The 115,343-nt window shown below is 36.6% G+C and carries 118 protein-coding genes, 1 tRNA gene, 2 pseudogenes and 1 riboswitch (2 of these 122 running past the window's edge); of the genes and pseudogenes, 101 read left to right on the top strand and 20 right to left on the bottom strand.

The features are described 5' to 3' along the window. From AC6UC9_RS03500 to AC6UC9_RS03485, 4 genes are all read left to right on the top strand, one after another. Nucleotides 1-154: the end of a LapA family protein gene (locus tag AC6UC9_RS03500; RefSeq protein WP_500701150.1), read on the top strand. It extends 245 nt beyond the left edge of the window; 154 of the gene's 399 nt are visible here — the last part of the coding sequence; its start codon lies off the left edge, out of view; the stop codon is at nt 152-154. Between the two features lie 18 nt (nt 155-172). Next, the gene (gene recJ, locus AC6UC9_RS03495; protein ID WP_500701149.1) at nt 173-2,488 is read left to right on the top strand and encodes a single-stranded-DNA-specific exonuclease RecJ; all 2,316 of its coding nucleotides are present in this window, start codon (nt 173-175) and stop codon (nt 2,486-2,488) included. Nucleotides 2,489-2,511: 23 nt separating this feature from the next. After that, nucleotides 2,512-3,033: an adenine phosphoribosyltransferase gene (locus AC6UC9_RS03490; protein WP_500695562.1), complete on the top strand. Its 522-nt coding sequence runs from the start codon at nt 2,512-2,514 to the stop codon at nt 3,031-3,033. A 72-nt stretch (nt 3,034-3,105) separates the two neighbouring features. After that, nucleotides 3,106-3,194, top strand: a tRNA-Ser gene (locus AC6UC9_RS03485). A gap of 250 nt (nt 3,195-3,444) precedes the next feature. On the opposite strand, the gene AC6UC9_RS03480 is transcribed toward AC6UC9_RS03485, so the two are convergent. The 7 genes from AC6UC9_RS03480 to AC6UC9_RS03450 all read right to left on the bottom strand — a co-directional run bounded on the left by AC6UC9_RS03480 (nt 3,445) and on the right by AC6UC9_RS03450 (nt 7,983). Then, complete coding sequence (locus AC6UC9_RS03480) at nt 3,445-3,687, bottom strand: tyrosine-type recombinase/integrase (RefSeq protein ID WP_500701148.1); 243 nt, start codon at nt 3,685-3,687, stop codon at nt 3,445-3,447. 146 nt (nt 3,688-3,833) lie between these two features. Next, complete coding sequence (locus AC6UC9_RS03475) at nt 3,834-4,544, bottom strand: Arm DNA-binding domain-containing protein (RefSeq protein ID WP_500693878.1); 711 nt, start codon at nt 4,542-4,544, stop codon at nt 3,834-3,836. A gap of 68 nt (nt 4,545-4,612) precedes the next feature. After that, on the bottom strand, nt 4,613-5,371 hold the full coding sequence (locus AC6UC9_RS03470) for a DUF6056 family protein (RefSeq protein ID WP_500701147.1): 759 nt from the start codon (nt 5,369-5,371) through the stop codon (nt 4,613-4,615). Between the two features lie 166 nt (nt 5,372-5,537). Then, nucleotides 5,538-6,350, bottom strand: a complete 813-nt coding sequence (locus AC6UC9_RS03465) for a PH domain-containing protein (RefSeq protein WP_500701146.1) — start codon at nt 6,348-6,350, stop codon at nt 5,538-5,540. A 129-nt stretch (nt 6,351-6,479) separates the two neighbouring features. Next, the gene (locus AC6UC9_RS03460; RefSeq protein ID WP_500701145.1) at nt 6,480-6,800 is read right to left on the bottom strand and encodes a hypothetical protein; all 321 of its coding nucleotides are present in this window, start codon (nt 6,798-6,800) and stop codon (nt 6,480-6,482) included. A 182-nt stretch (nt 6,801-6,982) separates the two neighbouring features. Further along, nucleotides 6,983-7,189, bottom strand: coding sequence for a hypothetical protein (locus AC6UC9_RS03455; RefSeq protein ID WP_500693874.1), 207 nt, complete (start codon nt 7,187-7,189; stop codon nt 6,983-6,985). Between the two features lie 167 nt (nt 7,190-7,356). Beyond that, nucleotides 7,357-7,983, bottom strand: coding sequence for a helix-turn-helix domain-containing protein (locus AC6UC9_RS03450; protein ID WP_500695563.1), 627 nt, complete (start codon nt 7,981-7,983; stop codon nt 7,357-7,359). A 278-nt stretch (nt 7,984-8,261) separates the two neighbouring features. Here AC6UC9_RS03450 and AC6UC9_RS03445 point away from each other — a divergent pair, with 278 nt between their 5' ends. Further along, entirely contained in the window at nt 8,262-8,474 is a 213-nt protein-coding gene (locus tag AC6UC9_RS03445) for a helix-turn-helix domain-containing protein (RefSeq protein ID WP_500693872.1), read from the top strand. 170 nt (nt 8,475-8,644) lie between these two features. On the opposite strand, the pseudogene arsC reads toward AC6UC9_RS03445, so the two are convergent. After that, nucleotides 8,645-9,061 (bottom strand): annotated as a pseudogene (gene arsC, locus AC6UC9_RS03440) (arsenate reductase (thioredoxin)). Nucleotides 9,062-9,289: 228 nt separating this feature from the next. Between arsC and AC6UC9_RS03435 the strand changes: the two are divergent. Then, nucleotides 9,290-10,657 carry an FAD-dependent oxidoreductase gene (locus AC6UC9_RS03435; RefSeq protein ID WP_500693871.1) on the top strand — a complete coding sequence of 456 codons (1,368 nt, stop codon included), beginning with the start codon at nt 9,290-9,292 and terminating at the stop codon, nt 10,655-10,657. 40 nt (nt 10,658-10,697) lie between these two features. Here AC6UC9_RS03435 and AC6UC9_RS03430 read toward each other — a convergent pair whose 3' ends face one another. After that, the gene (locus AC6UC9_RS03430; RefSeq protein WP_500693870.1) at nt 10,698-10,955 is read right to left on the bottom strand and encodes a hypothetical protein; all 258 of its coding nucleotides are present in this window, start codon (nt 10,953-10,955) and stop codon (nt 10,698-10,700) included. Between the two features lie 118 nt (nt 10,956-11,073). On the opposite strand from AC6UC9_RS03430, the gene AC6UC9_RS03425 reads away from it, so the two are divergent. The 10 genes from AC6UC9_RS03425 to AC6UC9_RS03380 all read left to right on the top strand — a co-directional run bounded on the left by AC6UC9_RS03425 (nt 11,074) and on the right by AC6UC9_RS03380 (nt 20,710). Continuing rightward, on the top strand, nt 11,074-11,862 hold the full coding sequence (locus AC6UC9_RS03425) for an alpha/beta fold hydrolase (RefSeq protein WP_500701144.1): 789 nt from the start codon (nt 11,074-11,076) through the stop codon (nt 11,860-11,862). A 161-nt stretch (nt 11,863-12,023) separates the two neighbouring features. Further along, a complete protein-coding gene (locus tag AC6UC9_RS03420; protein WP_500701143.1) occupies nt 12,024-13,214 on the top strand; it encodes an NAD(P)-dependent malic enzyme in 1,191 nt (396 codons plus the stop codon). 11 nt (nt 13,215-13,225) lie between these two features. Continuing rightward, nucleotides 13,226-14,194 carry an AEC family transporter gene (locus AC6UC9_RS03415; protein WP_500693867.1) on the top strand — a complete coding sequence of 323 codons (969 nt, stop codon included), beginning with the start codon at nt 13,226-13,228 and terminating at the stop codon, nt 14,192-14,194. A gap of 24 nt (nt 14,195-14,218) precedes the next feature. Next, nucleotides 14,219-15,271: a [citrate (pro-3S)-lyase] ligase gene (gene citC / locus AC6UC9_RS03410; RefSeq protein ID WP_500695568.1), complete on the top strand. Its 1,053-nt coding sequence runs from the start codon at nt 14,219-14,221 to the stop codon at nt 15,269-15,271. Continuing rightward, complete coding sequence (citD, locus tag AC6UC9_RS03405; RefSeq protein ID WP_500696622.1) at nt 15,261-15,554, top strand: citrate lyase acyl carrier protein; 294 nt, start codon at nt 15,261-15,263, stop codon at nt 15,552-15,554. Before citC ends, citD begins: the two co-directional genes overlap by 11 nt. Beyond that, complete coding sequence (citE, locus tag AC6UC9_RS03400; protein WP_500693864.1) at nt 15,554-16,468, top strand: citrate (pro-3S)-lyase subunit beta; 915 nt, start codon at nt 15,554-15,556, stop codon at nt 16,466-16,468. The genes citD and citE overlap by 1 nt, the downstream gene beginning before the upstream one ends. Nucleotides 16,469-16,496: 28 nt before the next feature. Further along, nucleotides 16,497-17,996: a citrate lyase subunit alpha gene (gene citF, locus AC6UC9_RS03395; protein WP_500693963.1), complete on the top strand. Its 1,500-nt coding sequence runs from the start codon at nt 16,497-16,499 to the stop codon at nt 17,994-17,996. A 60-nt stretch (nt 17,997-18,056) separates the two neighbouring features. After that, nucleotides 18,057-18,599: a citrate lyase holo-[acyl-carrier protein] synthase gene (gene citX / locus AC6UC9_RS03390; RefSeq protein WP_500701142.1), complete on the top strand. Its 543-nt coding sequence runs from the start codon at nt 18,057-18,059 to the stop codon at nt 18,597-18,599. Beyond that, a complete protein-coding gene (gene citG, locus AC6UC9_RS03385) occupies nt 18,592-19,479 on the top strand; it encodes a triphosphoribosyl-dephospho-CoA synthase CitG (protein WP_500699431.1) in 888 nt (295 codons plus the stop codon). The genes citX and citG overlap by 8 nt, the downstream gene beginning before the upstream one ends. 46 nt (nt 19,480-19,525) lie before the next feature. Continuing rightward, on the top strand, nt 19,526-20,710 hold the full coding sequence (locus AC6UC9_RS03380) for a hydroxymethylglutaryl-CoA synthase (RefSeq protein WP_500699432.1): 1,185 nt from the start codon (nt 19,526-19,528) through the stop codon (nt 20,708-20,710). A gap of 12 nt (nt 20,711-20,722) precedes the next feature. Here the strand turns inward: AC6UC9_RS03380 and lexA are convergent, their stop codons facing one another. Beyond that, the gene (gene lexA / locus AC6UC9_RS03375) at nt 20,723-21,358 is read right to left on the bottom strand and encodes a transcriptional repressor LexA (protein WP_500693860.1); all 636 of its coding nucleotides are present in this window, start codon (nt 21,356-21,358) and stop codon (nt 20,723-20,725) included. 147 nt (nt 21,359-21,505) lie between these two features. On the opposite strand from lexA, the gene AC6UC9_RS03370 reads away from it, so the two are divergent. Both AC6UC9_RS03370 and AC6UC9_RS03365 read left to right on the top strand, forming a co-directional pair. Continuing rightward, complete coding sequence (locus AC6UC9_RS03370; RefSeq protein ID WP_500701141.1) at nt 21,506-21,757, top strand: DUF896 domain-containing protein; 252 nt, start codon at nt 21,506-21,508, stop codon at nt 21,755-21,757. 69 nt (nt 21,758-21,826) lie between these two features. Then, on the top strand, nt 21,827-22,045 hold the full coding sequence (locus AC6UC9_RS03365; RefSeq protein WP_500693858.1) for a YneF family protein: 219 nt from the start codon (nt 21,827-21,829) through the stop codon (nt 22,043-22,045). 12 nt (nt 22,046-22,057) lie between these two features. On the opposite strand, the gene AC6UC9_RS03360 is transcribed toward AC6UC9_RS03365, so the two are convergent. Next, the gene (locus AC6UC9_RS03360; protein ID WP_500693857.1) at nt 22,058-22,702 is read right to left on the bottom strand and encodes a lysophospholipid acyltransferase family protein; all 645 of its coding nucleotides are present in this window, start codon (nt 22,700-22,702) and stop codon (nt 22,058-22,060) included. A 96-nt stretch (nt 22,703-22,798) separates the two neighbouring features. On the opposite strand from AC6UC9_RS03360, the gene AC6UC9_RS03355 reads away from it, so the two are divergent. The 3 genes from AC6UC9_RS03355 to AC6UC9_RS03345 are packed head-to-tail and all read left to right on the top strand — an operon-like array spanning nt 22,799 to nt 24,858. After that, a complete protein-coding gene (locus AC6UC9_RS03355; protein WP_500693856.1) occupies nt 22,799-23,539 on the top strand; it encodes a tRNA1(Val) (adenine(37)-N6)-methyltransferase in 741 nt (246 codons plus the stop codon). Then, nucleotides 23,529-23,810: a GIY-YIG nuclease family protein gene (locus AC6UC9_RS03350; protein ID WP_500693855.1), complete on the top strand. Its 282-nt coding sequence runs from the start codon at nt 23,529-23,531 to the stop codon at nt 23,808-23,810. Before AC6UC9_RS03355 ends, AC6UC9_RS03350 begins: the two co-directional genes overlap by 11 nt. A 46-nt stretch (nt 23,811-23,856) precedes the next feature. Next, complete coding sequence (locus tag AC6UC9_RS03345) at nt 23,857-24,858, top strand: D-2-hydroxyacid dehydrogenase (RefSeq protein ID WP_500693854.1); 1,002 nt, start codon at nt 23,857-23,859, stop codon at nt 24,856-24,858. Nucleotides 24,859-24,900: 42 nt separating this feature from the next. On the opposite strand, the gene AC6UC9_RS03340 is transcribed toward AC6UC9_RS03345, so the two are convergent. Next, nucleotides 24,901-25,599: an HAD family hydrolase gene (locus tag AC6UC9_RS03340; RefSeq protein WP_500701140.1), complete on the bottom strand. Its 699-nt coding sequence runs from the start codon at nt 25,597-25,599 to the stop codon at nt 24,901-24,903. Nucleotides 25,600-25,819: 220 nt separating this feature from the next. Here AC6UC9_RS03340 and rpsB point away from each other — a divergent pair, with 220 nt between their 5' ends. The 24 genes from rpsB (at nt 25,820) to AC6UC9_RS03220 (ending at nt 52,856) form a co-directional block, all read left to right on the top strand. Then, on the top strand, nt 25,820-26,575 hold the full coding sequence (gene rpsB, locus AC6UC9_RS03335) for a 30S ribosomal protein S2 (protein WP_500693852.1): 756 nt from the start codon (nt 25,820-25,822) through the stop codon (nt 26,573-26,575). Between the two features lie 80 nt (nt 26,576-26,655). Further along, nucleotides 26,656-27,537: a translation elongation factor Ts gene (gene tsf / locus AC6UC9_RS03330; RefSeq protein ID WP_500693962.1), complete on the top strand. Its 882-nt coding sequence runs from the start codon at nt 26,656-26,658 to the stop codon at nt 27,535-27,537. A 127-nt stretch (nt 27,538-27,664) separates the two neighbouring features. Beyond that, nucleotides 27,665-28,387, top strand: a complete 723-nt coding sequence (gene pyrH, locus AC6UC9_RS03325) for a UMP kinase (protein WP_500695573.1) — start codon at nt 27,665-27,667, stop codon at nt 28,385-28,387. A gap of 1 nt (nt 28,388) precedes the next feature. Next, nucleotides 28,389-28,952 (top strand): ribosome recycling factor, encoded by a 564-nt coding sequence (frr, locus tag AC6UC9_RS03320; RefSeq protein ID WP_500693850.1) that lies wholly within the window; start codon nt 28,389-28,391, stop codon nt 28,950-28,952. Between the two features lie 20 nt (nt 28,953-28,972). Then, entirely contained in the window at nt 28,973-29,386 is a 414-nt protein-coding gene (locus AC6UC9_RS03315) for a hypothetical protein (RefSeq protein ID WP_500693849.1), read from the top strand. 53 nt (nt 29,387-29,439) lie between these two features. Further along, on the top strand, nt 29,440-30,177 hold the full coding sequence (gene uppS, locus AC6UC9_RS03310) for an undecaprenyl pyrophosphate synthase (protein ID WP_500701139.1): 738 nt from the start codon (nt 29,440-29,442) through the stop codon (nt 30,175-30,177). A gap of 10 nt (nt 30,178-30,187) precedes the next feature. Beyond that, nucleotides 30,188-30,976, top strand: a complete 789-nt coding sequence (locus AC6UC9_RS03305; protein WP_500693847.1) for a phosphatidate cytidylyltransferase — start codon at nt 30,188-30,190, stop codon at nt 30,974-30,976. A gap of 24 nt (nt 30,977-31,000) precedes the next feature. Further along, nucleotides 31,001-32,272 (top strand): RIP metalloprotease RseP, encoded by a 1,272-nt coding sequence (rseP, locus tag AC6UC9_RS03300; RefSeq protein WP_500701138.1) that lies wholly within the window; start codon nt 31,001-31,003, stop codon nt 32,270-32,272. 18 nt (nt 32,273-32,290) lie between these two features. After that, entirely contained in the window at nt 32,291-33,997 is a 1,707-nt protein-coding gene (locus tag AC6UC9_RS03295; protein WP_500701137.1) for a proline--tRNA ligase, read from the top strand. 55 nt (nt 33,998-34,052) lie between these two features. Further along, a complete protein-coding gene (locus AC6UC9_RS03290; RefSeq protein WP_500701136.1) occupies nt 34,053-38,363 on the top strand; it encodes a PolC-type DNA polymerase III in 4,311 nt (1,436 codons plus the stop codon). 117 nt (nt 38,364-38,480) lie between these two features. Next, a complete protein-coding gene (gene rimP / locus AC6UC9_RS03285; protein ID WP_500701135.1) occupies nt 38,481-38,954 on the top strand; it encodes a ribosome maturation factor RimP in 474 nt (157 codons plus the stop codon). Nucleotides 38,955-38,967: 13 nt separating this feature from the next. Beyond that, a complete protein-coding gene (gene nusA / locus AC6UC9_RS03280) occupies nt 38,968-40,080 on the top strand; it encodes a transcription termination factor NusA (RefSeq protein ID WP_500695578.1) in 1,113 nt (370 codons plus the stop codon). Nucleotides 40,081-40,099: 19 nt separating this feature from the next. Then, nucleotides 40,100-40,402: an RNase P modulator RnpM gene (gene rnpM / locus AC6UC9_RS03275; RefSeq protein ID WP_500693841.1), complete on the top strand. Its 303-nt coding sequence runs from the start codon at nt 40,100-40,102 to the stop codon at nt 40,400-40,402. Beyond that, a complete protein-coding gene (locus AC6UC9_RS03270; RefSeq protein WP_500701134.1) occupies nt 40,389-40,688 on the top strand; it encodes a L7Ae/L30e/S12e/Gadd45 family ribosomal protein in 300 nt (99 codons plus the stop codon). Before rnpM ends, AC6UC9_RS03270 begins: the two co-directional genes overlap by 14 nt. A gap of 23 nt (nt 40,689-40,711) precedes the next feature. Then, on the top strand, nt 40,712-43,225 hold the full coding sequence (gene infB / locus AC6UC9_RS03265; protein ID WP_500701133.1) for a translation initiation factor IF-2: 2,514 nt from the start codon (nt 40,712-40,714) through the stop codon (nt 43,223-43,225). 21 nt (nt 43,226-43,246) lie between these two features. Next, nucleotides 43,247-43,600 carry a 30S ribosome-binding factor RbfA gene (gene rbfA, locus AC6UC9_RS03260; RefSeq protein ID WP_500693838.1) on the top strand — a complete coding sequence of 118 codons (354 nt, stop codon included), beginning with the start codon at nt 43,247-43,249 and terminating at the stop codon, nt 43,598-43,600. Between the two features lie 62 nt (nt 43,601-43,662). Further along, entirely contained in the window at nt 43,663-44,574 is a 912-nt protein-coding gene (gene truB / locus AC6UC9_RS03255) for a tRNA pseudouridine(55) synthase TruB (protein ID WP_500701132.1), read from the top strand. 8 nt (nt 44,575-44,582) lie between these two features. Then, nucleotides 44,583-45,533 carry a riboflavin biosynthesis protein RibF gene (gene ribF, locus AC6UC9_RS03250; RefSeq protein ID WP_500701131.1) on the top strand — a complete coding sequence of 317 codons (951 nt, stop codon included), beginning with the start codon at nt 44,583-44,585 and terminating at the stop codon, nt 45,531-45,533. Nucleotides 45,534-45,623: 90 nt separating this feature from the next. Continuing rightward, nucleotides 45,624-46,667, top strand: a complete 1,044-nt coding sequence (hrcA, locus tag AC6UC9_RS03245; protein ID WP_500701130.1) for a heat-inducible transcriptional repressor HrcA — start codon at nt 45,624-45,626, stop codon at nt 46,665-46,667. Continuing rightward, nucleotides 46,664-47,245 carry a nucleotide exchange factor GrpE gene (gene grpE, locus AC6UC9_RS03240; protein WP_500701191.1) on the top strand — a complete coding sequence of 194 codons (582 nt, stop codon included), beginning with the start codon at nt 46,664-46,666 and terminating at the stop codon, nt 47,243-47,245. Before hrcA ends, grpE begins: the two co-directional genes overlap by 4 nt. A 39-nt stretch (nt 47,246-47,284) precedes the next feature. Then, nucleotides 47,285-49,144 (top strand): molecular chaperone DnaK, encoded by a 1,860-nt coding sequence (dnaK, locus tag AC6UC9_RS03235; RefSeq protein WP_500701129.1) that lies wholly within the window; start codon nt 47,285-47,287, stop codon nt 49,142-49,144. A gap of 97 nt (nt 49,145-49,241) precedes the next feature. Further along, nucleotides 49,242-50,387 (top strand): molecular chaperone DnaJ, encoded by a 1,146-nt coding sequence (dnaJ, locus tag AC6UC9_RS03230; RefSeq protein ID WP_500693833.1) that lies wholly within the window; start codon nt 49,242-49,244, stop codon nt 50,385-50,387. Nucleotides 50,388-50,502: 115 nt separating this feature from the next. Next, entirely contained in the window at nt 50,503-52,341 is a 1,839-nt protein-coding gene (gene lepA / locus AC6UC9_RS03225; RefSeq protein WP_500701128.1) for a translation elongation factor 4, read from the top strand. A 29-nt stretch (nt 52,342-52,370) separates the two neighbouring features. Beyond that, nucleotides 52,371-52,856, top strand: a complete 486-nt coding sequence (locus AC6UC9_RS03220; protein WP_500701127.1) for a GNAT family N-acetyltransferase — start codon at nt 52,371-52,373, stop codon at nt 52,854-52,856. Nucleotides 52,857-53,668: 812 nt separating this feature from the next. On the opposite strand, the gene AC6UC9_RS03215 is transcribed toward AC6UC9_RS03220, so the two are convergent. After that, entirely contained in the window at nt 53,669-53,938 is a 270-nt protein-coding gene (locus AC6UC9_RS03215) for a hypothetical protein (RefSeq protein WP_500701126.1), read from the bottom strand. Between the two features lie 294 nt (nt 53,939-54,232). Between AC6UC9_RS03215 and pnuC the strand changes: the two genes are divergently transcribed. Further along, nucleotides 54,233-54,997, top strand: coding sequence for a nicotinamide riboside transporter PnuC (pnuC, locus tag AC6UC9_RS03210; RefSeq protein WP_500701125.1), 765 nt, complete (start codon nt 54,233-54,235; stop codon nt 54,995-54,997). A gap of 44 nt (nt 54,998-55,041) precedes the next feature. Here the strand turns inward: pnuC and AC6UC9_RS03205 are convergent, their stop codons facing one another. Together AC6UC9_RS03205 and AC6UC9_RS03200 are read right to left on the bottom strand one after the other, a co-directional pair. Continuing rightward, on the bottom strand, nt 55,042-55,824 hold the full coding sequence (locus AC6UC9_RS03205; RefSeq protein ID WP_500701124.1) for a DNA/RNA non-specific endonuclease: 783 nt from the start codon (nt 55,822-55,824) through the stop codon (nt 55,042-55,044). Next, nucleotides 55,821-55,949 (bottom strand): annotated as a pseudogene (locus tag AC6UC9_RS03200) (sunset domain-containing protein); the annotation flags it as partial. The gene AC6UC9_RS03205 and the pseudogene AC6UC9_RS03200, both read right to left, overlap by 4 nt. A 450-nt stretch (nt 55,950-56,399) precedes the next feature. Here AC6UC9_RS03200 and AC6UC9_RS03195 point away from each other — a divergent pair. The 10 genes from AC6UC9_RS03195 to AC6UC9_RS03150 all read left to right on the top strand — a co-directional run bounded on the left by AC6UC9_RS03195 (nt 56,400) and on the right by AC6UC9_RS03150 (nt 64,413). Continuing rightward, nucleotides 56,400-57,698 carry a Y-family DNA polymerase gene (locus AC6UC9_RS03195; protein WP_500701123.1) on the top strand — a complete coding sequence of 433 codons (1,299 nt, stop codon included), beginning with the start codon at nt 56,400-56,402 and terminating at the stop codon, nt 57,696-57,698. After that, entirely contained in the window at nt 57,691-58,005 is a 315-nt protein-coding gene (locus AC6UC9_RS03190) for an acetyl-CoA carboxylase (protein ID WP_500701122.1), read from the top strand. Before AC6UC9_RS03195 ends, AC6UC9_RS03190 begins: the two co-directional genes overlap by 8 nt. 20 nt (nt 58,006-58,025) lie before the next feature. Next, on the top strand, nt 58,026-58,388 hold the full coding sequence (locus AC6UC9_RS03185; protein WP_500693824.1) for a hypothetical protein: 363 nt from the start codon (nt 58,026-58,028) through the stop codon (nt 58,386-58,388). Between the two features lie 97 nt (nt 58,389-58,485). Beyond that, entirely contained in the window at nt 58,486-58,872 is a 387-nt protein-coding gene (locus AC6UC9_RS03180) for a VOC family protein (RefSeq protein WP_500693823.1), read from the top strand. A gap of 152 nt (nt 58,873-59,024) precedes the next feature. Continuing rightward, a complete protein-coding gene (locus AC6UC9_RS03175; protein ID WP_500701121.1) occupies nt 59,025-59,348 on the top strand; it encodes a hypothetical protein in 324 nt (107 codons plus the stop codon). Nucleotides 59,349-59,384: 36 nt separating this feature from the next. Continuing rightward, nucleotides 59,385-60,341 carry a 50S ribosomal protein L11 methyltransferase gene (gene prmA, locus AC6UC9_RS03170; protein WP_500701120.1) on the top strand — a complete coding sequence of 319 codons (957 nt, stop codon included), beginning with the start codon at nt 59,385-59,387 and terminating at the stop codon, nt 60,339-60,341. Then, nucleotides 60,342-61,085, top strand: a complete 744-nt coding sequence (locus AC6UC9_RS03165; protein ID WP_500701119.1) for an RsmE family RNA methyltransferase — start codon at nt 60,342-60,344, stop codon at nt 61,083-61,085. A 6-nt stretch (nt 61,086-61,091) separates the two neighbouring features. Next, entirely contained in the window at nt 61,092-63,317 is a 2,226-nt protein-coding gene (locus AC6UC9_RS03160) for a RelA/SpoT family protein (RefSeq protein ID WP_500701118.1), read from the top strand. A 6-nt stretch (nt 63,318-63,323) separates the two neighbouring features. Beyond that, nucleotides 63,324-63,779 carry a D-aminoacyl-tRNA deacylase gene (gene dtd, locus AC6UC9_RS03155; protein WP_500701117.1) on the top strand — a complete coding sequence of 152 codons (456 nt, stop codon included), beginning with the start codon at nt 63,324-63,326 and terminating at the stop codon, nt 63,777-63,779. Nucleotide 63,780: 1 nt separating this feature from the next. Then, complete coding sequence (locus AC6UC9_RS03150; RefSeq protein ID WP_500701116.1) at nt 63,781-64,413, top strand: HAD-IA family hydrolase; 633 nt, start codon at nt 63,781-63,783, stop codon at nt 64,411-64,413. On the opposite strand, the gene AC6UC9_RS03145 is transcribed toward AC6UC9_RS03150, so the two are convergent. Continuing rightward, nucleotides 64,402-65,250 (bottom strand): fructosamine kinase family protein, encoded by an 849-nt coding sequence (locus AC6UC9_RS03145; RefSeq protein ID WP_500701115.1) that lies wholly within the window; start codon nt 65,248-65,250, stop codon nt 64,402-64,404. The genes AC6UC9_RS03150 and AC6UC9_RS03145 overlap by 12 nt on opposite strands. Nucleotides 65,251-65,263: 13 nt before the next feature. Beyond that, a complete protein-coding gene (locus tag AC6UC9_RS03140) occupies nt 65,264-66,115 on the bottom strand; it encodes an N-acetylmuramoyl-L-alanine amidase family protein (RefSeq protein ID WP_500701114.1) in 852 nt (283 codons plus the stop codon). 348 nt (nt 66,116-66,463) lie between these two features. Here AC6UC9_RS03140 and aspS point away from each other — a divergent pair, with 348 nt between their 5' ends. The 6 genes from aspS (at nt 66,464) to AC6UC9_RS03110 (ending at nt 73,448) form a co-directional block, all read left to right on the top strand. Then, entirely contained in the window at nt 66,464-68,242 is a 1,779-nt protein-coding gene (gene aspS / locus AC6UC9_RS03135; protein WP_500701113.1) for an aspartate--tRNA ligase, read from the top strand. A 101-nt stretch (nt 68,243-68,343) separates the two neighbouring features. Next, on the top strand, nt 68,344-69,222 hold the full coding sequence (locus AC6UC9_RS03130; protein WP_500693813.1) for a YitT family protein: 879 nt from the start codon (nt 68,344-68,346) through the stop codon (nt 69,220-69,222). 157 nt (nt 69,223-69,379) lie between these two features. After that, a complete protein-coding gene (locus AC6UC9_RS03125) occupies nt 69,380-70,447 on the top strand; it encodes a CDP-glycerol glycerophosphotransferase family protein (RefSeq protein WP_500695603.1) in 1,068 nt (355 codons plus the stop codon). Nucleotides 70,448-70,474: 27 nt separating this feature from the next. Next, entirely contained in the window at nt 70,475-71,284 is an 810-nt protein-coding gene (locus AC6UC9_RS03120; RefSeq protein ID WP_500693811.1) for an ABC transporter permease, read from the top strand. 11 nt (nt 71,285-71,295) lie between these two features. Beyond that, nucleotides 71,296-72,510 (top strand): CDP-glycerol glycerophosphotransferase family protein, encoded by a 1,215-nt coding sequence (locus AC6UC9_RS03115; protein WP_500701112.1) that lies wholly within the window; start codon nt 71,296-71,298, stop codon nt 72,508-72,510. Nucleotides 72,511-72,512: 2 nt separating this feature from the next. Beyond that, a complete protein-coding gene (locus AC6UC9_RS03110) occupies nt 72,513-73,448 on the top strand; it encodes a deoxyribonuclease IV (RefSeq protein ID WP_500693809.1) in 936 nt (311 codons plus the stop codon). Here the strand turns inward: AC6UC9_RS03110 and AC6UC9_RS03105 are convergent. Then, nucleotides 73,429-74,247, bottom strand: coding sequence for a pyruvate, water dikinase regulatory protein (locus tag AC6UC9_RS03105; RefSeq protein ID WP_500701111.1), 819 nt, complete (start codon nt 74,245-74,247; stop codon nt 73,429-73,431). The two genes, AC6UC9_RS03110 and AC6UC9_RS03105, sit on opposite strands and share 20 nt — an antisense overlap. Nucleotides 74,248-74,390: 143 nt before the next feature. On the opposite strand from AC6UC9_RS03105, the gene rpsU reads away from it, so the two are divergent. The 14 genes from rpsU (at nt 74,391) to pepT (ending at nt 88,039) form a co-directional block, all read left to right on the top strand. Continuing rightward, on the top strand, nt 74,391-74,588 hold the full coding sequence (gene rpsU / locus AC6UC9_RS03100) for a 30S ribosomal protein S21 (RefSeq protein WP_039142968.1): 198 nt from the start codon (nt 74,391-74,393) through the stop codon (nt 74,586-74,588). A gap of 54 nt (nt 74,589-74,642) precedes the next feature. Beyond that, nucleotides 74,643-75,086, top strand: a complete 444-nt coding sequence (locus AC6UC9_RS03095) for a GatB/YqeY domain-containing protein (RefSeq protein ID WP_500701110.1) — start codon at nt 74,643-74,645, stop codon at nt 75,084-75,086. Nucleotides 75,087-75,202: 116 nt separating this feature from the next. Beyond that, nucleotides 75,203-76,177 carry a PhoH family protein gene (locus tag AC6UC9_RS03090; protein WP_500693806.1) on the top strand — a complete coding sequence of 325 codons (975 nt, stop codon included), beginning with the start codon at nt 75,203-75,205 and terminating at the stop codon, nt 76,175-76,177. Between the two features lie 2 nt (nt 76,178-76,179). Continuing rightward, nucleotides 76,180-76,662 (top strand): rRNA maturation RNase YbeY, encoded by a 483-nt coding sequence (ybeY, locus tag AC6UC9_RS03085; RefSeq protein WP_500701109.1) that lies wholly within the window; start codon nt 76,180-76,182, stop codon nt 76,660-76,662. Further along, nucleotides 76,646-77,041, top strand: coding sequence for a diacylglycerol kinase family protein (locus tag AC6UC9_RS03080; RefSeq protein WP_500701108.1), 396 nt, complete (start codon nt 76,646-76,648; stop codon nt 77,039-77,041). The genes ybeY and AC6UC9_RS03080 overlap by 17 nt, the downstream gene beginning before the upstream one ends. A gap of 10 nt (nt 77,042-77,051) precedes the next feature. Next, nucleotides 77,052-77,960 carry a GTPase Era gene (gene era / locus AC6UC9_RS03075; protein WP_500693803.1) on the top strand — a complete coding sequence of 303 codons (909 nt, stop codon included), beginning with the start codon at nt 77,052-77,054 and terminating at the stop codon, nt 77,958-77,960. An 8-nt stretch (nt 77,961-77,968) separates the two neighbouring features. After that, the gene (recO, locus tag AC6UC9_RS03070) at nt 77,969-78,742 is read left to right on the top strand and encodes a DNA repair protein RecO (RefSeq protein ID WP_500701107.1); all 774 of its coding nucleotides are present in this window, start codon (nt 77,969-77,971) and stop codon (nt 78,740-78,742) included. Between the two features lie 280 nt (nt 78,743-79,022). Beyond that, nucleotides 79,023-79,991: a glycine--tRNA ligase subunit alpha gene (glyQ, locus tag AC6UC9_RS03065; protein WP_500701106.1), complete on the top strand. Its 969-nt coding sequence runs from the start codon at nt 79,023-79,025 to the stop codon at nt 79,989-79,991. Next, complete coding sequence (glyS, locus tag AC6UC9_RS03060) at nt 79,992-82,070, top strand: glycine--tRNA ligase subunit beta (protein WP_500701105.1); 2,079 nt, start codon at nt 79,992-79,994, stop codon at nt 82,068-82,070. Nucleotides 82,071-82,115: 45 nt separating this feature from the next. Continuing rightward, on the top strand, nt 82,116-83,936 hold the full coding sequence (gene dnaG, locus AC6UC9_RS03055; RefSeq protein ID WP_500701104.1) for a DNA primase: 1,821 nt from the start codon (nt 82,116-82,118) through the stop codon (nt 83,934-83,936). Between the two features lie 26 nt (nt 83,937-83,962). Continuing rightward, the gene (gene rpoD, locus AC6UC9_RS03050; RefSeq protein ID WP_500701103.1) at nt 83,963-85,228 is read left to right on the top strand and encodes an RNA polymerase sigma factor RpoD; all 1,266 of its coding nucleotides are present in this window, start codon (nt 83,963-83,965) and stop codon (nt 85,226-85,228) included. Nucleotides 85,229-85,285: 57 nt separating this feature from the next. After that, entirely contained in the window at nt 85,286-85,990 is a 705-nt protein-coding gene (locus AC6UC9_RS03045; RefSeq protein ID WP_500701102.1) for a tRNA (adenine(22)-N(1))-methyltransferase, read from the top strand. Continuing rightward, complete coding sequence (locus AC6UC9_RS03040) at nt 85,977-86,789, top strand: Nif3-like dinuclear metal center hexameric protein (protein ID WP_500701101.1); 813 nt, start codon at nt 85,977-85,979, stop codon at nt 86,787-86,789. The genes AC6UC9_RS03045 and AC6UC9_RS03040 overlap by 14 nt, the downstream gene beginning before the upstream one ends. An 11-nt stretch (nt 86,790-86,800) precedes the next feature. Then, nucleotides 86,801-88,039, top strand: a complete 1,239-nt coding sequence (gene pepT / locus AC6UC9_RS03035) for a peptidase T (protein ID WP_500701100.1) — start codon at nt 86,801-86,803, stop codon at nt 88,037-88,039. A gap of 45 nt (nt 88,040-88,084) precedes the next feature. On the opposite strand, the gene AC6UC9_RS03030 is transcribed toward pepT, so the two are convergent. Further along, on the bottom strand, nt 88,085-88,261 hold the full coding sequence (locus AC6UC9_RS03030) for a YjzD family protein (RefSeq protein WP_500693794.1): 177 nt from the start codon (nt 88,259-88,261) through the stop codon (nt 88,085-88,087). Nucleotides 88,262-88,387: 126 nt separating this feature from the next. Between AC6UC9_RS03030 and dnaE the strand changes: the two genes are divergently transcribed. The 17 genes from dnaE to AC6UC9_RS02945 all read left to right on the top strand — a co-directional run bounded on the left by dnaE (nt 88,388) and on the right by AC6UC9_RS02945 (nt 107,052). Next, complete coding sequence (gene dnaE, locus AC6UC9_RS03025; protein ID WP_500701099.1) at nt 88,388-91,738, top strand: DNA polymerase III subunit alpha; 3,351 nt, start codon at nt 88,388-88,390, stop codon at nt 91,736-91,738. 115 nt (nt 91,739-91,853) lie between these two features. Further along, the gene (gene pyk, locus AC6UC9_RS03020) at nt 91,854-93,614 is read left to right on the top strand and encodes a pyruvate kinase (protein WP_500693792.1); all 1,761 of its coding nucleotides are present in this window, start codon (nt 91,854-91,856) and stop codon (nt 93,612-93,614) included. 90 nt (nt 93,615-93,704) lie between these two features. Beyond that, complete coding sequence (locus tag AC6UC9_RS03015) at nt 93,705-94,574, top strand: CvfB family protein (RefSeq protein WP_500693791.1); 870 nt, start codon at nt 93,705-93,707, stop codon at nt 94,572-94,574. Between the two features lie 6 nt (nt 94,575-94,580). Then, entirely contained in the window at nt 94,581-95,468 is an 888-nt protein-coding gene (gene xerD, locus AC6UC9_RS03010) for a site-specific tyrosine recombinase XerD (RefSeq protein ID WP_500693790.1), read from the top strand. A gap of 42 nt (nt 95,469-95,510) precedes the next feature. After that, a complete protein-coding gene (locus AC6UC9_RS03005; protein ID WP_500693789.1) occupies nt 95,511-95,891 on the top strand; it encodes a riboflavin biosynthesis protein RibT in 381 nt (126 codons plus the stop codon). Next, nucleotides 95,860-96,582, top strand: coding sequence for a segregation and condensation protein A (locus AC6UC9_RS03000; RefSeq protein WP_500701098.1), 723 nt, complete (start codon nt 95,860-95,862; stop codon nt 96,580-96,582). Before AC6UC9_RS03005 ends, AC6UC9_RS03000 begins: the two co-directional genes overlap by 32 nt. Beyond that, the gene (gene scpB, locus AC6UC9_RS02995) at nt 96,582-97,154 is read left to right on the top strand and encodes an SMC-Scp complex subunit ScpB (protein WP_500701097.1); all 573 of its coding nucleotides are present in this window, start codon (nt 96,582-96,584) and stop codon (nt 97,152-97,154) included. Before AC6UC9_RS03000 ends, scpB begins: the two co-directional genes overlap by 1 nt. Beyond that, the gene (locus AC6UC9_RS02990; RefSeq protein ID WP_500701096.1) at nt 97,147-97,872 is read left to right on the top strand and encodes a pseudouridine synthase; all 726 of its coding nucleotides are present in this window, start codon (nt 97,147-97,149) and stop codon (nt 97,870-97,872) included. The genes scpB and AC6UC9_RS02990 overlap by 8 nt, the downstream gene beginning before the upstream one ends. Before the next feature lie 6 nt (nt 97,873-97,878). Beyond that, a riboswitch (FMN riboswitch) is annotated at nt 97,879-97,999 on the top strand. Beyond that, nucleotides 97,994-98,638: an ECF transporter S component gene (locus AC6UC9_RS02985; protein WP_500696664.1), complete on the top strand. Its 645-nt coding sequence runs from the start codon at nt 97,994-97,996 to the stop codon at nt 98,636-98,638. It overlaps the preceding riboswitch by 6 nt. Then, on the top strand, nt 98,635-99,717 hold the full coding sequence (locus AC6UC9_RS02980) for a helix-turn-helix domain-containing protein (RefSeq protein WP_500701095.1): 1,083 nt from the start codon (nt 98,635-98,637) through the stop codon (nt 99,715-99,717). Before AC6UC9_RS02985 ends, AC6UC9_RS02980 begins: the two co-directional genes overlap by 4 nt. Then, nucleotides 99,695-101,122 carry a RecQ family ATP-dependent DNA helicase gene (locus AC6UC9_RS02975; protein ID WP_500696666.1) on the top strand — a complete coding sequence of 476 codons (1,428 nt, stop codon included), beginning with the start codon at nt 99,695-99,697 and terminating at the stop codon, nt 101,120-101,122. Before AC6UC9_RS02980 ends, AC6UC9_RS02975 begins: the two co-directional genes overlap by 23 nt. A gap of 58 nt (nt 101,123-101,180) precedes the next feature. Further along, a complete protein-coding gene (locus tag AC6UC9_RS02970; RefSeq protein ID WP_500696667.1) occupies nt 101,181-101,843 on the top strand; it encodes a LysM peptidoglycan-binding domain-containing protein in 663 nt (220 codons plus the stop codon). A 30-nt stretch (nt 101,844-101,873) separates the two neighbouring features. Further along, the gene (gene cmk / locus AC6UC9_RS02965; protein ID WP_500696668.1) at nt 101,874-102,575 is read left to right on the top strand and encodes a (d)CMP kinase; all 702 of its coding nucleotides are present in this window, start codon (nt 101,874-101,876) and stop codon (nt 102,573-102,575) included. 64 nt (nt 102,576-102,639) lie between these two features. Then, nucleotides 102,640-103,860, top strand: coding sequence for a 30S ribosomal protein S1 (gene rpsA / locus AC6UC9_RS02960; RefSeq protein WP_500696669.1), 1,221 nt, complete (start codon nt 102,640-102,642; stop codon nt 103,858-103,860). A gap of 65 nt (nt 103,861-103,925) precedes the next feature. After that, the gene (gene der / locus AC6UC9_RS02955; protein ID WP_500701094.1) at nt 103,926-105,233 is read left to right on the top strand and encodes a ribosome biogenesis GTPase Der; all 1,308 of its coding nucleotides are present in this window, start codon (nt 103,926-103,928) and stop codon (nt 105,231-105,233) included. Nucleotides 105,234-105,442: 209 nt separating this feature from the next. Then, nucleotides 105,443-105,718 carry a non-specific DNA-binding protein Hbs gene (hbs, locus tag AC6UC9_RS02950; RefSeq protein ID WP_010021419.1) on the top strand — a complete coding sequence of 92 codons (276 nt, stop codon included), beginning with the start codon at nt 105,443-105,445 and terminating at the stop codon, nt 105,716-105,718. A gap of 68 nt (nt 105,719-105,786) precedes the next feature. Continuing rightward, complete coding sequence (locus tag AC6UC9_RS02945) at nt 105,787-107,052, top strand: tetratricopeptide repeat protein (protein ID WP_500701093.1); 1,266 nt, start codon at nt 105,787-105,789, stop codon at nt 107,050-107,052. 38 nt (nt 107,053-107,090) lie between these two features. Here the strand turns inward: AC6UC9_RS02945 and AC6UC9_RS02940 are convergent, their stop codons facing one another. Continuing rightward, nucleotides 107,091-107,909, bottom strand: a complete 819-nt coding sequence (locus tag AC6UC9_RS02940; RefSeq protein ID WP_500701092.1) for a site-specific integrase — start codon at nt 107,907-107,909, stop codon at nt 107,091-107,093. 114 nt (nt 107,910-108,023) lie between these two features. Here AC6UC9_RS02940 and AC6UC9_RS02935 point away from each other — a divergent pair, with 114 nt between their 5' ends. The 8 genes in view from AC6UC9_RS02935 to dprA are tightly spaced (at most 38 nt apart) and all read left to right on the top strand, a layout consistent with a single transcriptional unit that may run on beyond the window. Beyond that, nucleotides 108,024-109,232 (top strand): CCA tRNA nucleotidyltransferase, encoded by a 1,209-nt coding sequence (locus AC6UC9_RS02935; protein WP_500701091.1) that lies wholly within the window; start codon nt 108,024-108,026, stop codon nt 109,230-109,232. Nucleotides 109,233-109,252: 20 nt separating this feature from the next. Continuing rightward, a complete protein-coding gene (locus AC6UC9_RS02930) occupies nt 109,253-111,172 on the top strand; it encodes an ABC-F family ATP-binding cassette domain-containing protein (protein WP_500701090.1) in 1,920 nt (639 codons plus the stop codon). 30 nt (nt 111,173-111,202) lie between these two features. After that, complete coding sequence (locus AC6UC9_RS02925) at nt 111,203-112,153, top strand: thymidylate synthase (RefSeq protein ID WP_500701089.1); 951 nt, start codon at nt 111,203-111,205, stop codon at nt 112,151-112,153. 9 nt (nt 112,154-112,162) lie between these two features. Continuing rightward, nucleotides 112,163-112,657 (top strand): dihydrofolate reductase, encoded by a 495-nt coding sequence (locus tag AC6UC9_RS02920; protein WP_500701088.1) that lies wholly within the window; start codon nt 112,163-112,165, stop codon nt 112,655-112,657. An 11-nt stretch (nt 112,658-112,668) separates the two neighbouring features. Beyond that, nucleotides 112,669-112,890 carry a YozE family protein gene (locus tag AC6UC9_RS02915; protein ID WP_500693772.1) on the top strand — a complete coding sequence of 74 codons (222 nt, stop codon included), beginning with the start codon at nt 112,669-112,671 and terminating at the stop codon, nt 112,888-112,890. A gap of 17 nt (nt 112,891-112,907) precedes the next feature. After that, the gene (ylqF, locus tag AC6UC9_RS02910; RefSeq protein WP_500701087.1) at nt 112,908-113,783 is read left to right on the top strand and encodes a ribosome biogenesis GTPase YlqF; all 876 of its coding nucleotides are present in this window, start codon (nt 112,908-112,910) and stop codon (nt 113,781-113,783) included. After that, nucleotides 113,773-114,537 carry a ribonuclease HII gene (gene rnhB / locus AC6UC9_RS02905; RefSeq protein WP_500701086.1) on the top strand — a complete coding sequence of 255 codons (765 nt, stop codon included), beginning with the start codon at nt 113,773-113,775 and terminating at the stop codon, nt 114,535-114,537. The genes ylqF and rnhB overlap by 11 nt, the downstream gene beginning before the upstream one ends. 38 nt (nt 114,538-114,575) lie before the next feature. Then, a protein-coding gene (dprA, locus tag AC6UC9_RS02900) for a DNA-processing protein DprA (RefSeq protein ID WP_500701085.1) crosses the window boundary here: on the top strand, nt 114,576-115,343 show its 5' portion. Its footprint extends 105 nt past the window's final position; 768 of the gene's 873 nt are visible here — the first part of the coding sequence; its start codon is at nt 114,576-114,578; the stop codon falls past the right edge of the window.

Raw genomic sequence — 115,343 nt, 5'->3', positions numbered from 1 at the left:
TGATGGATTAAAGGGACAAATTAATGATTTAAATAAACAAAATGATTCTCTAAAGATGCAGTTAAAGAATTCAATTAGTAAACAAAAGGTTAATCAAGATAATCGAAACGTTGAAGATGTAATTAATAAACAGCAAAAGGACAACGAAAAATAGTGAAAAGAGGATCCATATTTGCTTTCTTCAAAGTATAATTGGGAGCTAAAACAAAATAATCTTAACCAAGATGCTGTTAATCAACTAGCTAATGATTTGGGACTTGAACCGTTAGTTGTTAGCTTACTGTTTGAACGTGGTTATGATAATGTCGATAAGATTCAACATTACTTAAACCCGGATACTAGTGACTTAAACGATCCCTTTTTAATGCATGATATGCAAAAAGCGGTTGAACGGATTGAATTGGCAGTTGAAAACGGTGAACAAATTACCGTTTATGGGGATTATGATGCTGACGGACTTACTAGTACCGCCATTTTATATGAAACGCTAGTCGAGATGGGAGCGGAAGTTCGTTATTATATTCCTAATCGGTTTAAAGATGGATACGGTCCAAATGTGAAGGCCTTTCAAAAAATTATTGATAGTGGAACTTCGTTAATTGTTACTGTTGATAATGGAGTTGCTGGCTTTGATGCAATTGAGAAAGCTAATAAATTGAGTTGTGATGTGATTATTACCGATCATCACGAATTACCAGAAAAGTTGCCGAACGCCTATGCAATCGTTCACGCTCAGTTGGGCGATCCTAAATATCCGTTTCAGTATCTTTCTGGAGCTGGAGTATCTTTTAAGTTGGCGACGGCATTAATGGATGAAATTCCTCAAGATAAACTAGATTTAGCTGCAATCGGAACGGTTGCTGACTTAGTATCGTTAACCGGAGAGAATCGGGCACTCGTTCAGTTTGGATTAAATGTCATTCACTTGACGGTGCGACCTGGATTAAAAGCCCTTATTAAACGATTTGGAATTGATTTGGAAAAAGTTGATGAACAAGATATTGGGTTTAACATTGCTCCTAGATTAAATGCACTTGGACGGATGGGTGACGCCAATATGGGCGTTGATCTGCTTACTACGGTTGACGACGATCAAGCTAACGAACTAGCTAAGAAGACTGAGCAAAAAAATGATCAGAGGAAGTTACTGGTTAGTTCAATTACGGACGAGGCAATCGCTCAAGCTGATTCACCTGAGAATAAGAAGAGAGAAACCCTTTTAATTGTGGGAAAGGATTGGCATACTGGAGTTTTAGGTATTGCAGCTAGTCGAGTTAAAGATAAATTTCATAAGCCGACGGTTGTTGTCAGTGTTGATGACCAAAATAAGATCGCCAAGGGATCCGGAAGAAGTGTCAAAGGATTTGATCTTTTTAAAGCCTTAGATAGTGAACGTGATCTGATGGATGCATTTGGTGGACATGCGATGGCAGTTGGATTAACGGTTCCAGCTGATAATTTAAAAACACTAGCTGAGCGGTTTGAACGGTCAGCAGCAAAACAGCAGGTTGATTTATCACAAAAGCCAACTTTAAAAATTGATTTTAAAGTTACTCCAGATGAAATTGATCAAAAGTTATTTCAACAAATTCAAACTTTGAGTCCATTTGGGACTGATAATGAATGCCCCCGATTTGACGTTGATCCGATTGCTTTAACTAATGTTCAGGCAATTGGGAAAGCCCATGATCACCTTAAATTTCAAGTTGTTGGCAATCATTCACGGATTTCTGCAATTGACTTTGGGATGGGTGATGTTGCTACTGAAGTTTCTAAATTGTCAGCTAATATTAACGTAGCAGCGACCTTGAATGAAAATGAGTGGAAGGGTCGTACTAATCTTCAGTTGATGGTTGATGATCTTAAAGTTGACGGAACCGTTGTTATTGACAAACGGACTACTACCTTAACTAAGTCAATGTTTGTAAATGCGGGAACGTATATTTTCTTTCATCGTAACTTGTATCAACAATTAAAATCATATGTTGGTAAGAAGTCTAAAGCTATGCTTGCTTCGGATGTTAAAAAAGATATTACTAATGGGGTAGTTTATCTTGTTGATTGTCCTGAAACACTTGGTGAATTAAAAGGCGTTGTTAATCATTTCCAAAATCCTGAAATTATATTGTATTTATATAAAAAGAATCATATTTTAAATTTAGGGATGCCAGAACGTTCACAGTATGCTAAACTATTTAAGTTCGTTGAAACTAATAAAAATGTGCAAATTTCAAAGAATGTTGGTGAGGTTGCAAACCATTTGCAGGTTCCAACCAATATTCTGGTTTTCATGTTGCAGGTATTTAATGAACTGGGATTTATCACCATTCGGGATGGAATTTTGAATGGTATCAGTAATCCAAACAAGCAAAGCTTGTCCACTTCTCCCACATACCAATTGCGAGAAGAGCAATTAAAAGTAGAAGATGCTCTTTTTAACGTTTCTCCAAGTGATTTGGTGAAAATAATTAATAAGATTGGGAACTGATAATAAGAAAGGAAGTATTTTTTATGGTCCTTAATTTAAAGGATTATGTAGCAAGTTATCCTAATTTTCCAGAGCCAGGTGTAACTTTTCGAGATATTTCTCCATTACTAGAAAGTGGCGAAGCATATCGTCAAGCTACTGACGAAATTGTCAACTATGCCAAGGGTAAGAACATTGATATGATTGTTGGTCCCGAAGCGCGTGGCTTTATTGTTGGATGTCCCGTTGCATATGAACTTGGAATTGGATTTGCTCCTGCAAGAAAAAAAGGGAAGTTACCTGGTAAAACTGTCAAAGCTACATATGGTTTGGAATACGGTCAGTCATCACTTTATTTGCATGATGATGCGATTAAACCAGGTCAGAGAGTTCTTGTGACTGATGATTTGCTAGCTACAGGTGGTACCATTGAAGCTACCATTGAGTTAGTCAAAGATCTTGGTGGAGTAGTAGTTGGAACGGCTTTTATTGTCGAATTAATGGACTTAAAGGGTCGCGATAAGATTAAAGACTATGATATTCTCAGTCTGATTAAATATGATTAAATTTTAAATTAAACACACTTCTCAAGTTGATTGTCTTTTCTTTTACGATTATACTTAAGTGGTGTTAATTATGGCGAGTTGGCAGAGTGGTAATGCACCGGACTCGAAATCCGGCGAACCGGTTTATAGCCGGCGCGCAGGTTCAAATCCTGTACTCGCCTTTTAGTGGCAATTTGGATAGTTTCCTATAGTTCTCAAACGTCTTTATATCAACAAAAGAAGCAGCTGTGGATAGTTAGAAAACTATAGAGAAATAAAAATCTGTTAACAATCTGTTAACAAAAAATGTTAACCGGTTAAAAGCGGAGGTATACCAATTTTTAGTAGTGTGCCATACTAAATTTATATTTAAGCCGGGTGTGATGTCTCCTGCTAAATATTTATGGTCGATATATAGAAAGAGCTATCAGATTAAATTCTGGTAGCTCTTTTTTTATTGATAATTTTATTTAGTGATGTTTTGATTTGATCATTAGTTTGTTGACGATATTCATCAATCATGTATGAATATACTCGGGTTGTGGTTGATATATCTGAGTGACCAAGTCGTTTACTGATGACGTAGTTATCAATTCCATTAGCAAGCAAATAAGCTACGTGAGTGTGTCTGAGAGAGTAGAAATTTATACCTAACTCGTTTAAAAATTCCCTCAATGTTTTGTTGACGGCTGAGGAAGTCGTATAGTCTTATATTGATTCGTAAAAACATGGTTGTTGCCATTTTCCTTTAACTCTTTTAAAACTTCAAGAATATCAGCATTTATTCGAATAATTCTATTGGAGCTTTCGTTTTTAGTAGGTTATTCACTTTCTAATACGGAATTCCAAGACTTATTAATATTGATAGTTCGAAAGTTAAAATTAACATCTTTCCAAATCCGTGCTTGAATTTCTCCCAGTCGCATCCCAGAGAAAATTGCTAACAGAATCATATATTTAGAAGTAAAGTTTTTGTTCTTAGTCTCTAACAGATAATTAGTCAATCTTTCCATTTCGTCGACATTTAAATATTCAATCCTTCTGGTCTTACTTCGGTCGTACACCATTGTGGTTCGCTGGACGAAATCTTTTTCAAAGTCACCATCGTAGATACCATCTTTAACACAAGAGTGAACCATTGTATTTAATTTACTAACGGTTTCTTTAGCGTGGTCTTTACCATAATCATTTAATAGTTTTTGATAAATATTACGGTCGATAGCATCGACCTGAACATTAGGGATGTATCGCTTTAAAATACCGTATGTTCTTAAATAAGTCTTTTTAGTTCTTTCAGTTACTGATGTTTCTTTATAAGTTTGAAACCAATTCCAAAAGTATTCATAAAATAAGTTAGGTTTACTGTTTTGTAGAGAGAAATCATTTTTACTCAATTCCATTTTAGAAGCATATAGTTGTGCTTCTTGTTTAATTGAAAAACCAGATTTAGATTTTGCATGCCATTTTTTATCTGGACCTTTATATCTAAACTGGGCTTGCCAGACTTTGCCACGCTTTTGAAAATTAGCCATGTTATGTACCTCCATTAAAGCCCTAAAGTCAGAATTGAACTGACTTCATGCTACCAAGTAGGGTAATATTACTGCTTTTGACCAGTAAATTTGTATTTATTTGTTAGGGATGTTTTAGCAATCTGATTACCAGAACCATCTTGAATACTAATTGAACTAGTTACCTTTGAACTGTATGAATCTTGAATGTTGTATTGCTGCATAATTCGTTCAATTGCATCATAAGCAGAATGTGAGACATTTTCTAATTGTTGACTATTAAAGTTAGCTGTTGCATCACTTAAGGTTACAACCGTTTCTCCAGCTGAATCAACTTTAGCGTTAGTGATATCTCCGTTAGTTTGACTAGGTAGATCAGCTAATGCTTGTTTGTAGCCATTGATATTTTTATCACTATTATTTGGTTTGCTTTTAACTTCTTTATCAATTTGCTTATCTTCTTTGGCTGCTTTTTTATTGGCCATTTTTGTTTCGTGTTCTTTAGCAGCCTGTTGTTGATCGTAAGCACTAATTTGTCCCATTGAAATCAAAGCAAACACAGCAAAAACAACACTTAAAGTTATCCACATCTTTTTTGATTTTGAGGCAAATATTTCTAATACCGATACAATTAAAGCAATTATTAGAAGAATAAGTAAAACAATTTCGAGTGATTTTTCAACTGATAATAAAAAGATTAAAAGCATCGTTGCAACTAATCCAAATACTAACGAAGCATAAAACATACCTTTGTTGTCTTTATTTGCTTCATCAAGAGATTGCTTGATTCCTCCGATAGTGAGACCAACTAAAAAAATAAATAAAATCCAACCTATTACAAAATACATAAGTCCTCCACAAACAGCTTTTTACGTCGATCAGAAATTGGACGTAAGTTGTTTACATTTATATCAGTAAGGTGTTTTTAAAACTTTTTACTGCGTATATGATTACAAGAATAATTAAACAGACCAATATCCATCATTCATATCTCCTTTATTACTATTATTAAAATTAAAGACCTAGTAGTTGTTTTTTCTTTTGGTCGAACTCTTCTTGAGTAATAATTCCATCATCTAAAAGGGATTTGAATTTTCGTAATTCATCTGCGTTAGAAATAGACTGAACAACATTACCAGTTGGAGTTTTAGAATTATTAATTTCTTCGTTAATCTTTTTAGCCATAATCTCTACGTTGTTATTGTAGATATTTTTTATTCCAACTTCTGTTACTCCATTCATTAAAACAATTCTTCCAAGTGCCATTCCTTTATGCTTGGACACACCATTTATTTGTGAGATAGGAATATCTGAAGTCTGACTTCCAATAAGCAAATTCTTATTTATAAAAATAATACGTTGATCAGTTAGAACCATCAGTACCGTTTGAGAATCTTTTTCAGTAAAACCAGAAGTAGCATATTTAATGGTTTCATCATCATTTAAAATTTCGGGTAACATTTTGAGTTCACGTTTAGTACCAAACGTATCAGTTAATCCAGCTTCATCTAATTGTTGCTTAATTTGTTCGAATCTTTCTGAATTTTGCGATGATCCATTTGGTTGTTTACTTTCTTTTTCTTCGCGTTTCTTTTGTTTGTAGTCATCTTTTAATTTCAGTGGGTCTATTGTAGTTCCGTTTGCAATGGCATCTTTTACCATTTCCACAGTTACAAAGTTTTGAGCGGCCATGCTCGTTACAATTCCAACTTTTTTAGCATTTATTCCTATCTTTTTACAACATTTATCACAAATATCTCCGTCTTTTACCGGCATATTAAATTGCAATAAAGTGATTTTGTTATTACATATTGGGCAAGTACGCATAGTATTATCCTCCAAAAATTAACAGCTTTTTAAGTCAATCAGGAATTGGACATATTAAGTTTGTTTAAAATAGTCTAATTATTTCTTAAGACGTTTTTGTAAAACAAAAGCCACGTTTCTTGTGGCTCTTTAAAAGAATTTATAAATTGATAGTATTGTTCCAATAATTCCTATAATTGTTCCAACTACTCCTATAAAAGTAGTAATTAACCATGTTTTTTGTTCAGCAAACTTAGTATTTACTTTTTCAAATTTAATATCAATGTCTTTTCCAAGTAAATCAATTTTACTACTGAGTTTATCAACGGCACTATTTAATTCATCATGTGTTACATAATTTTTCATATTTCCGTTACCTCCATTATCATTTGGCTTTGAATTAATTATATCATTGTTCGTTTTTTCTCCTTCAAAAGGCCGATAGATAATATTATTTTTACTTTCAGCCATTACGAATTCTCCCTTTTAAGAAATAAAGTCAATTTACTTTTTTTCTCATTTTCATCTAATTGGATTTCAAAATTAATATATGGTGTATTTTGAACATCTTTTAGAGTCGCCGAGAATGCTATTCCAAACATTGCAATATAGTTGTTTGACATCTGCTTTGCTTTAATATCTTTTAGATCAAATTAAAAAATGTCGGGCTCATGATTATCCATTATGCTTTTATCATTTTTATTTTTTGCATCGATTTTAAGGTTATGTTTTCCTTGTTCTAATCCAATAAGCTGGATATTGATAGTTACATAAATGCCATTGTTATTATATCTTTTTATCATAATTGGAAGAGGATCGTCTTTTTTTGTTATATACACAGTATTTATATACTCATTCATAAACTGAAACTCCTTATTTTATTACTACAGTTAGAATTGATTGGACGTATTTTACTTTTTTACGTAATCTACTAATGCCTTCTCTCCTTTAATATTTAATATGTGTTACAAAACAAAAGGGCTATCAAAATCACAAGTTTTGATAGCCCTTTTGTTGTATTGAGCTCTTATAATTCGGATTGCATCCGGATTGCTTTTCCAATGATTTTGCCTGGATTATCTTTATTCAAGATAATCGGTGGGTACTCCTTATTATCAGGAACTAAGACGGTTTGGTCTTTTTGGGTACTAATCCTTTTAAGAGTAGCTTCGTCGTTATCGTTTAATAGGACAGCGGCAATTTCACCATTTTCCACCTCTGGTTGATAATGAATCAAAACGTATGATCCGTTTTGAATGGTAGGAGCCATTGAATCTCCGTCACATTTTAACCAGAAATTCTCACCACTTGGCAGTCCTTCCTTTAGAGTTGGAAAGTACGCGGTAACGTTCTGTTCAGCAAAGATTGGTTTTCCGCAAGCAATGCTGCCAATGAGAGGAAGATCAATTGTCTCATTAGTTTTTGATTTAGCACTTGTACTATCATTGTGATAGTTAAGTTGATTAGTATTTCCTAATAGGTAATCGATCGACACTCCAAGTACTTTGGCGACTTTTCCAAGGCTTTTTGTACTAGGAGTTTTCTTGTTCCAAGTATAAATATTGTTAATCCCAATCCCAGCCTTCTGGGCCACTAACTGAAGTGACCATCCACGCATTCTTGAAAGTCTCTTTATTCGTTCAATTGTTGTCAAAATTGTTTCTCCTTTTCTGAAATTGGTGGTTAAAAAAAAGTTATTTCAAATAATAGAGAAAATCATTGACATTTTATTTTATATGATTGATAATTAATTTAGTTAAGTAATTGATCAGTCAGTCCAGAATAATATCAATGGTTAAAAGTATCTAAACTAGTTCCCACGAAGAAAATAGTTTAAATACAGTCCATTATTTTCATCATATTTACATTTTATTCCAAAGGATAGACATAGTCAATAACTTAATTAATAAATTGTGAAAGGAGGGATCAATAATGGCTAACGTTGAATTGGAACGTAATGCTCAAAGAGTATTTAAAAAGATCAAAGTTGCTTTAATTAACAAGGACTTGACTCAAGTTGATATGTCAAAAATTGTTGATGTCTCACCAGTTGAATTAAATCGGGCAATTCATGGTGAGATGAGTCCTAAATCTCAAAGAATTAGGAAGCAAATTTTTAAGTACCTAGATATCAAAGTTTCGTAATCTTCATTTGTTATCCATGTGATAAAAGAGCAGTAAGATAAACTAAATGTATTAATACTACTTGTTTTCACGTTTGTAATTAGTATTAGTATGTGTAGTGATCGTAAGATTTAATAAGGCCTAGATCAGTTGCAGTAGTTGATCTAGGTCTTTGTCGTGTAATAATTAGTTTATTTGGTCTCATCAACTGACAATTGTTTTACTAATTGGTCAATCTGATTGCGGACGTTTCTAAAAGTTTCAATTACTTCTGATTTGGATCCCTTAAATTGTGCAGGATCTTTAAGTGGCCAGTGAATTTTTGCAACTGATTGTGGGGTAACTGGACACTTATCTTTAGCGTCTCCGCAAAGCGTAACGATTAAATCACACTTAACTAAATAATTTTTATCAATTAGCTTTGACGTGTTGTGAGAAATATCAATTCCACGTTCTTTCATCACCTTAACCGCAACTGGATTTAAACCATGAGTTTTTACTCCCGCACTTTTTATTTGCCAGTTTTACGGGAAATATTTTTTGGCAAATCCTTCTGCCATTTGGCTTCGACACGAGTTTCCCGTACACAAAAAATAAATTTTTTTCATTTTAATTCATCCCTTAATAATTTATACTTCATGATACCAAAAACTATGGATACTACTAGTAACTTATCTTATCGGTTATTAATTGCTTAACTTATGGGTAGTTCAATCAAATTGTGTGCAAATAATTTATTAAATATTGAACATTTTGTAGTCTCATTAGGTAATTGCGTGGTACTATAAAAATGTTCATAGAGAACGACAATTTAAAAATTGAAGGAGGAAGCAGATATGAAAGTAGCTGTAATTGGATCATCTCATGGTGGATTCGAAGCTGTCAGAGGAGTTTTAAAAGATTTTCCTGATGCTGACATCGAATGGTACGAAAAGGGAGACTTTGTATCTTTTCTATCTTGTGGAATTGAATTATATCTTCAAAACGTCGTAAAAGATGTTAACTCTGTAAGTTATGCAACTCCAGAAGGCATGGAAAAATTAGGTGTAAATGTTCACATTAATACTGAAATCACTGATATTGATCCTGAAGCTCACACATTAACCGCTTTAAACGTTAACGATGGCAAAGAGAGCACTGAAAAATATGATAAATTAATTTTAAGTGTTGGTGCTAATCCATTCCAACTTCCAGTCCCAGGGAAGGAATTAGGTAATATCTATGCAATGCGTGGACGTGATTGGGCCATTAAATTGAAGGAAGCTGAAGTTACTCCAGGTATCAACAACGTCACGGTCGTTGGTTGTGGATACATTGGGATTGAAGCAGCTGAATCATTCGCTAAGGCTGGTAAGCACGTTACATTAGTTGATACTGGTAAAACCATTCTTCCTACTTACTTGGATCCAGAGTTTACTAAAATTCTTGAAGCTGAGCTTAAAAAGAACGGAGTAAAATTATCATTGAACCAAAGTGTTAAAGAATACGTTGGTGACGATGATGAAAACGTTTCTTCAGTTATTTCAACTAATGGTGACCAATGGGATGCTGATCTAGTGATTGAAACTGCCGGAATTCGTCCTGCTACCGATTGGCTTAAAGGTAAAGTTGATCTTGACGAAAAGGGCATGATCAAGACCGATGAATATCAAAGAACCAATCAACCTGATATTTTTGCTGTTGGTGATTCCACCGAGGTTACCTTTGCACCTACTGGCAAGAAGCAAATCATTGCTTTAGCTTCTAACGCTAGACGTCAAGGTCGCTCAGCTGCCATGAACCTGAACGATGAGAAGCGTAAGACTACTGAAGTTTCTGGTTCATCAGCACTTCATGTTTTTGATTACAAGTTTGCCTCAACTGGATTTAAGGATGTTACTGCTGAAAAAGCTGGCGTTGACGTTGAATCCGTCTTTGTTGTTGACACTGCGGTTCCTCCGTTTGTTCATGATGATAAGTTGAATGCAGAAGTCTACTTCAAGTTAACTTTTGATCCAAAGACTCGTGAAGTTGAGGGTGCTCAAATCATGTCGAAACGAGATGTAACTGCTAATATCAATACCATTTCATTAGCAATTCAACAACACATGACCGTTGATGACTTGGCATATGCTGACTTCTTCTTCCAACCAGGTTTTGACCGTCCATGGAATATCATGAACGTCGCAGCTCAAAAAGCACAAGATAAGTTAGATCACAAATAAAACCAAAGGGTCCGTTGACTTAATCAACAGACCCTTTTTATTACATGCTTTTTGCTACTAGAATATCACCATTTGACAATTTGAACGTTTTATCAAAACCATTTAGATAAATGGTAGTACCTCGTTCTGGAAAATCTTCACTGGTCTTAGGAAGAAATTCAATTTCAAGTGAATGGCCATCTGGAGCCAGATTATCTAAGGTAGTTAATTTCATGACGTACTGATTGTCATCGTTAACTTTAATGGTTTTAGTATCTGAATTTCCAGGTGCTGGAAATGTTAAAGTAATCCGTTTCATATCATCCCTTCTTTCGTAGTTATTATACTACCAATTAATTTTTGGTATTGGTACGAATCTAGTAGTAAGAGAAGTGCTAACATATAAAATAAATCTTAAAGAAAATGGTGAAGCGATAATGAAATTTTATACTTCTGATAATGTGGAATTAAACTATGATGATGAGGGAAATAAAAGCAATCAACCCGTGATGATTCTTACCGGAATTGGGGGCTATAAAGAGATTTGGACCCTTACTGTCCAAAAATTAGTCGAAAGCGGTTTTAGGGTTATTAACGTGGATGCTAGAAATCAGGGGATGTCTGAGCGTACTAGTAAGGATGAACGAATGTCGCGCCATGCGATGGATTTATATGAGATTCAGAATGAACTAAAATTAAAAGAACCAATCTTGCTTGGGAATTCAATGGGAGCAGCGACCATGTTTGCGTACGTTTCTTTGTTTACTGATAAGGGAATTAAGGCCATTGTAGACGTTGATCAGAGTCCTAAGATGATTGCGGATCGGTCATGGCCATACGGATTTAAGGCTTTAGACTGGAGTAATTTTCCTGAACTTTTGAAGCAGCCATTTGGACGTTCGACTTATAGTAAAATTAATGATCTTTTATATAGTAAGATTCAATCGTTAAAACAGAAGTATCCATATGACGCCGACTTAAACTATTCGTTGTTAGTGGATCATGCTTTTCAAGATTGGCGTGACATTTTGAGTGATTTGAAGGTTCCATTGATGATTATAGCGGGAAGAAAATCACCATTTTTTGATTATCACTTTGCAAAAGTTGCAGCTGGGATGGCTCATAATGGTCATTATCAGATTGTTGAAGATGCGGGGCATATTATTATGGCTGAACAGCCAGATGTGTTTAACGATATTTTGTTGAAGTTTGTGAAAAGAATATAATAAATCACAATGGTAAGAAATATCATCGTGTGAATTATTAGACTTAACCTTTTAATAGCGGTCTCACTTTAATGAGGTCGTTTTTTATTGGGGTTTGTTAAAGAGTGTTAACTTGGTTGACTTTATGCACTTTGGTTAATATAATCACAATGTAAGCGGATATGAGCAATCGTGTCTGCGTGAAAATAAAAACAATTGGAGGGGTTTACGTGGCTGATAATATTTATTCCATTCATGAAAAGCACACGGGAATGCTAGAAATGGAATCAGAATTTCCTGTAAAAAACCGTGAAGAACTTAGTGAGGCTTACACACCTGGTGTTGCTAAGATTTCCAAGGCCATTGAAAAAGACCCTAGTTTAAAGGACAAGTACACAATGAGTGGAAAGTTGCTTGCTGTTGTTACTGATGGTTCAGCAGTTCTAGGATTAGGTAACATCGGACCAGCTGCAGGGCTTCCGGTTGTTGAAGGGAAGGCTTTGTTATATAAAGACTTGGCCAATGTTAATGCGTTACCAGTTGCCATTGATCAGGAAGATGCCAAGAAAATGGCCACTCACATTAAAAGTATTCAAGATACCTTTGCTGGGATCCATTTGGAGGACATTGCGGCACCAAAATGCTTTGAGTTAGAGGATATCTTGAGTAAAACATTAGATATTCCGGTCTATCATGACGACCAAGAGGGAACTGCTATTGTAGTTTTGGCCGGATTAATCAACGCTAGTAAAGTAGTTGGTAAAGAGTTGAAAGATTTAAAGATCGTCGTCAATGGGGTTGGAGCATCTGGTGTCGCTACTGCCTCGTTGCTGGAGCATGTTGGCATTAAAAATATTACTTTGGTTGATATCGATGGCGTGGTTAAGCCAAATAGTGAGAACTATAATTCATATCAAACTGGACTTGCCCAATCCTTGAACGGAAAAGAAGGACAAACTCTGGATGATGTAATTGATGATCAGGATGTTTTTATCGGTCTGTCAGATGCTAATGTTTTAAGTACTAGTCAAGTTAAAAGAATGGCAAAGGATCCGATTGTCTTTGCGCTTGCTAATCCAGTTCCGGAAATTCTTCCACAAGACGCTAAAGCTGGTGGTGCTAAAGTGATTGCGACTGGATCTAGTAAGTATCCAAATCAAGTTAATAATATTTTGGTTTTCCCAGGTCTGTTCAAAGGACTTTTAAAGAGTGGAATTAAAAAGGTTACATACCAAATTGAGGAAGTCGTTGCTGACGCGTTAGCCAGCATGATTCCTGATCCTACTCCAGATAAAATTGTCCCTGGGGTTTTTGATGAAAATGTTGTTAAAACAGTCACAAATTCAATTATAAAATATGGTGAAAAAGGATAAGAGGTGCAATTATGGCAATATTTATTACATCAATCCAGAGTGTGCTAGCGATTGTAATTATGATTGCAGTTGGTTATGTAACACAAGGACTTGGATGGTTTAAAGAATCATTTTCCGGTTCAATCTCAAAGATTATTATGAAAGTTGCTTTACCATGTTCTATTTTTGTGGCAATGCTTAAATATTTTCATCCAGAACAACTAGCTAATTTGTCAACTGGATTAATCTATGTTGTGCTTGCTATCCTTTTAGGCTACGTTATTTCATGGATTGAAGTTAAGTTATTTAGAGTTAAAAAGGGTCGAAGAGGACTGATGATGACCGGTATTAACGGTGCTAATACCGTTTTTATTGGAATGCCCTTAAACGTTGCTTTATTTGGTGAGATATCAGTCCCTTATTTACTTGTTTACTATATTGTAAATACGATCATTATTTGGACGTTAGGTGTTTGGGTAATTGCTGCAGACGATCCAACCGCTAAAGATGGTTCCAAAGCTAAATTTGATTGGCACCATTTGATTCCGGCTCCATTATGGGGATTCATTGTTGCCATTCCATTTTTGTATATTCCATGGCTTCAGGAACATTTATTGGTTAATTTTGTCCAAACAACCTTAACTGATTTGGGGGCACTGGTTACTCCACTTGCATTAATCTATATTGGAATTATGTTGAGATCATTTGGTCTTAGAAACATGCATTTTGATAAAGATGTCATTTTGACTTTAGCAGGCCGTTTCGTGATTTCACCATTAGTCATGGCTGCAATTATTTTTGTTGGGTTCAAACTCGGAGCATCAATGGTTCCAACCTTCTCCAAGACTTTGATTGTTCAAGCTGCTACGCCTTCACTTGCAGTTCTGCCAATTTTGGCACAAACTTATCATGGTGACGTTAAGTTTGCTACAAACGTGGTTGTATCTACCTCAGTCCTCTTTATCATCGTAATTCCGATTATTATGTTAATCATGGGTTAGTAGAAACGGGAGATTATTGAGGATATGAATATTGAGACTAGAGAAATTAATTTAGAGGTTCCTGACCAATTTAATCAGTGGAGAGATTTTTTGAAATCACTTGGCATCGCCAATTTTTCTGGTGATGAGGTTGATCCCTTAGATTATACCGTTGGACTTTTTGATGGGAATAAATTAGTTGGTACTGGTTCATATTCTGGAAACATTTTGAAGTACATTGGTGTTTGTCATAAGTACACTGAAAATGGGGTTTATTTTAACAAGGTAATTTCGAATCTTTTAACAAGTTTGGGACAACGTGGAGTCTTTCATGTCTTTGTCTTTACAAAGCCAATGTATGCGGAAAGTTTTGAACACGTTGGGTTTAAGGAACTCGTTCAAAGTGATGATGCGGCCTTTTTAGAGACCGGTGATTATAGTATTACTGATTATCTTAAAAGTCTGCCTAAAGTTAATAAAACTGATAATAATGCCGGGATTGTCATGAATGCTAATCCTTTTACCGATGGTCATAGATATTTGGTTGAAAAAGCGTCAGAAGTTAGTGATAACGTTTACGTATTTGTTGTAAGTACTGATAAATCACTGTTTACGTCACAAGAACGATTAAAACTTGTTCAAGAGGGCGTTTCTGACTTAAAGAATGTGATGGTTGTTCCGGGTGGCGATTACTTAGTAAGTTATGCCACTTTTCCTTCGTATTTTTTGGGGGCGCAAGCAGACAAGGTGCGGTATCAGACAACCATTGATGCATTAATTTTTAAAGATTGGATTGCCAAAGATCTTGGCATTAACGTTCGGTTTCTTGGAACGGAGCCAAATTCCAAAACGACCTCAATCTATAATCAAATTTTAGAAAAGGTTCTCCCGCCTGAAGTCAAAGTTAAAGTTATTAAACGAGATCAGGATGAAGCCGGAAAAGTGATTTCGGCCCGAACGGTTCGGATGGCCATTAAGAATGGTGAGTTAACATCAATTAAAGGGATTGTCCCAAAAACAACTTACGAGTTTATTACCAAACATATGGATTCGTTACAGGAAAGAATTAAGAAGGGAATGAAGATCAATGGGAATTAATAAAACGGCAATGGATGGAACGCTGGAATCTTCTGACATTCAGATCACAGTCAGTAAGGGTACTAACGGAATCCAAATTAATCTTGAATCTGATGTTAAGAAACGGTTTGGTGATGATATTATTGCTACCATTAAGGAAGTTGTTAACAAATTTGAATTAGATAATGTCAATATTAAGGCAGTTGACCAGGGAGCTTTAGATTGCGTAATTAAAGCTCGAACGATTACCGCAATTCAACGGGCCGTGGGCGACAGCGAACAACCAGCATGGGAGGCACTATAATGGCTGAAAATGGTGAACGACTCAGAAGAACGATGATGTTTGTTCCAGGTAACAATCCAGGGATGATCAAAGATGCTGGGATCTATGGCGCCGATTCAATCATGTTTGATCTTGAAGACTCAGTTTCGTTAGCGGAAAAAGATTCTGCAAGAAACTTAGTTTATGAGGCTTTAAAAACGGTTGATTATGGTGATGCAGAATTAGTTGTTAGAACTAATGGACTCGACACTGACTTCTTTGAAGCTGACGTCAAAATGATGGTTAAGGCTGGCATCGATGTTATTAGAATTCCTAAAACTGAAAGTGCGGCAATGGTTGAAGAGATGGAGAGTCTAGTTGTTGACGCTGAAAAGGAGTTCAACATTCCAGTTGGAACCACTCATTTAATGGCCGCAATTGAGAGCGCTGAAGGTGTCATGAATGTACTTGAGATTGCTAAAGCCTCTGATCGCATGATTGGGATTGCTTTATCGGCGGAAGATTACACAACGGATTTAAAAACACACCGTTATCCAAATGGCTTGGAACTACAGTTTGCCAGAAATATGATTTTAAATGCTGCTAGAGCAGCTGGTATCGCCGCTTTTGATACGGTTTACACCGATGTTGATAATGTGAAGGGATTCTTGGCAGAAACCGAGTATATTCATGAGTTGGGTTACGACGGAAAATCAGTTATTAATCCACGCCAAATTCCTTTAGTTAACCAAGTATATGCTCCAAGTGAAGAAGAAATTAAGAACGCCGAGAATGTACTTGCTGCGATTGAAAAAGCAAGAAAAGCTGGCTCAGGAGTTATCTCAATGAACGGACAGATGGTTGATAGACCAGTTGCACTCAGAGCTGAAAGAGTTATGAAACTAGCTAAAGCTTCTGGCTTGATTGATAAGGAGGGTCATTACATTGGAAAATAAATTAGGTCGTAATTTACCCGATAAATTAATGAATGAACTGCACTTTAAACCATTTGAAACCACTAGGATTGGTAACCCGGTCTTTCAAAGAACGGCTCCTAAAGTCCAGGTTCAAGATGGACATGATAAATTAAAGGATGATTTAAAGCAGGTTGTTAAAGATAACGTGAGGGATGGGATGACCATCTCATTTCATCACCATTTACGTAATGGTGATTACATCTTTAATCTTGTGATGAAGGCGATCATGGACCTTGGAATTAAAGATCTAACTTTAGCACCTTCTTCACTGACCGGCGTAATGAATGATATGGCAATTAAAGCCATCAAGAATGGAACCGTTACTAACATCACCACATCCGGAATGCGTGGTTCATTGGGTGACGAAGTTTCTCATGGAATTCTTAAAAATCCAGTGATTTTCAGATCCCATGGAGGCCGTGCTCGTGCCATTGAAAACGGTGATATCAAAATCGATGTTGCCTTTTTAGGGGTTCCTAATTCTGACTGTTGTGGTAATGCTAACGGGATGGAAGGTCCAGCCGCATTTGGTTCACTAGGGTATGCGTTAATGGACGCAGCTTATGCTAATAAAGTCGTTTTATTAACTGATAATGTGGTGGACTATCCCAACACCCCTGCCTCAATTCGACAAACACAAGTCGATTATGTCGTTAAGGTGGATAAAGTTGGTGATCCTAATAAAATTGGCTCTGGCGCTACTCGTTTCACTAAGGATCCAAAAGATTTGACCATTGCTAGAGCGGTCAATCAAGTAATTGTTAATTCACCGTACTTTAAAGATGGCTTCTCATTTCAGACTGGCTCTGGTGGAGCTGCCCTTGCCGTTACTCGTTACTTAAGACAAGCAATGCTTGATAATCATCTTCATGCCTCGTTTGGTTTGGGTGGAATTACTAAACCAATGGTTGATTTGCTTGAAGAGGGATTAGTTGATAAGTTAATGGATGTTCAAGACTTTGATAAAGCCGCTGCTGATTCAATGAAGAACAACAAAAACCAACAGGAAATTGATGCGTCATGGTATGCTGATCCTGATAATAAAGGATCAATGGTCGCTCAGTTAGACATTGCGGTCTTAAGTGCCTTGGAAATTGATACTGATTTTAACGTTAACGTGTTAACTGGTTCTGATGGCGTAATTAGAGGAGCGGTTGGTGGACATCAGGATGCTGCTACATCTAAGATGACAATCATCTGTGCTCCACTGGTACGAGGTCGCATTCCAACGGTGGTAGATCATATTAGTACAGCTGTTACTCCAGGGCAATCGATTGATGTCTTAGTAACCGAATTTGGAATCGCCGTTAATCCTAATCGTCCAGACCTGATTAAGCAATTTAAGGATGTTCCGAGTTTGCATGTATACAGCATCCAAGAATTAGCTGAAAAAGCTGAAAAGATTGTCGGCAAAGAAGAACCACTGAAGTATACTGATAAGACGGTTGGATTGGTTGAGTATCGGGATGGAACGATCATTGATTCAATTCGACAAGTAAAAGATTAATTTTAAAGACGGTGCTATCTGTAAGGCAGATGGAGCCGTTTTTTTAAGGAGTTTGATAAGTTGGAAGATAATATTTTTTTAACTGGGAAAGTGCAGGGGATCCCAGCTGTACTTGCTAACAAAGACAGACGGGCACACATACAGGCTCGATTAAAGGAGCAGTATCCAATGGATACGATTGTGTCAATCAAGTTAAATATTCCGGGTCCCATCAAGAACAACCCGCAAATCATGAACTTATTTGATGTTGGCTATAAGCGATTCTTTAAAACACAGTTGTACAATATGAAAATTATCGATAAAATGGGGTGGAACACTGATGCGGGAAAAGAACGGTTTTTGGTGGTTGATGGTGATGGGCTTGTTTTGAAGAAACGAGCAATTCATTTTGAAGATCATGATCGTTTAGGACGTTTGTTTGATATTGACGTAATGGATCATAATCATTCTCATTACTCCCGGACTGATGTCAAAATGAGACCCAGAAGATGTCTGATTTGTGATCGAAATGCTAAAGAATGCGCTAGAAACCGTACTCATTCCGTGTCTGATTTGCAACGAAAAATTAGCGAGATATATTTTAGGAATGTCGGATATGAATAATGCGGTAATGGATTGGAAAGTTAAAATTTGTCAAAAAAATAAAACCGTTAACGCTGTGATGGAATCAATGTTAGATGAAGTTGTTTCTAATCCAAAACCAGGATTGGTTGATCCAGTTTCTCATAAATCTCATCCTGATATGGATGTCTTTACATTCATTGACAGCATTATTACAATGCGTCCTTATTTTGAAACCGCTTTTTTACGAGGACAAAATTTTTTAAGTGATGACTTAAGTCAATTATTGAAGTTGATTCGACCTGATGGAATTAAAGCTGAAAAAAACATGTTTAGGGAGACTAACGGTGTCAATACCCATAAGGGTGCAATCTTCGTAATGGGAATTATTGTTGCGGCACTAGGCTATCTTTCTCAGTCTAAAGCTTCCTTTACACTTGGAGATATAATTAATGTAGAAAAAGCTATGACTGCTGGAATCGTTAAATCAGACTTTTCGCAGGTGAGAAGAAAATCTGCTAGCAAATTAACCGCTGGTGAGCACCAATTTTTAGAATATGGGATGACAGGAATTCGTGGAGAAGCCGAGGCTGGATTCAAAACTGTGACAGGTCATGGCTTGCCAGCTTTGGTCGCTTTTAATGGAAATAAAAATGAAAAGATCCTTCGAGCGTTACTTAACATTGTTGCTCATAGTCAAGATAGTAATTTGATTAAACGTGCTGGATCGCCTGAAATCGTTGAAAAGGTACACAGGCAGGTTACTTCAATTTTAAACACTGAAGCTTTTAATTCCGCTCTAGTTAAAGAACAACTGGAAAAAATGTGTGAAAACTTTGATAATCAAGATTTAAGCTTAGGTGGTTCAGCTGATTTATTAATTTTAACCATCTTTTTTGGTAAGATAACTGATCATTTTTAAACATGAGTGACGTTTAGAAAATTAAATTGAAAATGGAGTGGTATTAGTGAAAGTTGGAATTGATAAAATTGGCTTTTATACCCCAACTTATTTTATTGATATGGTGGATTTAGCCAAAGCGCGTGATGAAGATCCAAACAAGTATTTAATTGGGATCGGACAAACTCAACAAGCTGTCATTCCCTCCACCCAAGATTCTGTTACGTTGGCAGCCAATGCTTCGGACCAAATTGTAAGTCAAGAAAATCGAGATAAGATTGATTTAATTATTTTTGGGTCAGAAAGTGGAATTGATAACTCTAAGTCTGGGGCAATTTATGTTCAAAATCTGTTAAAACTGAGTTCACACGCACGAGCATTTGAAATTAAACAAGCCTGCTATGGAGCGACTGCGGGATTACAGATGGCTAAAGACTATGTTCATTTGCATCCTGATAAGCAAGCTTTAGTGATTGGTTCTGATATTGCTAGATACGGGGTTCAAACTGCTGGCGAAGTTACACAAGGTGGTGGAGCGGTTGCCATGACGGTGTCGAATAATCCACGTATTATGACTTTAAGCGATGATAGTAGTGTTTATTCTCAAGACATTATGGATTTTTGGCGGCCAATCGGAAAGACTGAGGCGGTTGTGGATGGACACTACTCCAACGATATTTATGAAAAATTTTTTAATGAAACGGTTCATGATTATTTAAAAAAACATGATCTTACTTTTAATGATTTAAAGGCGATCGTTTTTCACTTGCCATACACTAAGATGGGGTTAAAAGCATTACGCCAAGTCCTTCCTGAAGTTTCAGTTAAGGAACAGGAAAAATTGTTAAGAGAATTTGAAGCTAGTCGGGTTTACAGTAAACGAGTTGGCAATTTGTATACCGGGTCACTATATTTGAGTCTTCTTTCACTTCTGGATAATTCTTCAGATTTAAGGGTAGGAGACCAAATTGGTGTGTTTAGTTATGGTTCTGGGGCTCAGGGCGAGTTTTATACCGGAATGCTACAAGATCACTTTAGGGATCAAAATCGGAGACAGTTAATGAATAATCTGTTAGACAGTCGAAAGAAATTATCAATTGAAGAGTATGAACAAATATTCAATGGTTTGCCTAGTCTTTTGGATGATAATTATGAATTGGATCTAAGTAATGATCCTGCTAAATTTGTCTTTTCTGGTGTTAAAGAAGGTAAACGTCAGTATTTAAATCAAGAAAAAAACCATTCACTTTGAAGTGAATGGTTTTTATTTAATGCCGATTCGATATAAACCGACAACTTTACCTAAGATGACTACGTTTTTTAAAATAATTGGTGCCATGTCATCATTTTCGGGTTGGAGTCTGAAATGGTCACTTTCTTTAAAGAATCGTTTGCAGGTGGCTTCGTTTTCGTCGTTCATGGCGATAACAATATCACCATTTTCAGCGGTATTTTGGCGTTTTACAATTACCTGATCACCGTCTAAAATTCCGATATTGATCATACTTGTACCACTAATGGTAAGCATGAAGAGTGAATCAGAACTTCGTTGGAGTTCGGTTGGAATCGGGAAATAATCAGTTGCGTCTTGAACCGCAAGAATTGGTTCTCCGGCAGCAACGGTTCCAAGTAAAGGCATCTCGTCCGGCTTTGATTCTTGAGAAACACCAAGATAGTTCATTCCATCAGAAGTAACTTCAAGGGCGCGCGGCTTAGTTGGATCCTTGATGATATAGCCCTTCTTTTCCAAACGAGCGAGATGACCATGGACCGTTGAAGTTGACGATAATCCAACGTGTTCGCCGATTTCTCGAACGGTTGGTGGGTATCCTTGATCACGAACTTGTTTCCAAATGTATTCGAGAATATCATGTTGTTTTGTTTGTGATGCTTGCGACATAAGGCACCTCTGTGCTTTCTAATTGGTTTTTAGCTAAAATAAGAATACCACAAAAACGGAATTTTGCAAACGTTTGTTCGTGTACAAATCCTTGTTTTCACGCTTTATTTCGTGATATTATGATATCAGATGAAGGGAGAGGTTAACATGGCTGAAGATAAAGAATTAGAAAAACTCATTCCAAGAATTAACGAATTATCTAAAAAATCAAAAAACGAAGGTTTATCTGAAGACGAAAAAGAAGAACAGAGGAAGTTACGAAAAGAGTACTTAGATCGTTTCAAGGCTAATTTTAAAAGTCAGATTGAAATGACTAAGGTCTATGATAAAAAAGGGAACGAAATTACTTCAGACAAAGTCAAGGAATCTCAGCGAAAGAAAAATTTGCGAGACGATTGATTCCAATCTTTTCAAAACCTTGCTAATTGTGTAAAATAATAATAAAAGGCTTGAAGGGAGGTCAATGATTTGTCTACATGGATCTGGATTTTAATAGTGATTTTGGCTTTACTAGCTGGTGCACTAATTGGCTTCTTCGGTGCTCGTAAGTACATGGAAAAGTATTTGAAGGATAATCCACCAATCAACCAGGAACAACTTAAAGCGATGATGCTTCAGATGGGACAAAAGCCATCACAAAAGAAACTTAACCAAATGATGAACGCAATGAAACATCATCAAAATTAAAAAAACGTCGAATTACTTCGACGTTTTTTTATTATGCGGTTTTGATTCATCAATGTACACGTAGTTGGGATTAATTTCATCATCGAGCTTGTCAAAGGCGGCTTGCATTTGATTTTCAATTAATTTTTGATTCTTATCATCCAATCTTTCTTTTTTGTTGATATAAATTGGATCACCAAAGTTAATTGAAACTTTCTGGCGTTTGAAAACTTCTTTGAGGGTCAATGGCCCCTGATAAACAACTGGTACCAGGGGCACTCCAGCTAGTTGGGCAATCAGTGCTGCACCGCCCTTGAGTTTTTTGGAATGCCTCGTACCAGACGGGAACATCATGAGTGATAGATTGGTTTTTCTCAGTGTTCTAACTGGAATTTTAATTGCTGAAATTCCTGGATTTGAACGATCAACCGAAAATACGTTGACGTGCCGCAAAAACCATCCCAGCATTGGATTTTTGAATAGTTCTTTTTTAGCCATGAAACACAACTGTTTAGGGCGAATTACCGTTGCAATTAGAATCATATCAAACCAACTCCGGTGGGGAGCAATTAACACGTAATTTCCGTCTGGGATACGATTCTTGTGCATCACATTCATTGGTCCATTTATAATTCTTAAAATGAATTGGCCAACTGTAAATAAAAACGAGTACCACAAAAGATTTTAAGCTCCTTTTTTTAAGATGTATAATTTAATAGTATATTATTAACGGTAAAAGTGACAAGTTAAATTTAAAAAATGGTGGTGAACTAGGTGAACTTGATTGGTGATGAACGAATTGACCAACTCTACAGTCAGGACATTAAAGTCATTCAAAGTCCAAGTGTGTTTTCATTTTCTTTGGATGCCGTAATGCTTGCTAATTTTGCTCAGCCTAAGATCAATAAGAATAGTCTTTTGGTTGATTTATGTGCTGGTAATGGTGCCGTTGGTTTGTTTTTAAGCAAAAAAACACATGGTAAGATTGCCGAAGTCGAGATTCAATCACGTCTAAGTGATATGGCAACTAGGAGTGTTCAACTGAACGGCTTAGAGGATCAGATATCCGTTTATAATGATGATTTAGCTAATGCTACCACAATTTTTGGCAAAGATGAGGTTGATACTATTACGGTTAACCCTCCGTATTTTTCAAATCTTCCGACTAGTAAAAAAAATCCGAATGAATATTTAGCGATTGCAAGACACGAAGTAAAAACTAATTTGAAAAGCGTTATTAAAACTAGTAGTGAGCTTTTAAAAACTGGTGGGAAACTTTACATGGTTTATCGTCCTGATCGCCTACATGAATTAATGAACTTAATGACTAACTTTCGACTAGCAATGAAGCAAATTCAATTTATTTACCCTAAAGAGGGAAAGAATTCTAACATGATTTTGGTATCTGCAATTAAAGATGGAAAAAATGCTGGTTTAAAAGTCGATTACCCGATTACGGTTTATGACCATGGTAGTTATTCAAAAGAGGTTAAAAAGATGTTGTATGGAAAGTAAAAGTTACTATATGTATGTCTTACTTTGTTGTGACGGGACGTTTTACGGTGGGTTTACCGATGACGTTTATCGTAGATTAGCGGTTCATCAAGCTGGGAAAGGGGCCAAATATACTAAAACTAGGCGACCTTTAAAGCTACTGTACTACGAAAAATTTAATGATAAAAGGAGTGCCATGAAAGCAGAATACGCTTTTAAGCATCAAACTCGGAGAAAAAAAGAATTTTTTCTAATTAGCCATGGAATTGACTCGACTCTTTGGGGTAATTAGTGGTTGGGTGTTATAATTATGGTGAAAAGAAAAGGGGGACTAAGTTATGAAAATCATTGCATATGGAATTAGAGACGATGAACGACCATACTTAGAACAATGGGATAAAGCTCATCCAGACATTGAAGTAAAAGCAGAATCAAAATTATTGGATAATGACACTGTCGACGAAGCAAAGGGATTTGATGGTGTGGTTGCATACCAGCAAAAGCCTTATACTGCTGATATTTTAGACAAATTAGCTAGTTTTGGCATTAAATCACTTTCACTTCGAAACGTTGGGGTGGATAATGTTGATGCTGATGCTGTTAAACGTGATGGCATTAATGTCACTAACGTTCCAGCTTATTCACCAGCTGCTATTGCTGAATTAGCGGTTACAGAAATGATGCGGTTACTTCGTCATACTAAAAAGTTTGAAGATAAGGAACGCCATGGTAACATGACCTGGGCTCCAGATATTGCTGACGAAATGAACAAGCAAACCGTTGGTGTCTATGCTACTGGGAGAATCGGACGCCAAGTTGTTAAAATCCTTCAAGGTTTTGGTGCCAAAGTGATTGCTTATGACCCTTATCCAAACCCTGAGCTCAAAAAAGAGGGAATTTACGTTGATACCCCTGAAGAATTGTATGCAAATTCTGATATTATAACGCTTCATGCCCCAGCATTAAAAGAAAATGATCATATGATTAATGATGATTCAATTGCGCAAATGAAAGATGGAATCAAAATTATCAATGCTGCCCGTGGAAGTTTAATTGATACTGATGCTTTGATTCGTGGCCTTGACAGTGGCAAGATCTCAGGAGCTGCTCTTGATGTGTACGAAAACGAAGTGGGTATTTTCAATGTTGATTTTGGAAGTTTTGATAAGATCCCAGATGACAGATTGAAGAACTTGATGAAACGGGATAATGTTTTAATCACTCCACACATTGCATTTTATACGAAGCCTGCGGTTAAGAACATGGTTCAAATTGCACTCGATTCAAACGTTCAATTGATTAAAAACGGTAAGTCCGATAACTCAGTTGAAGTTAAATAGGAACTCAAAATAAAAAGCGCACTTTGATGTGAAGTGCGCTTTTTATTTTGATAGAGCCTTTAAAAGTTCACAAAGCTCATTTTGAGAAGTTACCGTTTGATCTGGGACAAAGTTTGTTTCTGGGACGGATCGTTTGCGGTGATTGAACCAAAAGGCATGCCAACCAGCTCGCTTGGCTGAAATGATGTCACCAGTAAATGAATCGCCAATGTAAGCTACTTCGGATGGTCTGACATCTAATCTATGATTCATAACGGTAAAAATTTTAGGATCCGGTTTTAACATGCCAACTGACTCTGAAGCAATGATGTAATTAGGATCAATGTAATCATCTAATCCAAGGATCTTTAGTTCGTTATTTAAGAATTGACTGGATCCGTTAGCAATAATTCCAATTTTTAAATTATTTGACAACATTTGGATTGTCTTTAAAAGATCGTGATAAGATGAAATTTCTTTAATACAAGTTAGATAGTTTTTCTTAAAATGTTTAATTTCTTCTTTATCCGGATCAAGATCGTTAACACCATTTTTGATGTTTTGATAAACTAGTTCATTTTGCTTGTAAGTCCCAGACATTATATTGGAATAAACTAAGGGACTTTGAATTTGAAAATTTTTAAATGAAGTAGCTGAGTCAATAATTGGATGATTAGGGAACGTCTTAAAAAAGGCCTCTTCTGAAACCCGCTTTTGATCATACAATGTGTCGTCGACGTCAAATACGACAGCTTTTATCATTTAAACTCCTCCTCAGATACATAAAACCGTAACACATTTTTAATATTATACGCAAGATTTGATTAAATCTCAAAATATTATTGTTATTTACGTTGATATTTTGTATACTAATCCTTGGTGTTAATTACCAATACACACCTAGAAGGTTTTGTAAGGCGGTGCTCATTTGAGTTCCTTGCATAATTCTAGGGAGGAAAAAACTTTTATATGGAGGCTAATTATGGCTGTAGTTACAATGAAACAATTACTTGAGGCTGGTGTTCATTTCGGTCACCAAACTCGTCGTTGGAATCCTAAGATGAAGAAATACATTTTTACTGAACGTAATGGTATTTATATCATCGATTTACAAAAGACGGTTAAGTGCATTGACCGTGCTTACAACTTTATGAAGGATGAAGCAGCAAATGATGCTGTAATTCTTTTTGTTGGTACTAAAAAACAAGCTCAAGATTCAATTGAAGAAGAAGCAAAACGTGCTGGTGTTTACTACGTTAACCATCGTTGGTTAGGTGGTACTCTTACCAACTGGAACACGATTCAAAAACGAATTAAGTACTTGAAGAAACTTAAAAAGATGGCTCAAGATGGCACTTTTGAACGTTTACCAAAGAAGGAAGTTGCTTTGCTTAAGAAGCAAACCGACAAACTTGAAAGATTCTTAGGCGGTATCGAAGATATGCCTAAGATTCCGGATGTAATGTTCATCGTTGATCCACATAAGGAACAAATTGCTTTGCATGAAGCTCAAAAGCTCAATATTCCGGTTGTAGCAATGGTAGATACTAATACTGATCCTGATGGAATTGATTATGTTATTCCTTCTAATGATGATGCAATTCGTGCCATCAGATTGATTACTTCAACAATGGCTGATGCTATTATTGAGGGTAAACAGGGTGAAGATGAAGTTAGCGAAAAAGATTTTGATAAAAATGCTGACCAAAAAGATGAAAAATCCGAAGAAACTAAATAATTAAAGTGATAGGCTGACTTTTGTTTAGACCCTTTTGGCCTAATTTAAGTCAGTTTTTTATTAAAACAAAGGAGATCACAATTATGGCAAAAGTAACTGCTAAACAAGTTAAAGAGTTACGTGACAAGACTAGTGCTGGTATGATGGATGCTAAGAAGGCTTTAGTTGCCGCCGATGGTGATGAAAAGAAAGCCATTGATATTCTTAGAGAAAATGGGGTTGCAAAGGCTGAAAAGAAGAGTGGAAAGGTGGCTGCCAGTGGCCTCACTCGAGTTGCTGTTCATGATAACAAGGCTGCGATCGTTGAAATTAACTCGCAAACGGACTTTGTTGCCAGCAATGATGACTTTAAGGATTTGATTGATGCTGTTGCTGATGCAATTGCTTTAAATCAGCCTAAAGATTTAGATGCAGCAATGAAACTTGAATTAAACGATGGAACCGTCGAAGATGCCATCATTAATACTACCCAAGTTACTGGTGAAAAAATCAAATTGCGTCGTTTCAAGACCTTTAATAAAAATGATGATGATAGTTTTGGCTTTTATCTTCATAATGGTGGAGAAATTGGTGCTTTGGTTGAACTTCAAGGTGGAGATGACAATACTGCTAAGGATGTTGCCATGCATGTTGCTGCTGAAAACCCAGAATTCTTAACTCAAGATGAAATTCCTTCGGATCGGTTGCAGCATGAACGTGAAGTTCTTAAAAAGGAAGCTCTAAGTGAGGGTAAACCTGAAAAGATCGTTGAAAAGATGGTTGATGGGCGTTTAAAGAAATTCTTAGCTCAAATTAGTTTAGCTGATCAACCTTTTGTTAAGGATCCTGATATGTCTGTTCAACAATATGTTGAATCAAATAATGGTAAACTAAAAGGCTTTGTTCGATATGAAGTTGGTGAAGGTATTGAACAAGATACTCAAAGTTTTGCTGATGAAGTTAAACAACAAATGAATCAATAATATTTCAGCAAAAAGTCAGTGTTAAATGCACTGGCTTTTTTGTTATACCTAACTTCAGGGCACTGTTGTTATACGTTAATATATGCTAAAATTATCGTAGTTAATTTATATTGTTGGAGGAAATCTGATGGCAGATTTAAAGTACAAACGGATCGTTTTAAAGTTAAGCGGTGAAGCTCTTGCTGGTGATAAAGGATTTGGAATTAATCCCCCCGTTATCAAGACGATTGCTGAAGAAATTAGAGATGTTTATAACTTAGGGATTCAAATTGCCATCGTTGTCGGTGGTGGAAACATGTGGCGTGGTGAAGCTGGTGAAGAAATGGGAATGGAAAGATCCCAAGCCGATTATATTGGGATGCTTTCGACCATTATGAACGGTTTAGCCTTACAGGATAACCTTGAATCAGTGGATGTTCCGACTAGGCTTCAAACATCGATTGAAATGAAGCAAATTGCAGAACCCTACATTCGGCGTAAAGCAGTTCGCCACTTAGAGAAGGGACGAATTGTGATTTTTTCCGGAGGTACTGGTAATCCGTACTTTTCAACTGATACTACGGCAGTCCTCCGTGCTGCTGAAATTGACGCTGATGCCATTTTAATGGCAAAAAACGGAGTTGACGGAATTTACTCAGCTGATCCTAAAACCGATCCCAATGCTAAAAAGTATGAGAAATTAACGCAAATGGATATCATTAACAAAGGCTTACATGTTATGGATACTACTGCAAGCTCACTTTCGATGGATAATAATATCCCGTTAGTGGTATTCAATTTAAATAAGCCTGGCAATATCAAGAAGGTTGTTCAAGGTGATAAAATTGGAACAATCGTGGAAGGAAAATAATATGCCTAGTTCAAATGAAATTATTGACACAACTAAGTCAAAAATGAAAAAAGCAGAGGAAGCCTTACAGCGGGAACTTGGAAACATCCGAGCTGGTAGTGCTAATGCTAGTTTATTAAGTCCGGTTAGAGTTAACTATTATGGGGCATCAACGCCATTAAACCAAGTCGCTTCAATCTCAATTCCAGAACCGCGTGTAATTTTAATTACACCTTATGATAAGAGTTCGTTAAAGGACATCGAGCATGGTATTTTAGAGGCTGACCTTGGAATTAATCCGATGAATGATGGTGACAATATTCGAATTGTGATCCCACAGTTGACAGAAGATCGTCGAAAAGAAATTGCGAAAAAAGTTAAAGCAACTGGTGAAGAAAGTAAAGTAGCAGTTAGAAATGTTCGTCGTGATGGCATGGACGCTGCTAAACGGGGTAACAAAGATGGTGATTTTACGGATGACGAGTCTCATAATTTGGAGGACAAAATTCAAAAAATCACTGATAAGTCAATTTCTGAAGTGGAAGACATTATCTCGAAAAAGGAAGACGAGATTCTTAATGGTTAATAAAATGGGGAGTTTTTCTAATGGCTGATGATAATGATAACGAAAAAGAAGTAACACCGGGCACACCTGAGTTTGATCACATGGCATTTCGTTTGAAACAGCCAGTTAACGAAGGAAACCTGCGTGCACTGGACTATGATGGTAATCAATTACAGAAAATTCAAGATAATGTGTACGTGATGCCCGCTTATATTAATGATGACTTTAACTTATTTTTTGTAGTTTCTCCCTTGATCGAAAATGACTGGATTATTGCTTTCTCAAAAGCGACGATTGAGAATGGAAACGAGATTACAGATCTGTCAGAGCCAATCCCAACCGGTGAGGGATTGAATCAACTCGGGGAACAGAGCCCAGAAGACGCTAATAAGATTTTAAAGTATTTTAATACTTTGGTTGACGCAGGTCGTGGAGAATGGAAATTAGTAAAGTAAAAGGATGAGGATTCTCTCATCCTTTATTTATGTAAAAGTATTGAGGTACTCAAATGACTAACGAACTGGATATAAAAAACATTCCTAATCATATTGCAATAATTATGGATGGAAACGGGCGCTGGGCAAAAAAAAGACACTTACCTAGAATTGATGGCCATAAGCGCGGAATGGAAGTAGTAAAAGATATTACTACCAAAGCAAGTAATCTTGGGGTTAAAGTATTAACGTTATACGCATTCTCTACTGAAAACTGGAAGCGACCCGCAAAGGAAGTTGGCTACTTGATGAGTTTGCCAGCTAAATTTTTTGATGATTTTGTTCCGAGCCTCCTTAAACACAATGTTAAGGTTACGACAATTGGTGACATTTCTGGATTACCTAAAAGAACCCAAAAAGCAGTTTATGACGCAATTGATGATACTAAGGATTGTACCGGGATGGTTTTGAATTTTGCTTTAAATTACGGTAGTCGTGACGAGATTGTGCGTGGCGTTAAGGAAATTGCGCAAAATGTAAAAAGGGGTAATATAAATGTTGATGAAATTTCTGATCAGACAATTTCAGATCATTTGATGACCGCTTTTTTGGGTGAATATTCTGATCCTGATTTATTGATTCGAACTAGTGGTGAAGAACGGATTTCTAATTTTTTGTTATGGCAAATTGCGTACAGTGAATTAGAGTTTGTTGATCAGTACTGGCCTGATTTCACACCTGCCGATCTAGAAAAAACAATTATACAATTTCAACAGCGTCACCGTCGATTTGGTGGTTTGGACGCAAAATAGGAGATTTATTATGAAGCAGAGAATTATCACAGCGGTTATTGCTTTGATTATTTTTATACCGATTATCATTGCTGGTGGAATATGGATTGATTTAGCCGCTATCGTGTTAGGTTTGATTGCTCTAGCAGAAATTTTTATTATGAAAAAACGACTTTTAGTGTCTCCAGAGACACTAATTGCGTTTGTTGCGACAATTGCTATGATTATCCCGACAAACTGGTTATCATTTTTACCATTGTGGATTAAGCCTCCATTTGCAATTTACATTTTAATAATGTTATTGATGTTATTTACCGTATTTTCTAAAAATAAGTTCAATTTTGATGACGCTGGGGTCTTTACCTTGGCAATTTTGTACATTGGGTTTGGATTTCATTACTTTATTGAAGCCCGGACTGATGGATTAACAACCCTGTTGTACGCTCTGTTTATTGTGTGGTTAACTGATTCTGGTGCCTACTTTTTTGGAAGGGCATTTGGAAAGCACAAATTGGCACCTCATATTTCTCCTAATAAGACTTGGGAGGGATCGATTGGCGGTACAGCACTAGCAGCCATTTTGTGTACAATCTTTGTCTGCTTTTTCCCAATTGATGGGATTGGTACCGTAAGTATGTTCTTTATTACGATTGTTCTTTCCATTTTTGGTCAATTTGGTGATTTAGTTGAGTCAGCTTTAAAGCGTTATTATGGAGTTAAGGATTCCGGCAAGATTTTGCCAGGCCACGGTGGAATATTAGATCGATTCGATAGTTTATTATTTGTTCTACCACTACTACATTTATTTGGAATTGTGTAATATCTGGAAGGGACTGGGTCTTTATTGTTAATTACAATCATTAGTTTCATAATCATTTTTGGAATATTAGTTTTTGTTCATGAATTTGGTCATTTTATCGTGGCTAAAATGTCAGGAATCATGGTCCGTGAATTTTCAATTGGAATGGGTCCCAAGTTGTTTTACTATCGACATAATCACACGACTTATACACTACGATTACTGCCTATTGGTGGATATGTTCGAATGGCTGGAAGTAGTGATGATGAGGATGAAGAAATTCAGCCAGGGACTCCAGTTCGGCTTCAAACTAATAGCAAAGGTGTTGTTACTAGAATTGATTTGAGTAATAAAAGCCAACTGTTTCAAGGAATACCACTAGATGTGTCGGGATCCGATCTAGAAGGGGGTCTCTGGATTGAAGGATACGAAAATGGTGATGATTCTGAGAAAAAAAAGTTTTCTGTTGATCACGATGCTACTATTATTGAAAAAGATGGGATCGAGGTTCAAATCGCGCCGGTTGACGTTCAATTTCAGTCAGCACCTTTGTATAAACGACTTTTGGTAAATTGCGCGGGAATTTTTAACAACGTTGTCTTGGCAATTTTGGCATTTATGCTTTTGTCCTTCATGCAAGGTGGAGTTCCTAATAACTCAAACAAGGTTAACCTGTCGCCACAAGTTTCAATTGCGAAAAAAGCTGGTCTGCAAAATAATAGTAATATTTTGGCTGTTGATGGTCACAAAACCAACACGTGGAATGATATCGGCACGTTGATTCAGAAGCGCCCAGATAAAAAAGTAACTTTAACGGTTAAGCATGATGGAAAAGTTAAAAATATTTCAATGACGACCAAAGCCAAAACCATTCAGAAGCAAAAAGTTGGTATGATTGGAGTTCAGCAGGCGATGGACACTAGTTTTTCAGCTAAGTTGTTTTCTGGATTTACTCGAACCTGGGATATGACAACTGAATTGTTTGGTGTGTTGGGTTCAATGTTTACCCATTTTTCTTTAAATGACTTAGGTGGTCCAGTTGCCATTTTTGCGGAGACGTCTAACGCATCCAAGGGCGGTTTTTTAGGACTGTTGAGCTTTTTAGCATTTTTATCCATTAATTTAGCCATTGTAAATGTGTTACCAATTCCAGCCTTGGATGGTGGTAAAATATTATTAAATATTGTGGAAGCAATTAGAAGAAAACCAGTTTCGGAAAAAACGGAAACGATCATTACGCTCATTGGTTTTGCCATTCTGATAGTATTGATGGTACTGGTAACTTGGAATGATATTGAGCGATACTTTATTCGATAAAACTTTAGGGGTTATAAAATGAAACAGTCAAAATTATTGATACCAACTTTAAAACAAGATCCAGCGGGAGCTGAAGCTCTTAGTCATAAAATGCTAGTTCGATCTGGATTCGTTAGGCAGGTTTCGGCAGGTATGTATGCATATTTACCACTGGCATATCGCGTGCTTGAAAACATCAAAAAAATTGTTCGTGAAGAATTAGATAAAACCAATGCAGCAGAAATGTTGATGCCCGCAGTTATTCCAGCTAAATTATGGAAAGATTCGGGTAGATATGACACTTATGGTCCCGAACTATTTAAATTTAAAAATCGACATGATACGGATTTTATTTTGGGTCCTACACATGAAGAAACTTTTACAGATCTAATTAAAAATAATATCAAATCATATAAAAAGCTTCCTTTAATTTTATATCAAATTCAACCTAAGTATCGTGATGAAGATCGGCCACGTTATGGATTGTTGCGTAGTCGAGAGTTTATTATGCTCGATGTCTATTCCTTTTCTGAAGATGATGATGATTTGGATAAGATTTATAAACAAATGGAAGCAGCGTTTCAGAGAATTTTTGACCGGATTGGGTTAAATTATCGGACCATCATTGGTGATTCTGGGTCAATGGGTGGCTCCGATTCAAAAGAATTTTCTGCTCCTGCTGCGGTTGGTGAAGATACGATTGTCTATTCGGATGATAGTGATTATGCTGCTAATCTGGAGATGGCAACGAATATGTTTGTTGATCAAAAGGGACATCAAGAATTAAATGATTTGGAATTAGTTGACACTCCAGATGTTAATAACATTAATCAAGTTAGTAAGTTCTTTGATGTTGAAAAAGATCAGATTATTAAAAGTTTACTTTATATCGTTGATGGTAAGCCAGTAATGATTTTGATTCGGGGAGACCAAAAAATTAATCCAACAAAGGTTAAGAATTATTTTGATGCTGATTCGGCAGAACTTGCTAGCCCTACTGAGGTTTCTAAATACTTAGACGTTAAACCTGGATCAGTTGGACCAATTAATGTTCCAGATGACGTTTCTGTTTATGCTGATCAGTATGTTAAAGGTATTAGTAATGGTGTTACCGGGGCTAATAAAAACGGGAAGCATTATAAAAACGTCAATTACGACCGTGATTACCAAGTAAAAGACTTTGGGGATTTTCATTTAGTTAAAGAAGGAGACATTTCTCCTGATGGTAGCGGAGTATTGAAGTTTACCAAGGGAATTGAAATTGGTCATATTTTCAAATTGGGGACACGATATTCCAAAACATTGGGTGCTGATATTCTCGATCAGAATGGTCGTAATATCCCGGTTGTCATGGGCTCATATGGAATTGGTGTCAGTCGTTTGTTGTCGGCAGTTTCAGAGCAGCAAGCTGATCAAAATGGATTAGTTTGGCCAAAAGAAATTGCTCCATATGATGTTCATGTTATCCCAACGAATGTTAAAAATGATGAGCAATTAGAGATGACATCTTCAATTGAAAAAGAATTGGAATCAAAAGGACTATCTGTTTTGGTTGATGATCGTAAGGAACGTGCCGGGGTTAAGTTTGCTGATTCTGATCTTATTGGGATCCCAATTCGGGTTACAATCGGCAAAAAGGCGGATGAAGGAATTGTAGAAGTTAAAATTCGTAAAACTGGCGAAACGATTGAAACTAAACAAGATGATTTAAGTAATACAATTGATATTTTGTCTAAAGAGATTTAAATTAAAGACCAGGTTTTGACTGGTCTTTTTTAAACTAATGAAAGAGAGGATCAAAGTGGGTTTAAATAAAAAAGAATTATTTAGTAAATTACTTCAGCAAATTAAATTAGAAGATTCAGCTGATCAATCTTACTTTCAAAATGCTGAAATTGACAAAATTGATGTGCATCAAAAATCAAATCGATGGCATTTTCATTTCGTTTTGCCAGAAATTATGCCCTACGAAAAGTTTATAGAATTTGTTCATCATTTGGGTGTGGCCTTCGATGGGATTGCTAAGGTAGATTTCGAGATTAAAACTAAGAATAGTGGTTTTGATAATCGTAAGCTTGGTGATTATTGGCAATGGGTTGTAAATCACGCTGGAATTACTTCAAATTTAACGCATGAATTATGTAATAATAATTTACCAAAACTGATTGATGACCGAGTTACCTTTCTTGCTGAAAATGAAATCGTCAAAGATTTTCTAAATGGTAATGCTTTGGGACCAATTGAATCAACTTATCAAAGAGTTGGATTTCCTAAATTTTCCATTCATACCATGATTGATACTACAGCATCTCAAGAAAAAATAGATGATTTAAAGAAAAAGAAACAACAACGTGACGTTGAGTTGGCTCAAAAGGCGATGCAGGCTCTAAAGAATTCCTCAGGCAAATCACATCCAAGTAAGCATTCTAAAATGATTGGAAAGAAAATCAAAGATGATGTTGATATTACTAAGATGGTGGACATAACCGAAGAGGAACGTTCCGCCGTGGTTAGTGGATATGTTTTTGATAAAGAAATTCGATCATTACGATCTGGCCGCCAATTGATGATTTTAAAGGTTACTGATTATTCTTCGTCAATTGTTGTTAAAAAATTCTCCAAAAATGATGACGAAGAACAAGAATTTGCATCATTAAATGTAGGAGATTGGGTTAAAGTCCGTGGAAGCATTCAAGAAGATAACTACTCTCATGAATTGACACTTAATGCTTATGATATTAATCCAATTAAACACGAAGAAAGAAAAGATACTGCCCCTGAAAATAAAAAAAGGGTTGAGCTGCACTTACACTCTAACATGAGCCAGATGGACGCTACTAATTCGATTAGTGATTATGTTAGTCGCGCCAAAAAATGGGGTCATCCCGCAATTGCCATTACTGATCACGACGACGTGCAAGCCTTTCCGGATGCCTATCATGCTGCAGTTGATAACGATATTAAAATGATTTATGGAATGGAAGCAAATGTCGTTGATGATGGTGAACCAATTGCTTATAACGATAAACATGTTGCTTTAAAGGATGCTACATACGTTGTCTTTGACGTTGAAACCACTGGTTTATCAGCAATTTACGATAAGGTTATCGAACTTTCGGCTGTAAAGATGCAAAATAACAATGTGATTGAACAGTTTGAGGAGTTTATTGATCCTGGTTTCCCATTGTCTGAACAAACTACCAATTTAACTTCAATTACCAATGATATGGTGGCTGGTTCTAAGTCTGAAGAAGAAGTCTTTAAGTTGTTCCGTGAGTTTTGTGGTGATGCAATCATTGTAGGACATAACGTTACTTTTGATATTGGGTTCATGAATACTGGTTACGAACGCCATGACATGAGTCGGATTAGTAATCCAATTATTGATACTTTGACGTTGGCACGTTTTCTGTATCCTAATTTTAAGAGTTATCGATTAAACACGTTAGCTAAAAAGTTTGACGTTTCATTAGAGCACCATCACCGTGCGATTTATGATGCAGAATCAACTGGTCATTTAAATTATCTTTTTTTAAAAGAGGCTGAAGATAAATATAACATTCAGTATCACGATCAGCTTAATGATCATATGGAGGAACATGATGCTTATAAGCATGCTCGTCCATTCCATGCGATTATCCTGGCGAAAACTCAAGCTGGTTTAAAGAATCTGTTTAAACTGGTGTCACTTGCTCATGTTGATTATTATTATCGGGTTCCTCGAATTCCTAGGAGTCAGCTTAAGAAGTTTCGGGATGGCCTATTGATTGGATCGCCCTGTTCAAGCGGTGAAGTGTTTACGGCGATGATGCAAAAGGGTAAAAAAGAGGCGCTTGATAAGGCTAAGTTTTACGATTATCTTGAAGTTCAACCTCAAGCAGCGTATCAGCCACTAATCGATCAGGGATTAATTAGTGATCGGGGTAAGTTACAAGAAATTATTAGTAATATGTATGAAATTGCCCATGAGCTAGATATTCCGTTAGTAGCAACTGGTGACGCTCACTATCTTGATCCTCATGATTATATTTATCGTAAGATCTTGATTAATTCTCAAGGTGGAGCTAACCCACTGAATCGCCAAGAATTACCCGATCTCCATTTTCGGACCACTGATGAAATGTTGAAAGATTTTAATTTTCTGGGTGAAGATAAAGCTGAAGAAATTATAGTTGATAATACTAATAAAATTGCTTCCGAAATTGATGATGTAAAACCCTTAAAAGACAAGTTGTATACACCAAAAATGGAGGGTGCTAAGGACGAAATTAGAGATCGAACGATGAATACAGCGCATCGTTTGTATGGCAATCCGCTTCCTGAAATTGTCCAGAAGCGTCTTGATAAGGAACTGAAAAGTATCATTGGAAACGGCTTCTCTGTTATTTATTTAATTGCTCAAAGATTAGTTTCTAAAAGTAACAAGGATGGATATTTAGTAGGTTCTAGGGGCTCAGTTGGATCGAGTTTAGTTGCCACTATGTCTGGAATTACTGAAGTTAATCCACTTCCTCCCCATTATCGTTGTCCTAAATGTCAGTACTCGCAATTTTTCACTAAAGGTGAATATAGTTCTGGATTTGATTTACCACATAAAAAGTGTCCAAAGTGTGGAACAGTTATGGTTGGTGATGGGCACAACATCCCCTTTGAAACTTTCTTAGGATTTAAGGGAAATAAGGTCCCGGATATTGATTTAAACTTTTCTGGAGACTACCAACCAATTGCGCATAATTATACCAAGGTTCTGTTCGGTGAAAAGAATGTATATCGGGCCGGAACGATTGGAACCGTTGCTGATAAAACAGCTTACGGATACGTAAAGGCTTATGAACGGGACACCGGGAAACGTTTTCGAAATGCTGAAATTGATCGACTTTCTAAGGGTGCAACTGGTGTTAAAAGAACTACTGGACAGCATCCGGCAGGAATCATTGTTGTTCCAGATTACATGGATATTTATGATTTCACTCCAATACAATATCCGGCCGAAGATCAAAATGCGGCATGGAAAACGACTCATTTTGACTTTCATTCCATCCATGATAATATTTTAAAAATTGATATTTTGGGACATGATGATCCAACGATGATCAGAATGCTTCAAGATTTATCAGGAGTTGATCCGACAACGATTCCAATGGATGATCCGGGTGTGATGTCATTGTTTGCTAGTCCTAAGATTCTTGGTGTGAGTCCTGAACAAATTTTTTCAAAGACAGGGACACTTGGAATTCCTGAATTTGGGACGCGTTTTGTGCGGGGAATGCTTGAAGAAACTAAACCAAGTAATTTTTCTGAATTATTGCAAATCTCTGGGTTGTCACACGGGACCGATGTTTGGTTAGGAAATGCTGAAGAACTGATTAAGGATGGGACGGCTACCATTGCGAATGTGATTGGATGTCGTGATAATATCATGACCGACTTGATTAACTGGGGGTTAGATTCAGAAACCTCATTTCAGGTCATGGAACAAGTTAGACATGGTCGTGGAATTAAGGATGAGTGGCAGGATAAGATGACAGACGTTGGTGTTCCGCAGTGGTACATTGATTCTTGTTTAAAGATTAAGTATATGTTTCCGCGAGCTCATGCGGCTGCTTATGTGTTAATGGCACTAAGAGTGGCTTACTTTAAAGTCTATTTTCCACTCGTTTACTATGCCGCTTACTTTTCTGTTCGGGCTGATGATTTTGACATTGTGGCTATGAGTCATGGAAAAGAAGCAGTTAAATCAAGCATTAAGGCAATCAACGATAAAGGGACCGAAGCATCCACTAAAGAGAAAAATCTTTTGACTGTTTTGGAAATTGCCAATGAAATGTTGGAGCGGGGCTATGAATTTGAGATGGTCGATATTAATCGCTCGGACGCTTCTGAGTGGTTAATTGATGGTAAAAAATTAATCGCACCATTTCGAGCAATTCCTGGACTAGGTTTAAACGTTGCTAAACAAATCGTGGCGGCTCGAGAAGATAAGCCATTTATTTCAAAGGAAGATCTTGCTAAACGTGGTAAAGTTTCTAAAACCATTATTGAATTTATGACCCAAAATGGAGTCTTAAGTGAATTACCCGATGAAAATCAGTTAAGTCTGTTTGATATCTAGGGCTTTTTGATATTATTTGGGTTATATGGTATAGTTATATCAGTAATAATAAACTCTTCTGATGAGTGAGCAGGGATGCTCGCTCTTTTTATTGGTATTTTTTAGGAGGTAAAGTATTTGAGCGAAGTTATTGATAGAGTTACTAAAACCGTTCAACCGATTTTAGATGATAACAATTTTTACCTTTATGACATTGAGTATGTTCAAGAGGGTGGAAGCTGGTATTTGCGAGTTTATATTGATAAAGACCAAGGAATTAGTTTGGATGACTGTGTTTTGGTTAGTGATCAGTTAAGTGAAAAACTTGATGAATTGGATCCAGATCCATTTGACGAACCATACTTCTTAGAGGTGTCTTCGCCGGGTGCTGAACGGCCATTAAAACGGGAGTCTGATTATCAAAATGCAATTGGTGATTATATCCACGTTTCTTTATATCAAAAACTCGATGGGAAAAAGTCTTTTGAGGGAACCCTCAAAAATGTTGATGATGATAAATTAACGTTAGCAATTAAAGATAAAACGCGAATTAGTGAACTTGAAATTCCGCGAAAATTAATTTCAAAAGCTAGATTAGCAATTGAATTTTAGTTAGGAGATTAAAATGAGTAAAGAATTAGTAAGTGCGCTTGATCAACTTGAAAAAGAAAAGGGCGTAAAAAAAGAGGTTGTGATCGATGCCTTAGAAGCGGCATTGTCTTCGGCTTACAAACGTAACTTTGATCAGGCTCAGAACGTCGAAGTTAACTTCGACGAAAAAACTGGAAGTATTCATGTTTACGCTGTTAAAAAAGTAGTTGATAAGGTTGAGGATCAACGGTTAGAAGTTAGCTTGGATGAAGCTTTAAAGATTAATAAAGGGTACGAGCTTGGTGACGAAATTAAGTTTGAAGTTACACCAAAGAATTTCGGAAGAATTGCTGCCCAAACCGCTAAACAAGTTATTACTCAAAGGGTTCGTGAAGCTGAACGTGAGACCGTTTATGATAAGTACAGTAAGTATCAAGATGAACTTGTAACTGCTGAAGTAGAACGTCAAGATAGTCGTTTTGTGTATATGAACCTTGGTCAAGTTGAGGCCGTGATGGCTAAAAATGATCAGATGCCAAATGAAACTTATCGTCCACAGGACAAGTTAAAAGTGTATGTTACAAACGTTGAAAATTCCTCAAAGGGACCACAAATTTTTGTAAGTCGAACTGCACCTGGAATGCTAAAACGACTTTTTGAACAAGAAGTTCCCGAAATTTATGATGGAACAGTTGAAATTGTCTCGATTGCAAGGGAGGCCGGCGACCGTGCTAAGGTGGCTGTTCGTTCTAATAGTTCTGATATTGATCCAGTGGGAACTAGTGTTGGACCTAGAGGAACCAGAGTGCAAACAATTGTAAATGAACTTGGTGGAGAAAATATGGACATTGTCCAATGGGATGAGAATCCAGCTGAGTACATTGCCAATGCATTGAAACCCGCTGACGTTATTGACGTTATTTTTAAAGATGGAGACGATCGTTCTTGCACCGTTGTTGTTCCAGACGACCAGTTGTCGTTAGCAATTGGGAAACGTGGTCAGAACGCACGGTTAGCCGCTAGACTGACTGGATACAAGATTGACATTAAATCCGAATCAGAAATGGATGGCACTGACGAAAGTGACAGTGAAGATAATCATTCTACTGATGATGTTTCATCAAATGAAGACGAAAACGAGGAATAATTTTTGAGGAGGTACTGTTATGAGAAAAAGAAAAGTGCCAATGCGAAAAGATGTGGTGTCGGGTGAAATGGCACCTAAACGACAATTAGTAAGAATTGTTCGTGATAAAGAGGGTAATGTGTCAGTCGATCCAACTGGGAAAAAATCTGGTCGAGGAGCTTACGTAAAGATTGACGTAACAATTGCCAAAAAAGCCAAGCAGGATAAAATCCTTGATCAAGTTTTTGATGTAACTTTAACAAATGATTTTTATGATGAACTTATTAGTTACGTCGACCATAAGCAGGCTCGACAGGAATTGATTGATAATGACAAATTATAATAAAGTCTTAAACTTATTGGGAATTGCAAGACGAGCTGGTAAAATAATCTCAGGTGAGGGAATTGTCTTGAATGCAATTAAAAAGGGACAGATTAATTACCTGTTTATTGCATCAGACTGCGGTGCAAGTACCAAAAAGAAGTTTCTCGATAAAAGTAAATTCTATGAAGTTCCAGTTAATACTGGTATGCTTAAAGATGATCTTAGCGAGGCGATTGGGATGAAACGATCAATCGTAGCGATTAAGGATAAAGGATTTTCGAAAAAATTTAAAGAATTAAAATAATACAAGTAAAGGAGTGTGATTATATGGCCAAAAAAAGAATTTATGAATTAGCCAAAGAGCTTAATATACCTAGTAAACGTGTGATTGACACTGCTAAGTCAAATGGTTTTACGGTTAAAAACCATATGTCATCGCTTGATTCAAATCAGGAGAAGACCGTCCGAGGCGCGCTTAAGAATAGTCAGAAAGCGGCCAGTGGAAGTGAACAACGGCATGCTCCAGCAAAAAAGACTGCTGACTCCCGTAACGGAAGTAATGGTCACAATACTTCAAAACATGAAAATGGTCAGAATAACAATCATTTTGGTAGAAGCAATCATTCTAACAATCAACATCGACCAAGTAATTCTGAACATAAACAAGTAAATAAACATCAAAATAATGGGCAAACAAGTAATCAGCGTCCAGAAAATGCTCATAGCAATGGTGTTCATACTAGCGGTCAGCACCGGAATCAGAATTCAAGTAATCATTTTAATCACAACAATCATCAAAATAGTCAACATTCGCACACGAATAATAGTCAAAGTGCGACCCATGCGAATAGTAATCGTCCCGCAACTGCAAATAGTGCAAGCAAGAAGCCGGTTAATAATACTTCTAAGCCACATAATAACGGAAGTGGAAAATTTGGTGGTAGTTTGAACCGCAACAAAAATAAAAAGGGCAAGAAGCGTAATAAGCGTCGCGATAATCGTTATAATATGTATTCTAAGAATCAACGAATTCGTCAGAATCACAAAAAGAATGCGGCGCCAACCCGTAAGAGTCGTCCATTACCTAAAGTTTTAATCTATCAGGATGGTATGAATGCGCAGGATCTTGGTAAGTTACTGCATCGGGAACCAGCAGAGATTGTTAAAAAATTATTTATGCTGGGAATGATGGTTAATCAGAATCAATCCTTGGATAAGGATGCCATTGAACTTCTTGCCACCGATTATGGGATCGAAGCTAAAGAAAAAGAAAATGTTAATGTATCAGATATTGACAAGTTCTTTAATGAAGAAGAGCATAACACCGATTACCAAGAAAGCCGTCCACCCGTTGTTACCATCATGGGACACGTTGATCATGGTAAAACCACGTTACTAGATTATCTTCGTCATTCACACATTACAGCAGGTGAAGCCGGTGGGATTACTCAAGCTATCGGTGCTTATCAGTTAAAACATGGCGATAAGACCATTACCTTCCTTGATACTCCAGGACATGCTGCTTTTACTGCCATGAGAGCTCGTGGGGCTGACATTACCGATGTGACTGTTTTGGTAGTGGCAGCTGATGATGGTGTTATGCCACAGACTGTTGAAGCAATTGATCATGCTAAAGCAGCGGGAACTCCAATTATTGTGGCGGTTAATAAAATTGATAAACCGAATGCCAATCCACAACATGTTAAAGAGCAATTGATGAATTATGGATTGGTTCCTGAAGATTTTGGTGGAGATACGATTTTTGTTGATATTTCTGCTAAAAATGGAACTAATGTTGATGAATTGTTAAATATGATCTTACTTCAGTCCGATGTGCTTGAACTTAAGGCTAATCCAAAACAAAATGGAGCTGGCTCAGTCGTTGAAGCAAGATTGGATAAGGGTAAGGGCCCTGTTGCTACCCTTTTGGTTCAACAAGGAACTTTGCACGTTGGGGATCCAATCGTTGTTGGTGACACTTTTGGTCGAGTTCGAACCATGACTAATGAGAACGGGAAAGAAATCAAGAATGCTAAACCGTCAACTCCAGTTGAAATTACGGGGTTAAATGATGTTCCTGAAGCCGGTGATCGTTTTGTTGTCTTTAATGACGAAAAGACTGCTCGTGCTGCTGGAGAAGAACGAGCTAAAGAAGCCCAAATCGAAGAACGGAAGCAAAATAACCGTGTTACTCTTGATAACTTGTTTGATTCAATGAAACAAGAAGATATGAAACAGGTTAACGTAATTATTAAAGCTGATGTACAAGGATCAGTGGAAGCCTTAGCTGGAAGCCTCAAAAAAATCGATGTTGAGGGAGTTAAGGTTAACGTTATTCATGCTTCTGTTGGTGCGGTGAACGAAAGTGATGTTGCACTTGCTGAAGCAAGTAATGCCATCATCATTGGTTTTAATGTCCGTCCTACTCCGCAAGCTAAAGCTCAATCTGAAACTGATAAGGTTGATATTCGTCTTTATCAAGTTATCTATAACGCCATTGATGACGTGGAAGCTGCAATGAAAGGCATGCTTGATCCAACTTATGAAGAAGAAGTTACTGGTAATATTGAAGTAAGACAAATTTATAAAGCTTCTAAAGTTGGAACGATTGCTGGTGGAATGGTTCTTGATGGGTACGTAAAAAGTGATAGCAAAGTTCGTCTGATTAGAGATAATGTTGTGATTTATGATGGAGAGCTTGGTAGTCTAAAGCGTTTTAAAGATGATGTTAAAGAGGTTAAACAAGGCTTTGAGTGTGGTTTAACGATTGAAAACTATAATGACATTAAAGTTGGAGATAAAGTCGAAGCATACCACATGAAAGAAGTCCAACCTAAGTAGATACCGTAAGGAGTGATTGTCATGGCACAATATCGTGTTGGAAGACTACAGCAGGAAATTCAAAAAGAAGTCGACGATATTTTACTTAAGCGTGTTCGTGACCCACGAGTTCAAGGAGTAACTATTACTGGTGTTGAAGTTACTGGTGATTTGCAGCAAGCTACGATTTATTACAGTAGTTTATCTGACAAGAAGTCTGAACAAGAAAAGGTTCAAAAGGGCTTGGATAAAGCAACTGGTTTAATTCGAGGCGAGTTAGGTCATCGGTTAAGTATCTACGTTACTCCAGAGATTCATTTTGAACGGGATGGATCCATTCAATACGGAAGTAAGATTGATCGTTTGATTGATAATTTAAATAAAAAAAATAAGTAAAAAATTGACTGGAAATATTTATTTCCGGTCTTTTTTGCGTATATGGTACAGGAGTGAGTGAATTGGTCACTGGAATTATCCCTTTGTATAAGCCTAGGGGAATGACGAGCTTTGATTGTGTGAGTAAGATTCGACACATTATTGGACAAAAAAGAGTGGGCCATAGTGGCACACTTGATCCTAATGTAGATGGAGTTTTACCGATTTGTTTGGGCCATGCCACTAAAGTAGTTGATTATTTAATGCAATCAGGGAAGGTTTATAGTGGGTCAATTACGTTAGGTTTTTCCACTACTACCGAGGATTTAGATGGTGAAATTATTGATACTAATTTTGATTTTCAGCCAATCACAGATCAAGAAATTGACGAAGTCTTGAAATCATTTTTGGGGATTTCGACCCAGATTCCTCCCATGTTTTCCGCTGTTAAAGTGAATGGAAGAAGGTTATATGAGTACGCACGTGCTGGTATGAAAGTTGATCGTCCTAAAAGACAAATTAACGTTAGTCAATTTGTTCGTATCAATGCGAGTTTCTACAATCGTGATACTCACACCCAAACCTTTAATTTTGAGGTGAAGTGTGGAAAGGGAACTTATATCAGAACTTTGGCAACTGATTTTGGGAAAAAAGTTGGAATCCCAGCTGTGATGTCAAGTTTAACTCGGACTAAAAGTGGTGGATTTAATCTTTGCGATACAGTAACTTTTAAAGATATTAAAGAAGCCATGAATTCTAATCAAATCAATAAAGTTGTTTTTCCAATTTCACATGCTCTTAAAGATTTTAAGACTATTGTGATTAATAAAGAGCAGTGGAATCGTGTTCAAAATGGCGGTTTTTTAAGTATTGATGAGATCGCTTGTCAAGATGAAGTGATAGTTTTAAAGTATAATAATATTGATCGAGCTTTGTATTATAGAAATGAACAGGAAAATAATTATAAGCCCAAAAAAATGTTTGATTTAGATTAGAGGAAATTATGGAAGTCAATTATTTATCATACCCACTTGATAAGAACGAAAAAAATCGTCCCCAAGTCATTGCAATGGGGTTTTTTGATGGAGTTCACCTGGGACATCAAAAAGTGATTAATCAAGCTAAACAAATTGCTAAACAAAAAAAACTTCCTTTGGCAATTTTAACTTATGATCATCACCCGTCGTTAGTGTACAAAAAGTTGGATGGAAATGAAAAACGTTATTTAACCCCGCTTAACCGTAAGTTACATTTATTTGAGCAACTGGGGGTTGATGTGGTCTATGTCATCAATTACAACTTTGCTTTTCAAAATCAAAATCCCCAAGAATTCGTTGATAATTATTTGATTGGATTGAATGCTGATACGGTTATAGCAGGATTTGATCATACTTATGGAGAACAAAATGCGGGCATGAAGGAGCTCCCTCAATATGCCAGGGAGCGATTTGATGTAGTCAGTGTGGCCGCTGATGAAATGGACGACAAGAAGGTTAGTTCTACTAGGATTCGTCGAAATCTTGAACAGGGACACATCCGGACGGTTAACGATCTTTTGGGATATGAATTCGAAAATGACGGAGTGGTTGTTCATGGATTTGCTCGTGGTCGTGAATTAGGCTTTCCCACTGCTAACGTTGAGTATTCGGCAAAACAGCAGTTGCCCAAACTTGGGGTGTATGTGGTCCAGCTTGAAGTTAATGGTACGTGGTACAAAGCGATGGCATCAATTGGCAAAAATGAGACGTTTGGAAATGATAATCCAGTTACTTTAGAAATTAATATTTTGGATTTCGATCAAAATATCTATGGTAATCACGTCAGAGTTAGATGGTTATCGAAAATGAGAGACGAGGTCAAATATCAGGGGCGGAAACCGTTGATTGATCAATTAAAAATTGATGAAAGTAACACCCGATCTTATTTTAAGAAATACATTAATTCTCACCAGTAAACTTATTTCTTGACGTTCTTTAATACCTTTGGTAAGGTATAAATGTACGTTAGCACTTGATAATAAAGAGTGCTAAAAGAGGTGGTAAGAATGCTCACAAAGAGACAAGATATGATTCTAAAGTACATTGTTGATGACTATACTAACAATGGTGTTCCAATTGGATCAAAACGCTTGGCTGATCAACTCCCAATGAATGTTAGTTCGGCTACCATTCGTAATGAGATGGCGGTTTTAAGTGGTCAAAATTTGATTCAAAAAGTTCATACTTCGTCTGGAAGAGTTCCTTCAAATGAAGGATATCGATATTACATTGATAATTTGGTTAATCCTGTACTGGTTGGCAATGAAGAAAAAAGTTTGATTCATAATGCTCTGGGAGGAACATTTCAACAAATTGATGATATTGTTAAACAATCTGCTGATATTTTGTCCAGCTTGACCGATTATACCGCGATGACTTTGAGTCCAGAACAGACTAATACCGAAACTTTACAACATTTTCAACTAATTAAGTTAGCCGATCACCAAGTGATGGCAATTATGGTGATGAATGATGGGCAAGTTGAAAGTCAGCCCTTTATAACTAATCACCAAATTGATGAAGATAAGTTACTTCAAGTAACTAATTTAGTTAATGACAAGCTTTTTGGTAAGACAATTCCGGAAGTTTTAGAGGCACTTAAAAGTACAATTCCTGAAGAAATTAGACGCTATTTAACTTCTTCAGAAAACTTTGTTGGAGCCTTTGAATACGTCATTAATAAATCGCTTAAAGACCATTTCTTTGTTAGTGGAAGAATGAATTTATTGGATACAATGGATGATAAGAACGATCTAAAAAATATTAAGCCACTTTATTCAATGTTTGGAAATAACTCGAATATGGCAAAAATTTTAGATAATGAATCCAAACCCATTTCAGTTATGATTGGTTCTGAACTACGAAATGATTTATTGAAAAATTATAGTATTATCTCTGGAACTTATGATGTTGGGATTCATGGTGTTGGTAGGATTGCTGTAATTGGCCCTACCAGAATGTCTTATCCTAAGGTTTTGGGTCTAGTTGATGCGTTTAAAGATGAACTTCAGAAACGAATCAATGGATACTATGATAATTATGATAAATAAAAAGGAGGTTCAAAATGGCGAGCGAGAAGGAAAAGCAAAGTAAAGATTTAGATGATAAAACGGAAAATGTTGATGAATCGAGTAAGTCAGAGCAAGAAGTCAAAACAGACGAGAAAGATGATTCTGCAAAAAAGATTGATGAACTAAATCAACAACTAGATTCAGTTCAAGACAACTACTTACGAGCAGAAGCTGAGATTCAGAACATTCAAAATCGAAACAAAAAAGAGCGTGCTGATTTAGTAAAGTATGGTGCACAAGATCTTGCTAAAGACGTTGTGCCTGTGATGGATGATTTAAAAAGAGCTCTTGACGTTGACGTTTCTGACGAAAACGGTAAGCAACTCAAAAGGGGGATCGAAATGGTCCAACAACATCTTGAAAAAGCTCTGAAGGATAATGATATTTCGGAAATTAATGCTAATGGAGTGGAATTTGATCCTAGCTTTCATCAAGCTGTTCAAACGGTTGCTCCAAGTGATGAACATCCAAAAGGAACCGTAGTATCGGTACTTCAAAGCGGTTATAAAATTGCTGATCGGGTCTTAAGACCAGCAATGGTAGTAGTGGCACAGTAATTAAATAGTTATTAAATATATAAAAAGAAGGTTTAAGTTATGGCAAGTAATAAAGTTATTGGAATTGATTTAGGAACAACTAATTCAGCTGCAGCCGTTATGGAAGGTAATGAACCAAAAATCATTACCAATCCAGAAGGATCAAGAACGACCCCATCAGTAGTTGCTTTTAAAGATGGTGAGATTCAAGTTGGTGAAGTTGCTAAGCGTCAAGAAATTACTAACCCAGATACTGTTGTATCAATTAAGAGTCACATGGGTGAGCAAGGTTACAAAGTAAAGGCAAACGGAAAAGAATATACTCCACAACAAATTTCAGCTATGATTCTTCAGTACATTAAAGGCTATGCGGAAGATTACATTGGTGACACTGTTAGTGAAGCTGTTATTACCGTTCCTGCTTACTTTAATGATGCACAACGTCAAGCTACTAAAGACGCTGGTAAAATTGCTGGGCTTGATGTTAAGAGAATTATTAACGAACCTACTGCTGCTTCACTTGCATATGGGTTAGACAAAAAAGATAAAGATGAAAAAATCTTGGTTTATGATTTAGGTGGAGGTACTTTCGATGTTTCCGTCCTTGAATTAGGTGACGGTGTCTTCCAAGTTCTTTCAACTAATGGTGATACTCACTTAGGTGGGGATGACTTTGATAAGAGAATCATGGACTGGTTAATCGATAACTTCAAGAAGGAAAATGGGGTTGACCTTTCAAAGGATAAGATGGCTTTACAACGTTTGAAAGACGCTGCTGAAAAAGCTAAGAAAGACTTGTCAGGTGTAACTCAAACTGAAATCTCACTTCCATTCATTTCTTCTGGTGAAAATGGTCCGCTTCATTTACAAACCACGCTTACACGTGCTAAGTTTAACGAATTAACTTCTGACTTAGTTGAAAAGACTAAGGCTCCTTTAGACAATGCTTTGAAGGATGCTGGACTTTCAGCTAGTGATATTGACCAAGTAATTCTTAATGGTGGTTCAACTAGAATTCCTGCTGTTCAAGAGGAAGTTCAAAAGTGGACTGGTAAAGAACCAAGTCATTCAATCAACCCCGATGAAGCTGTTGCTTTAGGTGCAGCTATTCAAGGTGGAGTAATTACTGGTGACGTTAAAGACGTTGTTTTACTTGATGTTACTCCACTATCACTTGGTATTGAAACGATGGGTGGTGTATTCACTAAGTTAATCGATAGAAATACAACCATCCCAACTTCCAAGTCACAGACTTTCTCAACTGCTGCTGATAATCAAACGGCCGTTGACATTCATGTTTTGCAAGGTGAACGTCCAATGGCTGCTGATGATAAATCATTAGGTCGTTTCCAATTAACTGACATTCCTGCAGCACCAAGAGGTGTTCCCCAAATCGAAGTTACCTTTGATATCGATAAAAACGGAATTGTAAATGTTTCTGCTAAAGATAAGGGAACTGGAAAACAGCAAAAAATCACCATCAAAGATTCCAATGGTCTATCAGACGACGAAATCGATAAGATGATGAAAGAAGCCGAAGCAAATGAAGATGCTGACAAGGAAAAGAAGAACAAGGTTGATCTAGATAATGAAGTTGACCAATTGATCTTCCAGACTGATAAGACATTGAAAGATGTTAAAGGCAAAGTTTCAGATGATGAGATTAAAGCCGCTCAGGATGCTGAAGACGAACTCAAAAAAGCTAAAGAAGATGGCGATACTGATGCAATGAAGACTAAAAAGGATGCTTTGAACGAAAAGGTTCAAGCATTAGCAGTTAAATTGTATCAACAAAACCAAGGCCAAGCTGATCAAGGACAACAAGGTGGAAATAATGCTAACGGTGGACCATCTAATGGAAATGATGATAATACTGTTAATGGTGACTACCATGAAGTCCATGATGATGACAACAAATAATTGTGGCAATTGAGGCTATTAACAATTGATGAAAAGCTAAAGTCAGTTTGATGGGCTTTGGCTTTTTGTTGTATTATTTGAGCTTGGAGGCGAACTAATGGCTAATAAAGATTATTACAAAGTATTAGGCGTGGACAAAAGCGCCAGTGAAGATGACATTAAGCATGCCTATCGAAAATTATCAAAAAAATACCATCCAGATATTAATAAAGCTCCAGATGCAGAGGCAAAGTTTAAGGAAATAACCGAAGCATATGAAGTTTTAGGTGACAAAAAGAAACGAGCCAATTATGACCAGTATGGTTCAGCTGATGGTCCCCAAGGATTTGGAGGCTTTGGTGGCGGAGCCGGTGCTGGTGCAGGCGGACAAGGTGCCGGATTTGGTGACTTTTCTGATATTTTCAATGATATTTTTGGTGGTGGCGGAAGACGTCGTCAAGCTGACCCAACTGCACCACGTCGTGGACGAGATTTGCAATATCAGATGACACTTACATTTGATGAAGCTGTTTTTGGGACTAAAAAGACCATTAAGTATAATCGTGAAGAAACTTGTCCGACCTGCCATGGCACTGGGGCTAAGCCCGGGACTAAACCAGAGACTTGTTCTAACTGTCATGGAAGTGGTTATGTTACTAAAACGGTTAATACCCCGCTCGGTCAGATGCAGACCCAGGAACCATGTCCCGTTTGTGGCGGCACTGGAAAAGTAATTAAAGAGAAGTGCCCAACCTGCGGCGGTACTGGAAAAGTTGAGAAACAACATTCTCTTGAAGTTACGGTCCCTGCTGGTGTTGAAGAGGGACAGCAAATGCACATGCAGGGTCAAGGTGATGCCGGTGAAAATGGCGGTCCTTATGGTGACTTGTACGTGATCTTTAGAGTTCTTCAAAGCAAGTACTTTAGAAGAGACGGATCTACCATCTATTTTGATCAACCAATTTCATTTGCCACTGCTGGTTTAGGTGGAGAAATTAAAGTTAAAACCGTTCATGGTGACGTTGATTTGAAAATTCCTGCAGGCACCCAGACTGGGACGGTCTTCCGTTTAAGAGGAAAGGGTGCGCCTAAACTTCATGGAAATGGTAATGGTGACGAAATGGTAAAAGTTAAGGTTCAGACGCCAAAAAAACTTAACTCTAAACAAAAAGTTGCTTTACAAGCTTTAGCTGAAGCTAGTGGTGATACTAATGTTGAAGAAGGCAAGAATTTCTTTGATAAAATGAAAGATGCTTTTAAATAAACAAATAAAGGAGCGGTTTAATAACCGCTCCTTTATTTGTTTGTTATACATATATCGGGTTGTTATAATAATAGTAACGACTTGGACGAATTAATAATGAAAGTAGGAAAATATCGTGGATTATAAAAAAATGAAGGAAAAGCAACGTCGGACGAGAAATTTTGCTATTGTTGCTCATATTGATCACGGTAAGTCAACTTTAGCCGACCGAATTTTGGAGTTGACTGACACTGTTTCTAAAAGGGACATGCAAGATCAAATTTTGGATAATATGGATTTGGAACGGGAACGTGGAATTACCATCAAGTTAAATGCGGTTGAGTTAACTTATCATGGTAAGGATGGGATTGATTATGTATTTCATTTGATTGATACTCCCGGACACGTAGACTTTTCTTATGAAGTTTCTAGAAGTCTGGCTGCTTGTGAGGGTGCCTTACTGGTTGTTGATGCCACTCAAGGAGTTCAAGCCCAAACCTTAGCTAACGTTTATTTGGCTTTGGATGATGATCTTGAAATTATTCCTGTCATTAATAAAATTGATTTGCCTTCAGCAGAGCCCGAGAAAACTAAAAAAGAGATTGAAGATGTGATTGGATTGGATACCTCTGATGCGGTTGAGATTAGTGCCAAGACTGGACTCGGGGTTGAGAACTTATTAGAGGAAATTGTTAAAAAAATTCCTGCTCCTGAGGGAAATATTGAGGGTCCGCTCAAGGCGTTGGTTTTTGATTCAGTTTACGATGATTATCGGGGCGTAGTACTAAGTGTTCGTTTGTACGATGGTGTCGTAAAGCCTGGAGATCAAATTCGCTTGATGAACAGTGGAAGTGAATATGAAGTCACAGAAGTTGGTGTTAACTCGCCGAAGCCACTTCAACGAAAGTACTTAATGGCTGGGGATGTGGGATACATTACTGCCAGCATTAAAGATATCGCTAAAACGAGAGTTGGCGATACAGTTACTGACGCAAACAATCCAACTGATAAAGCTCTACCAGGATACCGTGAAATGATTCCCATGGTTTATGCTGGATTGTATCCAACTGATAATGCGAAGTTTGGTGATTTAAGGGAAGCACTTGAAAAACTTAAATTAAACGATGCTTCACTTGAATTTGAGCCGGAATCGTCTGAAGCACTGGGCTTTGGATTTCGTTGTGGGTTCCTTGGATTACTTCACATGGACGTGGTTCAGGAACGTCTGGAACGTGAGTTTGGGCTGGATTTAATTACTACGGCTCCATCAGTAACTTATCATGTGGATTTAAATGATGGAAGTACACTTGAAGTGGAAAATCCATCTGAAATGCCGGATGTATCAGCAATTAAGGATATTAAGGAACCATTTGTTAAGGCTAGTATCATGGTGCCAAACGATTATGTTGGTGCTGTGATGGAAATGTGTCAAGATCGACGTGGTCAGTTTGTCACGATGGAGTATCTAGACGATGCCAGAGTGAATGTCATTTATCAAATGCCATTATCGGAAATTATTTTTAATTTTTTCGACAAATTAAAATCAAGTACGCATGGTTATGCATCACTTGACTATGAATTATCTGAGTATCGACAAAGTGATCTAGTTAAAGTGGATATTCTATTGAACGGTGATAAGGTCGATGCTTTAAGTTTTATTTCCCATAAACAGTTTGCTGCCGGCCGAAGTCGTGAAATTGTTAAAAAACTCAAGAGTATTATTCCAAGACAAAATTTTGAAATTCCAATTCAAGCAGCAATTGGCGCTACCATTATTGCTAGAACTAATATTAAAGCTTATCGAAAAGATGTGACGTCTAGAATTCATACTGGTGACCCTGATCGAAGAGCGAAGTTACTTGAGAAGCAAAAACGTGGGAAAAAGCGGATGAAAGCGGTTGGAAAGGTTGATATTCCTCAAGAAGCCTTCATGGCTGTCTTACAAACTGATGAAGACCAAAAAAGCGACAAATAGTAGTTGCCGCTTTTTTGATACTAACAATTATGGGTTATAATAAGTTAAATTTGATGATTGGAAGTGAATATATGTGGATGGTAAAGTCATTTGATCAATTAACTTTGAACGAATTATTTGATATTTATCAACTGAGATGCGAAGTGTTTGTAGTAGAACAAAAGATTACTTTGCAGGATATTGATGATAATGACAAGAAGGCATGGCATGTTTTTTTGCTTAACGATCAAAATCACGTTATTGCTTATGGTCGAATATATAAACAAGATTACTATATAACTTTTGGAAGAATTGCTGTTTCTGCCGAACAACGTGGGAAACATTTGGGAACAAAATTAGTTCAAAGTGTGATGAGGGTTATTAAAGAAAAATATCCTCATAAAGAGATTATTATTGAGGCACAAAAATACGTTGAAAATTTATATGCTTCATTTGGTTTTCGACCAGAAGGAGAAGTTTTCATGGAGGGAAATGTTGAACATGTAAATATGGCCCACGAACCGCTTTTTAAATAATAATTATGATATTTTAAAAATTAAAATTTATTATTTTATTTAGTACTAAAAACCACTATTATAGAATAGTGGTTTTTTAGTTTAAATGATATTATTCTTTCCGTTAATTGTTAATAAATTTCATGAAATGCCGGTATTATGATTATGAAAATCATTAGTTAATGTTATGGATTACACAATTGGATTGAGTACACTAATGAAGTGATATGACTAACTTTTCCAACTATCAAACGAAAGGGTTCTTTGTTTTTAATTATGAATTGCCACTATTAATCCCGTTGTCATGGGTGTTAAGATATGTGATATGGGAAACAATATAATTGTAAAAATTTCTTAGAAAAATTTTTTATAAGATAAAAATTGCTTTATGATTAGTCTTTGTGTTCTCTTATAAGGAGTATATTTTGATATTTTTTACTTATATACTTGATTAGTAACAGCTAATATAATATACTGTAAAAGTAAGGTAAAGATTAAAGAATTCACGCCAGGGGATTTGAATGTACAAAAAAAGCACTCAAATAGAGTGCTTTCTACGATTAGAGAGGTTCAAGAACTGTAGCATAGTTATGAGAAGTAACAATCTAATAAGTAAAGATCTATGAAATAAAAGAGCACACGTGTCTAAGACTAATAAGCAGTAGGAGTGGAAAGCCTTAGCTGATGTGAATGTTGAGAATGTGACAGAAATTTATTACCTCTCTAATCTACACTCTATATTTAATCACACTTTACGAAATTTTACCAGGGAATTCTCATAATTATGATGCTTATTTACCAAAGAAGTACTATCTGTTAGGTAGTACTTCTTTTTATTTTGGAATTGCCATGAACACAACCGTATTATTTGATGGGAATGAGTTCTTTTCACCGAATTCATCAAAGGAAATACTTTCACCAGGAGCTCCCAATTCATGTTTAACGTCTTTCGTAATGGTTAAAAGATGTTCATGATCACGATCAATATCGTCAAGGGTGACGGCGTCTAATTCTACTTTTTCACCAGATGGCATTTTTACGGTAACTTTTCTAAGATCATGAACTCCATCGGCTTTGATTGCAAATGGGACATTTACTAGCATGTTATTTCCTCCTTTATACTTCATTATTCATTATACATATTTTTTGTTTGCATTTACAATATCTTTTATATTTTATAAATGATACATTTACCTTAATTTGTCACACTTTGAATTTTTTTATCAATTTCTCTCTTAGGATCGAATAAAAAATGAAGCTATAAAAATAAAAAAATTTTTTTATGGACCAATGTTGGGCCAATTTATAAAAGTTAGGGTTGTTAGTAAATTTGTTTAGAGATTATAAGTGTGTAATGATGAAAAGTGAATTCAAATTTGTCGAAGGGATGATTATTTATGTCAGAGAAAAACAACATTGCGGCTTATGACATATTAAAGCCTAATTGGTATGTCAATCAGATGAAAGGTTGGAGCTTTAAAAGTTATTTGTTGCTCCTATTTGGTTTGGGAGTAATTGCTGGATCAACTGTCACACAACCACTTTCGTTTATTGCGATTATGACGATGTTAGCGGGGATGCTCGGATTTACTACTACCATTTCAATTACTAATACGAAACCATTAAATGGAATTTTTGGTTTGATTAGTGCTTTGATTTATATTTACGTCGCATTCACTGCTAAGAATTACAATGATATTATTCTCCAAACTACATACATTGTACTTTTGGATATTCCGGTCTTGTTAATTCCTAGTTGGGCTACTAATGTTGATGAACATATTAAGAAATTGACTGTTAAGGGTAACCTTAAAAAAACGTTTATGAATTGGGGGTTGACAGCTCTTTTCTTTGTTGTAGTATTAGGAGTTTTATATGCCTGGGAGCATGGATACAGTGACAGCCCTCGTCCTTTTGTAGATAGTTTTGCGGCCACAATTGGAATTACTGGTGCTTTACTTACGACTTTAAGGTTTCGAGATACTTATTATTTCTGGCTTGCCCAGGGGATTTTCTCGATTATTCTGTGGGGCATTACTGCATATCAGGGTGGTGCCAATTGGACGTTATTCTTAACTTACATTTTGTACTTATGTAATGACTTGTTAAGCTTCTTTGACAAAAACATTGCATGGTTCCATACGAAACCAACCAATCATTAATATTTAAATTGAAAGGACAGTGACTAGATGGTCACTGTCCTTTTTTATGATTTGGTACTGTATCCAGTTTGATAATTAATATTGTATCCTGGCTCGACGTTAAAAATGTACACGTTAAAGTGAATTTGATTACTTCCGACTGATTGGGCTCTCATTTGGATACCACGACTAAGTAATTCATTATTTCGATAAATCGGAGTGACCTGATATCTAACGTAGTTATTTGGATTTTCTTTTAGATAAGTAGCAATATCATCCTCATGATAAAGCATTAATGGGGAATTTAACGTTCTTGTCCCAGTTATTAAGTTTTTGGGATTATTGTTTTCACCACATAGTTGGTAACCAATCAGATGACTTCGGTTATATAACCAACCACTGTTGGTGTGTTTATTGTGCCATCCAGTGGGATTAAAGGTAAGTGGTTCACGTTTCTTAGTGGGCATTGTTTTAACGTTTAACATACCGTTAGCATCGGTGGCTCGGTTAAGATGATCAAGGTTACTAAATCGTAACCAGGGGCGTTTATTATGCAATTCTTCAGTAGAAAAATTAGGATTATTGTGATCAACTTCTACTTCTTGATTTCCGTCGTAATTTAAATCACTTAATTTTAAATCTGGTGCATGTTTCAATTGGTATTGAAGTTTTTTAAGTTTTGATTTTTTAGTGTCAAGTTGCCCTTGAAGTTGATTAATGCTTTTTTCAAGTTGCTGGGTATTTTCATTATCATGAAGGCTTTTGTGTTCGTTTGAATTGGTTTGTTGTGAACATCCAGCAAGTAATAAGGATAATATTATGATTGGAAATAGTAGGAACTTTTTCATCGTTTAGCCCTCCGATATCCAGCTGCTTGTGCGTCTGCCTCCGAGTTAAAGTAGATGATGTTTTGGCTGTTCATGTTGTAACCAGTTTGGCCGGGGACATGATAAATGTGTGAATTTTTATTTCCAACGACTCGCTGAGCGTTTGAAGTATTGATGTCATTGCTATTACTTTGATTTTGATGCTTTGGTGTAGGTCTTGTTTTTAAGGCATCGGGGTCGACTGTTTTGACATTTGAGACTGGGTTAATCGATACATATCTACTGTTTAGATCATTTTCCGTATGATTGATCTGTTTTGATAGTTGTTGATTCTGTTCAATGAGTGCTTTTTTCTGGGAAATTAATTCTGATCTACTAGATTTTGAAGCAGACAGAATTACTGCCGGAGTAGTGAATAGTAATGAGGTACAGCCGATTAATATTATTGCTTTCTTGATTCGATGCATGGTTATTATGCTCCGTTTCTACTTAATATAATTAGAATATCATAAAAAATAAAAGCAAAAAATTATATTTACAAAGCAAATGAAAGATAGTAATATTTAATACGAACAGATGTTCGGGTAGGTGATATTTTGAATTATGATGATGAACCTCATGGTGTTTACTTTTTCATTGATAATAAGTCTTTTTATGCAAGTTGTGAGAGTGTTAAACGTGGACTTAATCCACTTCGTTCGATTTTGGTGGTTATGTCGGAACAAGCTAATACAAATGGCGGATTAATACTGGCAGCTTCTCCTATGGCAAAAAAGTTATTTGGGATTAGCAACGTTAGTCGTCAGCGTGATCTTCCTGACGATGAGAGGTTGTTGATTGTTCCTCCACGAATGAACTTATACATTGAAAAGAATCTACAAATTAATGATATTTTTGCTGAATTTACCGATGAACATGACATTTTGCCATACTCAATTGACGAGTCATTATTGGATATGACTCATACTTGGAGGTTGTTTGGTAGTAGTTTGAGGGAAGTGGCTCTTAAAATTCAAGAGGAGGTCAGAAGCCGTTTAGGACTGTATACAACGGTTGGGATTGGTGACAATCCCGTTCAAGCTAAGCTAGCGTTAGACGTTTATGCGAAGCATGATTACGACCTGATTGGTGAGATTCATTACGAAGATGTTCCTGATAAGATTTGGAATATCAATAGATTAACGGATGTTTGGGGAATTGGAAAAAGAACAAAAGTCCATCTAAAGCGACTTCATATTAATAATATGTATGAATTGGCGCATGCTAACCCGTATCTGTTGAAAGAAAAAATGGGAGTCATTGGATTACAGCTATTTGCCACTGCATGGGGAATTGATCGAAGTAACTTGAGACAACCCCTGCATGCTAAAGAAAAAAGTTACAGTAATTCTCAGGTACTTCCACGTGATTACGTTAAACGGGATGATATTGAAGTTGTTATTAGAGAAATTGCGAGTCAGGTTGCTTCACGAATTCGTAATCATGGACTGCAAGTCGGATGTGTGACGTTATGGGTTGGCTTTTCTTTTTCAATAAAACAGCTTACTGGTAGCAATGGTTTTTCTCAGTCAATGAAAGTTGAACCAACAGATGATGATCATGACCTTGGTCGTTATTTAATTGAATTGTTTGAAAGAAACTGGCACGGTGAAGTTGTGCGAAATATTGGAGTTGACTACAGTCATCTCTCAAATAAGGTTGGAGAACAATTAAACCTATTTAAGGATAATCAAAATATGATTAAGCAAAATGTGTTAAATAAAACCGGTGATCAAATTCGAAAACGGTTTGGTAACACGGCTTTATTAAATGCCAATAGTTTGTGTGTCGGTGCTACCGCAATTTCAAGATCTAATTTGGTCGGCGGACACAATGGAGGCAATTCTTATGAGTAATGATGTGATTTTTATTGGGAATCAAGTTTTATCCCATATTAATCATCTATTTTTGCGAATTCCTAAGACTCGCTACTGGATGATGATTGTTAATAACACTTTTGATAAAGAGTACAATTGGTTTTTGAGTTCTAAGAAGAAGTATCAACAGGAGCGATCGCAACCAATCTATGTTATTTCTGATTACGACTTGGAACTTTTAGAAAAGATAGTTAACTATGTAACTGAATATAACCTGTTAACCATTTATTATCGTAATTTTGATGACATGGTTTGGCCTGATTCACAGAAGAAAATTCAAGATTAACTTAAAGTTAGGAGAACGTTATGAACGAAGAAGCTGTACATGATTTTTTTAAGTTTGATTATCATGATCGTGGGATTAAAAAATGGCAGGGTTATTTTTTATCAGATCATACCAGTAAACTAAATCAAATAAAGAAAGAAAAGGATAATGAGCAAACCAGAAAATTAGATGATCAGATGGATCACTCAAAAATTGATGAAATTCTGCAAAAATCGTTTGTCAGTCGACTGAGAGTGGAACTACAGTATGCTTATTATGACAAAAACGAACTAAAAGTGGAACAAATTATCGGTAGGATGAAAGGGTATTATAAGAACTTAGTAATTGTGGGAGACCAAATTCTTAAATGGAATGAAATTGTGAGTGCTAAATTAATAAAATAAACTAGGATGATGGCTTTATTATTTATCATTAATGTCTTACAATGTAGTTGTTAGAGATTTCACATATGGTGAAAAATATATCATAAGGAGAATTATTATGGCACTTAGTAATTACTTTACCGGCATCCAACATGTTGGTATTCCAGCAAAAGATTTAGATGAAACGATTGATTTTTATAAGAAGTTAGGTTTTGATAAAGCTGGTCAATTCATGTATCAAGGAAATCGTTGTGCTTTTATGAAGTATGGCAATTTAATGATTGAGACATGGGAGGGCGATCCAGTTGCTGATAAAGATGGCGCTATTAACCATATCTCATTAAACACTACTGATGCTGACGCAGCGTTTAAAGAAGCTAAGAAAATGGGCTTAGATGTTCAGGAAGATGAAATTGATACTCGTCCATTCTGGGATAAGGGAATCCGTTTCTTTAACATTTATGGGCCTAACCACGAAAAAATTGAATTCTGTCAAATTGTTTAGTTTATAGTTTGAATGTTTATATTAAGACGTGGCGATACACGTCTTTTTGTTTGCTGGAAGTTAGATGCTTGCCAATTAAATATATCTCCATTATGATATAGACTAAAGGTTTTAAGAACGAGTTTTATTAAAAATATGAGAGGAGGATGAATATGTTAGATCAAACTAAAAGATTTTTGCGCGATCAAGGATATCATTACAAAAAAACATATATCAGACCGTTAATTACTCCAGATAACGTCTATGTATTTCGCTTCGGTAAAGATAATTTAAATAATCGGCTCATTATTCGTTATGGCCATGGATGGACAGGGCGACAAAGAATTAAGGAAATTGATCTTCGATTGCATAAACAAAAGCATCCTCGGATTTTTAAGACAGAACGAGGATTGCTTAAGTATTTGGCTGGTCATTTGAAACAACACGAGCAGAAGCTTAAAAAAATTGAGGGCAATAAAAATAATGCATCCAATTAACGGGTGCTTTTTTTATAAAAAGAATGAGGGATAACAATGAACTTAGTCGAGATTTCAGTTGAAACCAGTCACGAAGCAGTTGATGCGGTCGCTAATATTTTAATGGACTTTGGAGCAAATGGAGTTCAGATTAATGATAGAAATGATTATGAGGTTTTAAAACGAGAATCTAATTGGGATCAGTATGAATTGGGAGATTCTAAAGCTGATAACGATCTAGTTAACGCTAAAGTAAGTGCTTATTTTCAGGATGATATTGAGGTAGATGCGACCGTAAAAAAGATTCATGAAAAAGTTGCTGATTTAACGCGGTTCGGTTTGAATCCTGGTAAAAATGTGATAAATGTTCATGATGTAAAAGATGAGGATTGGGCGACATCCTGGGAAAAGTATTATCATCCAGAACGGGTGACACGATTTTTAACCGTTGTCCCAAGTTGGGAAGACTATGATGTCAAAAGCTCTGACGAGTTGATGGTAAAATTAGACCCTGGAATGGCATTTGGAACAGGCACCCATCCTACTACTAAACTTGCCATGCAAGCACTTGAGATTGTTATTAGAGGAAAAGAAAGAGTGTTTGACGTTGGAACTGGATCTGGAGTGCTATGTATTGCAGCGAGGAAACTTGGTGCTGGCAATATAAATGCTTATGATGTCGATAAGGTGGCCGTTAAATCAGCTGAAAAAAACATTGAATTAAATTCTGGGATGAAGGGAATCAACGTTAGTGTTAATAATTTGTTAAATGGAATCGATGAAAAAGCAGATATTGTGGTAGCTAATATTTTAGCTGAGATTATCATTCCGTTAATCCCGCAAGCAGAACAATGTTTAAATGAAGGTGGCGTGTTCATTACTTCCGGTATTATTGCCGATAAATTAGAGCTAGTGATTGACGCGCTAAAAAAACATCATTTTAAGGTTGATCAAGTTTTAAGTATGGATGATTGGCGATCAGTAATTGCAAAGAAAGATATTGAGGTTAATTAATTGCAACACTACTTTTTAGATAAGCCACTAAAAGTGGGTCAAATTGTTAAACTTCCAAACGATGTGACACATCATTTTGTTGGGGTTATGAGAGCAAAAGCTGGAACCAAGGCTGAGTTTGTTTCTAGTCAAAATATTATTTATATTGGGGAATTAGTTGATGAAACGGCCTCAACAATTAAGATTGTTGATGTAACTAGTCAAAATACTGAACTTCCGGTTAAAGTAACGATTATTTGTGGAATCCCGAAGGCGAGCAAAGCCGACCTCATCACGCAAAAGGCAACCGAAATGGGGGTCAGTGAGATTATTTTTGTGCCTACTGAGTGGTCAATTGCTAAATGGGGGAATAAGGCACCGAAGAAGATTAAGAGACTTCAAAAAATCGCTCAAAGTGCTGCCGAACAATCTCACCGAAATGTTATTCCAATGGTGAAGTACATCGATTCAATCACTACGGTAAAAAAACTTAGTAGTGATCAAAAAGTTGTGGCCTATGAGGAATCGGCTAAACAGGGTGAAAACAGTAAATTGTATGAATGTGTGTCGAAAATGAAGCCTGGCAAAAGCTTGACCGCTTTTTTTGGACCTGAAGGTGGAATTTCACTTAAAGAAATCGAACAATTAAAGCAAGATGGTTTTGTGCCCGTCGGATTAGGGCCGAGGATTTTGCGAACTGAATCAGCACCTTTATATTTTTTATCAGCCGTTTCAACTATATTAGAATTAAAACAAGGTGAGTAGGATATAATGTCGAAAATTAAAGAATGGACACCACAAGAAATCTTTCGTGATGCTTCTGAGTATCTTGATGATAGTGATGTTCAAATGATAAAAAAAGCATATAAATTTGCCAAAATTGCTCATGAGGGGCAAGAACGTGCTTCTGGGCAGCCTTATATTAATCATCCTGTTGAGGTGGCAGGCATTTTAACTGATCTTCATATGGATGCAGAAACGATCACGGCTGGTTTTCTTCATGATGTGGTTGAAGACACCGGTGCAACGATTGAAGATGTTACTGAACTTTTTGGTAAACATGTTTCATTAATCGTTGATGGAGTTTCAAAGCTTAGTAAGATTAAGTATAAATCGAGTAAAGAACAACTTGCTGAAAATCACCGGAAACTATTACTAGCAATGTGCAAAGACATTCGAGTAATGATTGTTAAATTAGCGGATCGATTGCATAACATGGAAACGTTAGATGCTCTTCGCCCAGATAAGCAAAAGCGAATTGCTCAAGAAACTTTAGATATCTATGCCCCCTTAGCTGATCGGCTCGGAATTGGAACGATTAAGTGGGAATTAGAAGATCTTTCTTTGCGTTACTTAAAGCCTGATGATTATTATCAAATTGTTGATTTGATGAATTCCAAGCGGAATGAGCGAGTGGCATACGTTGATAATGCCGTAAAAAAGGTGCAACAAGCGATTAAGGGGCTGGGAATCAAGGGAGAAGTCTATGGAAGGCCTAAACATATCTACTCCATTTATCGTAAGATGCATGATAAACATAAAGATTTTAAAGAAATCTATGATTTACTAGCTGTTCGGGTGATTGTGAAATCGGTAAAGGATTGTTATGCAGTTTTAGGTGCAATCCACACTGAATGGAAACCGTTCCCAGATCGGTTTAAGGATTACATTGCAATGCCCAAGCCTAATATGTATCAATCGTTGCATACTACAGTTGTTGGTCCTGAAGGTAAACCGCTTGAAATTCAAATTCGAACTGAGGAAATGCATCGAATTGCTGAATATGGTGTTGCTGCTCACTGGGCTTATAAAGAAGGGCAAAAGGACGAAGTTAAAAGTAATAAAAACAATGTTCAACTCAATCTTTTTAAAAAGATCATTGAAATTCAAGAGGAGTCAGAGGACGCCTCTGATTTCATGGATAGTGTCCAAGGGGATTTATTTAGCGACCGAGTTTATGCCTTTACTCCATCAGGTGATGTTATTGAATTACCCAAGGGGTCAATTCCGATTGATATGGCTTACTCAATTCATACGGATGTTGGTAATTCAACCACAGGGGCACGAGTTAATGGTAAATTAGTTCCCCTAGATTATGAAATTAAAAATGGTGATATTGTTGATATTATCACTTCCAGTAGTTCCGACGGCCCTGGCAAGAACTGGATGGGCATGGTTAAAACGCGTCGTGCTAAGCATAAGATTAAGCAATTTTTCAAACGGAGTAGTCATGATGATGACATTAATTCTGGAAGAGAAATACTTGAAAAAGAAATTGTCGATTCCGGATTTGATCCGGCTACCATTTTAACTGATGATAATTTATCCCGTGTTATCAATGAAATGCATTATACAAGTATCGATAATTTATATGCAGCCATTGGGTTTGGTGATATTCAACCTAACGGAGTTGTTAATCGTTTACTAGAACCAGAAAAAGATGAAATTGAGAAGAAAAGACAAAAAGATGCCGAACGTGATGTATTAGAAGGTCATAAAACCATCTCACATGAGAGTGAGGACGCAGAACAAGGAAAGAAACCAGAAGATAACATCAAGATTCAAGGCGTTGACAACCTATTAGTTCATATCAGTCGTTGTTGTGATCCGGTTCCAGGAGATGACATTGAAGGATACATCACCATGGGAAATGGTATCTCAGTTCATAGAAGTAATTGTCCTAACTTAATTCAAGCAAAGAATGGTAATAATCGAATTATTAATCTTAGTTGGCGTAAGACTGATAATAATGTCATTACTTATAGTAGTGATTTAGAGATTCAAGGGTACAACCGAAGTGGTCTTTTAAACGATATCTTAAAACGAGTTAATTCTGCTACTAAGAATTTGAATTCAGTTGAAGGAAAGGTCATTCACGAGGACCTTGTTTCTATCCGGGTCTCTGTGGGCGTAAGAAATATTCAACAGCTAAATCGCATTATTGATAGTGTGAGTGCTGTTCCTGATGTTTATGAGGTTAAACGAACGGAAGGATGAAAAAGATTGAAATTAGTGATTCAACGAGTTAACCATGCAAGCGTAAGTATTGATGGTAAAATAAACGGGAAAATCGGCAACGGATATATGATCTTAGTTGGGGTTACAGATTCCGATGGACAAGATGAAATTGATCATCTTGTTCATAAGGTTGCTCATCTAAGGATTTTTGAAGATGAGAATGGCAAGATGAATTTAAACATCCAGCAAGTTAACGGCTCAATTCTTTCTGTTTCGCAATTTACATTGCTTGCTGACACCAAAAAGGGAAATCGTCCAACTTTCACTGGAGCTGGTAATCCTGAGCACGCTAAACTCATTTACGAAAAGTTTAATGACGCACTCAGAGAGATCGGATTGAAAGTTGAAACTGGCGTGTTTGGTGCCGATATGAACGTTGATTTAGAGAACCATGGTCCTGCCACATTTATTTTGAATTATCAGAAAAAAGGAAAGATTTAACATGACAAATGCAGTTTGGGATTTTGATGGGACACTTTTTAATACTTACCCGTACATGGTGACTTCGTTTTGTAAGGCGTTAGCTGAGAATGGAGTGAGTGATGTTAACTTTGATCCTGAGTCAATCTACGAAGATATGCGAGTTCATTCATTGGGCTCGGCTGAGACCAAATATTGCGCTGAATTTAATCTTAATCGAGATCAATTTCTAAAAGACTATAAAAAGTTTGAAGTTGATGAAGTTATGTTAGCAAAGCCATTTAAAGGGGTTCAATCTGTTTTGTTAAAAGTTTTGGAAACGGATGGAAAGAACGGACTTTTAACTCATAGAGATGACCAAGCATTAATTCTACTTGATCATTTTGACTTAAAAAGACTGTTTACTGGTTTTGTTACCAGCAAACAGTCTTTTAAAAGGAAACCTGATCCGGGGTCTTTGAATTATTTAATTGAAAAGATGAATTTAGATCGCTCTGATACTTTTATGATTGGTGATCGACGTTTAGATGTTGATGCTGGTCATAATGCCGGAATTAAAACCATCCTTTTCGATCCTGACTACGTAATTGTTGAACCAGGAGAACCAGATTACGTAGTTCATGATTTTAACGATATGTTAAGTTTAATTAAATGAACTTAGCACGCCGTCTAATAAGGGCCCAAATGTTTCCCCAAATAATACAACGTGCATTAGTGAGTAATAGAAGCGGTACCAACCGACCCGGTTTTCAAAACCCGGTTCAATTGGATAGGTGTCATTGTAACCGCGGTAGAAATCGCGGTTAAATCCACCAAAGACGGTTGTTACACCAAGGTCATACTCACGGTCGCCAAAGTAGACGTCTGGATCAATCAACATGGGCTCATGATTAGCTGTAAAAATAGCATTCCCAGACCAGAGGTCTCCGTGGAGCAGGCTTGGGATACTGGGATGTTTTGTGTAGTAGTCAATAATTTGTTGTCTCATGACTTGGTAATGTTGGTCTCTGGAATCATTCCAGCGGCCCTTTTCTTTTGCTATTTTTACCAACGGATCAATGCGTTGTTCAACGTAGAATTTTTGCCAAGTATCTTGCCAGGTGTTATTTTTTGGTATTTTTCCAGCATCAAAGTTTTGGTCTAATCCAAACTGATCGTTATGAATTTTATGAACGTTTGCGACCATTTTACCAAGATTGTATTGGTTTCCAGAACCAACGTCAATCCAATCCAGGATTAAAAAGCCGTCACCATCAATTTCACCAGATGCTACTACCGTTGGGACGTTGGCCGCTTTCGATAACAAGTGAATTCCTTCAACTTCATGATCGAAGAATACTTTTCCACGATTAGGCTGGACCTTCATAAAATAAGTTTTATCTGGAGTTTTAACTTGATATGAGTCATTGATGTCTCCGCCTGAAACCGGAGTTAACGATTCAACGTTCTTTAATGGTAATTGAGTAATCCAATCTTGATTTAATTTTTTCATAGTAAACTCCCTTCTAATAAGTCTTGTTTACATAATTATTGATTCCATTGGTTACATCATTTGCAACGAGATTTTGGTAACTAGCATTTTTAATCTTACTAAAGTCATGGTCATTATTAATGTATCCCATTTCGAGTAAAACCGATGGGATTGAGACATCCCTAATCACTAAATAGTTACCAACTTGGACACCACGATTATTAAGGGGAACATCATCCATATTGGAATTGATGTCAGATGCCAGTTGTTTTGACTTTCCTGAATGATAGTAGTAGCTGGTAAATCCACTTGCGGTATTATCGGTACTGGATGAATCAAAATGGAAACTCACGAAGAAATTGGCATGATTATCAGTTGAAAAATCGGGTCGTTTGTATAGACTAACCGTCTTATCTGAATCCCTTGTCATGATAACATGCGCACCACGATTACGCAGCTTATTTGCGACTTGTTGGGCTAGTTTAAGGGTGTAGTTTTTTTCTTTTTGCCCGCTGGTTGATAGTGCACCCGAGTCACTTCCTCCATGACCAGGGTCTAAGACGATGGTTGTTTCTGATAGTTTAGTGGCTTTATTAAGCTTACGATTATTGACTAACCAAGTAGGTACCCAACCAATCTTTTGGTTTTGATATACAACTCTGTACCAGTTGTCTTTTTCACTTAGAATTTGAAGTCTAGTTCCTCGGTTAATGGTTTTGACCGTACGATATTCAATCCCTGGACCGGATTTTATGTCCAGGTTATTAAAGCCAATACTGACATTATTTTTTATTAACATAACTAAAAGGATAATCAAGGTTACGCCCACAATTATCAAAGTAGTGTAAAAACCGCGTTTATTTTTTATGTATAAATTTATATTCATCTTTTCGACCTCATTAATGATACGATTACTCATAATAGTATAACTTTTTGACTTTTTGTTTAAGCATATAATAAAAATATTCACTAGAATCTTGACAATTTATGTGGGTTTTATTAGTCTTAAAGTGATTTAAAATGCTGTTGACGATGAATAGTAACCGTTTAGTGGTCTGAAGAGAACGTCCAAGTGCTGAGAGGGCGTGTCCTAAAAATGGTGAAGACGCATCGAGGTAAAATGAATAAACAAAAGAAACTAAAAAAGGTGGTACCGTGCTAATTGCGCCCTTGTGATTACATGGTGCGCTTTTTTTATGCTTTTGACTCAACTAAATGAGAGGAAGATTAGTACATGAAGCGAACAACGTATGCTGGAAACGTTAACGAGGATTATTTAGATCAAGAAGTAGTCTTAGATGGATGGGTTGCTAAAAAGCGTAACTTGGGAAGTCTTATTTTTATTGACTTACGTGATCGTGCTGGGATCGTTCAGTTGGTTTTTAATGAAAAAAATGGCAAAGAAGCCTTTAAAGTAGCCGAATCAGTTAAAAATGAGTATGTTATCCAGATTAAAGGAAGAGTGGTTGCTAGAGCAGAAAAAGAAATTAATTCGGATATCCATACCGGAAAAGTTGAAGTTGATGTTTCTGACGCTAAGGTTTTAAGCACCTCCAAGCAAACCCCATTTGAAATCAAAAATGATATCAATGCATCTGATGACTTAAGATTAAAGTATCGTTATCTTGATCTTAGACGTCCAGTGATGCAAAAGGGATTATTGATCCGGAATCGGATCTTACAGTCTACTCACAAGTATTTTGACGAGAATGGATTTATCGATATTGAAACCCCTGATCTAACGGTTTCAACTCCAGAGGGAGCAAGAGACTACCTAGTCCCATCAAGAGTATATCCGGGATCATTTTATGCATTACCTCAGTCTCCGCAGCAGTTTAAACAATTACTAATGGGAGCTGGATTTGATCGCTATTATCAAATTGCACGGTGCTTCAGAGATGAAGACTTACGGGGTGATCGTCAACCAGAATTTACCCAGATTGATATGGAAACCTCATTTCTTTCTGCTGAAGAAATTCAGAAAATCACAGAAGGATTAATTAAAAAGGTCATGAAAGATACGGTTGACGTTGATGTTAATTTGCCCTTTGAGAGGATTACTTGGCAGGAATCAATGGACCGATTTGGTACAGATCAACCGGATACTCGCTTTGGGATGGAATTAAAGGATCTTTCGGACGTAGTTACTGAGTCCGACTTTAAGGTGTTTGATTCAGCAATTAAAGATGGTGGTCAGGTTAAAGCCATTGCTGTTTCTGGTGGTGCAGCAAAATTCTCAAGAAAAGATATTGATAAGTACGGTGAATACGTAAAGCGTTTTGGCGCTAAGGGACTTGCATGGATGAAAGTCACTGATGATGGATTTTCTGGCCCAATCGCTAAATTCTTTAAAGATCCAGAAATGGTAAGTAAAATTAAAAAAGCCACTGGGGCAAAAGACGGTGACTTGTTATTATTTGCTGCTGATCGGAGTAAGGTAGTGGCTGATACTTTAGGATATCTCCGGGTTGCCATTGCCAACGAGTTAAATATGATTCCAGAAGACAAGTATAATTTCCTTTGGATTGTTGATTGGCCACTATTTGAATATGATGAGGGTGCTGGGCGTTGGGTTGCTGCTCACCATCCATTTACGATGCCAAATGTAGGTGACGAACATTACCTAAATGATGGAGAAGATCCCCACAAAGCGCATGCTCAAAGTTATGATATTATTCTGAATGGACTGGAGCTTGGTGGAGGATCAATTCGTATTCATACCCGTGATCTTCAAGAAAAGATGTTTAAAGCCCTCGGATTTACTAAGGAAAGTGCGGAGAATCAATTTGGGTATTTCCTTAGAGCATTGGATTATGGTTTTCCACCACATGGTGGTTTGGCAATTGGATTAGATCGTTTTGCTAGGTTATTAGCACATCGTGGTAATATTCGAGATGTAATTGCCTTCCCTAAGAATTCAAAGGCAGTTGAACCATTGACTGGTGCTCCTACACCTGTTTCTGACAAACAGTTAGATGAATTAGGCATTTCAGTTGATAAAAGGGATAATTAAATATTAGCTAAAAGTTGTGGTAACCCCACAACTTTTTATTTTTTTTAAATTTTGGAATGGTATACTAGTTATGAATTTCTAAATGATCAGGGGTTACTTAAATGGACGACGTACAGAAAATTTTAAAGCGACATCAGTACATATCTAAGTTCTCGACCGCCTTCGTGTACGGAATCATGGTTTCAATTGCGATGAATTTCTTTTGGACTCCCGGACACATTTATTCTTCAGGAGTTACCGGTTTTGCACAGCTATTGGATACTCTTACAGAACGGTATTTTCCATTTACAATTTCAGCTGCTTTGGGACTTTTCTTACTGAACATTCCAATGTTTATTTTGTCTTGGAAACAAATTGGTCATCAGTTTACCATGTTTACGTTCGTTTCCGTTGTGGTTGCCAGTGTTATGATCAAAATATTACGGCCACTGACTCTGACAACGGATCCATTGATTTGTGCTATCTTTGGTGGTGCCATTAACGGATTTGGAGTGGGTCTGTCGCTTAAAAATGGGATTTCTACTGGTGGGTTAGATATCTTAGGAATTGTTATCCAACGTAAAACCGGTAAATCAATTGGGACAATTAATCTGATATTCAATACTTTTATCATCTTATCAGCGGGATTCTTTTATGGTTGGCCCTATGCCTTTTATTCAGCAATTGGAGTCCTAGTTAACGCGAAAGCGATGGATCTGGCATATACAAGGCAACAAATCGTGCAAGTAATGGTAGTTACTGATCGTCCTAAGACGGTGGTTGATAGTATTCAAAATCACCTTAGGAGAGGTATTACGATTATTCATAATGCTGAAGGAGCCTATAACCATAAAAAAAAGTCGGTTTTGTTCACCTCAATTTCACGATATGAAATGACCGAATTTGAAGCGGCTTTAAATGAATCTGATCCAGATTCATTTGGAGTGGTTGTGGATGTTGATAAGGTACTAGGGAATTTCTATGAAAAGAAGCGAAAATAGCTTATTAAGTTAGAGTGTCCCGTTTTTTTCTTTATGATATAATGTCTCATTGTAATTATTGAAAATGGTGGTTTAAGTGAAAGTCATGTATACATGGTTAATTAAAATAGTTTCTGCAATTTTTTATTTTCGACCAAAGAAAAATATATATTATGTTATGAGTTTCGATAATAACCTTAGGTTGATTAAACAGATTGCCACTAACACGCCCATTGGACAAGAATTAGTCGTATTATACGAACCCGAAATTGAAGCTGCAGCAACTGATTTGAGTGCCTTTGGAATCAAGACGATTCCCTTTAATGAAAACGCTAAATTTGCGTTATTTACCGTTCCTCAATTAATGTCAGCTCGAGTTTTGTTCTGTGATAATTACTTCCCATTTTTGGCTGGTTTAGTACGACCAAAGAGTAAGATGAGAATTGTTCAATTGTGGCATGCTGATGGTGCCATTAAATGTTTTGGATGGGAAGATCCCACGACCAAGAAAAGATCGTTTTTCGATAGACTTAGATTTCAAAGTGTATACAATCATTTTGATGACTTTGTGGTAGCTTCAAAAGCGATGGGAAAGATCTTTGAACGCAGTTATCATGAAGTTCCTAGTAAAATGAAATATTTAGGCTATCCACGTTCGGATCGATTGTTTAAGGAACGCTGGAGAAGAGTTGCCAGACATCGTGTTTATCAGGTTGCTCCAGAATTAAAGGGTAAAAGGGTCATTTTGTATGCTCCAACATATCGGGATGGCTTAGAGTTTGAACCTCCAAAAAGTATTGGCGAAGCATTGACCGCCGATCCAAATGCGATTACAGTGGTTAAACTTCATCCCTTACTCAGGGATCAGGAAGCACGTATTAGAAAGTTTTCAAACGGAAATATTCGTTTTTATAATCAACTTTCAACGTCTGATTTACTTTCAGTTTGTGACACACTCGTAACGGACTATTCTTCAGTTGCCTTTGATTTTAGTTTATTGCCACAAGCACGATCAATGATTTTCTTTATGTTTGATTTAGAACAATACGAAAAAGACCCAGGAATTCAAAAGGATTTCTTACAGTGGTTACCATCTAAACCAATCACTAAGGTTGATCAGTTGAATAAAGCCATTGTGGATAATCAAAAAATTGATTTTACTAATTTTAATAAACACTGGAACACTTATAATGATGGGTATGCAACCGAACGGGTTATTAAAAAGTATGTTTTACAAAATAATTAGATAAACAGAAAAGGGAGAGTGCTGAGCTTGAAGGAAGTTTGGGCCTTACTTAAGGAACAATTTGAAAATTTGGGCATTATTTTTCGAATTTCAAAGTATGAAGATAAGGCTACGTATCAAAGTCATTATTTGGGCTTAGTCTGGGAGTATCTTTATCCGCTGATTCAAATTGCAATTTACTGGTTAGTCTTTGGTGTGGGGTTAAAGGGTAGTACCGGACACAACGGCAGTTATCTCCCATGGATGGTCATTGGGATTACTCCTTGGTTTTTTATGAACCGAGTTACACTAGACGCCTCTAAGAGTATTTACCAACGAGCTGGGTTAGTTTCAAAAATGAAGTTTCCAATTAGCATTTTACCTTCGATTAAGTTAGTCAGTAACTTGAGTTCTTTTTGGACAATGTTGGCGTTTTCAATTGTAATTGGTTATCTTTATGGAGTTCGACCGAGTTTGTTCTGGTTCCAGTGGATTTATTACTTTATTGCCATGATTGCTTGGTTAATTGCTTTTGGCATTTTTAATTCGACCATTACCGTCTTGGTCCGAGATTATCATGTCATGTTGCAATCGTTTATGAGAATGCTATTCTACATCTCAGGAGTTCTATTTAACTTTGAATCGTCTGCATCATTTCCACCATTTTTAATCAGAATTTTGGAGTTGAATCCGTTCTTTTACATTGTTCAAGGATTCCGGGATTCAATGTTATCGAGTAGCTGGTTTTGGGAGAAGCCACTGTTAACCGTGATTTTTTGGTTGATGACGTTATTTTTCTTTTTAATTGGATCTCATCTTCACTTTAAGTTTAGATCGCATTTTGTTGATTTAGTATAGGTAAAAATAACATGAATGGAAAACAAATTAAAAACAAGTTAATTAAGGGGATTAAGTTGACTATTCGCGCTGGACTCATCGTTTTAAACGATGGGTTTATTTGTTTACCAACTAAAAAAAATGAAGTAATGTTTGAAAGTTTTAATGGTAGGGATATAAACGATAATCCAGCCGCCATTTACCTTGCGTGGGTGAAGCAACATCCTCATGATGCTAAAAGGGCCTATTTTGGTGTCAAAGCTTCCAAATACAAACAATTACACGAAAAGTATCCCAACATAAAGATTTTACGGCGTTTTTTTCCAAGGTGGGTTTGGCACATTGCTAGGGCAGACTTTTGGGTTTTTAATTCCCGATTTCCGAAGTGGTGGAAAAAGAATAAGCGGACCACCTATATCCAAACATGGCATGGAACCCCGTTAAAAAAATTAGGAATTGATATCAAACACGTTGCGATTCCAGGTGTTTCCACTAATCAATACCATAATGATTTTGTCAAAGAAGCCAAGCGGTGGGACTATTTAATTATGCCTAATCAGTATTCAGAACGAATCTTTGATCACGCCTTTGATTTTAGAAATATTCCGTTACGAATTGGTTATCCCAGAAACGATGTCTTATATCATAAAAATACTTCAGGTGAGGTTAAAAAATTAAAAGAAAAAATTATTGGTGACTCGACTTCTAAAGTTATTTTGTATGCACCAACTTGGCGTGATGATGATTATCAAAAGAAGGGCAGTTATAACTTTGAGTTACCGTTTTCTTTAAAAGGTTTCTTTAAGCATGTATCTAGTGACACTGTTTTAATTATTCGTCCGCATTACTTAGTCAAGGACCAAATTGATATTTCTGGGTATGAAAAGCGAGTTTACATTGAAGCTGATCGTGATATTAATGAGTTATACTTAATTTCAGATTTACTCATTACTGACTATTCTTCAGTAATGTTTGATTATGCCAATCTAAAACGGCCAATGTTGTTTTATACTTACGACTTAAAGCATTATAAGGATGAACTACGTGGATTTTATTTTGATTTTCTAAGCGATGCTCCTGGTCCAATTGTTCAAAATCAAAATTCTTTTTATGAAGAGTTGTCTAATTTTAATGAAAATGGTAAGTTTGCTGGGTATCATCAAAAAATGAAGAAATTTTATAGTAAGTTTTGTAGTTGGGAGCATGGAGATGCTTCTAATCAAGTTGTTAAAGTAATGGGGGGATAAACATGAGTAATGATGAATTTTTGATTGGTTCACATGTTGCAATGAAAAAGCCAGAGATGATGTTAGGATCCGCAAAAGAAGCCGAACGCGATGGTGAGAATGTCTTTATGTTATACACTGGTGCTCCTCAGAGCTCAAAAAGGACCCCGATTGCAAATCTTAAAATTGATCAAGCACACGACTACATGGCTGATCATGATTTACGTGAGGTGGTAGTTCATGCACCTTACATCATTAACTTAGGTAACACAAAAAAGCCACAAAGTTTCCACTTTGCGGTTGATTTTCTTAAACAAGAGATTGATCGATCTGAAGCAATGGGAGCTGATCAAATTGTTTTGCATCCCGGTGCACATGTTGGTGCTGGCGTTGAAGCCGGAATTAAGCAGATCATTAAAGGGTTAAATGAAGTAATCACCCCAGAACAAAAGATTCAAATTGCACTTGAAACAATGGCAGGAAAAGGGACTGAAATCGGGTCGACTTTTGAACAACTTGCTGAGATTATTGACGGTGTTAATTTGAATGATAAGTTATCGGTTACCTTTGATACCTGTCATACTAGCGACGCTGGTTATGACATTAAAAATGATTTTGATGGGGTTATGGAAGAGTTCGATCAAGTTATTGGTATTAATCGAATCAAAGTGATTCATTTAAATGATTCTAAAAATCCGATGGGATCCCATAAAGACCGTCATACTAACATTGGTTTCGGGACCATTGGATTTGATGCTTTAAATTATGTAGCCCGGTATCCCAAGTTTGATCAAGTTCCTAAGATTTTAGAGACGCCGGTTGTTAAGATTGGGGATGTTAAAATTAATCCTCATCAATATGAAATTAAAATGTTAAAAGAACAGAAATTTAATCCTGATATGATTGAGGATATTAAAGAAGATTATCAAGCTAAAAAGATTAATGATCTTGTTCGTTAATATTAAGACTTTGAGTTATGATGGTAGCTGTTTCTTCAATTGACTTGTTATACACGTTAATTTGAAGACAATTTAGTTTTCGATAAAGTTGCTTGGCATAGTCAAGCTCTTTTTTTATTTGATTTGAGTCCGAGTATGGAGTGTTTGGGCCTAACCCATAAGCAATCATCCGTTCTTGCCGAATCTTTTTTAGATTGGTAACTGAATTGGTTAAACCAAATATTTTATTGTGGTCGATCTGATAAACCTCTTCTGGTAATTGGATGGTAGGACCGATTGGGACGTTTGCTACCAAGAAGTTTTGATTGGCAAGGTATAGCGATAATGGCGTTTTAGATGTTCTTGATATTCCTAAAAGAACGATATCAGCTTTTTTGAGGTCATTAGGTCGTTTTCCGTCATCATTAGCTACCGCAAATTCGATTGCTGAGATCCGTTTGAAGTAGTCTTCATTTAAGTTGTGAACTAGGCCAGGTACCTCTGCAGCAGATTCATGAAGTTTTTTAGAAATGATTTGAATGGGTTTTTGAATGCAGTCAAAACTATAAAGGTTATTTTCTAGTGCAAATTGAGATACCATTTTACTCAGGCTTGGATCAACTAAAGTGTGAAAAATGATGGCGTCCTGTTTTTTAGCAAGTTTGAGTATTCCATCGAGCATGGATTGCGTTTGAGTAAATGGGTATCGTTTAAAATTAGCGTTTGCTTCTGGAAATTGAGAAGCAGCGGTTCGGGCGATCGAAGTTGCCGTGGCACCACTTGAATCAGAAATGATAAATGCATTAAAATTAGTTGCCATAATATTTACCTCCTACTTTGTTAACATTTTATCATATTTCTTGTTCAGACTCGTTGACGGGCTCCGTGCCATAATGTATAATTAATATTGACCGTTAAGGATTACAGACGGTATCATTTAAGCTCGGAGGGAGGGATTTTATCATGTCAAAAACTGTCGTTCGTAAAAACGAATCTCTTGATGATGCTCTTCGACGCTTTAAGCGCACGGTTTCAAAAAGCGGTACCCTTCAGGAATTCCGTAAACGTGAATTTTACGAAAAACCTAGCGTAAAACGTAAATTAAAATCAGAAGCAGCTCGTAAACGTAACAATAAGAAAAAGAAGCGTCGCAGCTTCTAATATTAAACGCCCCTGATCAGGAGCGTTTTTTATATTGACGAAAAGAGGTCCAATATGACTTTATCAAATGAATTAAATAATGATTTAAAAGATGCAATGAAGAATCATGATAAGACTAAGCTGACAATTGTCAGAATGCTTAAGTCGAACTTAATGAATGAAAAGATTAAATTAGGTCATGATCTTTCTGATAGTGAAGAAGCGGCTGTTGTTAATCGAGAAGTTAAACAACACAAAGATTCGATTGCTGAGTTTAAAGATGGTGGCAGGGATGATTTGGTGAAGGAGCAAGAAGATGAGCTAAAGATTCTTGAAAATTATGCCCCAAAGCAAATGTCAGAAGCTGATCTTGAAAAAATTGTTAACGAAACGGTTAAGCAACTTGGTGCGTCAAACAAGAGCGATTTTGGCAAAGTAATGGGTGCTGTCATGGGTAAAGTTAAAGGACAAGCCGATGGCAACACTGTTAATAAACTTGTTAATAAAGCGCTTAGTTAAGAAGGGAACTCATTGAATGGTCAATGGGTTCTTTTTGTTCTTTTACTTTGTAAGTGGCAAATTATATGCTAGTATTTTAAGTAAAAGTTGAGTTGATATGAAAGGAACCTGTTTGATTGACAGATAATTTTGAATTTAAAAAAGAATTAACGTTAAAGAATCCAAATGATGAATCAGCTTTATTTGGAGCTCAAGATGCCTTTTTAGATATTCTAGAACAGGGGATGGAAACTTCTATTCGCCATTCTGGTGGTAAGATTACGGTTGAAGGTGACACTCAGAAAGCGGTTCAAAATACCATTGATATTTTAAATGGAATGCTTGAACTTGTTCATTCTGGGATCACTTTGAATGGTAGTGATTTTGTTTCGGCAATGAAGATGGCTGAGAAAGGAACTCTAGGTTTTCTCCCAGAATTATATAATCAAGTCCTTTTAAAGGATAATAAGGGGAAGCCAGTTCGAGTTAAGAATTTTGGGCAGCGTCAGTACGTTCAGTCCATCAAGCATAATGATGTCACCTTTGGAATCGGACCTGCTGGGACGGGAAAGACTTATCTAGCAGTTGTAATGGCAGTTGCCGCTTTAAAAAAGGGTGACGTTGATAAGATTGTCTTAACCAGACCAGCTGTTGAAGCGGGTGAGAGTTTAGGCTTTTTACCTGGCGACCTAAAAGAAAAAGTTGATCCATATTTACGACCACTGTACGATGCACTGAATTCGACCCTTGGATCTGATCACACTGAAAGGCTAATGGATCGTGGCGTTATCGAAATTGCGCCATTAGCTTATATGCGTGGTCGGACCCTCGATAATTCTTTTGTTATTTTAGACGAAGCTCAAAACACTACTAATGCTCAGATGAAAATGTTTCTAACCCGGTTGGGTTTTGGTTCTAAAATGATTGTTAATGGTGATATTTCTCAAATTGATTTAAACGGAAGAATCCGGAGTGGATTAGTCACCGCTCCTAAAATCCTGAGAAATATTGATGATATTAATTTTGTAAACTTTAGTGCTGATGATGTAGTTAGACATCCAGTTGTGGCTAAAATCATTAATGCCTACGAAAAAAATGATAATGGGGAATAGATATGGATCTGGAAATATATGATCAAACTAAGGATGGGGTCGACCCCCAAAAAATTGATTTGATTAGAGATATTCTAAATTATGCCGCTAAGTATATTGATTTAAAAAATAATACCGAAATGTCGGTTACTTTGGTCAACAATGATCGCATCAAGGAAATTAACCGGGACTACCGTGGTGTAGATCGGGCCACTGATGTGATTAGTTTTGCGATTGAAGATCAGAGTGATGATGATTTTCCCGTAATCATGAATGATGAAATGAAAAAAGATATTCCTGAAAATATTGGGGATATTTTTGTGTGTGTTGATAAAGTTGCTGAACAGGCTGATTTTTTAAATCATTCAAATGATCGAGAACTTGGTTTTTTAGTTGTACATGGATTTTTGCATCTAAATGGTTATGACCATATGAAGCCTGAGGATGAAGCCATCATGTTCCCACTTCAAAGAAAGATTATGGACTCTTATGGACTTACAAGATAATAAACAGACTGGGAAAAATAAAAATATATTTCAGGCTTTTGGACATGCGTTTGATGGCATTAAATGGGTTTTTGTTCATGAACGAAACTTTAAGTTTGATATAACTAGTGCCATTATTACCCTAATAATTGGGTTTCTTTTGAAAATTAGTTTGGAACAATTTATGTGGCTGTTTACCGCAATTATTTTAGTTCTTGTGGGTGAGATTCTTAACACCGTTGTTGAGAGGATCATGGATTTTATGGCGGACCATCATTACGACGAACGAGTTAAGGTAATTAAAGACGTTGCGGCTGGTGGCGTTGTTTTAACGGCAATTTTTGCGATCATTGTAGGTTTAATTGTTTTCGTTCCAAAAATTATTGAATTAATGAGCTAAAGGGGAAAATATGGCAGAAAAGGCACAGTATAAGTCAGGATTTGTAGCAATTGTAGGACGTCCAAATGTTGGGAAATCAACCTTTTTAAATCGAGTGATTGGGCAAAAGGTTGCGATTATGTCTGACAAGGCACAAACCACTCGTAACAAAATTCAGGGAATTTATACCACTGATGATGCACAAATTGTTTTCATTGATACTCCCGGAATTCATAAACCAAAAAACAAGTTGGATGATTATATGGACGACGCTGCTCTCTCTTCTTTAAAGGAGGTCGATGCAGTCCTTTTTATGGTTAGTGCTACTGAAACTCGTGGTGCTGGTGATAATTACATCATCGATCAATTAAAAAAAGTGGATTGTCCGGTTTACTTAGTTATCAATAAGATTGATGAAGTCAATCCGAACAGTTTATTACCAATCATGGACACGTACAAACGAGCTTATAAATGGGCTGATGTGTTTCCTATTTCTGCTCTTCAAGGGAACAATGTTGATGAATTACTGACTACTTTGGTTTCTAAGTTGCCAGAAGGACCGCAGTATTATCCTGACGATGAAATTACCGATCATCCCGAACGTTTCATCGTTTCCGAATTAATTCGCGAAAAAGTTTTAGAACTAACGAGGCAAGAAATTCCACATTCTGTTGCAGTTGAAGTTGAAAAAATGAAGACCCAAGATAATGGAAACGTTCATATTGACGCTAATATTATTGTTGAACGAAAGGGCCAACGCGGGATCTTGATTGGGAAGAATGGTGGAATGCTGAAAAAGATTGGGACATTGGCCAGAAAAGAGATTGAAACTCTACTTGGAAGCAAAGTTTATCTTGAATTGTGGGTAAAAATTCAACCAAGTTGGCGTGAAAAAGAATCAGCTTTAAGACAATTAGGGTACCGAAAAGATAGTTACTAGGTGATATTTTGTCAGTAAATCCAAGGAGTCAAACTTTTCACGGAATTTTATTGTATCGTAAGAACTATCGCGAGCACGATATGTTGGTGAAATTTTTGACGGCAGAAGCTGGGCTCAAAATGTTTTTTATTAGAGGAGCCAATAAAGCGAACTTTAAAATGGCAGGTGATATTTTGCCATTTAGCTTTGGTACGTACGAGGGCACGCTCAAATCAGAAGGATTGTCGTACATTAGTAGTGGTAATGAGGTTAAGCATTTTGAACAGATTGCAAATGATATTTATTTAGATGCGTACGCTACTTACATTATGACGTTAGTGGATGCGGCATTTCCTGAGGGAGTTAAGATAAACGATTGGTTTAATCGTTTATACTATGCTTTAAATATGATTAACAGTGGTTTTGATGCTGAAGTAATTACCAATATCATTGAGATTCAACTTCTTCCTGCTTTTGGGGTAGCACCTGAATTTAAATCCTGTGTTATTTGTCATCAAACCAATAAAAAGTTTGATTATTCAGAAGAGTATGGAGGAATTATTTGTGAGGATCATTTTCATCTTGATCCTCATCGAATGCATCTCGATCAAAAAACAATTTACTATCTTCGCTTATTTTCTGCGGTTAACTTAAAAAAGATTGGTAACATTCAGGTTAATAACAAAACTAAAAAGAAAATTCGCAGTGTGATTGATAAAATTTACGATAGTTCTGTTGGACTAAATTTAAAGAGTAAAAAATTTTTAGATCAGATGAACAATTGGAAAATCAACCTTAATTGATGGTTAACCGTTGACTGTTTTGTGTGATAATTTTATAATTATAGTAGTTAAATAATTGGTGTTGATGAAAGAAGTTTTATGCTTATCACATTTCAGTGAAACCATGTTAGTGGGAAATGGTTAATGTGGGTATAAATTGGCACTTTCGGAGCCATTTAATCTCGAGTTGCTGATTAAGTTCAGAAGTAGGGTGGAACCGCGAATAAATCGTCCCTATGTGAAAGTCATTGTACTTTTGCATAGGTTTTTTTATTTGCTTATTGATTAGGAGGAGAAGTTAATGACAGAAAAACTATCAGTCCAAGATATTATCAGTACTCTAGAGTCATATTGGAGTTCGCTTGGTTGCATGCGGATGCAATCATATGATACTGAGAAAGGTGCGGGAACAATGAGTCCGTACACTTTTTTGCGTGCGATTGGACCAGAGCCATGGAATGTTTGTTACGTTGAACCATCAAGACGTCCAGCTGATGGTAGGTATGGAGAAAATCCTAATCGGCTTTATCAGCATCATCAGTTTCAGGTATTAATGAAGCCATCTCCGGACAACATCCAAGAATTGTACATTAATTCGCTTGAACAACTAGGAATTAATCCACTTGAACATGATATTCGGTTTGTTGAGGATAACTGGGAAAATCCATCAATGGGATGTGCCGGTGTTGGATGGGAAGTATGGCTCGATGGCATGGAAGTAACTCAGTTTACTTATTTTCAGGTTGTCGGTGGATTAACCATGGATCCAGTTGCGGTTGAAATCACCTATGGATTGGAACGGCTTTCTTCGTACATTCAAGACGTCAACAATGTTTTTGACCTGGAATGGGGTAACGGAGTTAAGTATGGTGACATCTTTAAAGAGCCCGAATATGAGCATTCTAAGTATAGTTTTGAAGAATCAGACCAAAAAATGTTGCACGAAATGTTTGATGCTTACGAGAAAGAGGCCAAACGATTAATATCGCTTGGACTAGTTCACCCAGCCTATGATTATATTTTGAAATGTAGTCATACTTTTAATCTACTAGATGCAAGAGGAGCCGTATCTGTCACTGAACGTGCTGGTTACCTTTCACGAATTCGAAAAATGGCACACGCGATCGCCAAAGCATTTGTTGCTGAGCGTAAAAAGCGTGGTTTTCCACTTATTAAGGATGAGCAAAGACGACAAGAGCTTTTAAAAGATGATTCAAAAAATAGTAAGAAGAAAAACAAAAAGCATCATGATGGCAAGGGGGATAAGTAGATGGCTAAGACATTTTTGTTGGAGATTGGATTAGAAGAAATGCCCGCTCACGTTGTGACGCCAAGTGTTAATCAATTGGCAGAAAAAGCGGCTCAGTATTTAAAAGATCAAAGAATTTCTTATGACCAAATTAAAAAGTTCTCTACTCCTAGAAGACTGGCAATTCAAATTACTGGCTTAGTTAACAAACAACCAGATGTTGATAAAGAGGTTCGAGGTCCGGCCGAAAAGATTGCAAAGGACAAAGATGGCAATTGGAGTAAGGCGGCAATTGGTTTTACTAAAGGACAAGGATTAACGCCTGATGATATCGTCTTTAAGGATGTTAAGGGAACTAAGTATGCTTTTGTTGAAAAACACGTAGCGGGAAAACCAGTTCAAGAAGTATTAAGTGGTCTTGATGATGTTATAAAATCAATGACTTTTCCAACGTTAATGAAGTGGGGAACCAACAAGTTTGAATTTATTCGCCCCATTAAATGGATTGTAGCTTTACTTGACGACGAAGTGATCCCAATGCAGATTGTTGATGTTCATTCTGGACGGACCACCTGGGGACATCGTTTTCTTGGAAAAGACGTTGAGTTAAAAAATGCCGATGATTATGAAGAAGCTTTAACGGGGCAACACGTGATTGCCGATGCTAATAAGCGAAAAGATTTAATTCGTAAACAGATTGAAGCGATTGCGAAAAAGAACAATTGGAAGGTCAATATTGATAATGATCTTCTTGAAGAAGTTAATAACTTAGTGGAATGGCCAACTAGTTTTGCTGGAAAATTTGACGACCGTTTCTTAAAAATTCCACGTGAAGTATTGATTACTTCAATGAGAAACCACCAACGATTCTTCTACGTTGAAGATCATGATGGTAATCTTTTACCTTATTTTGTCTCCGTTAGAAATGGTGATGAGAATCATCTTGATAACGTAGTTGCCGGAAACGAGAAAGTTTTGACTGCTAGACTTGATGATGCTGATTTCTTCTATAATGAGGATCAACAGCAATCAATTGACGATTATGTTAATAAGCTCAAAACAGTTAGCTTTCACGATAAGATTTCTTCTGAATACGATAAGATGCAGCGCGTTCAAGTTATTTCCCAGATAATTGGGAAAGATGTTGGATTAGATGAAACTCAATTAAAACACTTACAACGTGCCTCAGAAATTTATAAATTTGATTTAGTTACCGGGATGGTTGGAGAGTTTGCTGAATTACAAGGAGTAATGGGTGAAAAATACGCATTGCTTGCGGGTGAAGATCCGGAAGTTGCTACTGCAATTCGTGAACATTATCTTCCCATTTCATCCGACGGGGAACTTCCCAAAACTAAAGTAGGTGCTGTTTTGTCAGTGGCAGATAAACTTGACAGTGTGATGACCTTCTTTGCTGCAGATATGATTCCTAGTGGTTCAAATGATCCGTATGCATTAAGAAGGCAGGCAGCTGGAATTGTTAGAATTGTTGTTAGTGAAAAATGGCGAGTACCACTTATGCCATTAATGAATCAAGTGATTGCTGAAGAGAAAGCTAAAGCGGTCTTACCAAAAGTAGATCAAACTAAGATTGTTTCTGACGTGGTTACGTTTATTAAAGAAAGAATTAAACGACAACTCAAGTCGAAAGATATTCGCTATGATCTAATTGATGCGGCGGTGGGATCAACTGACAGTGATATTTACTTTAACGTTGAAACCGCAATGACATTAAATGATCATAAAGATGATCCTAATTTTAAAGAATCAATTGAAGCACTGACACGAGTGGTTCGGATTGCTCAAAAAGGTCATTTTCCAGCTGGTAGTGTTAAAGTTGATGAAAAGTTGTTTGAAAATGATTCAGAGAAAGTCCTTAATGATAAAATCAAACTTATCAGCCCAAACTTTAATGAATTGAATGCTAACCAAGCTTTTAATGAATTAACTTCTTTAAAGCCACTCATTGATGAGTATTTTGATAAAACCATGGTAATGGCAGACGACACGAAAGTTCGCAATAATCGTCTGGCAGAATTGACTAATTTAGCAAGAATGATTGATCGCTTTGCTGATGTCGACGAAATAATTGTTAAATAAAAAAATTAATATTAGAATAGATTTCCGAGAAAGGATGGTGATCTCATGGCAAAAATTCCTGAAACGGTAATTGATGATGTCTTAAGTAAGACCAACATTACTGACGTTGTTAGTAAGTATGTCAATTTAAAGAAGTCAGGAAATAATTTATTCGGTTTGTGTCCGTTCCATGAGGAAAGAACACCATCCTTTTCTGTGTCAGAAAGTAAACAGATTTTTCATTGTTTTAGTTGTGGACGCGGTGGAAATGTTTTTAAATTCCTCATGGATTTGCAAGGAATTTCCTTTCCAGAAGCTGTTATTGCTGTGGCAGAAGATGAGGGAATTACTCTTCCTGACTCAGTTCAAAATGATAATAGTAAATCTCCAGTAAATTCAGAAAAGAACAGCCTCATTAATCTTCATGAGGAAGCAAGTAAACTCTATCATCATGTATTGGTTAACACTGAGCTTGGAGTTCCCGCATTAAAATATCTGCATGAACGAAAAATAACGGATGAAATGATTGAAACTTTTAACTTAGGATTTGCCCCTAGCCAAAGACTCTTAAAACCGTTCTTTAAGAACAAAAAAACTGATTTTCAACTTTTACGAAAATCGGGATTGTTTGTTGAAAATTCGAGTGGTGAATTGAATGATCGATTTTCGAATCGGATCATGTATCCTATCAGGGATCCTAATTCTAAGACCATTGGATTTTCCGGTAGAATCTTACATCGAGATCCTGATCTTCCAAAATATTTAAATAGTCCTGAAACTAGCATCTTTAATAAACGAAGGATTATTTATAATCTCGATCTTGCCAAGTCTAGTATTCGAAATGAGCAAAATTTAATTCTGTTTGAGGGTTTTATGGACGTTATTTCTGCTTTTCAGGCCGGGGTTAAAAACGGCGTTGCTTCAATGGGAACGAGTTTGACGAACGAACAAATTTATCAGTTCAATCAGTTAACGAATCAGATATACGTTTGTTATGATGGCGATGAACCTGGACAGAAGGCTACTAAGCGAGCGATTAGCCTTTTAAGTAGTGAAGGTAAGTTTAAAGTTGGCGTGATTCAAATGCCCAACGGGGTTGATCCTGATGAGTATCGACGAAAAAATGGAAATGACAAGTTTAAAGATGCTATCAAAAGTGCTCGAGAAACCACAACTTCCTTTGAATTGCATTTTCTTAAAACGCAGTATGATTTAAGTAATGAAGAAGAAAAACTAAATTATGTAGATGAAGCCGTTAATGTGATTGCAAAAATTGACAAACCCGTTGAACGTAGTGTTTATTTAAAACATTTAGCTGATGAGTTTGACTTGGATCTCAATGCTTTGTCGGTTCAATGTAAACAAATTCGTTCGACCTTCATCAATAAACAGCAAAGAAAACAAATCCGTAGGTTGAAGACTGACTCATCTCCTGAAGTTTTGAATCGAAATCCAAAGAAGATTACTAAAGTTGAAAGTGCGGAGCGCTTACTTTTGTCACGAATGTTGAATAATCATGATGTTTGGTTAAAGGTGACCGATGATCCTGATTTTAGTTTTGTTCATGATGGGTATCAAACGATTTATTTACTTGCACAACATTATTTTCAATCGCATGACAAGTACGTTCCTGCTGAATTTAGTGACTTTTTGAAAGAATCTGATTTGCAATCAACTTTTGCTAATATTGAAATGGCTGCTTTATCTAATGAGCCAAGTGAAAAAGAAGTTGACGATTGTGTTAAAATAATAAAGCAGGCTTTAACTGGTGGGGTATCCCTTAAATCAAAGTATCAAGAAATGTTAGATGCAGTTAAACTTGGTGATACTGATAAGGCTGCCCAATTGGGTAAAGAATACCAGGACCTGCAAAAGAAGTATCAATAAGAATACAGTAATGGGAGGCAATTTTTATGGCAGAAAAAGACATTAAGAAAAATGAAGTAAATTCCACAAATAAGACTGCGAAAGCAGCTCCCAAAAAGAGCGGTGTTCCTAAAAATAAGAGCACTAAAAAGACTACTGCAAAGAAAACGACTAAAACTAAGACAACTAGAGCAAAGAAGACAACGAGTAAAGAAAAATTTGATAAAACTGGATATAAGAAGGTTTTTGACGCCGTTGTAAAAAAGCACAAGAAGGTTGGTCACATCACTTATGGGGTCTTAGAGGAAGAACTCCAGGTTCCATTTAGTTTGAATAAAAAACAAATGAATGAATTGATGGAAAAGGTTGAAGACTCAGGAATAAGTATTGTTGATGAAAGTGGCGAACCTGATCCCAGAGCTTTAAAAGCAGCTAAAAAAGTTACTCAAAAAGAATTAAAAAATGCTTCCAGTTCAAAGGGAGTTAAAATTAATGATCCGGTCAGAATGTACCTAAAGGAAATTGGTCGAGTTCCATTACTTACCGCTGATCAAGAGGTACAATTAGCTCTCAGAATCGAGCAGGGTGATGAAACAGCTAAACAAGAATTAGCTGAAGCAAACTTGCGATTAGTTGTTTCAATTGCCAAGCGTTACGTTGGCCGTGGCATGCAATTTCTTGATTTGATTCAAGAAGGGAACATGGGTTTAATGAAGGCCGTTGAGAAGTTTGATTACCGTAAGGGATTTAAGTTTTCAACGTACGCTACTTGGTGGATTAGACAAGCAATTACTCGAGCCATTGCGGATCAGGCTCGAACCATTCGAATTCCCGTTCATATGGTTGAAACCATCAATAAACTGATTCGAATTCAGCGTCAATTACTCCAAGACCTTGGCAGAGAACCGTTACCATCTGAGATTGGTGCTGAGATGGATATGCCAACTTCAAAGGTTAGAGAGATCCTTAAGATTGCTCAGGAACCAGTTTCACTTGAAACTCCAATTGGTGAAGAAGATGACTCCCACTTAGGTGACTTTATTGAAGATGAAGATGCCACTAGTCCTGCTGATCATGCTGCTTATGAGCTTTTAAAAGAACAACTTGAAAGTGTCCTAGATACGTTAACTGACCGTGAAGAGAACGTTTTACGACTTAGATTTGGGTTAGATGATGGAAGAACTCGAACCTTAGAAGAGGTTGGAAAAGTCTTTGGTGTCACTAGAGAACGAATTCGACAGATTGAAGCTAAAGCATTAAGAAAACTGAGACATCCATCACGCAGTAAACAATTAAAAGATTTCTTAGATTAAAGATGTGGCAGAGATCCAACTGGATCGCTGCTTTTTTATTGGATTAGGAGGGAAACGATGACGGCAAAAAAGTTATCGCCACGTTTACAAGCAGTTTCTGATTTAGTTCCTAATGGGGCAACAATAGCTGATATCGGTTCGGATCACGCTTATGTTCCGGCTTATTTGTTAAAACGGAATTTGATTAAGTTTGCGATTGCCGGTGAGGTTGCTCCTGGACCACTGCATAACGCAACATTGGAAATGAAAGAACAACACTTAGGTGATAAAATGGTGACTCGGTTGGGAGATGGACTTAATGTGATTAAATCAAGTGACCACGTGAATGCAATTGTGATTGCTGGGATGGGTGGTGAATTAATCACTCAGATCCTTGAACGTGGCAAAGAGAAACTTTCTAAACAAACGGCCCTAATTCTGCAACCAAACGTTGATGAAATTCGAGTAAGAAGTTGGTTAGTTACAAATCAGTATAAGATTGATATTGAAAACATTGTTTTTGATGCTGGTCATTTTTATGAAATGATCTTGGCAACTCCATCAACGAATCCGGTTAAGTATTCTAATCAGGAACTAAGGTTTGGACCGATTCTTTTAAAACAACAAAAACAAGCATTTATTGCAAAATGGACTGATCGGATGCGGAAAAATAAGATTGTTTTGGATAATCTGCATAATGCTACTAATCCACCTCTTGAAAAAATTCAACACATCCAAAAGATTAACGAAGAATTAGAGGAGATTTTAGATGACAACCGTTAATGACTTAATTACTAGATTTGAACGATTCGCACCACTTTCACTTGCTGAACCAAAAGACCCAACTGGATTTCAAATTGGTTCTAAAAAGCGAAGTATTAAAAACGTCATGACCACTTTAGACGTTAGACCTGAAGTGGTTGATGAAGCGATCAACAAGAACGTTGATTTTATTTTTGCCCATCATCCCGTGATGTTTCATCCTGCAAAGAATTTAGATTTAGCTGATCCCCAAAATCAAATGTACGCTAATATTTTGAAACATAATATTACCGTTTATGCGGCTCATACGAACTTGGATAATGCAAATGGTGGAATGAATGACTGGCTAGCAGATGCGATCGGTCTTCAAAATACCGTTGGACTGGTACCCCATTTGGATACTAATGGGTTTCCTACTAATTATTCGATGGGACGCGTTGGCAACTTGAAACAATCAATGAAAATCATTGATTTAGGTCGACTATGTAAACAAGTGTTTGGAATTAGTGGTTTACGAATAGTAACAAATGATGATCAGCAGCGTGTTAAGCGGATTGCTATCTTAGGTGGAGACGGTGGCAAGTTCTATCGACAAGCGATTGAACAAGGCGTTCAAGTTTATATTACTGGCGATTTGTATTATCATACTTCTCAAGAGATGCTTTCGAGTGGTCTGTCTGCGATTGATCCGGGGCACCATATTGAAAGTATATGTAAAAATAAGTTAGCTGAAATGTTTACGCGCTGGTCTGATGAAAATCGTTGGGATATCAATGTATTTGCATCGCAACTAAACACGGATCCGTTTGAGTTTATATAGGAGGAATAGTTATGGCTGATAGCAAGCAGTTACTGGATCGCTTTTTGAAATATGTGAAGGTGAATACGAGATCTAATCCGAATTCTGACACAATTCCGTCTGATCCTAAAGAAGTTGATTTTTTAAACGAACTTTCTTATGAATTAAAGGATATTGGGATGGAAAACGTACGAACCAATGAAAAAAGTGGTTATGTTTTTGCTGATTTACCAAGTAATGTTAAGCAAAAAGTTCCTAAGATTGGATTTATCTCTCATATAGACACTGCAGACTTTAATTCAGAACACGTCAATCCACAAGTAGTTAAAAATTACGATGGAAAATCGATTATTAAACTTGATAAAGATGGCAAATACCAGCTGGATCCGAGCGTATTCCCAACCCTTAAAAAGTATGCTGGTCAAACTTTAATTACTACCGATGGTTCAACTCTCTTAGGAGCTGACGATAAGGCGGGAGTGGCTGAAATTATGACGGCAATGAAATACTTAGTTGATCATCCCGAAATTAAGCATGGCGATATCGTAGTTGGGTTTGGACCAGATGAGGAGATTGGTACCGGAGCCGATCAATTTGACGTTACTGATTTTGGTGCTGATTTTGCATACACGGTTGATGGTGGTCCACTTGGAGACTTAGAGTACGAAACGTTTAATGCGGCGGCTGCCACAATAAAATTCAACGGAACTGATGTTCATCCTGGTGACGCCTATGGTGTGATGGTAAATGCCTCTCAGCTTGCGATTGATTTTCATAATCAATTACCAAAGGACCAACGACCGGAAAATACCAAAGATCGTCAGGGCTTTTATTATCTGCTTGCGATTGATGGGGTAACTGATCATGCTAAATTAGATTACATTATTCGTGATCATGATAAGAGTAAGTTCAACGAACGCAAGCAATTCATTCAAAACTTAGTTAATAAGTTTAATGATAAATATGGTGATGGGAGAGTTGAACTTGAGATGCATGATGAATATTACAACATGGCGGAAATCATTAAGAAAGATATGACACCCGTCAATATTGCTAAGGATGCCATGAATGAAGTTAACATTAAGCCAAATATTTATCCGGTTCGTGGTGGTACTGATGGTTCTAAGATTTCTTTTCTTGGGATTCCAACTCCCAACCTATTTGCTGGACCAGAAAACATGCATGGCCGCTTTGAATATGTGTCGCTTCAAACGATGGAAAAGGCTGTCGATTTAATTATTAAGATTTCAGAGGATGTTTCAAAAGACTAAAAAAATAACCTGCAGGTTGAACCTGCAGGTTATTTTTATTTCTAATTAACGACTAATTAGTTTAATTCCGTTGAAGGCAATAAGGGCAACAACAGCGCCGATTACTCCAACTTGAATCCAATTATAAGGTGCGCCAACCAAGGCCGATCCAATATAACCAATAATTTCGCCATATACAAATCCCCAGAAAGCACCAGTTAAGTTAGCAGCAAACGTCTTCATAATTAACACCTCTCAATACCAGTAGTTTATCACTACAGTAGAAAAAATCAATTACAAACTTCGAATAAAATTTATCGGGTCCATTTGCTATAATGAATATGAAATTAGGAAAGGAGATGACAAATTTTGGGATACAATCCGTTACAAAACATTACATCGTATAGTTTGCTTCAAAGTACCAATACGGTTCCTAAGTTAATTGAAAAAGCTCGTGTGCGTGGTTATCAAAGTGTGGCACTAACTGATCGGAATGTGATGTATGGGTCGGTAGCTTTTTATAATGAGGCAAAAAAGCAGGGTATTAAGCCAATTATTGGTTTAACGGCAGTTTTGGACGGGATGTTTTTTAAAGAAAACAAGTCCGAATTGATTTTGATTGCTAAAGATCAGGATGGGTACAAGAATTTGATGAAAATTTCATCACTTTTGATGAGTAATGAGCAAACTAATGTTGTTGAAAAAATCAAGGATAAACTCCACCACCTATTTGTCATTTTTCCAGAGAATAGTGAGTTAAATAAACTAATCGAAGTAGGAAGAATGAGCGAGGTTAAAATCTTAATTGCTAAAGTAAAGAGCGTTAGCGATCCAAATGCAGTAAAAGTTGGAATTAGCTTAAATCGAACTAAGATAATTATAAATGAGCTTAAGAACCTGGGGGTTCAAGCTGATGTTGATTTAGTGGCGCTTAATTCGGTTGAATATCTTGATGCAGATGATTATTTTTCAAATGAAGTTTTAAAGTCGATTGGAACTGGTGACGTGATCAAAAATCCAATGGAAGAACGGCACCAGGTTGGAACAAAATGGTTAAAGGATCGTCATAATATTGAGACTCAGTATCACAGTCTAGGGCTTGATCAAGCGGTTTTAAATAACCAGAAAATGGTTGATGAAGTTGACGTAGCGATTCCCAAAGAGCAACCTAAACTACCGACGTTTAAAGCTCCAGATAATCTTTCTTCAAAGGACTATTTACGTCAATTATGTGAACTTGGTTTAAAGGAAAGATTGAAGGATCAATCGCATCTTAATCGTAGTGAGTATCAGGACCGGTTAGATTCTGAACTAAAAGTTATTAATCGGATGGGATTTGATGATTATTTCTTGATTGTATGGGATGTTTTAAATTTTGCTCATCACCAAGGAATTATAACTGGACCTGGTCGGGGATCTTCAGCGGGATCATTAGTTGCGTACACTTTAAAAATTACCGATGTGGATCCGATTAAGTATAATTTGCTATTTGAACGATTTTTAAACGAAGAACGAGCACAGATGCCGGATATTGATTTAGATATTCCCGATAATCGGCGTGATGATATTTTACAGTATGTTCATCAAAAATATGGAAATGAACATGTTGCTCAAATTGTGACTTTTGGAACGTTAGCTGCCAAACAAGCTCTTCGAGATGTTGGCAGGGTATTTGGAATGACTCCAACTCAAATGGCAAAGTGGTCATCTGCAATTCCAAATCAGCTTCATGAATCCCTGGCTAAGGCCGAATCAGAATCACAGAAATTAAGAAATTTATTAGCTGATAGTAAAACCAATCGGTTGCTATTTGATATTGCTGAAAAACTAGAGGGACTACCACGCCATTTTTCCACTCACGCTGCTGGTTTAATTTTAAGTGAAGATCCTATCGTTGATCGTGCTCCACTTCAATCCGGAAATGATGGATTGTTGATGACCCAGTACTCCAAGTATTATGTTGAAAGCGTGGGGCTCTTAAAGATTGATTTTTTGGGTTTGAGAAACCTCTCTACAATGGCTAACATTTTAGAAATTATTCATTCAAAAGTTGATCGTAATTTTGAAATAACTGACATCAATTTAAATGATCAGGATACTTTGAAGCTTTTTCAATCTGGTAAGACTAATGGGGTTTTTCAATTTGAATCATCTGGGATTCAAAACGTGTTACGTAAATTAAAACCAAATGATTTTGATATGGTGGCAGCCGTGAATGCTTTGTATCGACCCGGTCCCATTAAGAATATTGATATGTTTATTGCCAGAAAGAATGGGACTCAGACGGTTAACTATCCAAATGAAACCATTAAAAACATTTTGGGTTCAACCTTTGGCATTATTGTTTATCAGGAACAGGTTATGCAACTTGCATCGGCAATGGGTGGTTTTACACTGGGACAAGCTGATATTTTGCGCCGTGCGATGAGCAAAAAGCATAAAAAAGAAATGGATAACATGAAGATCCAGTTCATTGATGGCGCCAGTAAAAAAGGATATTCTAAAGACGTTTCAAAGACAACGTTTGACTATATGGAACGATTTGCCGACTATGGATTTAATAAGTCTCACGCAGTTGCATATAGCAAAATGGCGTTTCAGTTGGCCTATTTAAAAGTTCATTTTCCTGGTCCATTTTTTACATCGTTGCTAAATTCGGTGATCGGTAATTCACGTAAGACCAAGAATTACGTTCAAGAAGCCAAAGAATCAGATATTCAAGTTGGGCGTCCTGATATCAATGAGAGTAAAGATGTTTATACTTATCAGGATGGTAAAATCAGGTTTGGACTTCGTACCATCAAAGGATTACGAACCGATTTTATTAAGAATGTTGAGGAAGAACGAAAACAAAATGGTAATTTTCATGATTTACCGGAATTAATCAGTCGAATCGATCCCAGGTTTAGAAAAATTGATCTTTTAAATGCACTTGCTTATTCAGGGGCGCTTGATGGTTTTGGGTATAACCGAAAAGAATTAATTAATGCCATTCCAGAATTTATTAGTTCTACTGAATTAAGTGGAAACTCAATTGAATTAATTCAAGCGTTGGCTCCCAAAATTAAAAGAACTGATGATTTTTCTGATTGGGAGAAACTAAACAAGGAAAATGAGTACCTTGGAACTTATTTAACCGGGCATCCAGTTGGTCACTATACTGATTTACAAGAACAAGTTCATGCTTTAACTACTAATGATATTCATGAGCCCAGTAAAAACGTGAAAATGATTTTGTTTGTATCTCATGTAAAGACGATCCGAACGAAAAAAGGGCAACTTATGGCTTTCATCGATGGTAATGATCAGTTTGGTGATATTGATGTGACCATTTTTCCTAATCTTTACGCTAAAATTAGTGGATGGATAAAAAGTGGAATAGTGGTTTTGGTGTCTGGAAACATTGAGGTTCAACGGGGACTTCAATTAGTGGCAAATTCAATTGAACCAGCTGCTAATGTCGTTCATCAGTCTTTAAAAAAAGTTGATCATCAAAAAAAGCTTTATTTAAAGATTGCGTTAGATCATGATCGAGATTCAATCTATCAAGATTTAATCCGGATAATAAAAAGATATCCTGGGTCAACACCAATTTTGCTTTATCGAGCTTCCGATGATCGAAAGCAACTATTAGATAAAGCATATAACGTGGCCATTAATTCTGATTTAATGCATGATCTACGTGACATTTTAGGAGCGGGAAACGTTGTTACACAATGATAAATTTTGCCTGTGAAACTAACGACAATCCTTATAAAAAGTGATACAATACACTTGAAATCAAATAATGCTTGGTACGCGGATGTGTGCCATGCAAAAAGGAGAGGCTTTACTTATGAAGAGAACAAAGATCGTAAGTACACTTGGTCCTGCAAGTACTGATGTTGATACCATCACTAAGCTTATTGAAGCAGGAGCAAACGTTTTTCGTTTCAATTTTTCACACGGAGACCATGCGGAACATTTAGACCGTATGAATAAAGTGAAAGAAGCGGAAAAGAAAACTGGTAAAGTTGTTGGAATTGTCTTAGATACTAAGGGTGCTGAAATCAGAACCACGGTACAAAAAGACGGAAAGATTGAATACCACACTGGTGATCAATTTAGAATTTCAATGGATGGTAACCTTGAGGGAACTAAAGACAAGATTGCTGTTTCTTACCCAGGCTTGTATGACGACGTTAAAGTTGGCGGGCACGTTCTGTTTGATGACGGTCTTTTGGATACCAAGATTGACAAAAAAGATGATGCCAACAAAGAGTTAGTGGTTACTGCCCAAAATAACGGGGTCTTGGGCTCACGTAAGGGTGTTAATGCTCCAGGAGTTTCAATTAACTTACCTGGTATTACTGAAAAAGATACTGATGATATCCTTTTCGGATGTGACCATGGTATTAACTATATCTCTGCTTCATTTGTTAGAAAGCCACAAGATGTCCTAGATATCCGTGCCTTACTTGAAAGCAAGAATATGGAAGACGTTCAAATTTTTCCTAAGATTGAATCACAAGAAGGAATCGACAACTTTAACGAAATCATCAAAGTATCTGATGGTTTGATGGTTGCTAGAGGTGACATGGGAGTTGAAATTCCACCAGAAAATGTCCCAACCGTTCAAAAACATTTAATCAAGATCTGTAATGATTTAGGTAAACCAGTTATCACTGCTACTCAAATGCTTGATTCCATGCAAGAAGAACCAAGACCTACTCGTGCCGAAGTATCTGATGTTGCTAATGCTGTTTATGATGGTACTGATGCAACTATGCTTTCAGGTGAAAGTGCTAACGGTGATTACCCAGTTAAATCAGTTGCAATGATGAGCAAGATTGATATCGAAGCTGACAAACACTTCTTTGAATTTGGTACTCCACGTCCTAAGTTCGGTACTGGTGACGTCACTGAGTCACTTGGTGAAGCAGTTGCACGGATTGCTAAGGATATGGGAATTCACACGATTGTAGCTGCAACTGGTTCAGGTTACACTGCAAGAATGATTTCAAAATATCATCCAGACGCTGATATTCTTGCTTTAACGTTTAACGATCGTGTTCGTCGTGGATTGACGGTTAACTATGGTGTTCAACCCATCTTAGTTGATAAACCATCAAATCCAGATGAAATGTTCGAATTGGCTGCTAAAAAGTCAGTTGAAACTGGACTCGCTAAGGAAGGCGACATGATCTTGATTACTTCAGGTGTACCATTAGGTGATCAAGGGACTACTAACACAATTCGTGTTAAGTTGATTGGTACTAAATTAGCTCAAGGTCAAGGTGTTGGTGGTGAAACTGTCATTGGCAAGACAGTAGTTGCTAAAGATGCTAAGGAAGCTAACGATAAAGCCGTTGATGGTGGCGTTCTAGTTGTTAAGGATACAAACAAAGACTACTTACCAGCAATGAAGAAGTCAAGTGCAATCGTGGTTGAAAACGGTGGTTTGACCTCATACGCTGCTGTCGTTGGTATCTCCCTTAATATTCCAGTAATTGTTGGTGCTACTGATGCAGTTGAAAACATCAAAGATGGTCAATTAGTTACTGTTGATGGTCGTCGCGGTGTTGTTTACGCTGGTAACCAATCAAAAGCTAAATAATAATTATTAAGAATGAAGCACCCGATTATTATCGGATGCTTTTTTTATTTGGTATAATATTCATTAAAAGCACTGGGATGGAGAATTAATATGAATGAAGATTTGGGAACCGTAATTACGGGAAAAGTCACTGATGAAAACGATAAGGAGTATTTCATTCAAAATAACGGAATTACCTATTCTTTAAACAAGGGCGAGTTAAAAAAGCCAATTAAATTAGGTGGAAATTTTAAGGGATTTGTCTACGAAAATGAAAAGCATCAAATGAAAATCACGCGAAACGTTCCTGATGTTGGAATTGACAGCTATGCATGGGGAAAAGTGGTTGGAATTAAATTTGGATTGGGAATCTTTGTTGACATCGGTTTACCAGATAAGGATGTTGCTGTTTCTCTTGATGATTTGCCGGATATTAAGTCATTATGGCCAGAAGTTGGTGACCAACTTTTAATTGCTTTAAAAAAGGATAGTAAGAATCGAATCTGGGGTAAATTAGCTGATCCTCAGATATATAAAGCGATTTCCCAACCAGTTAATGATCCAAAATTGAAAAATCGGGATGTTAATGCTTGGGTCATTAACCCTAAACTGATGGGAACGCAAGTAATAACGGATCACTATAATTTAGGGTTCATTGACAAATCAGAAGAGGAAGAACAACCACGACTAGGAGAGAAAGTAAACGCTAGGATTATTGGAATCCGACCCAATAAAACGCTTTATTTATCACTTAGACCACGATCTTATGAAGTGATTGGTGAGGACGCCAAGATGATTCAGACAATTCTTGAGCATAAGCCTAATAATGAATTACCTTATAACGATAAAAGTGACCCTCAAGTAATTAAGGATTACTTTGGAATCAGCAAATCTCAGTTTAAACGAGCCCTGGGGCATTTATTAAAGGCTCATGTTATTTCCGAAACCCCAGATGGAATTAAATTAACTGAAACGAGATGAAAGTAAGTGAATGATCAAATTGAAGATTATCTCCACTATTTACTAGTAGAAAGAGGATTATCTGACAATACCATTAAAAGTTATCGACAAGATTTAAGGGAATTTGAGTTGGATTTAAAAAAAAATCACATCAGTTCGTTTAAAGATGTCGACCAGTATGCAATTTTAAATTACATGGAAACAATGAAAAATAGTGGTAAGTCTCGTAATACAATCATTCGATTTGTATCAACGCTTCGTAAATTTTTTCAATATTTAATGGAATTTAAGGTGATTAAAAAGAACCCCATGAACAAGATTGATACTCCTAAAAAGGGCAAGCACTTACCCGATGTTTTATCCGTTAATGAAGTTGATCGATTACTTAAAATGCCGGATGTGAACACCAAGTATGGGGTAAGAGATCGAACCATTTTAGAAGTGATGTATGCTACTGGGCTTCGAGTATCTGAATTGATTAATTTAAAGTTATCTGATCTTCATTTAGAAATGAATCTGATTCAGACCATCGGAAAGGGAGATAAGGAACGAATTGTTCCAATTGGAGAAGTTGCTCAGAATTGGCTATTTAAGTATTTAAATGATAGTCGATTACAGTTACTTAAGCACCGGACATCTCCGTACGTTTTTTTGAATGCGCATGGTGGACGAATTAGTCGACAAAGCATTTGGGAAAAGATTAAACGTTACGTTAGTTTAGCTGGCATTAAAAAGAACGTTACTCCACATACATTACGACATTCTTTTGCAACGCACATTTTAGAAAATGGAGCCGATCTTAGAACTGTGCAGGAATTACTTGGACATTCTGATATTTCCACGACGCAAATTTACACTCATATTTCCCACGAGCGGTTAAGTCAGGTGTATGATAAATATCATCCAAGAGCATAAAATGAGATGGAGTAATGACAGCAAGTAATTGAGGTGATGTCGATGCTATTCAGGTATCGAAATGATTATGAAAAGATTGTGATGGGGATGTTGTCACTTTCTAAAAGTAACGATAAAACGAAACATCTTGTGGAAGAAATGAATTGGTATCGAAATGCTGACAATCGTGACATTTTTCTTTGGAAGGATCGATTTGGAAATTGGGCTGGAATTGTAGGAGTTGAAATCAACCCGAAAAACGTGGTTGTTAGAAGGATTACCCTTACGCCAGATGCTAACAATATTTTTAATGAATTTCGAATTCTTGATAGTGTTGAAAATGAATATCCTGACAAAAAAATCATGGGAACGTTTAATACGCAAGATGTCATTAGTAAATGGGAGTTAAGTCATGAACAGAGACAATCTACAGATTCACGTTAATGACTTTGATGGTCCACTAGAGCTTTTACTGCATCTAATCAAACAAGCAAAGATGGATATTTATGATATTGACATTAAGGATATTACTGAGCAATATTTTAAATATTTAAATAAAATGAAACGTTTAAATTTTGATATTGCTGGTGATTTCTTTGTAATGGCGGCTAATTTGATGCGAATTAAATCTAAAATGTTGTTAGCTAAAGAAACTGATGATGAATTAGATGATGATCCACGGGACGATCTGGTTGATCAGTTGGTTGAATATAATCGGTATAAAAAAGCGTCGAAAAAGTTGCAAAAAAAAGAAGTAGAACGAAATCATTATCATTCTAGGATTCGTTCTTTTAATAAGTCGGAGATTGCAATTGGTGAAAATGAGTTTGAAATTAGCTTGCTGGAACGAGCATGGAATAAGATCATTAAACGACATCAGTTAACTTCTAAACCGCCAGTTCAACAAGTTTCAGAATGGAATTTTAGCGTTAATGAGCAAAGTGAAGTAATTATGAGACGAATAAATGGAGCTAGTAGTCATGAAATCTATTTTTCCAAGTTGTTTGAGGCCAATTCTTCTTTAGAAGAATTAGTGACCGATTTTTTGGCACTTTTGGAAATGGTTAAACATCATCGTATTATGGTTGTGCAAACCAGTAATGACGGAGAAATCTTATTAAGGAAATCTAATTAATGAATTTAATGGCAGAAATTGAAGCTCTCTTGTATGTTTCGGGAGAGTCTGGAATGACAATTGAACGGTTGAAAAAATTAACTTCCGCAAATGATTCCACCATTCGGAGCTGTATTGCTTCGTTGAGTGAGCGTTATTCAAGTGATCGATTTGGCATCTGCATTTTACAAAATGGTAACATTATCCATATGACAACTAAAAAGGATTATTCAAAAGTAATTCAAAAGTTTGTTAAATCCGATGAAGAGTTGTTAACGCAGTCGGCACTTGAGACGCTTACGATTATTGCGTATAAACAGCCAATAACGCGCGTTGAAGTTGATGAGGTAAGGGGCATAAATAGTTTGATTTCAATTAGAAATCTTTTGGCACAAAATTTAATTACCATCAAGGGTGAGCGTGATGAACCAGGCAAACCTAAGCTATATGTTACTACCGACCTTTTTTTAAACGCTTTTAACCTTAAAAACATTAATGATTTACCAGCTTTAGATGCAGAAAGAGATCCAAAAGATTATGGTCAGATGTTTGATGACAAAATGAAACCATTGGAGGATCAGCAAGATGAGTGAAAGATTACAAAAAGTTATGGCGCATGATGGGGTGGCTTCGAGACGAAAGTCTGAGGAACTCATTATTACTGGACATGTGAAGGTTAATGGTAAGATTGTTAATCAGTTAGGGATAAAAGTTGAACCCACTGATAAGATTGAGGTGGATGGAACATCGTTAAGAAAAGAAGATCTAGTATATTTTGCCCTGTATAAGCCACGTGGGGTAATTTCTTCTGTGAGGGATGAAAGGGATCGAAAGACCGTTTTGAACTTTTTTAAAAAGGTTCCTGAACGAATATACCCGGTTGGACGATTAGATTATGATACGAGTGGGATAATTATTTTAACTAACGACGGAACGCTTGATTTCCAGTTAACTCATCCTAAATATGAAGTAAAAAAGACGTACTTAGTTAAGGTGATTGGGAAACTCGATCACAATGAGTTGAATAAAATTCGAAAGGGTGTTTTAATTAATGGCAAGTATAAGAGTGCACCCGCGGAAGTCGAGGTGATTTATAAGGCTGGTAATTCAAAGAATAATTCGGCGCTACGTTTGACGATTCACGAGGGTAAGAATCATGAAGTTAAAGATATGCTGAAAGCAGTTGGTCATCCTGTTGAAAAATTAAAACGGGAAGAGTTTGCTGGGATCGGTTTAGAAAACTTACAACCTGGTGAGTTTCGTAGGCTCCGAAAAAGAGAAATACGAGATTTGTATGCTTTAACTAAATAATTAATAAAACGTCTTCAAGGTCGGGTGAAATTCCCAATCGGTGGTTACAGCCCACTACCCAATGAAAATTGGTTGAGATGGTGAAATCCCATTGCCGACAGTAAAGTCTGGTATAAAGAAGATGAGTTTTTTTATGGCGCAATTTACCCTAATTGACTTTGAAGAACGTTTAATTGGAGGAATTGTGATGATAGCTAAAAACGATCGAATTAAAAGAATTACTATAACTGCCGTGATTGGTGCGATCTCATTTTTGTTAATGTTGATTTCATTTCCAATCATCCCATACATGAGTTATTTGAAATTGGATTTTTCGGATATTCCAATTTTGATTTGTTTGTTATTATTGGGACCGGGTGCAGCCATTGAAGCTGTGATACTTAAACTATTTATTTACTGGATGGTGATGGGTTTTTCACCACTTGAGTTAATTGGGTTGACCACCTCTCTTTTAGCCTCATTAACAATGATTTTGGTGTTTTACTTTTTGAGAAAATATTTATTTAAAAGTCACTGGATTGACTTTTTGATTGTTTTGGTTGAAACGCTGGCGTTAACAATTGTCATGAGTATTACCAATTTGTTCATTAGTACTCCACTGTACGTGAAACTAACAAATTTAAAGTTAGATTTTTCGCTTGCCAAAACGATTCTTTACGGAGTAGTTCCCTTTAACTTAATCAAAGGTATTGTGATTGGACTGATTTTTGTGATTATTGCAAAACAAATGCAGAAATGGATTAATAAGCGATCTTATCAAAAATGATTAATAATACAAATGAAGCTCTTGGTCTTTTCGTTTTTAGTGCAACCCAAAAACGGAGGGCTCGATTAATTGAAAACTTACTGTTAGGCAAGAAAACGGTAGCCACCTTATACTGGGCGATGAGATATGGTCTTTTAGACCTTCTTGGAGTTGGACGATATTTTAATAAAAACGAATTAGATGTTAAGTCTCTGATTAGTGCGAACTTGCTGGAAGAAGTTGAACATGGTCAGTTTAAATTAACGTCTGAAGGAGAAAAAGAAAGAGCAGAATTAGTTAAAATGATTGATGATTCTAATCTTTCTTTTTCATTACATACTTTTCAAAGGATTGATTTAGTTAGTTTTAAGCAACGATTGCAGTTGCTTGTTCAGATTATCTCAGAGCATGTCCATAACGTTAGACACTATTATCCAGTCAATGTTGATGGAGTGAATAAAGATTTTATTAAAAAATATTATCGACTGATTGATCGCAAGCAAGTTGGCACAGATTTAAAGAAAGAGTTGAAACGATTTTTATCCTTACTCGATCTAAATGACGCTGATTTATTTGCTCAAGGATTAGTTGGATTTAGTACTAATGGATTCACAATCCAGCAGATTGCACATAATTTAAACCAATCGTTAGTCAAAAGTTATATTGCTGATTTTATCAATTATGCAAAATTGGCGAACTTTGTTGAGCAAAGTGATCAATCTGTAATGGTTCCATTACTTAATGGTCTTTTCAAAAATCCAATTTCTGGTAGTGCTAAAAGGACTTTTGATGAATATGAACGATTGGGTAATATAAAAAAGGTTGAACAACTGCGAAATCTACGAGAGTCAACTGTCCTAGAACATCTTCTGGAAGTTGCAATTTACGTTGATTATGACAAGTTTCCTTATCGAAATTTCATTTCCCTTCAAATGGAAAGAAAAGTTAGGCGTATTCTACTTGGAACGGACGTCGATGACTGGGACTATCATCAATTACCAACTGATGCTTTAGAGCAGTTTAGTTTTTTTCAATTTAGATTACTTGAAATCAAACGGACAAAACAGGGAATTAATAATGAACAAGATGAAACTTGCTAAACAAATATTAAAAAACAAGTTTGGCTTTAGTGATTTTAAGCCTGGTCAAGATAAGACTATTTCTGCACTATTAAATGGCGCAAATGTTCTTTCAGTCATGCCAACTGGGGCAGGTAAATCATTAATATACCAGTTATATGGGTATTTAGTTAAGCGGCCGGTTGTGATTGTTTCGCCACTTATTTCTCTTATGGAAGATCAGGTTGGTCGAATGAACTTTATGGGAGAAAAGCGGGTGTGTGCTTTAAATTCAATGAACGATTGGTCGAAGCGACACCGGCTATTGAATCATCTTGATCAGTTTCGTTATATTTTTGTTTCTCCAGAACTATTATCTAATTCTGATGTGCTTAACCGAATTAAGCAATTGAAAATTGGCTTATTGGTGATTGATGAAGCACATTGTATCTCTAAGTGGGGGCTTGATTTTCGTCCTGATTACCTGTCATTAAGACAGGTGATTCGTACGTTAGGACATCCGCAAACGCTAATGCTAACGGCAACTGCTTCAAAAAAAGTTCAAAGAGATATCATTAATTATTTGAAGTTAACTGACGTTCAAGAAATAATTGAAAATGTGGATCGGCCTAACGTTTTCCTTGCGGTTCATAAAAGTTCAAGTGAAAAAGATAAGCAAGCCTATCTTTTTAATTTAATTGAGAAACTCAAGTATCCCGGTATAATTTATTTCTCTAGCCGAGATAAGGCTTCAAAAGTTGCTTTTAAACTTAGAGAACAAACTGATATCAAAGTGGCAGCTTATCATGCCGGTCTTAGTAACGATGATCGGTATCGGATTCAGCATCAATTTATGGATAATGAGCTTCAGGTCATCTGTGCAACCAGCGCCTTTGGAATGGGGATTGACAAATCAGACATCCGATTTGTAGTCCATTATCATATGCCGACTGATATGGAAAGTTATGTTCAAGAAATTGGCAGAGCTGGAAGAGACGGTAAACAGAGTATCGCAGTGTTACTTTACTCTAATGGTGATGAACAAATTGCACAGAGCTTAATTGTTAGGTCCATTCCTAATGATCAACAGATTGATAATTTCTTTTCAAATCCCAAAGCTAAAATGAGCGAGCAGAATAAGAGACTCCTTCAGTTCTATTTAAATCATGGGTATGGTAATGATGACGTCAAACAGATTTTTTCTGAGGTCACCCTTAAAAAGGATCAAAGTTTAAAGCAAGTTGTCCGGTACATTAATCATACTGGCTGTCGGCGAAAACTTCTGCTTTCTTTATTTGATGTGAACTTTGATGACCACACTGATGATTGTTGTGACTTTGGAAGTGAAAAGTTTGATTTAATGAGTCTTGGTTTGTTAAAAGACGTTAATAGTGAAAAGTCCAATTTAGCTGGTACTTGGTATGAGATTTTGGACAAACTTTTTTAATAATAATTAGGCGCAAAAAATGATATAATCACCATAGAAGTTTTGGAGGGATGTATTTATGAGGGACGACAAACATAAAGATAACAAAAAAAATGATCCATGGGATGATTCATTTTCAGATGATACCGATCCAGATGGAAATCTTTCAAGAACCGAGTATCGTAAGCACCATCGTAGTAATTCATTAGTCGTGATTATGCTGGTTTCTGTTATTGTAATTATTGCCCTTGTTGCACTTGTTTTTGGGCTTTCTAAGGAACGTGCGGTTGGAAATGGGAGTGCCAGTCAAAAGACACAGAGTAGTAAGATGCACCACGAAAAACCCAAAAAGAATAAAGATCAGAAATCAAAGAAACCGAAAGCAAACTCAAGTAGTGTTCAAAGTGAGGATACTACAAATGATAATACTGTTTCATCTGGTGCTGGATCTGAAGAGGCTTCATCTTCATCCGTTCAAAACGAAATGGGAAGTAACCAAAGTAGTACGACTCCAAGTAGGGATTCATCATCTACTGCTAATAACTCGCAGCAACAAAAACCAGCCCAAACAACGAATGGCACTGATAATGCTGGTAGTAATGATTACGTTAAGGTTCAAAAAGGTCAGGGAGTTTATCGCGTAGCTACTAATGCGGGTATTAGTATGCAACAGTTATTAAAATTAAATGGACTTAGTTCATCCAGCCAGATTCATCCAGGACAAAGTTTAAGGGTTAAATAATTACAAATAAATGATAAGGATTGATTACATTTGGGTAAGAACGGCTTACAAGTTGCAATCGATGGGCCTGCTTCAGCGGGTAAAAGCACGGTAGCTAAACTAGTTGCAAAAAAATTTCATTACATATATTGTGATACCGGTGCAATGTATCGATCAATTACGTTAAAAGCAATTAGACTAGGATTAGATTTAAATGATGAGAAGACCCTTCTTGATCTTTTAAAAAAAACCACGATTACTTTTGAACCGGGTGATCCAGTTCAAAAGGTCTTTGTTGACGGTAAAGAAGTTACAAATGATATTCGCAGTCCTCAGGTAACTAGCAATGTTTCAGCAGTTTCAGCACTTGGATCAATTCGTTTCGAATTAGTTAAAAGACAACAGGATTTGGCAAAAGATGGTGGAATCGTTATGGATGGTAGAGACATTGGCACGACGGTTCTACCAAAGGCAGATGTAAAGGTCTTTTTAATTGCCAGTGTTACGGAGCGAGCTGAGCGGAGATATAAAGAGGATCAAGCAAAGGGAATTTCGGTTAGTCTCAATAAACTTAAAAAAGATATTGAGGAACGGGATTATAAGGATTCCCATCGAAAGATATCCCCATTAAAAAAAGCATCTGATGCTTTTGAAATTGATACCACTTCAATGTCGATTGATGACGTGGTTGCGGCAATTTCGCAATTAATCGAAAATAAAATTCAACAACTTTCAAATAATAAAGCCGATTAACTGGTATTTTATTTCCAACTAAGATAAAATAGCAATTAGAGTTGTTGCAAGGAGGAAATGTTTGATGAGTGAAAACGATACTAATGCAAACAAAGATTTATTAGCCGCTCTCGATAATATTAAGCAGGTAAACGTTGGTGATGTTGTTAATGGTGAAATTTTGGCCATTGATGATGACCAGCAATTAGTCGTGGGAATCGAAGGCGCTGGTGTTGAAGGAGTTATTCCAAGGAAAGAAATTTCCGCACAAAGGGAAGATAACCCAACTTCAAACTACAAAGTTGGAGACAAAGTTAAGGTTGTTGTTGTATCTCGAATTGGTGATGATAAGGAAGGTGGAAGTTACCTTCTTTCAATCAGAAGACTTGAGGCTCTCAAGGTTTGGGATGACATCAAGGAAAAATCTGATAAGGGTGACACCATCAAAGTTACTGTTACTCGTGCGGTAAAAGGTGGTTTAGTGGTAAATGCTGACGGAGTTCGTGGATTTATTCCAGCTTCCATGATTACTGATCACTTTGTTGATGATTTAAATCAATTTAAAGGTCAAGAACTCGAAGTTAAGATTATTGAAGTTGTCCCTGAAGAGAATCGTTTGATTTTATCACATAGAGCGATTGCTGAAGCAGAACGTAAAGAAGCTCGTGATAGAATTATGAGCACACTAAAACCCGGAGATGTTGTTGAAGGGAAAGTTGCTCGTTTGACTAACTTTGGTGCCTTTGTCGATCTTGGTGGGATTGATGGACTTGTTCACGTTTCAGAAATTTCTTATGAACATGTTAACAAACCAAGTGATGTTTTGAAGGTTGGCGAAGAGGTTAAGGTTAAAGTTCTTTCAGTTGATCCTGATCGTAATCGTATTTCATTATCAATTAAACAAACTCAACCAGGTCCTTGGAGTGACATTGAAGAAAAAGCTCCTAAGGGAAGTGTCCTTGATGGAAAAGTTAAGCGCTTAGTTGATTTTGGTGCTTTTGTTGAAGTTTTCCCTGGTGTTGAAGGATTAGTTCACATTTCACAAATTTCACATAAGCATATTGACAAGCCGAGTGATGTTTTGAAGTCTGGCGAAGACGTTAAAGTTAAAGTCCTTGACGTTCAACCTGAAGAACATCGATTAGCATTGTCAATGAAAGCTCTCGAAAAAGACCCCAGAGATGATCAAAAAACTCCAAAGAAAAATGTGAGTGATAATTCAACTAATAATGCTCCTGAAGAAGAGAATGGTTTTACGTTAGGTGACATTGTTGGAAATGAATTAAATGATGATGACAATGAGTAATTAGAAAATTATCCTTCATATTTATGAAGGATTTTTTTATTCTCAAAAATAAGAGGTGATATAAAATGGCAAAACCTACTGTAGCAATTGTTGGAAGACCAAACGTTGGTAAATCAACAATTTTTAATCGAATTGCTGGTGAACGAATTTCAATTGTTGAAGATACTCCTGGAGTGACCCGTGATCGTATTTATGCTCATGGGAGTTGGCTTGGTCACAATTTTAATTTGATCGACACTGGTGGAATTGAAGTTGCTGATGAACCATTTATTAAGCAAATTACTGATCAAGCAGAAATTGCGATTGATGAAGCTGATGTAATTATATTTATGGTAAATGGTAAGCAAGGAATGACTGACGCTGATGAAAGAGTGGCCCAATTATTGTATCGATCTGATACGCCAGTTGTATTGGCGGTTAATAAAATTGACAATCCCGAAAGTCGGGCCGACATTTATGATTTCTATGCTTTGGGGTTTGGTGACCCATATCCCATTTCGGGCTCTCACGGACTTGGTTTGGGGGATTTGTTAGATGCTGTTGTTAAGAATTTCCCAGAAAATGCTAACGAAACTGACGATGATAGTATTAAATTTAGTGTGATTGGCCGACCAAATGTTGGCAAGTCATCACTTGTCAATGCTATTTTAGGAGAGAATCGGGTGATCGTATCAAATGTAGCTGGCACTACTCGCGATGCGATTGACACTAAGTTTGAAAATGATGGTCAAGAGTACACCATTGTTGATACCGCAGGAATTCGGAAACGTGGTAAGGTTTATGAAAAGACCGAGAAATACAGCGTAATGCGAGCTATGAGAGCAATTGATGGAAGTGATGTGACATTGATGGTTCTCAATGCAGAAGAAGGCATTAGAGAGCAAGACAAGCGGGTTGCTGGATATGCGCACGAGGCTGGCAAGGGTGTCATCATTGTCGTTAATAAATGGGACTCTTTAAAAAAGGATAATCACTCGCAACAACAATTTGAAGCTGATATTCGTGAGCAATTTCAGTATTTGGCTTACGCACCCATTATTTTTGTATCCGCAACGACCAAACAACATGTTAGTCAGTTACCATCCTTGATTAAACGAGTTAACGAAAACCATCAACGTCGAATCCAGTCGTCAACCTTAAATGATGTTATCATGGATTCAATCGCAATTACTCCAACACCAACCAGAAATGGGAAGCGACTTCGGATTTACTATGCTACCCAGGTTGCTGTTGGACCTCCAACGATTGTCTTGTTTGTAAATGATCCAGAACTACTTCATTTTTCGTACAAACGTTATTTGGAAAATCAAATTAGAAAAAATTTTGACTTTGCTGGGACACCAATTCACTTGATAGCAAGGCGTCGAAAGTAATGAGTAATGGTAACAACCTTCTAATCATAATTATATTAAAATTTTTTTAGTAAATGTTAATTATACTTCCATTATTTGTTGCAATGACACCATTCTTATGCTAAATTAAGACTAGAAATGATGTAGTAGTACATCATTTCCCCTGGCTTAATCTTTAACTTATTGGGTGTTTTTTACATAAAAAACATCTATTCAGGAGGTGAATACACATGGCCAACAAAGCAGAATTAGTTAATGATGTCGCAAAGGCAACTGGTTTAACTAAGAAAGATGCCACCGCAGCTTTGGATGCAGTTTTTGACTCAATCCAAGACAAGTTGACTCACGGTGAAAAGGTACAATTGATCGGTTTTGGTAATTTCGAAGTACGTAATCGTGCCGCTCGTAAGGGACGTAACCCCCAAACTGGTGCAGAAATTCAAATCCCTGCAAGTAAAGTACCTGCCTTTAAACCCGGTAAGGCTTTAAAGGAAGCTGTTAAATAGTTTTATTTAATGGTTTAACCAGTGCGCTTATGCGTACTGGTTTTTTTATTAGTAGGAGGACATGTGTAATGACTTATTCAGAGCAAGCCTTAGACGCCCTAAAAAAGGGTGATATGAGTCAATTTAACGATGACATCAAAAAAGCCAAGGTAAATGATAGTGATGATATGATTTATTCGTTAGCAGAAGAACTTTATTCATTAGGTTTTTTAAACGAATCGATTGATATATATAAAGATCTTTTAAAAAAATATCCTGAGGAAGACGAGTTAAGAACAAGTATTGCAGATATTTTGATTTCTGAAGGCAAGATTGATAAAGCGCTTAATTATTTAAGTGAGATTAAACCTGATTCCCCAAATTATGTTAATGCTTTGATGGTTGAAGCTGATCTTTATCAAACTCAGGAAATGTATAACGTTAGTGAACAAAAGTTACTTGAAGCTGAAAAAATTGATCCAGACGAAAATGTAATTAAATTTGCCCTGGCTGAATTGTATTTTTCTACCGGACAATTTGATAAAGCCATTCCTATATACTTGGGAATAATTAAACAAGGTGTTTTGAACATTTCTTCAGTTAATTTGGTTGAAAGGTTAGGGGTGGCATATGCTAATGCGGGTCATTTTGAACAGGCTATTGGATACCTTGAACAGATTAAGCCCATTGATATGACGCCAGACGTCAAATTTGAAACGGGTTTTACTTACTTACAGTTGAAGAACTACGCTAAAGCGATTGAGATGTTCAAGCAGTTGCGAGAAGAGGATCCTCAGTATGCCTCACTGTATCCTTACTTAGGGGAAGCATACATTCAAATGAATGAACCTGAAAATGCTTTAAAGGTTTATCAGGAGGGTATGAGCGTTGATCAGTATAATGTCAATATGGACATTAAAGCCGCAGACGTTGCTGCTAAACTTTCAAAAGAAGATCTAGCCCTGAAGTATCTTAATAAGGGACATCAGGTTGATCCGGATAACATGGAATTAGTTATTAAGTTATCTAATTTGTACGTTAAGCAAGGTGAATATCAAAAAAATGTTGATTTTTTGAGTCCATACGTAAAAGAAGAAGAAACCGATCCACAAATTTACTGGAATTTGGCGGTGTCTTATGCTCATCTTGAAAAGTATGATGATGCTCAAAAGTACTATGAGCGAGCTCTTCCGTACTTTGATGATAATCCTGATTTCTTACGTGAGGCGATTTTATTGTTCAGAGAGAATGGTCAAATTAAGGAAACCATTAAATTGTTAAAACATTATGTGAAACTTGTCCCGACTGATGATGAAATGGCATACATGCTTGAAGATTTAGAAGATTACGAGTAACAAAATAAGGATCAGAGTTGGATTTGATACTCTGATCCTTATTTTTGTGCTAATTTTTGATAATAGATTAGTGACGCTGGATCCATTCTTAAATCCTGTGCAAGAGTTTTGTCACTATCATTTGGATGTTGATTGAGGTAGTTAACGACGAATGCTTGGTATAGTGATTTGGGATTAAGATTCATTGCTAGGTATTCACTATCTGGCTTTAAGTATTTGTGAAGACCTGCAGATGTAATATGGCAGTCTGGAGCGATTCTTTGCTTTAAAAAGAGGTCCTTTGAATGATGACGAATTTGAAGCGGGGTAACAAATTTTTGAAAATTAGATAAAAAGGATTTTTCTTCAGGTGAAAATTCAACGTGGTTTAATTCATGATAAAAGCCAGGCAAGAGAAACTCTGAAGATTGGTATCCCTTACTGATAAGTAACAGCGTCATTCTAGTGTAGTAGTGAACCTCAGGATCTTCGAGGATAGTTGATAAAGAATAGATCCACTTGGTAATGTATGAATTATGTTCGTTTTTTTCCTTACTTTTAATGTTAATTGTAGGAAGATGAGTATTAAGGTGGTTGTTAAATAAGAATTTAAAGTAGACGTTGATCTGAGATAAAACCTTGTTATAGGTATTGTTTCCGTTATTACGCTTAGAAATGATCATATCTAGATATTGCTCGATGTCTCGATCAAAGATTTGACTAACTCGGTGATCCGCTTGGTATCCCACGTTAAAATTAGATAAATAATTAAAAAGATCCGATAAGGTTTTGGAATACTCTCGAATGGTTACATTTGAGAGTTCTTTTTTTCTTAGATAACGTTCAAAATGATCTTGATATGGATAATTGTTACTCATGATTTGTCTCCTGTAATAAGTTACTTTAACTTAATCATAACACAAGAACCAGACACAAGCCTAACTTTTATATGATAATTTTGGTAGAATGAAATCAGTGAAGGTGTGTGGATCATGAAAATAGACAACTTACCAAGTGAATTTGATGATGCTAGAAGGGTTCTTCAGACAATTGAAGAATCGGGATTTCAAGCTTATTTTGTTGGCGGATCAGTCCGTGACACTATTTTGCATGCACCAATTCATGACGTTGATATCGCAAGTAGTGCGTATCCTGAAGAAATTAAAACCATTTTCAAGAAGACAATTGATACTGGGATTGAACACGGAACCGTCACGGTGGTGCATGATGGTCGATCTTATGAAATCACGACGTTTCGGACTGAATCAGGATACCAAGATTATCGGCGTCCCGATCAAGTTACCTTTGTTCGATCACTTGAAGATGATTTAAAGCGTCGTGATTTTACTATTAATGCGCTTGCCATGAAAGAAAATGGTGAAATCATTGACTTGTTTGGTGGCTTAAATGATTTAAGAAATCATCTAATTAAGGCTGTTGGAGATCCAGAACAACGTTTTAATGAGGATGCTTTACGAATGATGCGTGCTGTTCGCTTTGCTAGTAAACTGGATTTTGCAATTGAAAAGAACACTTTTAACGCGATTAGTAAACATAGTTATCTATTAAAAAAGATTGCTGTGGAACGAATTAACGTGGAATTTGTAAAGATGATGCTAGGGATGGCTCCTGGCAAGGGGCTTAAACAGATGATCCAAACGAATTTAATTAAGTATGTTCCCGTCTTGGGTGATTATGTTTCTGAAATAGCTAGGTTAGGGTCACGTCCCATTTCAGAATACATTAATAACGAAGTTCAGGTCTGGTCCTTAATTGCATGTCAGTGCGAATTAAATAGTGAACAGATTGGACATCTGATGAAGAGTTGGAAGGGATCAAATAGGTTAACCGAGAACGTTAAATTAACGGTTAAAGCAACTTACAAGATTGTAAGTGATGTTTTAGATCCAGTAACGTCGTATAAAGTTGGTCGCATCAATCTTGATAACGCATGTCAAGTAGCCATGACCTTAGGTAAGGTAGTCAATATTGGCCAAATAGAAAATGAATATGATCGCCTTCCGATTAAAAGTAAAAGTGAACTAAAAATTAACGGTAAAATGTTGATTGATAGAGGTTTTAAACCAGGTCCATTATTAGGAAATGTTCTTAATCAACTGGAACGTTCCGTTATAAGTGGCCAAATTAAAAATGATTCAGATTCACTACTTTCTGCATCGAAGCAAATAAATAATGATTAAAAATAATTGGAGCAGATATTGTGCAAACATTAAAAGCAGAAAACTTGACGAAGACGTATGGTGAAAAGACTTTATTTAAAAATCTTGACTTTATTATCAATGAACATGACCGAATTGGATTAATTGGAACGAATGGAAGTGGTAAATCGTCCCTTTTAAACACTATTTCTGGAATTGATCATGATGTTAATGGGACAATTACCACTTCTAAGTCGTACACAATTGGATACCTAAAGCAGGTTCCAGATTTAGATGAAAACCTAACCGTTATTGACGCTGTTTTTGCTGGTGATCAAAAGATTTTTAAAATCATCAGATCCTATGAACATGCACTTAAAAATTACTCTAAGCATCCAGAAAATTCAGATTTTGAAAAAAAGTTTGAGAATGCAGAAGCAAAAATGAATGAAGAGGATGCCTGGACGGCGGAAGTGAACGTTAAAAACATCCTTAATCAACTGAAAATTACCGATTTAGATCAAAAGGTGGGTAGCATGTCGGGTGGCCAGCAGAAACGAGTTGGATTAGCTCAGGTTTTAATTCAGTCACCTGATTTACTTTTATTAGATGAACCTACCAATCACTTGGATTTTGACTCGATTGACTGGTTGGAACGGTTTTTGAGTAAATACAAGGGAGCTTTAGTATTTGTTACCCATGATCGTTATTTTTTGGATCAAATTGCTAATCAAATATGGGAATTATCATTTGGTAAACTTTATAAGTATCCCGGTAATTATCAAGATTATGTCCAGAGGAAGGCTGAACTTGATGAAGAGCAAGAGGCTGCCTCTCATAAGCAGCAACGGCTTTACAAACAAGAGTTAAAGTGGATGAAAAAAGGCGCTAAAGCTCGTTCCACTAAGCAACAAGCACGAATTAATCGATTTAACGATTTAAAAGCTGATGTTGATCAGGGCAATCCAATCGATGAAGATGTCGATATCACAATGGGTCAAAAACGGCTTGGTAAAAAAGTGATTGACATTAAACACGCTAACTTAACAATTGCTCATAAGCCAATTCTAAGAGATTTCAGCATGTTAATTCAAAATGGTGAACGAATCGGAATTAGTGGTGAAAATGGTGCCGGGAAATCAAGCTTTTTAAATGTAATTGCTGGAAAGCTTCCACTTCAGTCCGGTACCATTGATATTGGTGAAACCGTTAAAATGGCATATTATACACAAAAAATGGAGAAAATCCCGGAAGACAAACGTGTTATTAGTTATTTAACTGATATCGGTGAAAATGTGGTTGATAAGGATGGAAATAAGGTTAGCGTTACTAATTTATTAGAACAGTTCCTTTTTCCTAAATTTATGCATGGAACTTTGATCCGCAAGCTTTCAGGTGGAGAAAAAAGGCGCCTTTATTTACTGAAATTATTGATGGAGCAACCAAATGTGCTTCTTCTTGATGAGCCAACTAATAATCTCGATATTGGGACCTTAACGGTTTTAGAGGATTACATCAAGCACTTTAATGGGACAACGATTACAGTATCTCATGATCGTTACTTTCTTGATAAAGTAGCTGATCGATTATTGATTTTTGATGGGAATGCTAAAATTGAGCGTTATACTGGTCAATTTACTGATTATCTACAAAAAATGAAAATGCAAAGGAAACAGGTTCATCATGATAGTAAGAGCCAAACCAATAGCCGATTAGATGAAGCTAAAGATAGCACTTCCGAGAAAAAAAGCACGAAATCGAAAACCAAGTTAACGTATGCTGAAAGAATTGAGTGGGATAAGATCGATGGCAAGATTAATTCTTTAGATCGCCAGACTAAAGATGTAAAAAAACAGATGCAAGAAAATAGTTCGGATTACGATAAGTTAGCAGAGTTACAACGAAATCTTGATGAATTAAATCAGAAATCGGATCAATTAATGAACCGATGGGAATATTTGAGCCAGTACGTTGATGAGTAGTTGTTTTTATTAAAAAAGGAAGAGATTAAAATGTTAGAGGATGCATATTTAAATCTAGAACGTTACGTTTTAGATAATGGTCACAAAAAATCAGATCGAACTGGTACCGGAACTATTAGTACCTTTGGTTATCAAATGCGTTTTAACTTACAGGACGGCTTTCCACTTTTAACCACTAAGGCGGTTCCCTTTCGGTTGATTAAATCAGAATTACTCTGGTTTTTGCGGGGTGATACTAACATTCGTTATTTACTTAAACATAATAATCATATTTGGGATGAATGGGCGTTTGAAAAATGGATTAATTCTGATGAATATCATGGACCAGATATGACTAATTTTGGTTTGCGTTCACAAAGTGATCCCGAATTTAATGAAGAATACCAAAAGCAGAAGAAAATATTTTGTGAACGAGTTTTAAATGACGATGATTTTGCCAAAAAATATGGCGATCTAGGCTTGGTTTACGGAAGCCAATGGCGTAACTGGAAAACGAGCAATGGTAAGGCCATTGACCAGATTAGAAATGTTATTAATACCATTAAAACTAATCCTGATTCCAGAAGAATGATTGTGAGTGCTTGGAATCCAGAAGATATTCCTGGTATGGCTCTTCCACCTTGTCATGTAATGTTTCAGTTTTACGTAAACGATGGCAAGTTAAGTTGCCAATTGTATCAGCGTAGTGGTGATATTTTTTTGGGAGTTCCATTTAATATCGCAAGTTATGCTTTACTTACTAGTTTAATTGCCAAAGAGGTCGGATTAATTCCTGGTGACTTTGTCCATACGTTGGGTGATGCTCATATTTACAGTAATCACATTGATCAAGTCAAAGAGCAGTTAACGAGAAAGCCACACCCAGCTCCACATCTATGGCTAAATCCCAATAAGGAAAGTATTTTTGATTATGATATGGATGATATTAAGGTGGTTGATTATCACCACGACAAGCCAATTAAAGCGTCAGTGGCAGTATAGGAGATTATTATGTTAGCTTATATTTGGGCAGAATCAAGTGGACATGTCATTGGAAAAGATGGTAAATTACCCTGGCACTTGCCGGATGACATGCAATTTTTTAAACGTAATACGATCGATCATCAAATTCTAGCTGGTAGAACCACGTATGATAGTTTTAAAAGACCATTACCAAGACGCAAAAATTTGGTTTTGACTCACCGCCCGCAGAGTGATTTTCCGAGTGGGGTTGTGACCTTTAAAACGGTTGATGAATTTTTGAAGTATGCAAAAAGATACCCTAATGAAATAATTTTTGTGGTTGGTGGAACGTCTGTATTTGAAGATTTGTTGCCGTTTGTTGATTATCTGTATCGCACTAGTATCAATCATGATTTTGATGGGGATGTTAAAATGATTGATATTGATTATTCTCAATTTGAATTAGAAAAGAAGATTTCTGGAAAAGTTGATGAACATAATGTTTATCCGCATACTTTTGAGATATTTAAGCGTAAGAAATAAGAGGTAAGAAATTGAGAAAAAGTTTTTATGAATTTTTAATGACTAGAAGACATCCAGGGAGTTCCGATCCGATTGCGGAGTTTGCTAATAATGCGTTCTTTGATCAATTATTTCCAAAGCAAGAGGATAATTTTGAAAGGCTTTCTAAGTACTTGGAGGAAAATGCTGGTTATTTACCATCCATGACAATTTTTGATGATGCATGGAAAGAGTATCTTGCCTACCTCGATTAACGATAAAGGAGCAGTAAATGGGAAGTAATATACAATGGTTTCCTGGACACATGGCGAAAGCTATTCGTCAGTTTGAGGAAAATGTCCACGTTGTTGATATTATTTTTGAATTGGTTGATGCAAGGATTCCGTATTCATCGATTAATCCAGAGATTAAGCGAGTATCAGGTAGTAAACCACGCTTGTTTATTTTAACTAAATCTGATTTAGCTGATCCAAAGATGACTAAAGAATGGTTAGATTACTTTAATAGTACGGGATTATCGGCCATCTCAATCGATTCAAAATCACGTGGGGTCAGAAATAAGATTGAGACTGCTGCTCGGAAAGTTCTGAAGGATAAGTTAGAGCAATCGCAAGCAAAGGGCCTAAAGAAAGACATCATTAAAGCTATCTGTGTGGGAGTTCCGAACGTAGGCAAGTCAACTTTGTTGAATCAGTTAGTTAGTAAAAGATCAGCAGCGGTTGGCAATCGTCCGGGAGTAACTAAGGGTCAACAATGGTTAACCTCCAGTAAAACGATGGAATTATTGGATACTCCCGGAATATTGTGGCCAAAGTTTCAAAATCAAGAGATTGCTGATAAATTAGCGTTAACGGGAGCAATTAAGGAGAGTATTTATCATCCTGATGATATTGCTTTATTTGCGCTTCATTTTTTTCGTAGTCACCACAGCAACGAGATCTTGAAACGTTATCATTTGGGTCCGTCCGATTTAAACTTAAGTGACGTTGATTTATTACTTAAAATTACTGAAAAAGTTGGAATGAAAGACGATTACGATCGGGCCAGTGTCAGGATTATTAATGACGTTCAAAAAGGGAAAATAGGACGTTTTACGTTAGATTCCCTTGAACTGGTGGAAAGAAATGAGCATGGTAATGACGATTAGAGAAATTTCTGAGCGGTTTGCTAACGTTGATGATGTTAGTGATCCGCTTTTTGTCCGCTTTGGGGATGATCCACGAATTGGAGTTCAAAGAATTATTAAGAGAACGTTGAAGCGAATTAATACCCAGGCCGAGAAAAAACGTGACTTTTTAACCAGATTTAAATATGAAAAAGAAATATGGCAACGCGGGGTGAAGTATATTGCGGGCGTTGATGAAGTTGGCAGAGGGCCGCTTGCTGGTCCAGTAGTCGCTGGTGCGGCAATTTTACCAGTTGACTTTGATCTTATTGACGTCAATGATTCCAAAAAATTAAGTGATGAAAAAAGACGGGAACTAGTTCCAAAAATCAAAAAAGAAGCGATTACTTACAACTGTTTTGCAGTTTCAAGTCAGATGATTGATCAAGTCAATATTTATGAAGCAACTAGAATTGCCATGAAAAACGTAATTAGTAAGTTAGATCCACAGCCAGGTCATATTATTGTGGACGCCATGACAATTGATGACAGTATCCCGCAGACTAGGTTGATTAAGGGAGACTCAAAATCAGTTAGTGTTTCTGCTGCTAGTATTCTTGCTAAGGTTTTTCGAGACGACTTAATGAATGAATATGCTCGTAAGTATCCTGGATATGGATTCGAACGGAATGCGGGTTATGGGACAAAAGAACATTTACGAGCTTTAAATGAACTTGGTCCGACCCCAATTCATCGCAAGACTTTTTCACCAGTATTAAAAACAATCAATCATTAATTTACGTATTTATCCATAGACAAACCAGGAGGTAGAAAATGGATAAACGGAAATTATTGCTTAGAATCAAGTTATGTCATGGGATTGGGATTAAAGGAGAAGCAATTCTTGCACGGTGGGTTAAGGGGACTTCAGTTGAAAACATGTCTTTATCTGAGGTTGAAGGTGAATTAATCAATCTATTAAAACGTCATCATTTGCAGACAACGAAGTTTAAGAATTCATTTTTAAGTAGTGAGTTAGAGCGATCTTTTCGTTTGAACCAAAAGTGTCATTGGATGACCATTCTTGATGATGGTTATCCTGAACAACTTGCTGATATTTATTGTGCGCCAATTGTGCTTTTTTACGTTGGAGATGTGTCGTTGCTTACAACACGTTCGATTTCTGTGGTAGGTGCACGACAGTGTACAAATTATTCAATTGCAGCAATTAAGGAAATTATTACACGTCCAGTACTTAAAAAGTTTACGATTGTGTCTGGTCTGGCTAAGGGAGTTGATTGTTTAAGTCATCAGTGCGCTTTAGCACATGATGGCCGTACCATTGCGGTGATTGGAACAGGCCTCGACCGTTTTTATCCCGCTGAATGTACGCAGCTTCAGGATAATTTGATGAGAACCAACCTGGTTATCAGTGAGTATCCATTAGGAAGTAAACCCTTAAAATACCATTTTGTGGAACGAAATCGCATCATTGCTGGTCTTTGCGAAAAATTAATTGTTGTTGAGGCAAAGCAAAGGTCAGGAAGTTTAATTACTGCTAGTTTGGCTTTGACCGAAAATCGGGATGTCCTTGCCATACCA

The sequence above is a fragment of the Fructilactobacillus sp. X7R4C1 genome, assembly GCF_059901115.1.
This window is presented reverse-complemented; position numbering and strand designations above follow the sequence as displayed.

Bases quoted from the DNA above. Each gene is read 5' to 3' on its own strand.
- AC6UC9_RS02985 (WP_500696664.1), top strand. From the start codon at position 97,994: ATGAGTTTTTTTATGGCGCAATTTACCCTAATTGACTTTGAAGAACGT.
- AC6UC9_RS03005 (WP_500693789.1), top strand. From the start codon at position 95,511: ATGCTATTCAGGTATCGAAATGATTATGAAAAGATTGTGATGGGGATG.
- aspS (WP_500701113.1), top strand. From the start codon at position 66,464: ATGAAGCGAACAACGTATGCTGGAAACGTTAACGAGGATTATTTAGAT.
- AC6UC9_RS03125 (WP_500695603.1), top strand. From the start codon at position 69,380: ATGAGTTTCGATAATAACCTTAGGTTGATTAAACAGATTGCCACTAAC.
- AC6UC9_RS03315 (WP_500693849.1), top strand. From the start codon at position 28,973: ATGGCTGATGATAATGATAACGAAAAAGAAGTAACACCGGGCACACCT.
- AC6UC9_RS03430 (WP_500693870.1), bottom strand. From the start codon at position 10,955: ATGAAACGGATTACTTTAACATTTCCAGCACCTGGAAATTCAGATACT.
- frr (WP_500693850.1), top strand. From the start codon at position 28,389: ATGCCTAGTTCAAATGAAATTATTGACACAACTAAGTCAAAAATGAAA.
- AC6UC9_RS02990 (WP_500701096.1), top strand. From the start codon at position 97,147: ATGAGTGAAAGATTACAAAAAGTTATGGCGCATGATGGGGTGGCTTCG.
- AC6UC9_RS03130 (WP_500693813.1), top strand. From the start codon at position 68,344: ATGGACGACGTACAGAAAATTTTAAAGCGACATCAGTACATATCTAAG.
- AC6UC9_RS03175 (WP_500701121.1), top strand. From the start codon at position 59,025: ATGTTAGATCAAACTAAAAGATTTTTGCGCGATCAAGGATATCATTAC.
- AC6UC9_RS03425 (WP_500701144.1), top strand. From the start codon at position 11,074: ATGAAATTTTATACTTCTGATAATGTGGAATTAAACTATGATGATGAG.
- AC6UC9_RS03015 (WP_500693791.1), top strand. From the start codon at position 93,705: ATGAATGAAGATTTGGGAACCGTAATTACGGGAAAAGTCACTGATGAA.
- AC6UC9_RS03490 (WP_500695562.1), top strand. From the start codon at position 2,512: ATGGTCCTTAATTTAAAGGATTATGTAGCAAGTTATCCTAATTTTCCA.
- AC6UC9_RS02935 (WP_500701091.1), top strand. From the start codon at position 108,024: ATGAAAATAGACAACTTACCAAGTGAATTTGATGATGCTAGAAGGGTT.
- AC6UC9_RS03045 (WP_500701102.1), top strand. From the start codon at position 85,286: ATGACGGCAAAAAAGTTATCGCCACGTTTACAAGCAGTTTCTGATTTA.
- rnhB (WP_500701086.1), top strand. From the start codon at position 113,773: ATGACGATTAGAGAAATTTCTGAGCGGTTTGCTAACGTTGATGATGTT.
- AC6UC9_RS03140 (WP_500701114.1), bottom strand. From the start codon at position 66,115: ATGAATATAAATTTATACATAAAAAATAAACGCGGTTTTTACACTACT.
- hrcA (WP_500701130.1), top strand. From the start codon at position 45,624: ATGCTCACAAAGAGACAAGATATGATTCTAAAGTACATTGTTGATGAC.
- glyQ (WP_500701106.1), top strand. From the start codon at position 79,023: ATGACAGAAAAACTATCAGTCCAAGATATTATCAGTACTCTAGAGTCA.
- AC6UC9_RS03150 (WP_500701116.1), top strand. From the start codon at position 63,781: ATGACAAATGCAGTTTGGGATTTTGATGGGACACTTTTTAATACTTAC.
- dnaJ (WP_500693833.1), top strand. From the start codon at position 49,242: ATGGCTAATAAAGATTATTACAAAGTATTAGGCGTGGACAAAAGCGCC.
- AC6UC9_RS03000 (WP_500701098.1), top strand. From the start codon at position 95,860: ATGAACAGAGACAATCTACAGATTCACGTTAATGACTTTGATGGTCCA.
- AC6UC9_RS03220 (WP_500701127.1), top strand. From the start codon at position 52,371: ATGGGTTATAATAAGTTAAATTTGATGATTGGAAGTGAATATATGTGG.
- pepT (WP_500701100.1), top strand. From the start codon at position 86,801: ATGGCTGATAGCAAGCAGTTACTGGATCGCTTTTTGAAATATGTGAAG.
- rpsU (WP_039142968.1), top strand. From the start codon at position 74,391: ATGTCAAAAACTGTCGTTCGTAAAAACGAATCTCTTGATGATGCTCTT.
- ribF (WP_500701131.1), top strand. From the start codon at position 44,583: ATGGAAGTCAATTATTTATCATACCCACTTGATAAGAACGAAAAAAAT.
- pyrH (WP_500695573.1), top strand. From the start codon at position 27,665: ATGGCAGATTTAAAGTACAAACGGATCGTTTTAAAGTTAAGCGGTGAA.
- AC6UC9_RS02945 (WP_500701093.1), top strand. From the start codon at position 105,787: ATGACTTATTCAGAGCAAGCCTTAGACGCCCTAAAAAAGGGTGATATG.
- AC6UC9_RS03205 (WP_500701124.1), bottom strand. From the start codon at position 55,824: ATGAAAAAGTTCCTACTATTTCCAATCATAATATTATCCTTATTACTT.
- AC6UC9_RS03420 (WP_500701143.1), top strand. From the start codon at position 12,024: ATGAGCAATCGTGTCTGCGTGAAAATAAAAACAATTGGAGGGGTTTAC.
- AC6UC9_RS03190 (WP_500701122.1), top strand. From the start codon at position 57,691: ATGAGTAATGATGTGATTTTTATTGGGAATCAAGTTTTATCCCATATT.
- glyS (WP_500701105.1), top strand. From the start codon at position 79,992: ATGGCTAAGACATTTTTGTTGGAGATTGGATTAGAAGAAATGCCCGCT.
- AC6UC9_RS03295 (WP_500701137.1), top strand. From the start codon at position 32,291: ATGAAACAGTCAAAATTATTGATACCAACTTTAAAACAAGATCCAGCG.
- AC6UC9_RS03160 (WP_500701118.1), top strand. From the start codon at position 61,092: ATGTCGAAAATTAAAGAATGGACACCACAAGAAATCTTTCGTGATGCT.
- AC6UC9_RS03370 (WP_500701141.1), top strand. From the start codon at position 21,506: ATGGCTGAAGATAAAGAATTAGAAAAACTCATTCCAAGAATTAACGAA.
- hbs (WP_010021419.1), top strand. From the start codon at position 105,443: ATGGCCAACAAAGCAGAATTAGTTAATGATGTCGCAAAGGCAACTGGT.
- pnuC (WP_500701125.1), top strand. From the start codon at position 54,233: ATGTCAGAGAAAAACAACATTGCGGCTTATGACATATTAAAGCCTAAT.
- AC6UC9_RS03460 (WP_500701145.1), bottom strand. From the start codon at position 6,800: ATGGCTGAAAGTAAAAATAATATTATCTATCGGCCTTTTGAAGGAGAA.
- AC6UC9_RS02975 (WP_500696666.1), top strand. From the start codon at position 99,695: ATGAACAAGATGAAACTTGCTAAACAAATATTAAAAAACAAGTTTGGC.
- AC6UC9_RS03415 (WP_500693867.1), top strand. From the start codon at position 13,226: ATGGCAATATTTATTACATCAATCCAGAGTGTGCTAGCGATTGTAATT.
- AC6UC9_RS03095 (WP_500701110.1), top strand. From the start codon at position 74,643: ATGACTTTATCAAATGAATTAAATAATGATTTAAAAGATGCAATGAAG.
- AC6UC9_RS03345 (WP_500693854.1), top strand. From the start codon at position 23,857: ATGAAAATCATTGCATATGGAATTAGAGACGATGAACGACCATACTTA.
- AC6UC9_RS02970 (WP_500696667.1), top strand. From the start codon at position 101,181: ATGAGGGACGACAAACATAAAGATAACAAAAAAAATGATCCATGGGAT.
- AC6UC9_RS03350 (WP_500693855.1), top strand. From the start codon at position 23,529: ATGGAAAGTAAAAGTTACTATATGTATGTCTTACTTTGTTGTGACGGG.
- AC6UC9_RS02925 (WP_500701089.1), top strand. From the start codon at position 111,203: ATGTTAGAGGATGCATATTTAAATCTAGAACGTTACGTTTTAGATAAT.
- rpoD (WP_500701103.1), top strand. From the start codon at position 83,963: ATGGCAGAAAAAGACATTAAGAAAAATGAAGTAAATTCCACAAATAAG.
- AC6UC9_RS03340 (WP_500701140.1), bottom strand. From the start codon at position 25,599: ATGATAAAAGCTGTCGTATTTGACGTCGACGACACATTGTATGATCAA.
- scpB (WP_500701097.1), top strand. From the start codon at position 96,582: ATGAATTTAATGGCAGAAATTGAAGCTCTCTTGTATGTTTCGGGAGAG.
- uppS (WP_500701139.1), top strand. From the start codon at position 29,440: ATGACTAACGAACTGGATATAAAAAACATTCCTAATCATATTGCAATA.
- ybeY (WP_500701109.1), top strand. From the start codon at position 76,180: ATGGATCTGGAAATATATGATCAAACTAAGGATGGGGTCGACCCCCAA.
- der (WP_500701094.1), top strand. From the start codon at position 103,926: ATGGCAAAACCTACTGTAGCAATTGTTGGAAGACCAAACGTTGGTAAA.
- AC6UC9_RS02920 (WP_500701088.1), top strand. From the start codon at position 112,163: ATGTTAGCTTATATTTGGGCAGAATCAAGTGGACATGTCATTGGAAAA.
- dnaK (WP_500701129.1), top strand. From the start codon at position 47,285: ATGGCAAGTAATAAAGTTATTGGAATTGATTTAGGAACAACTAATTCA.
- AC6UC9_RS03475 (WP_500693878.1), bottom strand. From the start codon at position 4,544: ATGGCTAATTTTCAAAAGCGTGGCAAAGTCTGGCAAGCCCAGTTTAGA.
- nusA (WP_500695578.1), top strand. From the start codon at position 38,968: ATGAGTAAAGAATTAGTAAGTGCGCTTGATCAACTTGAAAAAGAAAAG.
- citD (WP_500696622.1), top strand. From the start codon at position 15,261: ATGGGAATTAATAAAACGGCAATGGATGGAACGCTGGAATCTTCTGAC.
- AC6UC9_RS03145 (WP_500701115.1), bottom strand. From the start codon at position 65,250: ATGAAAAAATTAAATCAAGATTGGATTACTCAATTACCATTAAAGAAC.
- AC6UC9_RS03470 (WP_500701147.1), bottom strand. From the start codon at position 5,371: ATGTATTTTGTAATAGGTTGGATTTTATTTATTTTTTTAGTTGGTCTC.
- rpsA (WP_500696669.1), top strand. From the start codon at position 102,640: ATGAGTGAAAACGATACTAATGCAAACAAAGATTTATTAGCCGCTCTC.
- prmA (WP_500701120.1), top strand. From the start codon at position 59,385: ATGAACTTAGTCGAGATTTCAGTTGAAACCAGTCACGAAGCAGTTGAT.
- AC6UC9_RS03080 (WP_500701108.1), top strand. From the start codon at position 76,646: ATGGACTTACAAGATAATAAACAGACTGGGAAAAATAAAAATATATTT.
- citG (WP_500699431.1), top strand. From the start codon at position 18,592: ATGAATAATGCGGTAATGGATTGGAAAGTTAAAATTTGTCAAAAAAAT.
- era (WP_500693803.1), top strand. From the start codon at position 77,052: ATGGCAGAAAAGGCACAGTATAAGTCAGGATTTGTAGCAATTGTAGGA.
- pyk (WP_500693792.1), top strand. From the start codon at position 91,854: ATGAAGAGAACAAAGATCGTAAGTACACTTGGTCCTGCAAGTACTGAT.
- rbfA (WP_500693838.1), top strand. From the start codon at position 43,247: ATGGCACAATATCGTGTTGGAAGACTACAGCAGGAAATTCAAAAAGAA.
- AC6UC9_RS03465 (WP_500701146.1), bottom strand. From the start codon at position 6,350: ATGCGTACTTGCCCAATATGTAATAACAAAATCACTTTATTGCAATTT.
- AC6UC9_RS02940 (WP_500701092.1), bottom strand. From the start codon at position 107,909: ATGAGTAACAATTATCCATATCAAGATCATTTTGAACGTTATCTAAGA.
- AC6UC9_RS03305 (WP_500693847.1), top strand. From the start codon at position 30,188: ATGAAGCAGAGAATTATCACAGCGGTTATTGCTTTGATTATTTTTATA.
- AC6UC9_RS02980 (WP_500701095.1), top strand. From the start codon at position 98,635: ATGATTAATAATACAAATGAAGCTCTTGGTCTTTTCGTTTTTAGTGCA.
- dnaG (WP_500701104.1), top strand. From the start codon at position 82,116: ATGGCAAAAATTCCTGAAACGGTAATTGATGATGTCTTAAGTAAGACC.
- AC6UC9_RS03180 (WP_500693823.1), top strand. From the start codon at position 58,486: ATGGCACTTAGTAATTACTTTACCGGCATCCAACATGTTGGTATTCCA.
- AC6UC9_RS03455 (WP_500693874.1), bottom strand. From the start codon at position 7,189: ATGAATGAGTATATAAATACTGTGTATATAACAAAAAAAGACGATCCT.
- AC6UC9_RS03435 (WP_500693871.1), top strand. From the start codon at position 9,290: ATGAAAGTAGCTGTAATTGGATCATCTCATGGTGGATTCGAAGCTGTC.
- AC6UC9_RS03445 (WP_500693872.1), top strand. From the start codon at position 8,262: ATGGCTAACGTTGAATTGGAACGTAATGCTCAAAGAGTATTTAAAAAG.
- citC (WP_500695568.1), top strand. From the start codon at position 14,219: ATGAATATTGAGACTAGAGAAATTAATTTAGAGGTTCCTGACCAATTT.
- citE (WP_500693864.1), top strand. From the start codon at position 15,554: ATGGCTGAAAATGGTGAACGACTCAGAAGAACGATGATGTTTGTTCCA.
- AC6UC9_RS03030 (WP_500693794.1), bottom strand. From the start codon at position 88,261: ATGAAGACGTTTGCTGCTAACTTAACTGGTGCTTTCTGGGGATTTGTA.
- AC6UC9_RS03040 (WP_500701101.1), top strand. From the start codon at position 85,977: ATGACAACCGTTAATGACTTAATTACTAGATTTGAACGATTCGCACCA.
- AC6UC9_RS03215 (WP_500701126.1), bottom strand. From the start codon at position 53,938: ATGCTAGTAAATGTCCCATTTGCAATCAAAGCCGATGGAGTTCATGAT.
- AC6UC9_RS03110 (WP_500693809.1), top strand. From the start codon at position 72,513: ATGAGTAATGATGAATTTTTGATTGGTTCACATGTTGCAATGAAAAAG.
- lexA (WP_500693860.1), bottom strand. From the start codon at position 21,358: ATGTCGCAAGCATCACAAACAAAACAACATGATATTCTCGAATACATT.
- AC6UC9_RS03270 (WP_500701134.1), top strand. From the start codon at position 40,389: ATGACAAATTATAATAAAGTCTTAAACTTATTGGGAATTGCAAGACGA.
- AC6UC9_RS03105 (WP_500701111.1), bottom strand. From the start codon at position 74,247: ATGGCAACTAATTTTAATGCATTTATCATTTCTGATTCAAGTGGTGCC.
- infB (WP_500701133.1), top strand. From the start codon at position 40,712: ATGGCCAAAAAAAGAATTTATGAATTAGCCAAAGAGCTTAATATACCT.
- ylqF (WP_500701087.1), top strand. From the start codon at position 112,908: ATGGGAAGTAATATACAATGGTTTCCTGGACACATGGCGAAAGCTATT.
- citF (WP_500693963.1), top strand. From the start codon at position 16,497: ATGAATGAACTGCACTTTAAACCATTTGAAACCACTAGGATTGGTAAC.
- AC6UC9_RS03185 (WP_500693824.1), top strand. From the start codon at position 58,026: ATGAACGAAGAAGCTGTACATGATTTTTTTAAGTTTGATTATCATGAT.
- AC6UC9_RS03115 (WP_500701112.1), top strand. From the start codon at position 71,296: ATGAATGGAAAACAAATTAAAAACAAGTTAATTAAGGGGATTAAGTTG.
- rnpM (WP_500693841.1), top strand. From the start codon at position 40,100: ATGAGAAAAAGAAAAGTGCCAATGCGAAAAGATGTGGTGTCGGGTGAA.
- rpsB (WP_500693852.1), top strand. From the start codon at position 25,820: ATGGCTGTAGTTACAATGAAACAATTACTTGAGGCTGGTGTTCATTTC.